This is a genomic window from Rouxiella sp. WC2420 (assembly GCF_041200025.1).
Classification (GTDB): Bacteria; Pseudomonadota; Gammaproteobacteria; order Enterobacterales; family Enterobacteriaceae; genus Rouxiella.
Genome location: NZ_CP165628.1, coordinates 1 through 115,343, shown reverse-complemented (window position 1 = coordinate 115,343; position 115,343 = coordinate 1). Strand labels below are relative to the sequence as shown.

At 49.6% G+C, this 115,343-nt stretch carries 110 protein-coding genes and 1 riboswitch (1 of these 111 running past the window's edge); of the genes, 71 read left to right on the top strand and 39 right to left on the bottom strand.

Going from position 1 to position 115,343, the window contains the following annotated elements:
* The 7 genes from uca (AB3G37_RS00550) to urtE all read left to right on the top strand — a co-directional run.
* Positions 1-2,210: the 3' portion of an urea carboxylase gene (gene uca, locus AB3G37_RS00550; RefSeq protein WP_369789386.1), read on the top strand. It extends 1,480 nt beyond the left edge of the window; 2,210 of the gene's 3,690 nt are visible here — the last part of the coding sequence; the start codon falls outside the window, past its left edge; it ends in the stop codon at positions 2,208-2,210.
* 12 nt (positions 2,211-2,222) lie between these two features.
* On the top strand, positions 2,223-2,942 hold the full coding sequence (locus AB3G37_RS00545) for a GntR family transcriptional regulator (protein ID WP_009635569.1): 720 nt from the start codon (positions 2,223-2,225) through the stop codon (positions 2,940-2,942).
* A gap of 189 nt (positions 2,943-3,131) precedes the next feature.
* The gene (urtA, locus tag AB3G37_RS00540; protein WP_369789385.1) at positions 3,132-4,400 is read left to right on the top strand and encodes an urea ABC transporter substrate-binding protein; all 1,269 of its coding nucleotides are present in this window, start codon (positions 3,132-3,134) and stop codon (positions 4,398-4,400) included.
* A gap of 128 nt (positions 4,401-4,528) precedes the next feature.
* Positions 4,529-6,085, top strand: coding sequence for an urea ABC transporter permease subunit UrtB (urtB, locus tag AB3G37_RS00535; RefSeq protein ID WP_369789384.1), 1,557 nt, complete (start codon positions 4,529-4,531; stop codon positions 6,083-6,085).
* Positions 6,085-7,161, top strand: coding sequence for an urea ABC transporter permease subunit UrtC (urtC, locus tag AB3G37_RS00530; RefSeq protein ID WP_009635566.1), 1,077 nt, complete (start codon positions 6,085-6,087; stop codon positions 7,159-7,161). The genes urtB and urtC overlap by 1 nt, the downstream gene beginning before the upstream one ends.
* Positions 7,158-7,958 (top strand): urea ABC transporter ATP-binding protein UrtD, encoded by an 801-nt coding sequence (gene urtD / locus AB3G37_RS00525; RefSeq protein WP_009635565.1) that lies wholly within the window; start codon positions 7,158-7,160, stop codon positions 7,956-7,958. Before urtC ends, urtD begins: the two co-directional genes overlap by 4 nt.
* A 22-nt stretch (positions 7,959-7,980) precedes the next feature.
* Positions 7,981-8,679 carry an urea ABC transporter ATP-binding subunit UrtE gene (gene urtE, locus AB3G37_RS00520; protein WP_369789383.1) on the top strand — a complete coding sequence of 233 codons (699 nt, stop codon included), beginning with the start codon at positions 7,981-7,983 and terminating at the stop codon, positions 8,677-8,679.
* Positions 8,680-8,768: 89 nt separating this feature from the next.
* Here the strand turns inward: urtE and AB3G37_RS00515 are convergent, their stop codons facing one another.
* Together AB3G37_RS00515 and AB3G37_RS00510 are read right to left on the bottom strand one after the other, a co-directional pair.
* Entirely contained in the window at positions 8,769-11,168 is a 2,400-nt protein-coding gene (locus AB3G37_RS00515) for a clostripain-related cysteine peptidase (protein WP_369789382.1), read from the bottom strand.
* 312 nt (positions 11,169-11,480) lie between these two features.
* Positions 11,481-11,729, bottom strand: coding sequence for a GlsB/YeaQ/YmgE family stress response membrane protein (locus AB3G37_RS00510; RefSeq protein WP_009635561.1), 249 nt, complete (start codon positions 11,727-11,729; stop codon positions 11,481-11,483).
* A gap of 390 nt (positions 11,730-12,119) precedes the next feature.
* On the opposite strand from AB3G37_RS00510, the gene AB3G37_RS00505 reads away from it, so the two are divergent.
* The 3 genes from AB3G37_RS00505 to AB3G37_RS00495 all read left to right on the top strand — a co-directional run bounded on the left by AB3G37_RS00505 (position 12,120) and on the right by AB3G37_RS00495 (position 13,674).
* Entirely contained in the window at positions 12,120-12,377 is a 258-nt protein-coding gene (locus AB3G37_RS00505; protein ID WP_369789381.1) for a YdgH/BhsA/McbA-like domain containing protein, read from the top strand.
* A gap of 175 nt (positions 12,378-12,552) precedes the next feature.
* Entirely contained in the window at positions 12,553-13,185 is a 633-nt protein-coding gene (locus AB3G37_RS00500; protein WP_009635559.1) for a LysE family translocator, read from the top strand.
* 36 nt (positions 13,186-13,221) lie between these two features.
* Positions 13,222-13,674, top strand: coding sequence for a GNAT family N-acetyltransferase (locus AB3G37_RS00495; protein ID WP_009635558.1), 453 nt, complete (start codon positions 13,222-13,224; stop codon positions 13,672-13,674).
* A 142-nt stretch (positions 13,675-13,816) separates the two neighbouring features.
* On the opposite strand, the gene yfcF is transcribed toward AB3G37_RS00495, so the two are convergent.
* On the bottom strand, positions 13,817-14,452 hold the full coding sequence (yfcF, locus tag AB3G37_RS00490) for a glutathione transferase (protein WP_369789380.1): 636 nt from the start codon (positions 14,450-14,452) through the stop codon (positions 13,817-13,819).
* Between the two features lie 113 nt (positions 14,453-14,565).
* On the opposite strand from yfcF, the gene AB3G37_RS00485 reads away from it, so the two are divergent.
* Positions 14,566-15,102: a hypothetical protein gene (locus tag AB3G37_RS00485; RefSeq protein WP_009635556.1), complete on the top strand. Its 537-nt coding sequence runs from the start codon at positions 14,566-14,568 to the stop codon at positions 15,100-15,102.
* Here AB3G37_RS00485 and AB3G37_RS00480 read toward each other — a convergent pair whose 3' ends face one another.
* Positions 15,103-15,555, bottom strand: a complete 453-nt coding sequence (locus tag AB3G37_RS00480) for an N-acetyltransferase family protein (RefSeq protein WP_369789379.1) — start codon at positions 15,553-15,555, stop codon at positions 15,103-15,105.
* A 280-nt stretch (positions 15,556-15,835) separates the two neighbouring features.
* Here AB3G37_RS00480 and AB3G37_RS00475 point away from each other — a divergent pair, with 280 nt between their 5' ends.
* From AB3G37_RS00475 to AB3G37_RS00460, 4 genes are all read left to right on the top strand, one after another.
* A complete protein-coding gene (locus tag AB3G37_RS00475) occupies positions 15,836-17,035 on the top strand; it encodes a benzoate/H(+) symporter BenE family transporter (RefSeq protein WP_369789378.1) in 1,200 nt (399 codons plus the stop codon).
* Between the two features lie 159 nt (positions 17,036-17,194).
* Positions 17,195-18,226 carry an L-idonate 5-dehydrogenase gene (idnD, locus tag AB3G37_RS00470; RefSeq protein WP_369789377.1) on the top strand — a complete coding sequence of 344 codons (1,032 nt, stop codon included), beginning with the start codon at positions 17,195-17,197 and terminating at the stop codon, positions 18,224-18,226.
* 151 nt (positions 18,227-18,377) lie between these two features.
* Positions 18,378-19,406: a cysteine hydrolase family protein gene (locus tag AB3G37_RS00465; RefSeq protein ID WP_369789376.1), complete on the top strand. Its 1,029-nt coding sequence runs from the start codon at positions 18,378-18,380 to the stop codon at positions 19,404-19,406.
* Position 19,407: 1 nt separating this feature from the next.
* A complete protein-coding gene (locus AB3G37_RS00460) occupies positions 19,408-20,328 on the top strand; it encodes a GlxA family transcriptional regulator (protein WP_369789375.1) in 921 nt (306 codons plus the stop codon).
* A gap of 1 nt (position 20,329) precedes the next feature.
* Here the strand turns inward: AB3G37_RS00460 and AB3G37_RS00455 are convergent, their stop codons facing one another.
* The gene (locus tag AB3G37_RS00455) at positions 20,330-21,325 is read right to left on the bottom strand and encodes an acyltransferase (protein ID WP_369789374.1); all 996 of its coding nucleotides are present in this window, start codon (positions 21,323-21,325) and stop codon (positions 20,330-20,332) included.
* A 244-nt stretch (positions 21,326-21,569) separates the two neighbouring features.
* On the opposite strand from AB3G37_RS00455, the gene AB3G37_RS00450 reads away from it, so the two are divergent.
* Positions 21,570-22,805 (top strand): MFS transporter, encoded by a 1,236-nt coding sequence (locus AB3G37_RS00450; RefSeq protein ID WP_369789373.1) that lies wholly within the window; start codon positions 21,570-21,572, stop codon positions 22,803-22,805.
* Positions 22,806-22,870: 65 nt separating this feature from the next.
* Here AB3G37_RS00450 and AB3G37_RS00445 read toward each other — a convergent pair whose 3' ends face one another.
* The gene (locus AB3G37_RS00445; protein WP_009635548.1) at positions 22,871-23,476 is read right to left on the bottom strand and encodes a glutathione S-transferase; all 606 of its coding nucleotides are present in this window, start codon (positions 23,474-23,476) and stop codon (positions 22,871-22,873) included.
* Positions 23,477-23,649: 173 nt separating this feature from the next.
* Between AB3G37_RS00445 and fdhD the strand changes: the two genes are divergently transcribed.
* A complete protein-coding gene (fdhD, locus tag AB3G37_RS00440; protein ID WP_369789372.1) occupies positions 23,650-24,480 on the top strand; it encodes a formate dehydrogenase accessory sulfurtransferase FdhD in 831 nt (276 codons plus the stop codon).
* A 265-nt stretch (positions 24,481-24,745) separates the two neighbouring features.
* Positions 24,746-25,363, top strand: a complete 618-nt coding sequence (gene sodA, locus AB3G37_RS00435; protein ID WP_009635546.1) for a superoxide dismutase [Mn] — start codon at positions 24,746-24,748, stop codon at positions 25,361-25,363.
* 131 nt (positions 25,364-25,494) lie between these two features.
* Here sodA and AB3G37_RS00430 read toward each other — a convergent pair whose 3' ends face one another.
* Positions 25,495-25,854, bottom strand: coding sequence for a YibL family ribosome-associated protein (locus AB3G37_RS00430; protein ID WP_009635545.1), 360 nt, complete (start codon positions 25,852-25,854; stop codon positions 25,495-25,497).
* A gap of 90 nt (positions 25,855-25,944) precedes the next feature.
* The gene (locus AB3G37_RS00425) at positions 25,945-27,447 is read right to left on the bottom strand and encodes a PLP-dependent aminotransferase family protein (protein WP_369789371.1); all 1,503 of its coding nucleotides are present in this window, start codon (positions 27,445-27,447) and stop codon (positions 25,945-25,947) included.
* Positions 27,448-27,609: 162 nt separating this feature from the next.
* On the opposite strand from AB3G37_RS00425, the gene AB3G37_RS00420 reads away from it, so the two are divergent.
* Together AB3G37_RS00420 and AB3G37_RS00415 are read left to right on the top strand one after the other, a co-directional pair.
* Positions 27,610-28,221 carry a LysE family translocator gene (locus tag AB3G37_RS00420; RefSeq protein ID WP_369789370.1) on the top strand — a complete coding sequence of 204 codons (612 nt, stop codon included), beginning with the start codon at positions 27,610-27,612 and terminating at the stop codon, positions 28,219-28,221.
* A gap of 107 nt (positions 28,222-28,328) precedes the next feature.
* A complete protein-coding gene (locus AB3G37_RS00415) occupies positions 28,329-28,769 on the top strand; it encodes a hypothetical protein (RefSeq protein WP_369789369.1) in 441 nt (146 codons plus the stop codon).
* Positions 28,770-28,774: 5 nt separating this feature from the next.
* On the opposite strand, the gene AB3G37_RS00410 is transcribed toward AB3G37_RS00415, so the two are convergent.
* From AB3G37_RS00410 to AB3G37_RS00400, 3 genes are all read right to left on the bottom strand, one after another.
* Complete coding sequence (locus tag AB3G37_RS00410; protein ID WP_369789368.1) at positions 28,775-29,323, bottom strand: MltR family transcriptional regulator; 549 nt, start codon at positions 29,321-29,323, stop codon at positions 28,775-28,777.
* 162 nt (positions 29,324-29,485) lie between these two features.
* Entirely contained in the window at positions 29,486-30,634 is a 1,149-nt protein-coding gene (locus AB3G37_RS00405; protein ID WP_369789367.1) for a mannitol-1-phosphate 5-dehydrogenase, read from the bottom strand.
* A gap of 155 nt (positions 30,635-30,789) precedes the next feature.
* Entirely contained in the window at positions 30,790-32,703 is a 1,914-nt protein-coding gene (locus tag AB3G37_RS00400) for a PTS mannitol transporter subunit IICBA (RefSeq protein WP_369789366.1), read from the bottom strand.
* Positions 32,704-33,335: 632 nt separating this feature from the next.
* Here AB3G37_RS00400 and AB3G37_RS00395 point away from each other — a divergent pair.
* Positions 33,336-34,085 carry an autoinducer binding domain-containing protein gene (locus AB3G37_RS00395; RefSeq protein ID WP_369789365.1) on the top strand — a complete coding sequence of 250 codons (750 nt, stop codon included), beginning with the start codon at positions 33,336-33,338 and terminating at the stop codon, positions 34,083-34,085.
* A gap of 886 nt (positions 34,086-34,971) precedes the next feature.
* On the opposite strand, the gene aroD is transcribed toward AB3G37_RS00395, so the two are convergent.
* The 3 genes from aroD to AB3G37_RS00380 form a co-directional block, all read right to left on the bottom strand.
* Complete coding sequence (gene aroD, locus AB3G37_RS00390; protein ID WP_369789364.1) at positions 34,972-35,892, bottom strand: type I 3-dehydroquinate dehydratase; 921 nt, start codon at positions 35,890-35,892, stop codon at positions 34,972-34,974.
* A 78-nt stretch (positions 35,893-35,970) separates the two neighbouring features.
* Entirely contained in the window at positions 35,971-37,239 is a 1,269-nt protein-coding gene (locus tag AB3G37_RS00385; RefSeq protein WP_369789363.1) for a CynX/NimT family MFS transporter, read from the bottom strand.
* Between the two features lie 33 nt (positions 37,240-37,272).
* Entirely contained in the window at positions 37,273-38,133 is an 861-nt protein-coding gene (locus tag AB3G37_RS00380) for a sugar phosphate isomerase/epimerase family protein (protein WP_369789362.1), read from the bottom strand.
* A 374-nt stretch (positions 38,134-38,507) separates the two neighbouring features.
* Here AB3G37_RS00380 and AB3G37_RS00375 point away from each other — a divergent pair, with 374 nt between their 5' ends.
* Positions 38,508-39,398, top strand: coding sequence for a LysR family transcriptional regulator (locus AB3G37_RS00375; RefSeq protein ID WP_369789361.1), 891 nt, complete (start codon positions 38,508-38,510; stop codon positions 39,396-39,398).
* 229 nt (positions 39,399-39,627) lie between these two features.
* Positions 39,628-39,984, top strand: coding sequence for a hypothetical protein (locus tag AB3G37_RS00370; protein ID WP_369789360.1), 357 nt, complete (start codon positions 39,628-39,630; stop codon positions 39,982-39,984).
* 116 nt (positions 39,985-40,100) lie between these two features.
* Here the strand turns inward: AB3G37_RS00370 and AB3G37_RS00365 are convergent, their stop codons facing one another.
* A complete protein-coding gene (locus AB3G37_RS00365) occupies positions 40,101-40,889 on the bottom strand; it encodes a DsbA family protein (RefSeq protein ID WP_009638853.1) in 789 nt (262 codons plus the stop codon).
* A gap of 197 nt (positions 40,890-41,086) precedes the next feature.
* Positions 41,087-41,803 carry a DUF3053 domain-containing protein gene (locus AB3G37_RS00360; protein WP_009638852.1) on the bottom strand — a complete coding sequence of 239 codons (717 nt, stop codon included), beginning with the start codon at positions 41,801-41,803 and terminating at the stop codon, positions 41,087-41,089.
* 344 nt (positions 41,804-42,147) lie between these two features.
* Positions 42,148-42,250: riboswitch (guanidine-I (ykkC/yxkD leader) on the top strand.
* Between the two features lie 68 nt (positions 42,251-42,318).
* On the opposite strand from AB3G37_RS00360, the gene AB3G37_RS00355 reads away from it, so the two are divergent.
* The 7 genes from AB3G37_RS00355 to AB3G37_RS00325 all read left to right on the top strand — a co-directional run bounded on the left by AB3G37_RS00355 (position 42,319) and on the right by AB3G37_RS00325 (position 51,167).
* A complete protein-coding gene (locus AB3G37_RS00355; RefSeq protein WP_369789359.1) occupies positions 42,319-43,383 on the top strand; it encodes a putative urea ABC transporter substrate-binding protein in 1,065 nt (354 codons plus the stop codon).
* A gap of 34 nt (positions 43,384-43,417) precedes the next feature.
* Positions 43,418-44,230 (top strand): ABC transporter permease, encoded by an 813-nt coding sequence (locus tag AB3G37_RS00350; protein ID WP_369789358.1) that lies wholly within the window; start codon positions 43,418-43,420, stop codon positions 44,228-44,230.
* Between the two features lie 19 nt (positions 44,231-44,249).
* Positions 44,250-45,044 (top strand): ABC transporter ATP-binding protein, encoded by a 795-nt coding sequence (locus AB3G37_RS00345; protein ID WP_369789357.1) that lies wholly within the window; start codon positions 44,250-44,252, stop codon positions 45,042-45,044.
* Between the two features lie 25 nt (positions 45,045-45,069).
* A complete protein-coding gene (locus AB3G37_RS00340; protein WP_369791031.1) occupies positions 45,070-45,807 on the top strand; it encodes an urea amidolyase associated protein UAAP1 in 738 nt (245 codons plus the stop codon).
* Complete coding sequence (locus tag AB3G37_RS00335) at positions 45,804-46,439, top strand: urea amidolyase associated protein UAAP2 (protein ID WP_369789356.1); 636 nt, start codon at positions 45,804-45,806, stop codon at positions 46,437-46,439. The genes AB3G37_RS00340 and AB3G37_RS00335 overlap by 4 nt, the downstream gene beginning before the upstream one ends.
* 96 nt (positions 46,440-46,535) lie before the next feature.
* Positions 46,536-50,132 (top strand): urea carboxylase, encoded by a 3,597-nt coding sequence (uca, locus tag AB3G37_RS00330; RefSeq protein ID WP_369789355.1) that lies wholly within the window; start codon positions 46,536-46,538, stop codon positions 50,130-50,132.
* A 135-nt stretch (positions 50,133-50,267) separates the two neighbouring features.
* Positions 50,268-51,167, top strand: a complete 900-nt coding sequence (locus AB3G37_RS00325; protein ID WP_369789354.1) for a Kdo hydroxylase family protein — start codon at positions 50,268-50,270, stop codon at positions 51,165-51,167.
* On the opposite strand, the gene AB3G37_RS00320 is transcribed toward AB3G37_RS00325, so the two are convergent.
* Positions 51,159-51,836 carry a DJ-1/PfpI family protein gene (locus AB3G37_RS00320; protein WP_369789353.1) on the bottom strand — a complete coding sequence of 226 codons (678 nt, stop codon included), beginning with the start codon at positions 51,834-51,836 and terminating at the stop codon, positions 51,159-51,161. The genes AB3G37_RS00325 and AB3G37_RS00320 overlap by 9 nt on opposite strands.
* Positions 51,837-51,941: 105 nt before the next feature.
* Between AB3G37_RS00320 and AB3G37_RS00315 the strand changes: the two genes are divergently transcribed.
* Positions 51,942-52,892, top strand: a complete 951-nt coding sequence (locus AB3G37_RS00315) for a GlxA family transcriptional regulator (RefSeq protein WP_009638843.1) — start codon at positions 51,942-51,944, stop codon at positions 52,890-52,892.
* Here the strand turns inward: AB3G37_RS00315 and AB3G37_RS00310 are convergent.
* From AB3G37_RS00310 to AB3G37_RS00265, 10 genes are all read right to left on the bottom strand, one after another.
* The gene (locus AB3G37_RS00310) at positions 52,889-54,079 is read right to left on the bottom strand and encodes a PLP-dependent aspartate aminotransferase family protein (protein WP_369789352.1); all 1,191 of its coding nucleotides are present in this window, start codon (positions 54,077-54,079) and stop codon (positions 52,889-52,891) included. The genes AB3G37_RS00315 and AB3G37_RS00310 overlap by 4 nt on opposite strands.
* 440 nt (positions 54,080-54,519) lie before the next feature.
* Positions 54,520-56,589, bottom strand: coding sequence for a glycine--tRNA ligase subunit beta (glyS, locus tag AB3G37_RS00305; RefSeq protein WP_009638841.1), 2,070 nt, complete (start codon positions 56,587-56,589; stop codon positions 54,520-54,522).
* Between the two features lie 9 nt (positions 56,590-56,598).
* Positions 56,599-57,513 (bottom strand): glycine--tRNA ligase subunit alpha, encoded by a 915-nt coding sequence (gene glyQ, locus AB3G37_RS00300; RefSeq protein ID WP_369789351.1) that lies wholly within the window; start codon positions 57,511-57,513, stop codon positions 56,599-56,601.
* 106 nt (positions 57,514-57,619) lie between these two features.
* Positions 57,620-59,704 (bottom strand): flagellar biosynthesis protein FlhA, encoded by a 2,085-nt coding sequence (locus AB3G37_RS00295; RefSeq protein ID WP_369789350.1) that lies wholly within the window; start codon positions 59,702-59,704, stop codon positions 57,620-57,622.
* Positions 59,701-60,837: a flagellar biosynthesis protein FlhB gene (gene flhB / locus AB3G37_RS00290; protein ID WP_369789349.1), complete on the bottom strand. Its 1,137-nt coding sequence runs from the start codon at positions 60,835-60,837 to the stop codon at positions 59,701-59,703. Before flhB ends, AB3G37_RS00295 begins: the two co-directional genes overlap by 4 nt.
* The gene (fliR, locus tag AB3G37_RS00285; protein ID WP_369789348.1) at positions 60,824-61,615 is read right to left on the bottom strand and encodes a flagellar biosynthetic protein FliR; all 792 of its coding nucleotides are present in this window, start codon (positions 61,613-61,615) and stop codon (positions 60,824-60,826) included. The genes flhB and fliR overlap by 14 nt, the downstream gene beginning before the upstream one ends.
* A gap of 3 nt (positions 61,616-61,618) precedes the next feature.
* Entirely contained in the window at positions 61,619-61,891 is a 273-nt protein-coding gene (fliQ, locus tag AB3G37_RS00280) for a flagellar biosynthesis protein FliQ (protein ID WP_009638836.1), read from the bottom strand.
* Between the two features lie 3 nt (positions 61,892-61,894).
* The gene (gene fliP / locus AB3G37_RS00275) at positions 61,895-62,653 is read right to left on the bottom strand and encodes a flagellar type III secretion system pore protein FliP (RefSeq protein WP_369789347.1); all 759 of its coding nucleotides are present in this window, start codon (positions 62,651-62,653) and stop codon (positions 61,895-61,897) included.
* Complete coding sequence (gene fliN, locus AB3G37_RS00270; RefSeq protein WP_369789346.1) at positions 62,650-63,054, bottom strand: flagellar motor switch protein FliN; 405 nt, start codon at positions 63,052-63,054, stop codon at positions 62,650-62,652. Before fliN ends, fliP begins: the two co-directional genes overlap by 4 nt.
* Positions 63,047-63,970: a FliM/FliN family flagellar motor switch protein gene (locus AB3G37_RS00265; protein WP_369789345.1), complete on the bottom strand. Its 924-nt coding sequence runs from the start codon at positions 63,968-63,970 to the stop codon at positions 63,047-63,049. Before AB3G37_RS00265 ends, fliN begins: the two co-directional genes overlap by 8 nt.
* A 385-nt stretch (positions 63,971-64,355) precedes the next feature.
* Here AB3G37_RS00265 and AB3G37_RS00260 point away from each other — a divergent pair, with 385 nt between their 5' ends.
* Genes AB3G37_RS00260 through AB3G37_RS00220 form a run of 9 tightly spaced genes read left to right on the top strand, consistent with a single transcriptional unit; the run spans position 64,356 to position 73,338 of the window.
* On the top strand, positions 64,356-65,378 hold the full coding sequence (locus tag AB3G37_RS00260; RefSeq protein WP_369789344.1) for a sigma-54 interaction domain-containing protein: 1,023 nt from the start codon (positions 64,356-64,358) through the stop codon (positions 65,376-65,378).
* Positions 65,379-65,412: 34 nt separating this feature from the next.
* Positions 65,413-65,781 carry a flagellar hook-basal body complex protein FliE gene (locus AB3G37_RS00255; RefSeq protein ID WP_369789343.1) on the top strand — a complete coding sequence of 123 codons (369 nt, stop codon included), beginning with the start codon at positions 65,413-65,415 and terminating at the stop codon, positions 65,779-65,781.
* A 9-nt stretch (positions 65,782-65,790) separates the two neighbouring features.
* Positions 65,791-67,395: a flagellar basal-body MS-ring/collar protein FliF gene (fliF, locus tag AB3G37_RS00250; protein ID WP_369789342.1), complete on the top strand. Its 1,605-nt coding sequence runs from the start codon at positions 65,791-65,793 to the stop codon at positions 67,393-67,395.
* A gap of 10 nt (positions 67,396-67,405) precedes the next feature.
* Complete coding sequence (locus AB3G37_RS00245; protein WP_369791030.1) at positions 67,406-68,419, top strand: flagellar motor switch protein FliG; 1,014 nt, start codon at positions 67,406-67,408, stop codon at positions 68,417-68,419.
* On the top strand, positions 68,419-69,081 hold the full coding sequence (gene fliH, locus AB3G37_RS00240; protein ID WP_369789341.1) for a flagellar assembly protein FliH: 663 nt from the start codon (positions 68,419-68,421) through the stop codon (positions 69,079-69,081). The genes AB3G37_RS00245 and fliH overlap by 1 nt, the downstream gene beginning before the upstream one ends.
* Positions 69,068-70,390 (top strand): flagellar protein export ATPase FliI, encoded by a 1,323-nt coding sequence (gene fliI, locus AB3G37_RS00235; protein WP_369789340.1) that lies wholly within the window; start codon positions 69,068-69,070, stop codon positions 70,388-70,390. Before fliH ends, fliI begins: the two co-directional genes overlap by 14 nt.
* 9 nt (positions 70,391-70,399) lie before the next feature.
* Positions 70,400-70,837: a flagellar export protein FliJ gene (gene fliJ / locus AB3G37_RS00230; protein ID WP_369789339.1), complete on the top strand. Its 438-nt coding sequence runs from the start codon at positions 70,400-70,402 to the stop codon at positions 70,835-70,837.
* Positions 70,838-70,868: 31 nt separating this feature from the next.
* Positions 70,869-72,377, top strand: coding sequence for a glycosyltransferase family 2 protein (locus tag AB3G37_RS00225; RefSeq protein ID WP_369789338.1), 1,509 nt, complete (start codon positions 70,869-70,871; stop codon positions 72,375-72,377).
* A complete protein-coding gene (locus tag AB3G37_RS00220) occupies positions 72,364-73,338 on the top strand; it encodes a hypothetical protein (RefSeq protein ID WP_369789337.1) in 975 nt (324 codons plus the stop codon). The genes AB3G37_RS00225 and AB3G37_RS00220 overlap by 14 nt, the downstream gene beginning before the upstream one ends.
* Before the next feature lie 24 nt (positions 73,339-73,362).
* On the opposite strand, the gene flgN is transcribed toward AB3G37_RS00220, so the two are convergent.
* From flgN to flgA, 3 genes are all read right to left on the bottom strand, one after another.
* On the bottom strand, positions 73,363-73,788 hold the full coding sequence (gene flgN, locus AB3G37_RS00215; RefSeq protein WP_369789336.1) for a flagellar export chaperone FlgN: 426 nt from the start codon (positions 73,786-73,788) through the stop codon (positions 73,363-73,365).
* 5 nt (positions 73,789-73,793) lie between these two features.
* Complete coding sequence (gene flgM, locus AB3G37_RS00210) at positions 73,794-74,057, bottom strand: flagellar biosynthesis anti-sigma factor FlgM (RefSeq protein ID WP_369789335.1); 264 nt, start codon at positions 74,055-74,057, stop codon at positions 73,794-73,796.
* Positions 74,058-74,181: 124 nt separating this feature from the next.
* The gene (gene flgA / locus AB3G37_RS00205; RefSeq protein ID WP_369789334.1) at positions 74,182-74,985 is read right to left on the bottom strand and encodes a flagellar basal body P-ring formation chaperone FlgA; all 804 of its coding nucleotides are present in this window, start codon (positions 74,983-74,985) and stop codon (positions 74,182-74,184) included.
* Between the two features lie 89 nt (positions 74,986-75,074).
* Between flgA and AB3G37_RS00200 the strand changes: the two genes are divergently transcribed.
* The 30 genes from AB3G37_RS00200 to AB3G37_RS00055 all read left to right on the top strand — a co-directional run bounded on the left by AB3G37_RS00200 (position 75,075) and on the right by AB3G37_RS00055 (position 102,161).
* Positions 75,075-75,425, top strand: a complete 351-nt coding sequence (locus AB3G37_RS00200) for a flagellar basal body protein (RefSeq protein WP_369791029.1) — start codon at positions 75,075-75,077, stop codon at positions 75,423-75,425.
* Positions 75,426-75,427: 2 nt separating this feature from the next.
* Positions 75,428-75,853, top strand: coding sequence for a flagellar basal body rod protein FlgC (gene flgC / locus AB3G37_RS00195; RefSeq protein ID WP_369789333.1), 426 nt, complete (start codon positions 75,428-75,430; stop codon positions 75,851-75,853).
* A gap of 3 nt (positions 75,854-75,856) precedes the next feature.
* Positions 75,857-76,540, top strand: coding sequence for a flagellar hook capping FlgD N-terminal domain-containing protein (locus AB3G37_RS00190; protein WP_369789332.1), 684 nt, complete (start codon positions 75,857-75,859; stop codon positions 76,538-76,540).
* Between the two features lie 26 nt (positions 76,541-76,566).
* Entirely contained in the window at positions 76,567-77,763 is a 1,197-nt protein-coding gene (gene flgE, locus AB3G37_RS00185; protein ID WP_369789331.1) for a flagellar hook protein FlgE, read from the top strand.
* On the top strand, positions 77,763-78,494 hold the full coding sequence (locus AB3G37_RS00180; protein WP_369789330.1) for a flagellar basal body rod protein FlgF: 732 nt from the start codon (positions 77,763-77,765) through the stop codon (positions 78,492-78,494). The genes flgE and AB3G37_RS00180 overlap by 1 nt, the downstream gene beginning before the upstream one ends.
* 30 nt (positions 78,495-78,524) lie before the next feature.
* Complete coding sequence (gene flgG / locus AB3G37_RS00175) at positions 78,525-79,310, top strand: flagellar basal-body rod protein FlgG (protein ID WP_369789329.1); 786 nt, start codon at positions 78,525-78,527, stop codon at positions 79,308-79,310.
* A 61-nt stretch (positions 79,311-79,371) separates the two neighbouring features.
* Complete coding sequence (flgH, locus tag AB3G37_RS00170; RefSeq protein WP_009638814.1) at positions 79,372-80,037, top strand: flagellar basal body L-ring protein FlgH; 666 nt, start codon at positions 79,372-79,374, stop codon at positions 80,035-80,037.
* Positions 80,038-80,064: 27 nt separating this feature from the next.
* Positions 80,065-81,162 carry a flagellar basal body P-ring protein FlgI gene (locus tag AB3G37_RS00165; protein ID WP_369789328.1) on the top strand — a complete coding sequence of 366 codons (1,098 nt, stop codon included), beginning with the start codon at positions 80,065-80,067 and terminating at the stop codon, positions 81,160-81,162.
* Positions 81,162-81,464: a rod-binding protein gene (locus AB3G37_RS00160; RefSeq protein WP_369789327.1), complete on the top strand. Its 303-nt coding sequence runs from the start codon at positions 81,162-81,164 to the stop codon at positions 81,462-81,464. Before AB3G37_RS00165 ends, AB3G37_RS00160 begins: the two co-directional genes overlap by 1 nt.
* A gap of 98 nt (positions 81,465-81,562) precedes the next feature.
* Positions 81,563-82,933 (top strand): flagellar hook-associated protein FlgK, encoded by a 1,371-nt coding sequence (gene flgK / locus AB3G37_RS00155; RefSeq protein ID WP_369789326.1) that lies wholly within the window; start codon positions 81,563-81,565, stop codon positions 82,931-82,933.
* Positions 82,934-82,957: 24 nt separating this feature from the next.
* Entirely contained in the window at positions 82,958-83,878 is a 921-nt protein-coding gene (locus AB3G37_RS00150; protein WP_369789325.1) for a flagellar hook-associated protein 3, read from the top strand.
* The gene (locus AB3G37_RS00145) at positions 83,879-84,910 is read left to right on the top strand and encodes a hypothetical protein (protein ID WP_369789324.1); all 1,032 of its coding nucleotides are present in this window, start codon (positions 83,879-83,881) and stop codon (positions 84,908-84,910) included.
* Positions 84,911-85,049: 139 nt separating this feature from the next.
* Entirely contained in the window at positions 85,050-86,099 is a 1,050-nt protein-coding gene (locus AB3G37_RS00140; RefSeq protein WP_369789323.1) for a flagellin, read from the top strand.
* Between the two features lie 204 nt (positions 86,100-86,303).
* On the top strand, positions 86,304-87,596 hold the full coding sequence (gene fliD, locus AB3G37_RS00135) for a flagellar filament capping protein FliD (protein WP_369789322.1): 1,293 nt from the start codon (positions 86,304-86,306) through the stop codon (positions 87,594-87,596).
* A gap of 16 nt (positions 87,597-87,612) precedes the next feature.
* Positions 87,613-88,008 carry a flagellar export chaperone FliS gene (gene fliS, locus AB3G37_RS00130; RefSeq protein ID WP_369789321.1) on the top strand — a complete coding sequence of 132 codons (396 nt, stop codon included), beginning with the start codon at positions 87,613-87,615 and terminating at the stop codon, positions 88,006-88,008.
* Positions 87,998-88,303 carry a hypothetical protein gene (locus AB3G37_RS00125; RefSeq protein ID WP_369789320.1) on the top strand — a complete coding sequence of 102 codons (306 nt, stop codon included), beginning with the start codon at positions 87,998-88,000 and terminating at the stop codon, positions 88,301-88,303. The genes fliS and AB3G37_RS00125 overlap by 11 nt, the downstream gene beginning before the upstream one ends.
* Position 88,304: 1 nt before the next feature.
* On the top strand, positions 88,305-89,372 hold the full coding sequence (locus AB3G37_RS00120; RefSeq protein ID WP_369789319.1) for a flagellar hook-length control protein FliK: 1,068 nt from the start codon (positions 88,305-88,307) through the stop codon (positions 89,370-89,372).
* A gap of 9 nt (positions 89,373-89,381) precedes the next feature.
* Positions 89,382-89,840, top strand: coding sequence for a flagellar basal body-associated FliL family protein (locus tag AB3G37_RS00115; RefSeq protein WP_369789318.1), 459 nt, complete (start codon positions 89,382-89,384; stop codon positions 89,838-89,840).
* A gap of 10 nt (positions 89,841-89,850) precedes the next feature.
* Positions 89,851-90,549, top strand: a complete 699-nt coding sequence (locus AB3G37_RS00110) for a FliA/WhiG family RNA polymerase sigma factor (protein WP_369789317.1) — start codon at positions 89,851-89,853, stop codon at positions 90,547-90,549.
* Between the two features lie 2 nt (positions 90,550-90,551).
* Positions 90,552-91,418, top strand: coding sequence for a flagellar motor stator protein MotA (motA, locus tag AB3G37_RS00105; protein ID WP_009637464.1), 867 nt, complete (start codon positions 90,552-90,554; stop codon positions 91,416-91,418).
* The gene (locus AB3G37_RS00100) at positions 91,415-92,332 is read left to right on the top strand and encodes a flagellar motor protein MotB (RefSeq protein WP_369789316.1); all 918 of its coding nucleotides are present in this window, start codon (positions 91,415-91,417) and stop codon (positions 92,330-92,332) included. The genes motA and AB3G37_RS00100 overlap by 4 nt, the downstream gene beginning before the upstream one ends.
* 199 nt (positions 92,333-92,531) lie before the next feature.
* The gene (locus AB3G37_RS00095) at positions 92,532-93,869 is read left to right on the top strand and encodes an MFS transporter (protein ID WP_369789315.1); all 1,338 of its coding nucleotides are present in this window, start codon (positions 92,532-92,534) and stop codon (positions 93,867-93,869) included.
* Between the two features lie 51 nt (positions 93,870-93,920).
* Positions 93,921-94,487, top strand: a complete 567-nt coding sequence (locus AB3G37_RS00090) for a DNA-3-methyladenine glycosylase I (protein WP_369789314.1) — start codon at positions 93,921-93,923, stop codon at positions 94,485-94,487.
* Positions 94,488-94,522: 35 nt separating this feature from the next.
* Positions 94,523-94,918: an N-acetyltransferase gene (locus tag AB3G37_RS00085; RefSeq protein ID WP_369791028.1), complete on the top strand. Its 396-nt coding sequence runs from the start codon at positions 94,523-94,525 to the stop codon at positions 94,916-94,918.
* Between the two features lie 423 nt (positions 94,919-95,341).
* The gene (locus tag AB3G37_RS00080; RefSeq protein WP_369789313.1) at positions 95,342-96,004 is read left to right on the top strand and encodes an OmpA family lipoprotein; all 663 of its coding nucleotides are present in this window, start codon (positions 95,342-95,344) and stop codon (positions 96,002-96,004) included.
* A 238-nt stretch (positions 96,005-96,242) separates the two neighbouring features.
* Entirely contained in the window at positions 96,243-97,280 is a 1,038-nt protein-coding gene (locus AB3G37_RS00075; RefSeq protein ID WP_369789312.1) for a LacI family DNA-binding transcriptional regulator, read from the top strand.
* A 242-nt stretch (positions 97,281-97,522) separates the two neighbouring features.
* Positions 97,523-98,302, top strand: a complete 780-nt coding sequence (locus AB3G37_RS00070; protein WP_369789311.1) for a sugar phosphate isomerase/epimerase family protein — start codon at positions 97,523-97,525, stop codon at positions 98,300-98,302.
* 91 nt (positions 98,303-98,393) lie between these two features.
* Entirely contained in the window at positions 98,394-99,662 is a 1,269-nt protein-coding gene (locus tag AB3G37_RS00065; RefSeq protein WP_369789310.1) for an MFS transporter, read from the top strand.
* Positions 99,663-99,739: 77 nt separating this feature from the next.
* Entirely contained in the window at positions 99,740-100,720 is a 981-nt protein-coding gene (gene ghrB, locus AB3G37_RS00060; RefSeq protein ID WP_009637473.1) for a glyoxylate/hydroxypyruvate reductase GhrB, read from the top strand.
* Between the two features lie 181 nt (positions 100,721-100,901).
* Positions 100,902-102,161: a valine--pyruvate transaminase gene (locus tag AB3G37_RS00055; protein WP_009637474.1), complete on the top strand. Its 1,260-nt coding sequence runs from the start codon at positions 100,902-100,904 to the stop codon at positions 102,159-102,161.
* Here AB3G37_RS00055 and ibpB read toward each other — a convergent pair.
* Together ibpB and ibpA are read right to left on the bottom strand one after the other, a co-directional pair.
* Positions 102,158-102,571: a small heat shock chaperone IbpB gene (gene ibpB / locus AB3G37_RS00050; RefSeq protein WP_369789309.1), complete on the bottom strand. Its 414-nt coding sequence runs from the start codon at positions 102,569-102,571 to the stop codon at positions 102,158-102,160. The genes AB3G37_RS00055 and ibpB overlap by 4 nt on opposite strands.
* 49 nt (positions 102,572-102,620) lie before the next feature.
* Positions 102,621-103,031 carry a small heat shock chaperone IbpA gene (ibpA, locus tag AB3G37_RS00045; protein WP_009637476.1) on the bottom strand — a complete coding sequence of 137 codons (411 nt, stop codon included), beginning with the start codon at positions 103,029-103,031 and terminating at the stop codon, positions 102,621-102,623.
* A 337-nt stretch (positions 103,032-103,368) separates the two neighbouring features.
* On the opposite strand from ibpA, the gene AB3G37_RS00040 reads away from it, so the two are divergent.
* Complete coding sequence (locus AB3G37_RS00040) at positions 103,369-103,719, top strand: YceK/YidQ family lipoprotein (protein WP_369789308.1); 351 nt, start codon at positions 103,369-103,371, stop codon at positions 103,717-103,719.
* A gap of 25 nt (positions 103,720-103,744) precedes the next feature.
* Here the strand turns inward: AB3G37_RS00040 and AB3G37_RS00035 are convergent, their stop codons facing one another.
* The 7 genes from AB3G37_RS00035 to dnaA form a co-directional block, all read right to left on the bottom strand.
* Positions 103,745-105,022: a DUF3748 domain-containing protein gene (locus AB3G37_RS00035; RefSeq protein WP_369789307.1), complete on the bottom strand. Its 1,278-nt coding sequence runs from the start codon at positions 105,020-105,022 to the stop codon at positions 103,745-103,747.
* Positions 105,023-105,032: 10 nt separating this feature from the next.
* The gene (gene yidA / locus AB3G37_RS00030; RefSeq protein WP_369789306.1) at positions 105,033-105,848 is read right to left on the bottom strand and encodes a sugar-phosphatase; all 816 of its coding nucleotides are present in this window, start codon (positions 105,846-105,848) and stop codon (positions 105,033-105,035) included.
* A 130-nt stretch (positions 105,849-105,978) separates the two neighbouring features.
* On the bottom strand, positions 105,979-108,993 hold the full coding sequence (locus tag AB3G37_RS00025; RefSeq protein ID WP_369789305.1) for a hypothetical protein: 3,015 nt from the start codon (positions 108,991-108,993) through the stop codon (positions 105,979-105,981).
* A 157-nt stretch (positions 108,994-109,150) separates the two neighbouring features.
* Entirely contained in the window at positions 109,151-111,565 is a 2,415-nt protein-coding gene (gene gyrB, locus AB3G37_RS00020) for a DNA topoisomerase (ATP-hydrolyzing) subunit B (protein WP_369789304.1), read from the bottom strand.
* 19 nt (positions 111,566-111,584) lie between these two features.
* Positions 111,585-112,673: a DNA replication/repair protein RecF gene (recF, locus tag AB3G37_RS00015; RefSeq protein WP_009637483.1), complete on the bottom strand. Its 1,089-nt coding sequence runs from the start codon at positions 112,671-112,673 to the stop codon at positions 111,585-111,587.
* A 170-nt stretch (positions 112,674-112,843) separates the two neighbouring features.
* Positions 112,844-113,944 carry a DNA polymerase III subunit beta gene (dnaN, locus tag AB3G37_RS00010; RefSeq protein WP_009637484.1) on the bottom strand — a complete coding sequence of 367 codons (1,101 nt, stop codon included), beginning with the start codon at positions 113,942-113,944 and terminating at the stop codon, positions 112,844-112,846.
* A 4-nt stretch (positions 113,945-113,948) separates the two neighbouring features.
* Positions 113,949-115,343: a chromosomal replication initiator protein DnaA gene (dnaA, locus tag AB3G37_RS00005; RefSeq protein ID WP_009637485.1), complete on the bottom strand. Its 1,395-nt coding sequence runs from the start codon at positions 115,341-115,343 to the stop codon at positions 113,949-113,951.

Genomic DNA, 115,343 nt, shown 5'->3' with positions numbered 1-115,343 from the left:
ATCACCTTGATGCCGCAGGTCTGGAATTTACTCTGCAAGGCCCGACTTTGCGTTTCCACTGCGATGCCACTATTGCACTGACCGGCGCGGCGTGTCCCGCCGATCTGGACGGCAACGAGGTTGCCTACTGGCAGCCGATTGATATTAAAGCCGGACAAGTATTAACCCTGGGCCGCGCCACCAGCGGTTGCCGTACCTATCTCGCCGTGCGCAACGGGTTCGACGTGCCGGTGTATTTGGGCAGCCGCTCGACCTTTGCTCTCGGCCAGTTTGGCGGTCATGCCGGTCGCACTTTACGTGTCGCCGATATGTTGACCGTTTCGCAGCCAGAGCTTGCCGCCTGCACCACCCCGGCACCGGTAGATTTACCGCAGGCCGCTGCCGCTCATATCGTCCCGGCTTACGGCGATGACTGGAGTATCGGCGTGCTTTACGGCCCGCACGGCGCACCAGATTTCTTCACCAAAGAGTCAATCGACACGTTCTTTGATTCTGAATGGCAGGTGCATTACAACTCAAACCGCCTCGGCGTGCGTCTTACCGGTCCAAAACCGCAGTGGGCGCGGCTGGACGGCGGCGAAGCGGGCTTGCATCCTTCCAACGTTCACGACTGCGAATACGCGATTGGCGCAATCAACTTTACCGGCGATTTCCCGGTGATCCTGACCCGTGACGGACCGAGTCTCGGCGGTTTCGTTTGTCCCGTGACTATTGCCAAGGCCGAGCTGTGGAAGGTCGGTCAGGTGAAACCAGGCGATCGTATTCGCTTCCATCCGATCAGCTTCGAACAGGCGCAGGCGCTGGAAATGGCGCAACAAGGCACTATCGACTCGTTAATGCCGATTGAAGCGATGGAGATGCAGGTACCGTCTTTACTGCCCGCCAAGACGGCTTCTGCGACTATTTTAGCCGAGCTGCCAGCCAGCGAAGACCGCCCTTGCGTGGTTTATCGTCAGGCCGGTGATGGCTATGTACTGATCGAGTACGGCGATAACGTGCTGGATTTGGCGCTGCGTCTGCGTATTTATCTGTTAATGAAGGCGATTCGCGAAGCCGCCGAGCCGGGAATTGAAGAACTTTCACCGGGCGTGCGCTCGTTGCAGGTTCGCTACGACAGCCGCGTGCTGCATCAGTCAGCGTTGCTGAAACACCTGCTGGCGTTGGAGCTGCAGCTGGCCGACGTCAGCCAACTGAAAATCCCGACCCGTATCATACACATGCCGATGGCTTTTGAAGACGCCGCCACACTGGCCGCCGTCGAGCGTTATCAGCAAACCGTGCGCGCCGAGGCGCCGTGGCTGCCAAACAACGTTGATTTCATTCAGCGCACCAATGGTTTAGCCAGCCGTGAAGAAGTCAAAGACATCCTGTTCAATGCCAGCTATCTCATCCTTGGGTTGGGGGATGTATACCTCGGCGCACCTTGCGCGGTGCCGATTGATCCACGTCATCGCCTGCTGAGCTCGAAATATAACCCGGCCCGAACCCATACCGCCGAGGGCACGGTAGGTATTGGCGGCATGTATATGTGCATTTACGGCATGGACTCACCGGGAGGCTATCAGCTGGTGGGCCGTACACTGCCAATATGGAATAAATTCCTTAAAAACGAACAGTTTGAACAGGGCGAACCGTGGCTGTTGCACTTCTTCGACCAGGTACGTTTCTATCAGGTCACCGAAGCCGAGCTTGAAGAGCAGCGCGACGCTTTCCGCGAAGGGCGCGCTCAGGTTCGCATCGAGCAGACTGAGTTTGATTTCGCCGAATATACCCGTTTTCTTGCCGATAATGCTGAAGATATCGCCGATTTTCGCCAGCGTCAGCAAAGCGCATTTATCAGTGAAGTGGCTCATTGGCAGGCGCACGAAAGCGCGGCGGTTGATGCTGCCGTCAACGGTGCGCAACCAGTTGAAGACCTCGCCGATCAGCCGGGCCAGCTGGTGAGCGCTGATTTGAACGGCAACATCTGGAAAATTCTGGTTGAACCCGGCCAAGTCGTTGAGGCGGGTCAGCCGCTGATTGTGGTTGAGGCAATGAAAATGGAGCTGTCTGTTAATGCTCCTTGTGCAGGCACAGTGCTCAAGATCGCTTGCCAGCAGGGCCGTCCGGTGGGTCCCGGCGATGCGCTTCTATGGATCGATAAAGACAGCATCGATAAAGATGGGATCGGTAAAGTTGCCATCGGTAAAAACGAGTCCGACAACGTTTAACAAGGATTATTTATGCAGCTTACCGGCGCACGAAGCGGACGCAGCAAGGCCCGCCCGGAAGGATTGGCAGAGCGGATTTATCTACAGCTGAAAGACGATATTTTTAGTTTTCGCATGCTGCCGGGCGACCGCTTTAGCGAAAACGAAGTCGCAGAACGCATGGAAGTCAGCCGCACGCCGGTGCGTCAGGCGCTGTTCTGGCTTGAGCGCGAGGGTTACGTGGAAGTGTTTTTCCGCAGCGGCTGGCAGGTGCGCCCGTTCGATTTCGAGTATTTCGAACAGCTTTATGACCTGCGCATCGTGCTGGAACTCGAGGCGGTAAAACGCCTTTGCGCTCAGGCAGAAACGCCCGAAGCTCTGCTGCCTCTCAAGAGTTTCTGGATAGACGAGCCAAGGCTGGAAGACGGTCAAATCGTTTCACGTTTCGACGAAGAATTTCACATGGCGCTGGTAGCGGCGGCGGGCAACGGCGAGATGGCAAAAATCCATCGCGACCTGACCGAGAAGATCCGCATTATCCGGCGGCTGGACTTTACCAAGGACGCGCGCGTCAACGCGACCTACAGCGAACACGCGAGCATCTTGCTCGCCATCATGCAACGCCAAACCCAGGAGGCACAGCGCCAACTACAAGATCACATTGCCGTCAGTAAAGCCGAGGTGCGCAAAATTACTTTACACATGCTGCACCAGGCGCGACCAGAAAACGATGTCGATACCCCGTCATCGTGACTTTTTTAAAGTGGTTTTTCTCAAAGTAGCTTTTTAAAAACAGCACGCCCTATAGATTTTATGGTGCAGAGAGCGGCAAGCGGGCAAATCACCTGTCACTTACTTAAGTCAGTGGCCGGTGTGAAACTGCGCAGGTAACGCATCTGCAACGTGAAAGATGACGGGCCCAGTACTTAACAGGGGACTTATATGCAACGTCGTCGCTTTATCAAAGCTTTTGCTCTCTCGGCAACCGTGGTCAGCATGGGTCTGGCATTCACTGCACAGGCCGCCGATACCATCAAGGTGGGTATCATGCATTCGCTTTCAGGCACCATGGCCATTTCCGAAACGCCTCTGAAAGATGTCGCGCTAATGACCATTGACGATATCAATGCTCACGGCGGTGTGTTGGGTAAAAAACTTGAACCGGTGGTGGTTGACCCAGCTTCAAACTGGCCGCTGTTCGCTGAAAAAGCGCGTCAGTTGTTAACTCAGGACAAAGTTGCCGTTGTGTTCGGCTGCTGGACCTCGGTTTCGCGTAAATCCGTGCTGCCGGTATTTGAAGAGCTGAACGGCCTGTTGTTCTATCCGGTGCAGTACGAAGGCGAAGAGATGTCGCCAAACGTGTTTTATACCGGCGCAGCTCCAAACCAGCAGGCAATTCCGGCGGTACAATACTTGATGAGCGAAGACGGCGGCGGTGCCAAACGCTTCTTCCTGCTGGGTACAGATTATGTTTATCCACGCACAACCAACAAAATTCTGCGCGCTTATCTGCATTCCAAAGGCGTTCAGGATAAAGACATCGAAGAAGTGTATACGCCGTTTGGCTACAGCGATTATCAAACCATCGTTTCTAATATCAAGAAATTCGCAGCTGGCGGTAAAACAGCAGTTATTTCAACCATTAACGGTGACTCTAACGTTCCATTCTATAAAGAGCTGGCCAACCAGGGCGTGAAAGCCACCGACGTACCGGTTGTTGCCTTCTCGGTTGGTGAACAAGAGCTGCGCGGGATTGATACCAAACCACTGGTCGGTGATTTGGCGTCATGGAACTACTTCCAGTCGCTGGATAATCCAACCAACAAAGCTTTCGTCGCTGAATGGAAAGCCTATGCCAAGGCGCATCACCTGCCGAATGCCGATTCTGCTGTAACCAATGACCCGATGGAAGCGACTTATGTCGGCATCCACATGTGGGCGCAGGCGGTGCAGAAAGCTGGCACAACCGACGTCGACAAAGTTCGCGCCGCGATGGCAGGTCAAACCTTCAAAGCACCAGATGGCTACACCCTGACCATGGATGCCACCAACCATCACCTGCACAAACCGGTAATGATCGGCGAAATCCAGTCCAACGGCCAGTTCAACGTCGTTTGGCAGACCGACAAACCTATCCGCGCCCAGCCGTGGAGCCCGTATATCCCAGGCGACGACAAAAAGCCTGATTATCCGGTGAAAACCACTCAGTAGTTAATCTGGCTCTCCACCAAGGCCTGCACCTTGGTGGAGAGTAAGTTTATTAGTGATTTTTATAAGCGGTGATGACCATGATGAAACTCTTGCGCCTCCTACGTTTGCCACTCAGCCCCAGGCCGAGCATGCGAACCCTCACTTTCCTGCTTTGCTGCCTGCCGCTGTGGGCCAAGGCCGGTCCTGCTGACGATTTTGCAGCAGCCAGCCGCTCGGAGCAGGCTACGCTGCTTCAGCAGTGGGCAAGCGATCCGCAGCCAGAACGGTTGCCACTGTTAGAGGCATTAAAGCAGGAAGATGTCGTGATTGATGAAGCGCACCACGCGTTTGTTCAGCAGGGCAATGTACTGACACCGCTGGAAGGGACCGCAAAACCGCAGGGTGATGTCAAACCTGTGTGGCTTAACAATCGGATACGAAATCTGATCAACAATGCCCTCTCTGCCCATCGTCTGGTCAGCAAAGACAGCGCAGTGCGTTTGCAGGCTGCCAAAACCTTGCAGCGCGAAGCACAGGCCGACCAATTACCGCTGCTTACCAAGCGTTTGGCGCTGGAACAAGACAGCGTAGTACACGAAGCGTTAAGCATTGCGCTGGCCAATTTACAGCTCGCTGACCCGAATCCTCAGGTTCGCCTGCACGCTGTCGAGCTGCTCGGCGCGTCGTCGGACCCGGATACTCAGGGGCATTTACAGCCGCTGACCGACCCTAAAATTGAAGCTGATGCCACGGTGCGCACCGCCGCGTTGGCAAGCCTGAAGGCCGTGCAGCATCGCCTGATGATTGGCGACTGGCTGGGGCAGGCTTTTACCGGACTTTCACTGGGATCGATTCTGCTGCTGGCAGCATTGGGTCTGGCAATTACCTACGGCCTGCTCGGCGTTATCAATATGGCGCACGGCGAGATGCTGATGCTTGGCTCCTATTCCACCTACATGGTGCAGTCGCTGTTTCAACATTACGCGCCCGGGCTGCTGGCGATATACCCGCTGGTGGCGCTGCCGGTGGCGTTCTTTATTACGGCTGGCATCGGCATGCTGCTCGAGCGCACGGTGATCCGCCATCTATATGGTCGTCCGCTGGAAACTTTGCTGGCAACGTGGGGTATTAGCCTGATTCTGATTCAAGGCGTGCGGGTGCTTTTTGGCGCGCAAAACGTCGAGGTTGCCAACCCGAACTGGCTGTCTGGCGGTATTCAACTGCTGCCGAATCTGGTGCTACCGTACAACCGAATCGCGGTGATCGTTTTTGTATTGCTGGTGCTGGCATTGACCTGGCTACTGTTGAATAAAACCCGTCTCGGTATGAATGTTCGCGCTGTAACACAGAATCGCGCAATGGCGGCCTGCTGCGGCGTACCGACGGGTAAGGTCGACATGCTGGCGTTTGGACTCGGCTCGGGCATTGCCGGTCTGGGCGGCGTAGCGCTGTCGCAGCTGGGTAACGTCGGCCCCGAGTTGGGCCAGGGTTACATCATCGACTCCTTCCTGGTGGTGGTGCTCGGCGGCGTCGGTCAACTGGCCGGAACCGTGGTCGCGGCGTTTGGACTGGGTATCGTCAATAAAATCCTCGAACCGGAAATCGGTGCGGTATTGGGCAAAATCCTGATCCTCGCGCTGATCATCCTGTTTATCCAAAAACGTCCGCAGGGACTCTTCGCCTTCAAAGGCAGGGTGATTGACTGATGACGCAACCATTGACGATTACCGGCGTGCAGAAAGCGCCGCGCGTGGCGATAAGCGTGGGCATACTGGTGCTGATTGCGCTGCTGATCATGCCATTTTTGGCGCTGCTGCCGCAGACCAATCCTCTATCGATTTCAACTTACACCCTGACACTGGTGGGCAAGATCCTGTGCTATGCGATCGTCGCGATCGCGCTGGATCTGGTTTGGGGCTATGCAGGCTTGCTGTCTCTCGGCCACGGACTGTTTTTTGCCCTCGGCGGTTATGCGATGGGGATGTACCTGATGCGCCAGGCCTCAGGCAGCGGCCTGCCAGACTTTATGTCGTTCCTGTCATGGACTGAACTGCCGTGGTTTTGGGCCGGAACCCAGCATTTCGCCTGGGCTTTGTGTCTGATTGTTTTAGTGCCCGGCGCGTTGGCTTTTGTATTCGGCTATTTCGCTTTCCGTTCGAAAATAAAAGGGGTCTATTTCTCAATCATGACCCAGGCGCTGACTTACGCCGGTATGTTGCTGTTTTTCCGCAATGAAACTGGCTTTGGCGGCAACAATGGCTTTACCGGCTTCACCACCCTGCTCGGTTTTCAAGTCACCGCCACCTCGACCCGCGTTGGACTGTTTATCACCACCGTTCTGCTGCTGGTTGCCAGTCTGGCCTTGGGTTTTGCACTGGCGCGCAGCAAGTATGGCCGCGTTTTGACGGCAGTACGCGATGCCGAGAACCGTCTCATCTTCTGCGGTTACGATCCAAAAGGCTTCAAACTTTTCGTGTGGACCGTCTCGGCGATGATTTGCGGCCTCGCCGGGGCTTTATATGTCCCGCAGGTTGGCATTATCAATCCCAGCGAAATGTCCCCGACCAACTCGATCGAAGCAGCGATTTGGGTCGCTCTGGGCGGTCGCGGCACACTGATTGGCCCCATTCTGGGCGCTGGCATCGTTAACGGTGCCAAAAGCTGGTTCACTGTAGCTATCCCTGAATATTGGCAGTTTATTCTGGGCGCAATGTTTATCGTCGTGACTTTGTTCCTGCCAGAGGGGGTAATTGGCCTGCTGCGTAAGAGGAAGGCGCAATGAATTCAATGACGATGGATCTCTTTACTCAACAACAGCCTGCGGATCAACATCGCGAGCAGACCGATCCAATTTTGATGCTGGATAAAATCAACGTCAGCTTTGACGGTTTTAAAGCCCTGACTGACCTGTCGATGCGGATCGGCGTTGGCGAACTTCGCTGCGTAATCGGCCCCAATGGCGCGGGAAAAACCACGCTGATGGACGTGATCACCGGCAAAACACGTCCGAAATCAGGGCAGGTGCTGTATGACCAAAACATCGACCTGACGCGGTTGGACCCGGTGCGTATCGCGCAGTCGGGCATTGGCCGAAAGTTCCAAAAACCCACGGTTTTCGAAGCGCTAACGGTGTTTGAAAACCTCGAAATTGCCCAGAAAACCAATAAATCTGTCTGGGCCTGTCTATGGGCCAAAATGAACAGCGAGCAGCGCGATCGCATCGACGAGATGCTGAAAACGCTGCGTTTGCAGGGCGAGCGCCATCGCATGGCGGGTATGTTGTCCCACGGCCAAAAACAGTTTCTGGAAATTGGCATGCTGCTGGTGCAGGAACCACATCTGCTATTGCTTGATGAACCCGCTGCGGGCATGACCGATGCAGAAACCGAATACACCGCCGAGCTGTTTAAATCTCTGGCAGGTAAGCATTCGCTGATGGTGGTGGAACACGATATGGGCTTTGTGGAAACTATCGCCGATCACGTCACCGTGCTGCATCAGGGCCAAGTATTAGCAGAGGGATCGCTACGCGAAGTGCAGGCCAACGAGCAGGTTATTGAAGTTTATCTGGGCCGCTAAACTGCGTCGCAGGGAGAGAATCATGTTGCAAGTCAATGAGCTAAATCAGTATTACGGCGGCAGCCACATCCTGCGCGGGTTATCCTTCGAGGCAAAAATCGGCGAAGTGACCTGCCTGCTGGGTCGCAACGGCGTGGGTAAAACTACCCTGCTAAAATGCCTGATGGGCCTGATCCCGGCCAAGTCCGGCACCATTAGCTGGAACGGCACGGTTATCAATGGCCGCAAGCCGCACCAGCGGGTGCAGTCGGGCATTGCCTACGTCCCGCAGGGTCGCGAAATTTTTCCGCGCTTGACGGTCGAGGAAAATCTGTTGATGGGGCTATCGCGCTTTTCAGGAAGTCAGTCGAAAACGGTGCCGGATGAAATTTACCATCTTTTCCCCGTGTTGCTGGAGATGAAGCATCGGCGCGGTGGTGACCTTTCTGGCGGGCAGCAGCAGCAGCTGGCGATTGGTCGCGCGCTGGCCTGTAAGCCGAGCCTGTTAATCCTCGACGAACCCACCGAGGGTATTCAGCCGTCAGTAATCAAAGAGATTGGCACGGTTATCCGCCAACTTGCGGCACGCGGAGATATGGCAATTCTACTGGTCGAACAATTCTATGATTTTGCGGCGGAATTGGCTGACAGTTATCTGGTGATGTCGCGGGGGAATATTATCAAGCGCGGACCGGGAAGCGAGATGGAAGCAGAGGGCGTAAGAGGATTAGTAGCCATTTAGAGTGAAAATAGATAAAAATTAATAAGGCGATAATGCCATCGAATTCATTATCGCCTTATAGTTTAGTGAGTAATTATTTGGATAAAGCGTTATGCCGTGGTATTAATCCCGCAAACTGCCAGCAATAATTTTTTCCAATGAAGCTCCCGAAAAATTGCAGCAACATGCGTTGTATTGTTGAGATTGTAAATCTCGCGACCGTTAATATCTCTTTGCATCTGCTCGACATTTTCAGGGAAGAATATCGAAACGCCCTGAGAATTTATATTTAACAGCTTTCCATCAACCAGCTTTTCGGCAACAGCTCCGTTGCTGTAAGAATGGACAATATAATTTCTGAGAGCAGCCTGTACAGCAGCGAGTTCGGTATGTAATTCACTGGCCTGAACACAATTTTCCGCCATAAAATCAACCCACGATTTAAGATCAATCATCGCGGTCATGCCATTGCCATAGGTTGAAAAATGACTGCGCGCCTGTTTGGCTAATGCGATATTTTTCGGATCCGCCAGCAAGGTATCAATCAGTTTATTAAATGGCCGAGTCAGATTGTGCAACGAATGTTGTACCAAAACCGACAGGCAGATGTGTTGCTTTTCAGCCGCACTTTTCCCTTCGTTAATAGAGTAATACTTGTCTTTATAGCTAGCGACAATAATCTTACTGACATCAATAGGTACAGTGGCCAGTTTTTCAGATAATTGTTTTAGAAAACCATAGTTCAAACCGGTTTGCGGCATTTCAGATTCGCTGACAACCAAATATTTGCCAATAACTTCTAGATCGTAGCTGGTTTCCAGCGATGCCATTTGCGGATTATCGAAGGCGATAATGTCAGTGGCAGTATTATGAAGCGCCTTGGCAATATCAACGGAATCCAGACAATGATGAACGCTTTTATCTGATGTAGGATTAGCAGTATGCCATCCCTTGCGGTTATCCCAGATAATAAGCATGGTATGCGCGGCAGGGTACTTTTCCTTGCCCCAAGTGGTAAAATCAGCCAGCGTTGCGACCTGATTCATATCTACCAGAGGTAGGTCCATTAATGCATTAGCGGCATCGGGTTTCATGCCTTTTTCGACACGGAATCTTTTTACTCCTGACCAATTCAGAGGCGCAGTCAAATTTTTCTGGTTGCCAATTTGCACTATGATATTCAGGCGTTCAGAACTTCCCGTTTTAGCCATTTCTTCCCAATTTTGAAGCATAAATTCCGCACGATCATTTTGACCATTCATATAAACCAATACGGTCCATGTGTCGTCGAGATCAATACCCCAGACATCATGGAGAAAAGCTGGCCAATGGCTATCTTTAACAAAAGCGACAGGATGATCGTTGTTGGAAGGGTAATATCCGTTTCGACTAGCACCAGAAATATTTTGCTGAGTAATATCTTCTGGGAAGTAGATCGCCAGCCCTTTAGCGATGCAGTTTAACATCTTGCCAGACGGAAGTAATTCTTCCATATTTATATTATTCGTATAACAGTAGTTAACAATATTACCGATAGCCTTGCGTGCATTCACCAGTGCCAGATTCAGTGGGGTATTTTTCACGCTAAGTTCTAATAAATAATCAAGCCACGAAAGTAAATCTAAACTGGTCGTGCCGTTCATATGAAAGGTTGAGAAATGACTGCGCGCTTTTTTTGCAATTGCAATATTTTGTGAATCTTTACCAATCATCTGCGTCAACTCATCTAACGCTTTTACGCCAGCCTCGGCAAAGTGCAGATCAAGAACGGCAATGTTGATATTGTCTTTATATTCCTCTGCAACTCCTGGTGCGTAAGCCTGTTTCGTCGCATAGGCATCAGCAATCATTCGACCCAGCTGCGCCTCACTGCTGTCAGGCTTATCCGTTAGCTGATTAATAAATTTATAACTCAAACCGGTTCCAGGCGTTTCTGTTTCACTGGCGATAATATAGTTAGCCTGTTCACGCAACTCATAGCATGTTTCGAGCATCCCCATGAGGCAGGCATCAAAACAAAGTATATCGACTTTGCCTACAGTATCTTTGATTGCCTGTTTGAGATCGACGTTATATAAGCAGTGGCCAGTGACATCATCGAATGATGATGAAAGGAAACGCCAACCCTGGCCGTGATCCCAGATAACCAGCATGGTTTTTTGAGCCGGATAATTCTTTTTACCCCAGTTAAGAAAATCTTTAAGGCAATCGATGCTACCCATATCAGTAATAAGACCTGACTCTTGCAGGTCAGAAAGTTGATTCGCAGCCAAAGGCTGCATGCCTTTTTTCACTAAAAAGCGTTTTACGCCCTTCCAGTTATTGGGCGCTTCTGCGACTGACACGCGCCCCATTTGGACAACCACATTAACATCGGCAGTGCTGCCCACCTCTGCCATCTCTTCCCAGTTTTGCAACATCTCATCTTCGAGATTATTTTTACCATTCATGTAAACAAGAATAGTCCACTTAGCATTAACAGCTTTATTCACGGCGATCACTTCAGACATAAAATTCTCATTAATTGATAAGTTTAATTTAATTAAATACCAGCGAGATGCACTGGGTCCCATTCAAACTGGATGAATGATTGCTTTAATTCTTATCAAAGGACAAATCAAATCTGAATAATTTATTTAAATCTATATTTAATGATAGAGATTAATTTAATTTAAAATAAATCCAGCCTCTTAAATGAGATTTATTACATACCATTAAGCACATTGAGCCTAGAATTCTCTATAAGGATAAATTTCGCCTAAAATATTAAAATAAAAAAAGCCGCGACATGGCGCGACTTTTTCTGATGCTCAATCGTTCGACTAAGAACGAATTTTACGATAGATAAACAGTACGACAATCGCACCGATCACTGCGACAACGAAGCTGCCAAAGTTGAAGCCGTCTACACGACCATGGCCAAAGAAAGTACTAATGTAACCCCCTACAACCGCACCAACAATCCCCAGGATCACGGTCATAATAAAGCCGCCACCGTCTTTACCCGGCATGATCCACTTAGCCAGAATACCTGCAATCAGACCAAAAATAATCCAGGATAAAATACCCATTTTGACGTCTCCTAATACATTTAAAAACCGTGAAATTTGTTCAACCAATCAGGCTAAACGAATGGAAATTCCTTTCCAATGCGTCGGTCTGCTACGTAGTGTTACAGACCCTTTTTGTCGTACTCGGTTTCTATTTTAGCAGACTTAAACAAACCCGCTCAAAATCAGTGACAAACAGAAAACCGACTACCTTTAGCGTTCGAAAGTAAACCGCTGGCAACTGATGTAAAGCTCTACCTATGAATAAGTAAAAATGCGTAAAAGTTGAACAGTTATTTTGAAAGACTTTCTCAAATCAATCCGTTTTTCATTGTCTCGCAATCGGCCTAATATCACCACATCGAAAGGCACCCACCTTTCACCACGACTTAACTGATTAGGAATGACATCATGAAAAGCATCAAATATTTTGCAGTAGCAGCTACTCTTTCTTTGGCTTCATTCGCAACTTTCGCTGCCCAAGAGGTTTCTCAACCTGCTGATGGCGCGCAGAAAATAGGCGTCGTCACTGCCAGCGGTGCAACCACCCTGGACTCTCTCGAAACTGACTTGGCTAATCAGGCAAAACAAGCTGGGGCTTCGTCTTACCGCATCACTTCAGTGACCGGCAATAACCTGATGAACGCCAGCGCCGTGCTGTATAAGTAAAAGCTTAGAAAAAATCGCGTTGTTCAATCTCATTTGAGCGCCGCCAAGGCCGATAAAATTCTCCTTAAGAGCGATTTTATTGGCCTTGGCTTTTCTGAAAAACATTCTTAACACAGCCATTGCATCCCTTCCCGCCGATTAATATCCTGTCTCTTTCCTCTTCAAGGAACAGATCATGACTCTTACCGACTCGCTCGTGTCATTTAGCTTTGCAATTACCTTGCTGACACTGACCCCCGGTCTCGACACAGCTTTAGTATTGCGAACCGCCGCCAGTGAAGGCAGCAAAAAAGCCTTCCAGGCTGCAATGGGCGTCAATGCGGGTTGTATAGTGTGGGGCGCGGTAGTCGCGCTGGGTCTGGGAGCATTGTTGACGGCATCTGAGCTGGCATTTGACGCGCTCAAGTGGGTCGGCGCGGCCTATCTCTGCTGGCTTGGCCTGCAAATGTTGATCAAACCGCGTAATAAAATGGCTGCCGAAGCATCAGAAACAGAAATATCGGCACGAAAAAATAGCAACTGGTTCATTAAAGGGCTTTTCGGAAACATACTTAACCCTAAGGTCGGCGTATTTTACGTCACCTTTTTACCGCAGTTTGTGCCTACAGGTTATCCGGTAGCCGCTTTCACTTTCGGTTTGGCGATGATCCATGTTTTGATTGGCACCCTTTGGTCATCAACCATGATCGCCGCCACACGCCCGCTTTCGCGCTGGTTACAACGCCCGGCAGTGGTTCGAACGATGGATCGCCTCACTGGAATGGTGTTTATCGCCTTTGCGGTTCGTTTAGCGACCAGTAAACGTTAATGTTATAACTTTTTAGTTTTAAACAAGGGAATGAAAATGAATGTGAAAACCCGTATCACCGCAACGCCCACTCATGATGATATCGAAGCAATTAAAGATGGCCTGCGGGGCTACAATAAAAACTTTATTCCTCCAGCCTCTTTTAAGGAGTTGGCCGTTTTTATTGAAGACGAAGCTGGAAATAAAACCGGCGGTTTAATCGCCGAAACCGTGGGTAACTTTCTAAATATAAAATTTCTGTGGGTTGATGAGTCGCTTCGTGGCAAGGACTGCGGCACGCTATTGATGCGTCAGGCGGAAGAAGAGGCGTTTGCACGCGGATGTCGTTACGCGCTGGTTGATACTTTTAGTTTTCAGGCGCGCCCATTTTATGAACGTCTGGGCTATGAATGCAAAATGACGCTAGAGGATTATATCGAAGATATTCGTGCCCCAGAGGGGGTTGAATCAACACATCTTCGCTATTTCCTGACCAAAAAGCTGGGCTGATAAAAGAGTTTGGTCCTGCCGATTTGGCATCAAATACAATAATCATTACGCATTGTCTTACCTTTATGGGTTGAACAATGCGTGACTAATAGATGTTATAAAACCACCGCGCGATTTTACATCAACGCGATGGTGACAATTTTTATTCAGGTTTCGATAAAGCCAACCACTCTTTGACCGAATCGCGCTGCCACTGGTGCTGAACGTATTCGACCAATTTTTCGGGCAGAGTATCACCGTTAAGATACAGTCGGTTAAGCATCAGCGCCAAATCGGTATCAGCAATGCTCCATTCACCGAACAAATTATTACGGTCGCCCAGTAAGCGAATTGCTGCAGCAATTAACTTCTCTGCGGCTGCCTGTCCAGCTTCGGTCAGCGCGGGACGTTTCTGTCCGGCAAAAACAATTTCGGTTGAACGTTCTGCACGTATTGGCATTAAGTCACTACGCAACCAGGCTTGGACTTCACGAGCTTTAGCGCGATCTTCGGGATTTTCGGGATATATCGCAGAAAAGGTCGGTGCCGGAAAAAGCTCTTCAATATATTCATCGATGGCAGATGATTCAGAAAGCTGAAAACTGCCATTGGAAAGTGTAGGCACGCGTCGCGTGGTTGAAATAGCCGAATAGTTTTCTTGCAGATTTTCGGCCTGCGCCAAATCCACAGTTTCTATTTCAAAAGGAATACCTTTTTCCGTTAAAGCCACAAATGCTGACATCACATACGGACTATAATAATTAGCATCGGAATACAGCGTTAACTTGGGGTCACTCATTTTGCCTCCTGGTAGCGGAATCTCATTTATTCCCTGCTTTGATCTCTGAAACATAGCGTACTCTGTTAGCAATAACTATGAGTCGATTGAATAATTTACCTCCAGGAGGCTCGATGAAGAGATTTATCCTGATTGTGGTCATGCTGCTGTCCGCATTTTTCACCGTACAGACTTTTGCCGCTTCGGCTAAAGAGATCAAAGCAAAATTTAATCGCATGCAGATTGGCGATCGAACACTTTGCCTAAGCGATATTATTTATCCTAATGAGCCCACCATGAAAGTCATTGAAAATGGTTTTCTGGTGAAAAAATCTAAAAATTTATTGGTTTATCAAACAGTTTTGATTTATCTGCTTGGCAATGATGTCACCGTCAACATTCATTCACTCATTACCAGCAAGCTCAACAGAACCTCTTTCTCCAACGAATTCAAAGATACCTTGGTGCAGGTTACCGGCCTTGACCAGCCCGATCAGGCGGTGGCCAAAGCCAATATTCTGAAAAGTTACCAGGAATCGGTAGTGCAGCAGGTTAATAGCGTGCCTTACAGCGCATTGCTCTTAAATGATAAAGGCTACGAAATAAGCCAGCAGGAAGATGAAGTCAGCGAACTGAGCACCTGTTACATCACCCCGATTAAGAACCAGTAATTAACGCTGGTACTTTATAAAGTCTGTCTGAATGCCGATGCGGTCATAAAGTTTTCTGGCGGTAGTATTTGAGGTCTGCGTCATCCAATAGACGTTAGCCTTATTATTTTGGTCGGCGTATTCATACACCGCCTCAATTAACGCCTGACCCAAGCCAAGTTTTCTGGCATCGGCTGACACATATAAATCCTGCAGATAGACGACTTGCTGAGTTTTCCAACCGTGATCATGGTTGATACAGTTGACGATCCCGAGCAGTTTCCCCTCTGACTCGGCCACAAAGCTGAACATCGCCTCATAGTCTGACTGAGAAAGTTTTTGGAAAGTCTGCTCGTATATATCCTCATTTAACTCGCTCTGATAAAAATCAAGGTATTCACGCCACAACCTTTCCCACTGCTGTTGGTCAGCAGGTGTCAGCGGACGAATAACTGGTTTAGCTAATTGACTCATCGCAAGGCTCCTAACGGTTAAATAAATTGAATTTAAATTCATTTAATTTGAATATTAAGTCAATATGTTTTGAAGATTATCAAGCAAATGATGACGGGAATCATGAAACCTAGCGTCAACGCGTTTTTTGTGACGGTTGTGACAACCCGTCTGACCCAGAGTGCAACGATTGTGCGCTCTGGCACGCGGTGATAATCTCAGCGCCTTTGATCTATAAAGTAAAAGCATACTCTCTCGCTTTAAGGCTTCCAAGCGGTGTTATCAAATACAAGGTCAGTTGATGAGCTCCTCAAGATTTAGTCTGCAAGATTGGTCGTTTTCAACGATTATCGCCGGTTTTGTTGCCGTCCTCGTGGGTTATACCAGCGCCGCGGCGATAGTTTTTCAAGCCTACCAGTCAGCCGGGGCTAACCTGGCACAAATTGGCAGCTGGTTTACCATGCTCGGCTTCGGCATGGCCATTACCACCATCGGTTTATCGTTCTACTTCCGCACACCAATACTTACCGCCTGGTCCACGCCGGGCGCCGCTCTGCTGGTGACCAGTTTGCCGGGCATCTCGATTAATGAAGCCATTGGCGTATTTGTTTTCGCCAATGGCCTGATCTTGCTATCGGGTATTACCGGGCTGTTTGCCAAGCTAATGCGTTACATTCCACAGGCGCTTTCGGCGGCAATGCTCGGCGGTATTTTGCTGCGCTTTGGGCTCGATGCATTTGTGTCGCTACAGACTAATTTACTGTTGGCGGGCAGCATGTGCCTGACTTACCTGTTGGCACGACGCTATCTTGCGCGCTATGCAGTGATCCTTTCGCTATGCGTTGGATTAGTCATCGCGGCATTACAAGGGGATATTGCTTTCCACGGGCAGGCATTGCATTTTGCAGCACCAATACTGATCGCTCCGCATTTCACCTGGTCGACGTTAATTGGCATTGGCGTGCCTTTTTTTGTCGTGACTATGGCCTCGCAAAATGCACCGGGAATTGCCACTCTCTATGCCTCTGGCTATAAGGTTCCCGTTTCTCCACTGATTACCGTGACTGCGCTGGTGACGCTGCTACTTGCACCTTTTGGCGTCTATTCGGTAGGTATTGCGGCAATAACTGCAGCGATTTGCATGGGTAAAGACGTACACCCAGACCCGCAAAAGCGTTATACCGCTGCCGTTGCAGCAGGGGTGTTTTATTTGCTGGCAGGTCTGCTGGGCGGCTCGATAGGTACGCTTTTTACCGCCCTGCCTGCGCCGCTTATCCAGACCATTGCGGGTCTGGCTTTATTGGGCACCATTTCCGGCAGCTTGCATCGCGCACTGGGCGAAGAGAAACAGCGTGATGCAGCCATCGTCACTTTTCTGATTACAGCCTCAGGCATTCAGCTGTTTGGCGTGGGTTCGGCATTCTGGGGTTTGGTAGGTGGCGTAATTACGCACTGTATTTTGAGCTTGCCCGCAAAATCTCAGAAAAAAATCAGTAATTAGCATCCTTAAAATGCAATCTGGGTCTCAAAATGTTGAGGCCCTTCATGTTATGCGTAACAGAATTCGGTAACACGTCAATTAGTGACGGCGATCACATTTTACTTGCCGCAAAGCCTCTTTACTGGAGGGATAATTCGCCAGACAAAAGAGCAAAATCAGATGAAAATCGATACCAAATCTTGCGTAGTAACCGGGAAAAAAGACGTCGCCGTGGTGGACCAGCATCTGGATTACCAAGGCACAGGAACATTGGTTAAAGTGACCCGCGGCGGTATTTGTGGCTCCGACTTGCACTATTACGAGCACGGTGCAGTGGGTGATTTCAAAGTTCGTGAAGCCATGGTCCTTGGGCACGAGGTAGTTGGCGTGGTCGAGCAATCCGATAACGCAGCGCTGAAACCGGGCCAGAAAGTAGCTCTTAACCCAAGCAAACCTTGCCATAGCTGCAAATATTGCCTGGCTGGTGAAGAAAATCAGTGCACAACCATGAAGTTCTTCGGCAGCGCAATGTATTTTCCACACATCAACGGCGCTTTTACCCAATATAAAATTGTCGACAGCGCACAGTGCATTCCTTTTGATAACAGTGTCAGCGATCGCCTGATGGTGTTTGCAGAGCCGCTGGCGGTCGCTATCCACGCCGTTAATCAGGCCGGTGATGTAAAAGGTAAAACTGTTTTCGTTTCTGGCGTTGGCCCGATCGGCAGCCTGATTGCAGCGGCGGCCAAAGCCAAAGGCGCAAAAGAAGTGGTGTGTACCGATCTGAGCGAGCGCTGTCTGGAAATCGTCAAAGCGATGGGCGCAACGAAAACTCTACATGCCGCCAACGGCGATTTCGCGCCTTATCTTGAACAGAAAGGTTACTTCGACGTCTCATTCGATGCTTCAGGCCACCACTCTTCCATTCGCCGCTGTCTGGAAGTGACTCGCGCCAAAGGTACGCTGGTGCAGGTCGGCATGGGTGGCGCAATTCCTGATTTCCCAATGATGATGCTGATTGCCAAAGAAATTAAATGGGTCGGCAGCTTCCGCTTCACAGAAGAGTTTGTCACCGCCGTCGAGTGGCTCGGCAATAAAGTCATCGACCCGATGCCGCTGCTGTCGGCCGAATATCCGCAAGACGAGCTGACTCAGGCGCTGGAATTTGCAGCCGATAAAACTAAGGCGTCAAAAGTACAGCTGGTATTTTAGGTTCTCAGTAGCACACCCATTAGCAGGCAGCCTCGCAACGGCTGCCTTTTTTATGTCGTCCCGCCCTGTCAGCATCATGTCCGTTTTTGGCCTTCATCTTTGTAAGAATCCCGCGCAATATAGCTTTATATTAAAAACAGGAGGTCCGAATATGTCTGACAGCGCATTATTGATTATCGACGTTCAGCGTTCTTTTGAGCAGAAAGATTTTTGGCAAGAAGATGACTTCCCTGCATTTAAGCACGCTATCTCACGGCTAATTGATGGCTGCCAAACCCGTGGCGTGCCGCTGGTTGATATCTTTCACGCAGAAGAAGGTCCTTTTGCGCTGGAGTCGGGTTTTGTTACGCCGATGTCTTTTCTCAGCCATAAGCCACAGGTCAGCATTTACAAGCATGTACATAATGCGCTCACCGAGTCTGGGCTAGACCTTTGGCTGCATGAGCGAAATATTAAACACTTGATTATCAGCGGTATGCGTACAGAACAGTGCTGCGAAACTACCACTCGTGTCGCCTATGATTTAGGATTTGAAGTGACCTTCGTGACTGAAGCAACACTGACTTTTCCAATGACTCATTCATCTGGGCAAACTTTTAGCACGGATGAAATCAAACGCCGTACCGAGTTAGTATTGGCCGACCGTTTCGCCACTGTCACCGACGTTGATGGTGCTCTGGCTGAGTTAGATTCGCGCCTGTCGCAGACAGAATCGACCATCACCAAGGCCAAGTGGCAGCCCAAACCTTATCTTCCGCGCAGAATTGATCCATTGGCTACCTGGAATCATCAAGGCTGGCAGCTTAAACGCTACGGCATTGAATTTGCAGGCACTTCTTCGCCAACAGATATTTTCGAACGTGCTTACTCACGCGTAGCAAGCTGGTTACCGCCGCGCGCCACCACTGCCGATCGTCCGGGCGTAGGCTGGATGCTGGAACATCGCGGCAAGACGATGGATTATCTGGTGGTCGGATGGTGGGACAATGAAAATGAGTTGCGGATGAAAATATGGGTCACGAAAAATGGTCAATGGCGCGAAGCGTTGACTGAATCATTCTGCGTCTGGGATATGCAAGTGATGGCCTTTGAGCGAAATGCATTTGTCGAAACTTTGCTGCAAAAAGAGCCTGATATTGCTGCCTATATGAATCAGCATCTAACCATTAGTCTGGAGTGATATGCAGCGGGATGTTTTTTTTATAACTTTGCCCGGCGCGCTGGCGCTAGACCTCACTGGTCCGGCCGAAACCCTGCGCCTGAGCGGCCACTTTAAACTGCATTACATCAGCCCGCTGAATGAGGTTGAGCTGACTACCGGTCTGGTGGTTAGCCGCCTGCTGCCGCTACCCTCCGAGCTGCCGGACGGCAGTATTATCATGGTGCCGGGCGTCAGTGACTCGGCCACTCAGTTTGACACCCACCCCGCCAGGCTTTGCCGTGACTGGCTTGCCGCGCAAAAACCGGCAATTGAACAGGGTCGCCTGCAGTTGGTGTGTATCTGCTCGGGCAGTCTGCTGGCGGGAATGGCAGGACTATTGGATGGTTATCAATGCACCTCGCATCACGATGTGATTTCGCGGCTGCGCGAGCGAGTTCCTGCGGCCTTGGTTAAAGATAATCGAATATTTGTCGAAGACCGCAGCGTGCTGACCAGCGCGGGTATCACTGCTGGTATCGATCTGGCGCTGTACCTCGTCGCTCAGCATCTTGGCCCACAGGCCGCGCTCGACGTCGCACGAGAAATGGTGGTGTATTTCCGCCGTGCCGGTGAAGACCCGCAGCTTTCGCCGTGGTTGCAGCACCGTAATCATTTGCATCCGGCAGTGCATCGCGCCCAGAATATTATTTCCTCGGACCCCGAATCAGACTGGCAGGTCGAAGATGTCGCCGCAAAGGCCCATATCAGCAGCCGCCATCTCACGCGCCTGTTCCGCCAATATCTCGGAATAAGTGTGCGCGACTACCACGAACAGCTACGTATCGCGGTCGCCAGACAGCGCATCCAGCAAGGCCTCGGTCAGGAAAAAGCCGCTCTCGCCGCCGGATTTTCGTCGGGCCGCCAGCTGCGCAGAGCTTTGCTTCGGTGGCAGCCTGAGTAATTCAACTCACCCAACGCTTACTGTCTACGCGGCCAAGCAGCAGCGCCAATAGTAGTCCTCCGCCAAATCCACAGAGAAACAAATAGCCGATATTCAGCAGCGGAAACTGTGGAAAATCTATATGTTTACCGCGCAGGGCGATGATGATTAATGCATGAAAGCCATAAATAGCCAGAGAATGCCGGGAAACCAGTGCTAAAAAACGCGATTCGCTGCTGGCGAGTAGCTGCTTACCGCAGACAAACAGCGACACCGCCGAGACAAACACCAAAGGACCGCAATAAGTGTAGAAAGTCCCGGCAAAGTTCTGATTAATCAGTGACTGATGGTGTGTGCCGATAGCAACCAAGATACTGCTGGCGAAAAAAACCCCTGCCGCCAGCCAGCCGACCCAACGTTTACTCACTTCCAGCGTGCCTAACGCCCTCCCTAACAGGGCGTACAGCAGATAATAAAAAGCATCACCGCTGATATACAGATTGAGAGGCAGCAGGTGAAAACCCTGCCAATTCAGTGCGGGAAGCTGCGGATTTGCGACTATCCCCAAAAGTACAGCAACAATTAACAGGGTTTGCGGCGGCGTTTTTTTGATCTGAATAAACGGAGAAAGCAAGTATATAAGCCCGATCGCGTAGAAAAACCAAAGATGATAAAACACCGGCTTTTGCAAGATATGGCGCAATGAAGGCCAAAAACCTATTTTTGTCATAATCAGGATGTAAACTAGTGATACCGTGCTGTAAAAGGCCAGGCACAGGCCGATACGCAGGAAATGCCGACTTTGGGCACTTTTTTCACCCCAAAATAGAAAACCGGAAATCATGAAAAATAGCGGTACAGACGGCCGCGCGGCCGAATCGAGCAAATTGGCCAGCCACCAAGACCCGGTTCCCAAGGCGCTAAAATCGACGACATGAAAACTGGTAGCGTGAATAATTACCACCATCATACAGGCGATAGCGCGCAGGTTGTCTATCCAGCCTATTTTTTGCTTCATTCCCGGCCAATCCTTAAAATTTATGAAACTTAACACAAGCTTCTGACCGCTTAATCGACTATTTAATGGCTAGCCTGTTAAATAATCACTCTTATAATGTGCTGAGCCCTAGAAAGATCATTGCCATTTGCTCAAAATATCGGCAGAATAGCGGCCATTACTGCATCCGCTTGTTAATCCTACTCGGACAGTCCCTATTTTTTTGCTAATTATCAATCTATTAGCACTTTTTTGTGAAATTATTATGCATAACTCTCCGAATACTGCGTCCCTGTTGGGTCGGCAGGCGCTACTGTTTCCTCTGTGTCTGGTACTGTTTGAGTTCGCGACTTATATCGCTAACGATATGATTCAACCCGGCATGCTGGCGGTGGTCGCTAATTTTAATGCCAGCGAAGATTGGGTGCCTACCTCAATGACGGCCTATCTTGCAGGCGGCATGTTCCTGCAATGGCTGCTTGGGCCACTGTCAGACCGTCGTGGGCGTCGCCCGGTCATGCTCGCCGGTGTCGGATTCTTCGTCGTTAGCTGTCTGGCTATTTTACTCGCCCAAACCATAGAACAGTTTATGGTAATCCGCTTCTTTCAGGGGATAAGCCTGTGCTTTATCGGCGCAGTCGGCTACGCCACGATTCAAGAATCCTTTGAAGAGTCGGTTTGTATCCGCATTACTGCGCTGATGGCAAACGTCGCGCTGGCCGCTCCGCTTCTCGGCCCATTGGCCGGTGCCGCTATGGTGCAGTTTGCGCCGTGGCAGGTGATGTTTGCGATTTTTGCCGTGCTGGCGAGCATTGCCTTCTGGGGTCTTAACAAAGCGATGCCAGAAACCGCGTCGCGAATTGGCGAGAAATTCTCGGTCAAAAGCCTGCTTGCCGATTATAAAATTGTGCTGAAAAACCGTCTGTTCCTCTGTGGTTCATTGGCCATTGGCTTTGCCAGCCTGCCCTTGCTGGCATGGATTGCCCAGTCTCCGGTGATCCTGATTAGCGGCGAAGGTCTTTCAGCATTTGACTATGGTCTGTTACAGGTTCCAGTATTTGGCGCGCTAATTATCGGTAACCTGACGCTGGCAAAACTGACCGGCAAACGCAGCGTCGAACAGTTGATCAAGCTGGGAGCGGTGCCAATGGTTATAGGGCTGTTTATCGCCGCGCTGGCGACGTTGCTTTCCGGCCATGCCTATTTGTGGATGACGGCAGGGCTTAGTCTGTACGCTTTTGGTATCGGTGTTGCTAACGCCGGTTTATATCGCCTGACGCTGTTTTCCAGCGAAATGAGCAAAGGCACAGTTTCCGCCGCGATGGGGATGATCAGCATGCTGGTGTTCACATTAGGTATCGAGCTGGCAAAAGTGGCCTACCTCAGCGGCGGAAGTTGGCTGTTCAGCCTGTTCAATTTAATCAGCGGATTGTTGTGGCTTTCACTGGTAGCAGTGTTTATCCGCAACCGCAGGCCTGTGGTAGGCGGAGCAGTAGTCTAGGCGGATCCCCCGTTAAAAGCGGGGGAATCTAAATTACTGTTATTTATCAAATTATATGAAATTTCTTACGGCGGCGTGGTTCGGGCAAAGCTCTCACGCTGAAATAACCGCTCGACCAATTTGATTAGCGTTGGCCGCTCGACACACCAGCCCGGAGCAATTCGTCTAAAATTTAAGTAGCCTAACGTACAGGCTACGCTGATATCAGCGACGTTAAGTCCTTCACCATTGAGCCACTGGCGCTCACTGGCTAACTTCTCCAGCTGATCCAGCCCGCGCAGCACCTTGCCGCGCTGGCGAATAATCCATTCTTCATTTCGCTGCGGCGCTTCACGGCGGTTTTCCAGCACTAGCGCCACGGCGGCATCTGTAACGCCATCGGCCAGCGCCTCAACCTGCTTGACCCGCAAGGCATCCAAAGGCTCCCACGGTAACAGGGTCGGGGAAAGGTTGAGCAACTCGATAAATTGCACAATGATGGGTGAATCATAGAAGATTTCGCCTTCATCAGTGACCAGCGCGGGCACTTTACCCAGCGGATTAAACGCCGTTACTTTACTGCCCTCTGCGGTCGGCGGATCGTTCACAAACTCAAACTTAATCCCCTTTTCAATCAGCATCACCGAAATTTTACGCACATAAGGACTGGTATAGCTGCCAATCAACTTCATCAAACCCTCCTTATCCAAATCCGGGAAAGCTGAAAATACCCATTCATCTTGTATAAAATTAGCAGCCGGGCCACTTTTTACCAGCGATAAGCACAGATTGAGATTCAATTTTAGCGGGCTTAGGTCTACCCTGATTGATAGTCAAAACAGATTTCAGCTCAGCGGATAATCCCTTGAATAACCCCGATAGCCGTGCTTCAACCTCTCCCGATAATCAGCCGGGCCTGCAACAGCGCCATGTCGTTCAGCGACGCAGTCTGGACAATAGCCAGCCAGACTGGGTGGCGGAAGAAGTGCCGGTAGCGCTGGTTTATAACGGAATTTCTCACGTGGTGATGATGGCCTCGCCAAAAGATCTCGAGGCGTTTGCGGTGGGATTTTCGCTGTCGGAAGGCATCATTGAATCAGCGCGTGATATTTTTGGTCTCGACGTGACACGAAACTGTCACGGTATTGAGGTCAATATAGAGTTGTCGAACCGTCGTTTTGCTGGACTAAAAGAACGCCGTCGAGCGATGGCCGGGCGAACCGGCTGTGGCGTGTGCGGCATCGAGCAGCTCGACGACCTGTTTCGCCCGCTGGCAGCACTGCCGTTTACCCAAACTTTTTCCATGGGCAATCTCGACAAAGCGCTGGAACAGTTGAAATCGATTCAACCCGTGGGCCAACTGACCGGCTGCACTCATGCCGCAGCGTGGGTAAACTCTCAGGGGCAACTGCTCGGCGGGTGTGAAGATGTCGGGCGGCACGTCGCTCTGGATAAAATGCTTGGCATCAAGGCGCGGGAAGCCGACTGGATCGCTGGTGCGGCGCTGGTTTCCAGCCGAGCCAGCTATGAAATGGTTCAGAAAACCGCGATGTGCGGCATAGAGATTTTGTTTGCGGTTTCAGCTGCAACGTCGCTGGCAATCGATGTCGCCGAACGCTGCAATTTAACCCTGGTTGGCTTTAGTAAGCCCGGACGTGCTACGGTCTATAGTCATCCGCAACGATTGACCGAATGAATAACCAAATGCAAAAGCCTCATTAAGTGAATGGTTAAATTGCGACTTTTTCGCTGCTAGAGTACCTAAAAAGCCTTAGAAGATTTTGCATTTTGGTTAGTTAATCTTGCTCTAAGCCCCGAATTACAGGGGCTTAGAAATACCCACACAGAGTGTGCAGCATAGATAATCATTTTCAATATCAATTTATTAACTATAATGATCCGACTGATTATGCGGTGTTCACCCTAATCTGCACCGCCCAACTAAAATGGAGCTGATGAACATGAGTTATTCACTACCATCCCTGCCTTACGCTTACGACGCTCTTGAGCCACACTTCGACAAAGAAACGATGGAAATCCATCACACCAAACATCACCAGACCTACGTTAACAATGCTAACGCAGCACTGGAAAGCCTGCCTGAACTGGCTGCATTGCCGGTTGAAGAGCTTCTGAAAAACTTCGACAAAGTTCCAGCTGACAAAAAAGTTGCCCTGCGTAACAACGCTGGCGGCCATGCAAACCACAGCTTCTTCTGGAAAGGCCTGAAAAAAGGCACCACCTTGCAGGGCGACCTGAAAGCCGCTATCGAACGTGACTTCGGCAGCGTTGACGCTTTCAAAGAAACCTTCGAAAAAGCTGCGACAACTCGTTTCGGTTCAGGCTGGGCGTGGCTGGTCAAGAAAGACGGCAAACTGGCTGTAGTTTCTACTGCTAACCAGGACAGCCCGCTGTTAGGCGAAGCAATCTCTGGCGCATCTGGTACCCCAATCGTGGGTCTGGACGTATGGGAACACGCTTACTACCTGAAATATCAGAACAAACGCCCTGATTACATCAAAGCCTTCTGGGATGTTGTAAACTGGGACGTAGCGGCAGAAAACTTCGCTAAAGCTTAATGATGTTTCTGGCGGAGTATTTGAGGGCATCCTACTGAGGTAGGAAAGCCTAAAAAAGTCCGCAAAAAAACCGACGGAGCCAGCTTCGTCGGTTTTTTTATGCCTGCAATTCAGAGCTTGACTGACTGGGGTCAGAAAGCCTTTTTCGCAAAGCCGGTGACTGCTTTCAGGCCCATCTCGCGACCCAATGCTGTCATTGGATGAACAACGATCACGCCGCGCACCGCTTTCTTGAACGAGCCCATATCAGCCTGTTCTTTCTTGGTAATTTCACGGCTAAACAGCTTGGTGAGCTTCTGGGCTTCGGCGCTCAGCTTCACTTCACGCACACCGCGCAGACGTTCGATTTCCGCAGCCAGTTTCTCTTTTTCTTTCATATGCTCGTCAATCTGCTCGGTCACGCCTTGCTGAATAACGGTGGCATCTTTGTGGTTCAAGGCGTCAAGCATGTCGCTCAGACGCTTAATTTCTGCTTTTTCTTTCTCGATCATTTCGATAACCCGTATGCCATCAGGCGCCGCGAGATTGCGGGGCAGGATAGCGAAAAATTAAATTCAGGCTGTAGTGTAACAGGAAGTCGCCTATTCAGCAGCCTGTGTAACGATTCCTGGCGGTAATCCACTCATCTCGCAGGCTTGACGGCCCACTCTTGCCAGAGCGTCGGTATAGCGAGCATTAAAAGGATAGCAGCAGGAAAGCCGCAGCGCGTTGCGATAACGCCCGCTGGGTGAATACAAGGTTCCCGGCGTCATGCAGATTTTTTCCTTAAGCAGTAGCTCAAACAGTTTAACCGTATCAACACTCGCCGGAAAATCCACCCAGAAAACAAATCCGCCCTGCGGCTGTGTTGCCCGCGTGCCCCGTGGAAAATAGCGCATAATCAGAGATTTGGCTTCATCGACCAGCGCGGCATAGCGTCTTCTTAAAGTGCGAAGATGGTGATCAAAACCGCCAGATTCTAAAAATACGGCCAGCGTTTCTGATAACAGCGCCGATTCGGACATTGAAGAAACCGCTTTTAGCTGTCGCAGCTGTTCGGAAAAACGTCCTCCGGCAACCCAGCCGATTCGAAAATCCGGTGCCAGCGTTTTAGTAAAGCTGGTGCAGAAAATCACCCAGCCATTTTTATCAAACGATTTTACCGCGGGAGAAAGCGTTGGACCAAACTGAATCTCGGCGTAAAGCCCATCCTCAATCAGTGGCACGCGATGATCGTTCATCAGGCGGGCAAGCCTTTTTTTGGCCGCCAGAGGCATGGTGAATCCCATCGGATTTTGCGCTGTCGGCATTGCAATAACGGCGTTGAGACGCTTTTCATCAAGCATCAACTCCAGCGCATCAAGAGATAATCCATTCTGGGGATCGGTAGGAATTTCAACCGCTTTCAGGCCCAGACTGGCCAACAATGGCAGCAGGAAAAAATAGGTAGGCGTTTCAAGACCCACACTGTCGCCAGGTTGGGTTGTCACTCGCAAAGCAAGCTGCAAAGCTTCCATGCAGCCATGGGTTAGCGTGATGTCCGTAGGCTCGAGCATCATGCCCAGTGACATCGAACGGCGTGCTATCTGCTGGCGAAGATGGAGATTACCCGGCGGCAACGCGTACTGCGAAATCAGCTGCGGCTGGCGGCGCAGCAAAGAGGACATAATACGCCCCAGTTTCCCACCGGGATAAAAATCGGTGGTCTGCGGGCAAGCCAGTGAAATATTGGTATACGCAGGATTGGTTTGCGCGGCGAACACAGTATCAATCAATTCCAGCACTTCATCAGCTGGACTGGCGGCCAACGAGTGCTCCTCGACGCGACTCTCCAACACTGGCAGCGCATTGCTCACATAAAATCCCGACTGCGGGCGCGCCTCAATTAAACCGCGATCCTCCAGCCGGCGATAGGCAGCCACCACGGTATTGATACTAACCTGATAAATTTCGGCACTGCGGCGCACCGAAGGCAGCCGACTACCGGGCAACAGTGTCCCGCGAGCAATCGCCTCGGCCAGCTGATCGGCAAGCTGGTTGTATCGCGTCTCGGTGGTCGTTTCTATCACGCTATCCCGTAAGGTTTCAGGTAACAATTCAGCCATGGTGTCAGTTCCCGTCAGTGATATGGGTACAGTTCATATTTTAACCCACTGTAACCATAACAATAGCTGATATCTGGCTCTGTATCCTAATTCTTTATCGTCCTATGCTAATCACTCATTCGCTCTGCGGAAACATTGCACTTTTATGATTAGGACAACCCGATGCTTGATACTGCTTTTGTAAGTTACGTGACCGTGATGTCTATAACACCGGGTCCGAATAATCTGCTGCTGGCCTCCTCCGGAGTTAACTTCGGGTTGCGCAAAACGCTGCCGATGACCTTCGGAATTACTTTAGGCTGCGCGTTGCAATGTGCTTTAACCACCACTTTGCTGGCGGTGCTGTTGAGCTGGATGACAGTAATCCGCCTGCCGATGGCGGTGATTGGCTGTAGTTATCTGTTTTGGCTATCCTGGAAAATTTTCCGCTCGTCTACACCACAAAATAAGGCCGAGCAGCATCCAATGCGATTAATCAGCGGCGCGCTGTTTCAGGTAGTCAATCCTAAAGCCTGGCTGATGGCGACTAACGTGGCGATTCTGTTTACACCGCCAGAAGGCAATATGCTCCACCACACGCTGACCAACTGCATTGGTTTTGCCGTTTTTAACTTCCCTTGCGTCTTTATTTGGGCGTTGATGGGCGACAGGCTGCGCCAGGCTTTGCAGGTGGAATGGAAGCTTAAGATATTTAACACCGTGATGGCCGGGCTAATGGCGCTCACCGCGCTGTGGCTTATCGTCGATGAGATAAAGAATGTTACTATCCATTGAGTGGTTCGGGATTTTTTAGTACTTTAAAAATACCTATTATCATCGGGTTAACGGTTTTGCCCTTAATGTTTAACCCGGTGATAAATTAATATTTTTAGAGAATCAAAATGGCAAAGGCATATTTTTTAACTGGATTTGGTTTTTTATTCGCACTGCTCGGATATTTCTCGCTGGATATTTTAGTGTCTCAATACCTTGGCGATCATAAAGGCGCAATTTTAGATTTACAGGCTTTTATAATTCTGCCGATCACTCTCGCGGTAGAATATGTCATTTACTTTATGGTGACATATTTCCTGTTTGATAAAATCAAACCTTTATCCCTCAAGCAAGATAGTGTTTTTCAGTTTGCATCGCTGGTAATTAATGTCCTGTTCCTTTTCCTGTTCACTTATTTATTAAGCCACACTATCAAAGATTCGATTGGCGCTGACGTGGCGCTTCGCGTTGATGATTTTCCGGCGACTAAAATTTATATTTCCTCAATGATCGTCTCTCTGCTGATATTAATCGGTGTACGAAAATTCTGGCGACCAGTCAGTAGATGAGTAAATTAGCGTTTAACCGGCGAAAGTCGAGACGGTTGCTGATTGCTGATGTGAGCAATCAGCCCGGTAATCGAAAGGACCATAGTAGAGCGGACAATCTGCTGGTAACGCTGGCGCTGCATGGCAATTAATGACTCGTCAGCCTCGCCCGATTTGAGAAAGGTCGGGGCTGGAGGAAGAGTTGCTACACAGTGCAGTTCGCCAAAAGGCCCGAGAATTTCGTCATCGGTAAAACGGTATTCGTTACCGTCGTAATTTAGCTCTTCGCGTAGCGCCATCAGCAACTCGGCATCTTCATACTCATTGCGACTTATCACCCCAAGGGCATAAATCAGTTTCAAGCGCACTGCCAAATCACCAAGCGGGCCATTGCCGGTAAGCAATGGTTCTACGGCATACTTCACCGCATAATCATCTTTGCGAAAAACCTGAACGACCAGAATATCCAGCGCCTCAGCCAATAGCTCGACAGCTGTCATCAGAAAACTGCGCACGGTTTTTCCCGCATTCAGCTTTTCCAATACTCGGTTCTCAAATGCCTGTGCTTTTTCCATGGTCGCTATTCACGATATTTAGTGAGTCTTTCAACGCCCACGGCGTCATCCTTGATTTGTTCTCATCGGACAGCATTTGTGCCGTCCAATGAGACGTTTACATCGGGTGTTGGAATGCGTGTTGAGTCAACACGTCACTGATTGTTAAAAATGACAGACTGTTTAGTGCATTTTCTCGTAAGCGCTGACAACCTGAGCCACCACGTCACTGTCGGCCTGCAGACCGGAAACCTCGACGAGCGTGGCTTTCGGCCCTTGTGTGGTCAACGATTCAACCAGCTCTTGCGCCTGAGGATCTTGCTCGCTGCGATAACGCATTGCGGCAGCAATACCGATCACCAGATTAGCATGCGGCAAGCTGTATTCCTGGGTTCCCAACAGCGGCTTGATCAGACGGTCGCCCGCGCTGAGTTTGCGCAATGGCTGACGGCCAACGCGTTCGACGTCGTCATGCAAATACGGGTTTTCAAAGCGAGAGAGGATTTTCTTGATGTAGGCCGCGTGTTTATCAGCATCAAAGCCATAGCGCTTAATCAGCACCGCACCGCTTTCTTCCATCGCGCCTTTCACCACTTCGCGCACTTTAGGGTCGAGGATAGCATCACGAATTGTTGCGTGGCCCGCCTGTTGGCCAAGATAGGCGGTGATCGCATGGCCGGTATTCAGGGTAAACAGCTTGCGCTCAACGAAGGCCATCAGGTTATCGGTGAGCTCCATGCCTTTGATATCAGGCAGCGGACCTTTGAACTGAGTTTTATCAACAATCCACTCGCTAAAGGTTTCAACGGTGACTTCCAGCGGATCGGTTGAACCTGCAGCCGCCGGAGGAACAATGCGGTCTACGGCAGAATCAACGAAGCCAACGTGCGCTTCTACCCACGCTTTTTCATCTTCTGGCAAGGCGTTGAATACATGCTGTTTGAACTGGCTGGTGCCGCGCACCATGTTTTCACAGGCGATAATATTCAGCGGGCTTTCATTCCCCTGCCGATGGCGCAATACCAGGCCTTTCGCCACGTTGTGAGCGATTTTTTCCAGCACGGTTGGACCAACAGCAGTGGTCATCAAATCAACCTGGGCGATCAAGTCGATAGCTTCCTGACCGGTGCTGTTAACAATGCTGACATTGGAGACTGGCTCAACGGTGGCTTGCTCGCCGACCACGTTGACGTTGTAACCCTTACGGCGGCTTAGCTCTTCCAGCAGAACAGGATGAACATCGGCAAAGGTCAGTTCAACCTTGGCATCGGCAAGCAGTTTGCCAATAAATCCACGGCCAATGTTACCTGCTCCAAAATGTAAAGCTTTCATGATGACTCCCTAAACGGTGACAAGAACCAGGAAGCTCTGGGCTTCGAATCAACAACCGGGTCTGCTACCCGACAAACGTTGGATAAGTGCAGACCCGGTTAGTAACGTTCTCAAATTTACAATTCGACAATCCGAAGATTATCGACCAATTAACCTTAACCGCGAATGATCTGCAGCACTTCCTCAACACTTGTGGTGTTAGCAAGGCGGTCGATAACGCCATCTTCATCCAACGCGGTGGTCAGTTTAGTGATCACGTTGATGTGCTCATTATTACGGGCTGCAATACCGATAACCAGACGGGCAGAATCGTCTTCGTCCTCGCCCCAGCGGATACCTGCCGGATACTGGCAGAACACGATACCTGTTTTCAGTACGCGATCTTTAGCTTCGATTGTGCCGTGCGGAACTGCGATCGATTCCCCCAGATAAGTTGAGGTAAGCTGTTCGCGTGCCAGCATTGCATCGACATACTCCGGCTGTACATAACCGCCTTTCACCAGCTGCTCACCGGCAAAACGAATCGCCTGCTCTTTGCTGCTGGCAGTCAGACCGAGGAAAATATTTTCCGGGCTCATGCGGAACAGATTGGCATTGTCTGCTTCTGAAACCAGGCTATCGTTTAACGTGGTGTTCACTTTCTCTTTATATTCACTGGTCTTGTTCACTTCCACCAAGCGAGCAACCAGGTCGGTATAAAGGCCGCTATCGAGGAAGTTGGTCAACGAAATATGCTGAGCGTGTGGCACCTGACGCATCGCGCGCTCGGTGAGATCGCGGTGGGTTATTACCAGATCTACATCGTCGGGCAAATTGTTGATGGCAGTATTGGTTACTGCAACGTGGGTCAGCCCCGCGTCCTGCACTTTCTTACGCAGTACACCAGCCCCCATGGCGCTTGAACCCATACCCGCATCACAGGCAACAATGATTTTGCGCACGGTGGACAGGTCACCGGCAACGCCAGCTACCGCCGGTTTGCCGCCTTTGGACTGCGCTTTCATATCCTGCACGCGACGGGTCGCTTCTTCAAGGTCGTCTTCGTCTTTCACTTTCGAGCTTTTCAGCAGGATTGAAGACACGATGAATGACACCAGGAATGCCAGCACGATCGCCGAAATGTTGGCGAAATAGGCACCTTTTGGCGTCATGGCCAACACAGCGATAATTGAGCCAGGTGATGCAGGAGAGACCAGACCGCCGTTCAGTACGGTCAGTGTGAACACGCCGGTCATACCACCGAGGATAACCGCCAGCAGCAGGCGCGGGTTCATCAACACGTATGGGAAATAGATTTCGTGAATACCACCCAGGAAGTGAATGATAGCCGCACCGCCTGCAGACTGTTTGGCGTTACCGCGACCAAAGATCATGTAGGCAATCAGCACGCCCATGCCCGGACCTGGATTGGCTTCGATAAGGAAGAAGATTGACTTCCCGGCTTCGGTGGCCTGCTGGATGCCCAGCGGTGAGAAGATACCGTGGTTGATAGCGTTATTGAGGAACAGGATTTTAGCTGGTTCTACAAAAATAGAGGCCAGCGGCAGCAGGTTATGAATAACCATGATGTGTACGCCGGCGGCCAGCAATTTAGACAGCGCTTCTACCAGCGGACCAATCGCCAGGAACGAGAGCACGGCCAGCAGCATGCCGATGATACCGGCGGAGAAGTTGTTAACCAGCATCTCGAAGCCGCTTTTGATTTTGCCGTCTACCCAACGGTCAAAACGTTTAATACACCAGCCGCCCAATGGACCGGCAATCATCGCACCGAGGAACATCGGCATATCAGCACCGACGATCACACCCATGGTAGTGATAGCACCGACCACACCGCCGCGATCGCCACCAACTAAACGGCCGCCAGTGAAACCGATCAGCAAAGGCAGTAAATAGGTGATCATTGGACCGACTAATTTAGCCAGTGTCGCATTTGGGATCCAGCCCGTTGGGATAAACAGCGCGGTAATAATACCCCAAGCGATAAATGCGCCAATATTCGGCATTACCATATTACTCAGGAAGCGGCCAAAGTTTTGAACTTTAACCTTAACGTCTGGTGAAAACATAAAACACACCCCTATTGATACGCGCTAACAATAAGAGCGCGTTATACGTGGTAGTTATTGGGACGGTATTTTTCCCCTGATGGAGATTCCGTCGAATTGCTGTCTGCAAGGCGAACTCTAGCACGTCATTATGACCGCGCGTAGTCAGGGCCGAGCGCGTGATTACGATCACGGGCTACCCCCCTCCCCACCCCTCATTTTAGTGATACTCATCACATAAAAGCCTTGTAACTTAAGCACAAAGAGCAAATTTTGTTCACGAATGTGGAATTATTGTGATCAGCATCACGTTTTATCGAGCTTAATTTGTCGCAAAAACGTGATGAAGATCACAATTTATTTTTGGCCTGCTGATTAAATTCCGCCTAAAAAGACATCAATAGCCGTTTAGAGTTTTTAAACAAGGTGTCAGGAGGAGAATTGAAAGAAAGTTACAATGAAGTCAGTGCCATCTAAACAGAGTGAAACATTAAAAAACCTTGAATTTATATAAAAGTATAAAGTTCTTTTGTTACTGATTAAAAAAATAAAAAAACATCACGATGACGCTGGGTGAAATATAATGAGTACTGTCCTCCTGTCATTTCATAACCTATAATATTCCAACCTAAAATTCATAAAATGAGAAACCAATGAGCTCTGACTCGCATTCGCTATTTAATAATATTTTAATAAACAAGGCCATTGAAGAGTTTATAGAAAGAAGATTATTTTCTTTGCTTAATGTTAAATATACCTATGCTGTAATGAGTAAGAAAAACCCCTCTGAATTACTTACCATTTCAAATTACCCAAAAAAATGGGAAATTATATATAAAGAAAATAATTATCAATATATTGATCCTATCGTTAACATTGCATTGAATTCCATCCTGCCTTTTTCCTGGAATGAAAAAATTATAATAAATTCAAAACTCAAGCTATCCATTTTTGAAGTTGCTAAAAAACATGAAGTTATTAATGGCTATACCTTTGTAACTCATGATTGCGCGAATAATCTGGTGACACTATCAGTACTTATCGATAAAAATAATGAATTGCAAATTTTTTCTAAAATTGAAAAAAATAAAGAAAAGATTCAAATGCTATTAATGTTAATACATCATAAACTAATTTCCTTGTATCAAGATAAAAATCTAATAAGTAATCTAATTGTGAATTACCGTAAAGATATTTTTTCTCGCCGAGAAAATGATGTTCTATACTGGGCTAGTATGGGGCGAACTTATAAAGAAATTGCGTCTTTATTAGGTATTACGACAAGCACTGTAAAATTTCATATAGCCAATGTTGTTAAAAAACTGGGGGTAGCTAATGCCAAGCAGGCTATATGTCTTAGTTCTGAACTGAACCTTCAACAACCTGTTTTAACGAATATTTAAAGATCAGTGGCCATTGTTTTAAAATTTTCGCAGATAGCTGATTTTTTTTAGCTATTCTATAAATCAATGAATCCTGGTTTTTTCATCAATTATCTTAAAAACATATTAATTCAATAACATTATTCACCTCTGTGATACATGATTGTTAAATTTATTAAAATTTTCGCATCAAAAACATAGAGAATATTCTTAGTACCTGAGCAGATCTTCTCCATAAGAAACTCAGCATTCTTGTACATCCTATACCTTAGTACAGTTACTATGAATTAGCCGATTAGTTGAATTATTTCCACAAAAATTAGTTTTTAATATAATTGATTGGCTCGCATACTAATTAGTTGATATTTAATGGCATTAAACAAGAGAAAAAACGCTGACAAAGGAGCAAAAGGTCATGGCGACTCTGGCGATTGTTCTAAGTGTATTTAAAATCATCTATTTATTGATGAGTATCATTTTAACTTTTAAGAAATTAAAAGCAAAAAATTGATCTAAATCAATGTTATTTTAAATAAACTATAATCACTAAAATAATTCCACCGATGCTAGATAAAAAGCTTAGGTTTTATTTGTATTCACACCTATACTTAAGTACAGTGAAGTCTAAGAGGTTGAATTAACGATTACCGCTGAATAAATATCAAACGGCTATAGTCGCCGTGAAAGCAATTCCCTGGTGTTGGCCATTTGGCATCCCCTTATCTCGCCGAGAAATAAGGGGCTTTTTTTATTTGAATTTAATAAAAAATACTTTATTTAAAAAAGATTAAAATATCCAACTGTCTTTTCATCAATGCAGCTTATTGATAAAAAAATAGCAAACGTATAGTTTGGTAATAAGAAAAGTATTTCCAAGACTTTCTAAAGACGCAGATAAAATTCTTATTTATACCGACTGACTAGCTTGGTGAATAACGTCTAGCACCTGGTGCAAATGGCTTGCATCAATCTGGCCTGGAGCCGACGGTTTACCAACCATGCCAAAGGTCAAAGCCGAACCGGTTAATTCTCCGGATAGGCGAGACACGACACCTAAACCTTTCATCGACATCGTCAGCAGCGGCCTTTCGGCATATTGATGATGCATTTCCCACGTCGCATTCATCAAGCTTAACACGTCTCCCGAGTCATGAGGCATGGTGGCAATTTTCAAGATATCGGCCCCTAACGCCTGCTGGTGACGAAGACGGCGAATGAGTTCCTCCTTCGGCGGCGTTTTCTTGAAATCATGGCTAGACATTACAATGGCAACTCCCTGCCGATGTGCTTGTGAGACAATGTTGCGCACTACGGTTTCACTACGAAACATTTCAACATCCAGCAGGTCGGTTTTACCATTCTTAAGAATTTCCAGATAAAGATCGCCATAAGCCGTATCGCTGATTGTCGTTGCACCGCCCTCGGCTTGGGTCCTGAAGGTCACTAAAAGCACCTTGTCAGGCAATAGATCGGCTACCTGACGAGTCATTCTTGCGACACTGCCTTTATCTAACGCGTTAATCAGAAAATCGAGCCGAAATTCAACAACATCGATATCTTTAATTGCTGCAAATTGTCGTACCGAGTCCAATACCTCAGACTCTTGGGTTGCCGTTGTCGGCACAATCAGTTTTGGTGCGCCCTCACCTATCGATATCCCTTTCACCTTCAATAATTTAATCATGCGCTTGTTTTCCCCTGTTGGCGCTGCAGTTACCCCTGACGATGTCAGACTGTTGGGGTGGATAATGGCAGCAGAGGCGTTTTTCAGAATAAAGCCTCCCGCAATCAGTGCGGTGCCTGATTTCATAAATTCCCGGCGTTTCATAAAATGGATCCCTCAAGATATAAGGCTAGTAGTTGGTTTGACTAAAATCGAGGTTGGGTATGTTTGTTAAAGAAGGATTCAGCTTTGCGCATCTTCCAGATATTTATTGCGGACTGCCGCGCCTCCGGCCAAAAGCATCACAGTGGACATCACGGTCAGGAACCAGAACGAGACATGCCATCCACCGGTAGAGTGATGAAGCTGGCCGAAAAAAAACGGGCCAGCGGCGGCAAAGACGTAGCCTACCCCCTGAGTGAAGGAAGACAACGATGCAGCCCCTTCAACACTTCGTGTGCGTAGATTGATAAGCTGAAAGGTTGCGGGAATAGTCATCAAACCAGGTGCCGCGACGACCGCCCATACCCAGGATGCGCCCGGCATATAAAGGAAGCCCATATATCCGACAATTTGCATTACGCCGCCGATTGCCACCACGATATACGGTTTTTTCATCCGACCCAGATAGATAGGCACCAGGATGGAGTGCGCTATCCCGACGATATTGTAAACAAACAGCATATTGCCCGCGGTAGCTGCACTGATTCCATTCTGAATGAGATAGGTGGGTAGCCAGTTAAGCATTGCGTACATGCTCATCATGCTAACGCCAAACAGCACCACCATCGACCAGGCAATCGGCCATTTCCATACTGCAACGTGTGGGATCACCGGTTTTGCAATAGTCTGATTTACCTCTTCTTTCTGGCCACGATGATGGATACGCAGTAGTTGAAAAAGCCAAGGTAGCGCCGCAATCAGCGCGGTAACTGACCACAACGCCACATTGGCGCGCCAGCCGTCATTCTGAGCCAGCGGAACGGCAATCGCCGAAGGTAGCCCGGCCGAAACTGCGATCATCACCGCGTAGGTCGCGGTCAACGCCCCGACGTGATCAGGGAAATACTTCTTGATGGTCGGCTGCACCAATACATTACCAAACCCCATCCCCGCCAGTGCCAACACGCTGCAGGCCATAAAAACGGGGAAACTGCCGGTTAATGTGCGTAAAGCGATACCCGCACACACCATCAGCATCGACAACAGCAAGGCACCTTCGTAACCCAAACGACGTGAAACCGTGGAGGTAAGCGATCCGAATACGGCAAAGGACAGCAGCGGTAGAATGCCAAGAATATTGGCGTTAAAACCGCTGATATCATGGCTGATAATGCCATATATAGCGCTGAGCGACGTCACGGCGGCACGCAGATTTAGCGATACCAAAATAATACCGACAAGAACTAGCGCACGCTGGGTGGGAATGCCGTACTCGGCCGGTTTATTGCCCTGTGGGGCCGTTTTCACGGCCTGAGAATCAACATTAAGTGCACTATGTAACTCGGACATCCTGCTTCTCCTTAACGATGAAAACACCTCGAATTACAGTGTGTATTGCGCCGTTTTGCCAAAACAGACTGACTGCAAAGCTTTCATCGCCTTACGGGCAACCCCGGTAGGCTCTTGCGCTTTCAGTTCATCGCTAAAAACTTCCAGGCCAATCGGACCGTGATATCCGCCCTCTTCCAGACGTTCAATAATAGTGTGGATAGGAAACTTGCCTTCTCCCGGCAGCAAACGACTGTGTCGCGCGGTATCAATCAGATGCTCAGGTGCTGGATCAATCGCCAGATCAGAGAGCTGGACCAGATAAATTTTGTCCATCGGGATACCATCAAGATCCGCAGCAGTGCGGTGACGGACAAAGATGTGGAAAGCATCGATCACCAATCCGAGATTCGGCGCGTTGATGCGCTGCACCATTTTCCAGGCATCGGCAGTATTATTTATCCAGGTGCTCCAAGCCATTCCTTCATAGGCAATACGCAGTCCACGTTTAGCTGCCTCGGCGACTAGCCAGCGTAAATCCTCTTCCACGCGTTCTTTGACGCAATCTTTATGAGTGCAGGCTGGCGTCAAAAGAGTCGTTGCGCCCAATGCCACCGCAGTATCGAGCATGCGCAAAGCTTCTTGTCTTTTCTCGGCTCGAATGCTGTCCGGTGCGCCATCAAAATCCAGCAGAACCTGATAATCAGTCAGTCCCAACGGTAATGTTTTCAACAGGGCTTTAATCCCTGCGGTATCACCATCGGCGGCTTGCACATCCTGACGCCATAGCTCGACCTGATTAAATCCGGCAACACTGGCGGCTCGCAGCTTGTCTTCAGTCGATCCTGAAAGACACACTGTATTGATAAATAGTTGATTTTTATATTTTTCCACAATAATTCTCCAGGTAGTCATAACTACTGTTTTTCTTAAAATATGGGCGAGCGAATCTGTGCTGAGTCAAAATAACTCTGCGGGTCATAGCGCTGGTTTAGGGTTTGCAATCTGCTACGAAATATCCCATATCAACTTCAAGCTATCTTTCTTTACAGTAGATTTATTCATTGATGAACCTTGCCAACGTCTTCAACCTTATTTTCGAGACTTAAGACTAACCATAAAATTAAATAAGGTGGGAATACTGTTTTACGGTAGTAAGCCATACCGAAAAAGTAGTATGTTAGATTAATTAACATGATCTACATCAAGGCTGTTTCGGCGTTTTACAGTTCTATTTTTACTTAGTTAAATCTTTTCATTATAGACAATAATATTAATAAAGGTTTTGTATGGATTTAAAACGTTTACGCTATTTCTGTGTCATTGTAGAACAAGGCTCTATCAGCAAAGCATCTCGAATACTTAATATTTCCCAGCCTCCATTAAGTAAACGCCTGCAAGAACTGGAAGAAGAAGTGGGGACACCGCTGGTATTACGCAACGGCAGCGGCATCACCACGACAGAAGCCGGTATGGTGCTCTACCTGCGCGCCTGTGACATTTTACGTAACGTCGAGGAAGCGCGCAGCGAAGCCATCTTTGTTGCCAACAATAAAAAAGAAGTGCTGCGGATTGGGATTTCTTACCTGTTTCAACGCCATTTCAGTCCGCTAGTTGCACAGTTTTATCAACAACTTGAAGGCGTTAAGATTGAAACTATTGTTGCCGATTCAAGCACGCTTGAAGGCATGCTCGACAAAAAACGTATCGATATTGGCCTATTTCAACAGCCCACCATGGCAGGAAGTTATGAATGTATCAGCATGCAGCCGGTTAAGGCCGTCGCGCTAATCTCGAAAAAGCTGCTGCCTAGCCCGCCGAAAGATCAGGTGTTGCTCTCTGAACTTGGCCAGCTGCCGTTAATCTTAATCCGTAGAATTAATGGAGAAGGGACCTTCGAATATATTAATAATCAGCTACTTAGATTAGGCGTTCGCCCTAATATTATTATCTCTGCCAACGAACCTAGAATGGTGTACGAACTGATAGCATCCGGAATAGCCGCTGCATCAATGATGCCAGCCTCCGAGGTTCCCCCACAGGCAGAAGAATATTGCCACATTGTCGATATTTATCCCGCACCAAATATTTTCTTCCCAACTTTTGTGAAATTAGCAGCATCCCCTCATCAGCCTGAGTTATTGAATATCCTGTTACATTATCAGGAACAAGTTTCTTAATATTATGGCGATAGTTTTAGTCGATAAAAATAAAAATTAATAACTATTGTAAATTAACATTTCGACCACCTCGGTCTAAAATGTTAACCGAAGATTAATATAATTATGTAATTGTTAAGTTAGAAGCTGCTATTACTCCTAGTAAGGCTATTTCTCAGCGCTAGCTTTTAAGCTTGTAGATCTTTATTCTGGCCCCATTGGATTTTCCCCTGCAAAATGAGTGTTTGTGATGAAAAAAAGATCCCTGCTATGGGTAGTAATTATTGCCATTATTGTTGGCCTGGTCGCTTGGTGGTTCAATCGCACACCAGCTCATGACCCTCATTACGATGCGGCGGCCTGTGTAGCAGTAGACGTCATGCACCAGGCGTCTGCGGATGATGCAGATTTTTCCAATAACATCCATATTGTGATCGATAACGAAAACAGTGATTATTCGATTAATAAAGTGAAATTTGATGCAAACGTGGCACAGGTTTCAGTACAACGATATAAGTCACTGAGCCCTCAGCAGAAGGCCGTTGCGGCCCAAAATCTTGATACTTGCATATCTGTAATGGCGACGGGTCCGGACAATAAAAATTAATCAGTAATTTTGAATCTAGATATTGAGCCAAAATAGAAAACGCAGAGCCAAGTTGAGCTCTGCGTTTTATTAAGGCAATGATATTTAATGGATTATCATCATCGACTCAAGCACAATTACTTGCCCTGTGCCTTGCTGATCGCAGCCTGCAAATCCTCTGCAGACACAGCGCCTGGCAGCACGGTAGTGTTATTGGCATTCGCACCGCTCACTGGCATTACGATGAAACCAGGGGTGCCCTGGAAGCCCAGCGATTTTGCCAGATCGTCATTCTTCGCCAGCGCAGCGTGTGTTTCCTGACGATGTGCTTCGCTTGGCAGCGCGCCGTTAACTTTCTCAACTGCACCAGAAATGTCTGCGTCAGTCAGCTTGCCTTCGTCATGCCCGGTTGCATAAATCGCATTGTGATAAGCCAGGTACGCCTGAGGTCCTTTTTGTTTCCAAATCGACAGGCCGGTTTCAGCTGCAGTGATTGACGCTTTCCAGCGATCGCCGAAGATTGGCCATTCTTTGAAAACAAAGCGTACGTTTGGATTGGCTTTAATCGTTTGCTCAACCAGCGGCGCCATACGACTACAGTACATGCACTGATAATCGAAGAATTCTACAAATGCCACTTTGGCATCTTTCGGACCATAAGTCGGGGTATCTTTGTCCTGCAACAGGGCTGGCGCATTTGCCACTACCGCCGCCAGCGAATCGCTAGCCTGCTGCTGCTGTTGCTGGGCCTGAAGTTTCTGACTTGCCTGCACCAGCACTTCTGGATGAGCGATGATGTAATCAGAAGCGATTTTACCAATCGCCTGCTGCTGCGCATCGGTAAAGTTAGCGCTGCTGTCTGCGGCGGCCGCAATGCCTGGCGTGGCGATAAGCGCAGCCAGCAATGTCATCATGTGACGTTTCATAAAAAAGACTTCCTTAAAATATTCGGCTTAAATTTTTTCAAAATTTAGAACAGTTAGATGACATAAAAACTAAAGGATTACGTCACTGGCTGGCATCACTAAATTGTGAACTTTTATTAATCCTGCTGATTTTCTTGACAAAAAAGCCACGTAACAGAACGTGGCTTTCCAATAAAATCTATCTATTCAGTAAGTTATTAAAAATTACCGGCAATGATTTTTTGTGCATCCACCAGCGACTGTTGCTTACCAAGCAGGCCCGTCATCAGAGCATTGTACTGTGCAACCTGCTGCTGAGTCGGCAACTGGACCGAACCGTTGGCAAAGGCCACCTGGGTTCCTTGCTGGGAAAGGAAATCACCAACCGCTGCAATATCCTGGGTGAAGCCTGCCAGAGCCGGAACCACCGGAAGCAGCGCGTTAGCCGGTTGAGTCACGTCTTGCGCATAGACTTTGCTGTAAACGGCTTTCAGATCGTCAGGTTGTTTAAGCGCGGCCTGAGCCGTGTCGGCAGTGGCCTTGGCGGTCTGGATTTGCTGCGTCACGCTGTTTAGTGAACCCGCGGCCTGCTGCAATGCGCCTTTCTGCTGCAAGTAGTCCTGCGGAACGTGGATCTGCGCGATAGTGTTAACCGCAGGAGCCAATCCTTCGTTGATGGACTGCTTCAACTGACGTGAGAAGTTTAAAATGATGGTGTAATCGTTGGCGTAATTACCAAATTTCTGTCGCTGATCTTCACTCAACGTAGGCAGATTCTGCCCGCTGCGCATCACGGTATTTTGCAGATAGTCGATGAAGGCTTTCCTTTGCTCTGGCTCTTTATCGCCACAGGCGGTGAGTTGAAAAACCACGAGTAATGCAACTACAGGCGCCAGCCAGCGCGCGAAGGTCCTGCTCCTGATCCCTACAGCCATTTCCAGACTCCTGATTCAATATTCTTATTAATTACTGACATCCCAGCTTAGTAGGATAGAACATCCTGTGGCCTTAGGATACAGCAAAGAAGCGACTGCTCCGCGCCAGTGCAGGTTGCACAAATACGGTGAAGCCTGCCTGAAAAACATCCACAAATTATCGCATCCATTTCATCGCTGCCAAACGTTCACAGAGACTTAAAACCCTTTACTACTTTGTATTGTAATGATTATTTCCTGATTTTTTTGTGATTTATTCATAATTTAAGGAGATCTGGCAAGAATCTTGCCTGTATTTATCCAGCAGGAGCGATAGCGGGAAACCGGTGTCGCCATACAATTTGAAATAAGGTCACTAGGGTTCCGGTCTGCAATACGCAGATGGCTGGTCCGAGAGTGACCGACCGCCCTCTGGCGGTTACACGGCGGGATAAAAGCCCGGGAGGCCAAAGCGAGAACCATTCTCGCCGCCGACCTCCTGCACTTTACCCGTGGTCAACGTCAGAGGAAATGTCATGATTAAAGCTTGCCAACGCCTGCTGCTCTGCGCTTTATGCTTTGCTGCCCTTCTCAGCCAGCCCGTTCTGGCCGCTACCCAACCTACGTTTAAAATCGCCTGGTCTATTTACGCCGGATGGATGCCGTGGGACTTTGCCCAACAAAGTGGGATCCTCAAGAAATGGGCCGATAAGTACGGCATCAAAATTCAGTTAGTACAGGTCAACGACTACATCGAATCGGTGAATCAGTACACTTCTGGCGGATTTGACGGCTGCACCATGACCAACATGGATGCCCTGACTATTCCGGCAACCGGTGGCGTAGACAGCACCGCGCTGATTGTTGGTGATTACTCCAACGGCAACGACGGCATCATGCTTAAAGGCGGTGGTGATGTTAACTCACTGAAAGGTCAGTCAATTAATCTGGTTCAGCTTTCAGTCTCAGAATATCTGCTGGCCCGCGCGCTGGAGAAATCCGGCATGAGCGAAAAAGATATCACTGTAGTGAATACCGCCGATGCCGATCTGGTCGCCGCTTTCGGTACTCCGGCAGTAAAATCCATCGTTACCTGGAACCCGCTGCTGGCTGAAGCTAAAAAGCAGCCAGACAGCCACGAAATATTCTCTTCTGCACAAATTCCCGGTGAAATCCTCGACCTGTTGGTGGTCAACAGCAAAACCCTGAAAGCTCACCCCGAGCTGGGCAAAGCGCTGACCGGTGCCTGGTATGAAACGCTGAACGCCATGAAAGGTAATGGCCCGGATGCCGTTAAGGCGCGTACCTATATGGCGCACGAATCGGGTACTGATCTTAAAGGTTTCGACGAGCAGATCGCCGACACCTACCTCTTTGGCACACCCAGGCAAACCCTGGATTTCATTGACGGTCCACAAATCAAAACCACCATGCAGTCGGTAGCCGAATTCTCTTTCGCGCACGGCCTGCTTGGCGAAGGCGCGCCTGATGCCACGACCGTTGGTATCACAACGCCTGCGGGTAACTGGGGCAATCCGGCTAACCAGAAACTGCATTTCACCGATGAATTTGTGAAGCTCGCCGCGGCTAACAAACTGTAATCGCCAGACCACGATCGTTAAAGGAGAGCATTCGATGCGCAAAATGATCAACTACCAACCCCAACGCCTGTCACGCAGCCTGCTAGGGTTGCTGCCCCTGCTGCTGCTGGTATTGGTGTATCTGATGGCGTCGGATGCTCGTCTGTCGGTCAATGCTTTCGACAAGCTGCTTCCAGGCTTTAGTTCAATGGGCGATGCACTTTACCGCGTCGCCTTCGAGCCTGACCCGCGCACCGGCCAATATCTGCTGTGGGCCGACACTTACGCCAGCCTGATTCGCCTGCTCAGTGGCATCTTGATCAGCGCTTTTCTCGGGTTGGCGCTGGGCATTTTCTGCGGCGCGTTGCCTGCTATACGTTCGCTTATCTCTCCGCTGGTGACGCTGTTCGCCCTTATTCCTCCACTGGCAGTGCTGCCAATCCTGTTCATTATGTTCGGGTTGGGGGAGCTGTCGAAAGTGGTGCTGATTGCCGTGGGCGTGACGCCGTTTATCGCCCGCGATTTACAGCAGCACGTTCAATCGATCCCGCAGGAACAGCTAATCAAGGCACAAACTCTCAGCGCCCACAGCGGGCAAATCCTGTGGCGTATTATTTTGCCACAGCTGATGCCGCGCCTGCTCGACGCAGTGCGCCTCTCCTTAGGCTCTGCGTGGCTTTTCCTGATCGCCGCAGAAGCAATCGCCGCCACCGAAGGCCTGGGCTATCGCATCTTCCTGATGCGCCGTTATCTGGCGATGGACGTCATTCTGCCCTACGTCGCCTGGATTACCCTGCTGGCCTTTGCCCTGGATGCCCTGCTGCGCCTGATTAGCCGCCGCTGCTGGCCGTGGTATTACGTTAAATGAGCTTAAAACGGAGCACGCTATGAGCTTACTGAGTATGCGCAATCTGGAAAAACACTACGGCAATCAGGTGGTGCTGGAACGGGTCAATGCCGAGGTGCAGGAAGGCGAGTTTGTGTCGATCGTTGGCGCATCCGGCTGTGGGAAAACCACTTTTTTGAAGATGATGCTTGGCACAGAAAGTCCTAGCAAAGGCGAACTTTTGCTCGACGGCAAACCCATCCCACAAGAGCCGGGCGAGGATCGCGGTGTGGTGTTTCAGCGCTATTCGGTATTTCCACACCTGACAGCGCTGCAAAACGTGATGCTCGGAGAGGAGTTTGTGCAGGCGCGCTGGTTAGGCCGGGTGTGGGGCAGCAAGCGGCGGGCGATTGCCGAACGTGCAACCGAGATGCTTGCACAGGTTGGGCTGGGACACGCACTGGATAAGTATCCGCACCAGCTTTCTGGCGGCATGCAGCAGCGTTTGGCGCTAGCACAGGCTCTGACCAAGAAGCCACGCATTTTGCTGCTCGACGAACCTTTTGGCGCGCTGGACCCAGGTATCCGAAAAGACATGCACCAGTTGATTACCACCTTGTGGCAAGAGCATCAGTTGACAATTTTTATGATTACTCACGACCTGAAAGAGGGGTTTTCACTCGGCTCGCGCCTGTGGGTGTTCGACAAAATTCGCCACGATCCACAGGCTCCCGACGCTTGGGGCGCGAGCATAACCTATGACATCCCCTTAGACCGAAAGGCTGCCGCAGGCCCCTCGGCCTTGACCCAACAGCAAATTAGCGAGCGTGTTTATTCCACCGCGCGCGTGGCTTGACCCCTTATCAAGAGAGGAAAACATGATGAACGAATCCAGCGACAGCTTATATCAGACCCTGCTCCCCGGCGGGTCACACTGGTCAATGCGGGTTAAAGCAGGATCGGCGCTACGCCTGACCGACGTCGAAGGCAACGCCAATCTTGGCATGCTTTTTTACAATCCAGAAAACCTGCTTGAAAGATATAACGCGCCCGACACTCTTAAATGTCAGCACACCTTCAGACTCACCGCAGGCCATTGCCTGTATTCCGACATGGGACGTATCTTTTGCGGCATTGAACAGGACACTTTTGGCTGGCACGACACCGTCTGTGGCACGATGAATGCCTGCTTGGCCGAACAGCGTTTTGGCGCTTTGAACTATCAGCAAGCCCGCAACGAGCGTCATCAAAATGGCTACGACAGCTTTTTAGTCGAACTGGCAAAATACGGGCTAGGCAAGCGAGATATGGCCGCCTGCGTCAACTGGTTTTCCAAAGTTACAGTCGATGATGAGGGCAATCTGGCGCTGGATGCTTGTCCAAAGCCAACAGCCAGCATCACGCTGCGTTTCGCCATGGATACGCTGGTGATTATGCATACTTGCCCGCATCCGTTAACTGAATCAGACAGTTATCCCCGCGCAGCGGTCACCGTTGAGTTGCTCGCCAATACTGCGCCGCTGCCGGCACACTGTCTGAGCCAAGAGGAAAACCGTCGCGGCAATGCCAATAATGCCCTCTATCACCACACCGCCTGCTGCCAGGAGGCACAACGATGATCCAGACCAGCTCACGCCTTATTAAAGATGCAGTTTACCGCGCGCAGGTTGGTGCCGGTGATTACTGGCTGCATCGCATCGAAGCCGGGCAAACATTGCGTATCGTCGACAGCGAGGGGAATCAGGCTGCCGATACGCTGTTTTTCAACGCCGATGATATTGGCGAACGCTACAGCATGACCGATACCCTGCGCGGGCAAAAGAATGTGTTTCTGACCGCTGGAACCGTGCTGCGCTCCAATGATGATCGTCCAATGCTGGAGATTGTCGCCGACACCTGTGGCCGCCATGACACGCTGGGCGGGGCTTGCTCCACCGAAAGCAACACCGTGCGTTACTCGCTGGAAAAGCGCCATATGCACGCCTGCCGTGACAGTTGGATGCTGGCGATTGCCGCACATCCGCAGTATGGCCTCTCCAAGCAAGATATTACCCATAACATCAACTTTTTCATGAATGTACCGGTAACCGCGCAGGGCGGATTGACTTTTGCCGACGGGCTTTCTGCACCGGGGAAATACGTCGAGTTGGTGGCGAAAATGAACATCTTGGTGCTGATCTCCAACTGTCCGCAGCTTAACAATCCTTGCAATGGCTATAATCCGACGCCGATTGAAGTTGCCGTCTGGTAAATCAAACCCGCTAAACGCGTGCTTCGGGACGACCCGCAGAATGTCACGCAAAAACTCAGCAGGACGACCTGCGCGACGAAGCATAGAGAGTCCACCATGTTTACATGCGTTTTGATTGCCAATCGCGGCGCCATTGCGGTGCGCATCATCCGTACCTTGAAACAGATGGGCGTGCGCGCCGTGGCGGTTTACGCCGAAGCCGACAGGCATTCGCTGCACGTTCGTCAGGCCGATGAGGCCTTCTGTCTGGGTGATGGCAGTGTGCGCGAAACCTATCTCGATCAGGACAAATTATTCGCTATCGCCAAGCAGTGCGGTGCCGAAGCTATTCACCCCGGTTATGGATTTCTTTCGGAGAATGCCGGCTTCGTTGAGCGCTGCCGCCAGCAGGAAGTCATTTTTCTCGGCCCGACGCCGCAGCAGATGGCGGCCTTTGGTCTCAAGCACAGCGCGCGGCAGCTGGCGCAGGATAATCAAGTGCCGCTACTGCCGGGCAGCGGTTTGCTGCGAGATCTCGAGCAGGCGTTGGTTTCTGCCATGGAAATCGGTTATCCGGTGATGCTGAAAAGCACTGCGGGCGGAGGCGGTATCGGCATGCAGCGTTGCGATGACGCAGAGATCCTCAGCGAAGCATTCACTCGCGTAAAACGTCTTGCGGGCAATAATTTCGCCGACGATGGCGTTTTTTTAGAAAAATTCGTCGCTGATGCACGCCATATCGAGGTACAAATTTTTGGTGACGGCGAAGGCAACGTGATTGCCCTGGGCGAGAGAGACTGCTCGGCCCAACGGCGTAATCAGAAAGTGATTGAAGAAACTCCGGCACCAAACCTGCCCCAGCCGATACGCGAGGCGCTGGCGCAAACTGCCGTTCGTCTCGGCAAAGCGGTAAACTATCGCAGCGCAGGCACGGTGGAATATGTTTACGATGTCAGCAGCGAGCAGTTTTATTTTCTTGAAGTTAACACCCGGTTGCAGGTCGAGCACGGCGTAACCGAGATGGTCTACGGCGTCGATATTGTCAGTTGGATGGTGCAACTTGGGGCCGGATGTTTACCGCCACTTTCGTCGCTGGCAGTGAGTGCTCCGCAGGGTCATGCGATTCAAGTGCGACTCTATGCCGAAGACCCGGCCAAACAGTTCCAGCCTTGCGCCGGTCTGCTGAGTCATGTCAGTTTCCCTTCGGCCCCTGCAGATGCCGAGCTGCGCATCGATAGCTGGATAGACAGCGGCAGTGAGGTTTCGCCTTTCTACGATCCAATGCTGGCAAAAGTCATTATTCACGCCGCCAATCGACATCAGGCGCTGGATGCGCTGAGCCAGACTTTACGAAACACCTCGCTGTACGGCATTGAAACCAATCTGGATTATCTGCGCCATTTGCTCAATCAACCGGCTGTGCGCGAGGGAAAAGTTATCACCGCAACGCTGGGATGTGTTACGTATCAGCCCGCGACCTTGGACGTGATCGCGCCGGGCACGCTGACCAGCATTCAGGATGCCACCGGCCGCCGCGGCTATTGGCACGTCGGCGTCCCGCCATCTGGCCCGTTTGACAGCCGTTCCTTCCGTCTCGGCAATCGCCTGCTTGGCAACGATGAACAGGCTGCCGGATTGGAAATTACGTTGCGCGGCCCGACACTGCGTTTTAATCAGGACTGCGCGATCGTCATTAGTGGCGCGGCAATTGATGTCCGTCTTGATAATCAACCGCTGCCGATGTGGCAAGTCTGTAATGTGTCGGCGGGTCAAACCCTGAGCCTTGGGCAGATAGACGGTAAAGGCTGCCGCAGCTATTTACTGTTGGCGGGCGGCATCGATTGCCCAGAGTACCTCGGCAGCCGCAGCACTTTCACCTTAGGGAAATTTGGCGGACATGCAGGCCGACAATTGCGCAGCGGTGACGTGTTGCATCTTGTGGCTCCCGTCGCAAGGGCCGAGCAGAGCCTGCCGGCATCGCTGTTGCCAGAGTGGCAAGAGGTGCGCGCCCTGCGGGTCATTTATGGCCCGCAGGGCGCGCCGAAATTTTTCACCGAGCAAGATATCGAGCAATTTTTCGAAGCTGTCTGGCAGGTACATTATAATTCCAGCCGCACTGGTATCCGTTTGATCGGCCCTAAACCTGAATGGGCGCGCAGCGACGGCGGTGAAGCAGGAATGCATCCTTCGAATATTCACGACAATGCCTATGCCTTTGGTACTGTCGATTTCACTGGCGATATGCCGGTAATTCTCGGCCCCGACGGGCCTTCGCTCGGCGGTTTTGTCTGCCCCGCTACGGTTATCAATGCGGACCTGTGGATACTCGGGCAGCTCAAGTCAGGTGACAAGATCCGTTTTGTACCGGTTTCACTGCAAGATGCCGACCAACTGTCTCGTGAAGCTGAGTTGGAACTCTCAACGCTGCATTCCCAGCCGCAGGCTGGGATCGCGACAATTTTGCAAAATCCAGTTCTGTGGCAGCGTGCGCAGCAAGGCGCGCTGCCGTCAGTGGCTTATCTCGCCGCAGGCGATCGATTTATTTTGGTGGAATACGGCGATCCGATCCTGGATATCGCGCTGCGTTTTCGTGCCCACGCGCTGATGCAATGGCTGGAAAATCATCCATTACCGGGCATGCAGGAACTCACGCCGGGGATTCGATCGCTGCAAATTCATTTCGACAGCCTGCTGTGTCCGCGCGAGCAATTAATCGCCCATTTGCAGCAAGCAGAAGCTTCACTGGGCGATTTACAACAGGCCGAAGTGCCATCGCGCACCGTTTGGCTGCCGCTAAGCTGGGACGACGACGCCTGCCGCAAGGCAATCGAAAAATATACCCAGTCCGTGCGGCCCGGCGCGCCGTGGTGCCCGAGTAATATCGAATTTATCCGTCGAATTAATGGCTTGAGCAGCATTGAGCAGGTCAAAGACACGGTCTTCAACGCCCGTTATCTGGTCATGGGGCTGGGTGATGTTTATCTGGGCGCGCCCGTTGCCACGCCGTTGGACCCGCGCCATCGCCTGGTGACCACCAAGTACAATCCGGCTCGCACCTGGACGGCAGAAAACTCGGTCGGCATCGGCGGCGCTTACCTGTGTGTCTATGGTATGGAAGGCCCGGGAGGTTATCAGTTTGTGGGCCGAACGCTGCAAATGTGGAACCGCGACCGCCAGACATCGGCCTTTGTAAAACCGTGGCTACTGCGTTTCTTCGACCAAATCCGTTTTTATCCGGTTAGTGCCGACCAGCTGAAAACTATTCGTTCAGCCTTCCCCTACGGCAATTATCCGTTGCGCGTCGAGGAGGGGACATTCCGCCTCGACCAGTATCAGCAGGATCTTGCGGCGCAGGCACAGGAAATAGAGGCGTTTTCGCAACAGCGCCAACTGGCATTTGATCAAGAGCTGGCGCGCTGGCGGGCGGAGGGTCAATTTACCTACGACAGCAGCTTGCAGCCTTCTTTAACGGAGGATGAGCTGGCAATACCCGCAGGTTGTTACGGTGTAGATAGCCAGGTTGCAGGCAGTGTCTGGCAATGGCTGATTAAACCCGGCGATAAAGTGACGCAGGGCCAAACGCTGGGAATACTCGAATCCATGAAGATGGAGATCCCGATTTCTGCCCCTGTCAGCGGCACGGTGAAGAGCCTGTCTCGCCAACCGGGCGGGCAGGTGCAGGCTGGCCAGACACTGTTGATTATCGAGGAATAAAACCGCATCGCTCACACTGAGTGGGCGGTATTTTAGGATTTTTTCCACTACGTCGCCGCTCTTATGGTGTATTGATTGTTGTCTAACTATGTTTAAATAACTCTCATTAACATTTACGCTGCGAGTTAGGGAAAAATGGCCGAACATAATCTAGTAGAACCACAGACTGTTGTTTCTTATCCAAACAGTGACTGGAGAGGAAGCTCAGCTGCCGCATCCGCAGCTGTAAATGAGCTGGAACAGGGGAAAGTTTTATTTTTCCCCCATCTGGCATTCTCTCTCACCCCTGATCAGCAGAAATTGCTAGATCCTGCCTTGGTTGATCCGAAAAGAAAAAATATCAGCTATGACGCAGGTAGCCACCAGATCAAAGGAGTCGCCAGTGCGGATAAAGAACCGGAGATCAGAAAACTGCTGGAAGATTTTTACCAGTCTTCTCTCGGATTAATCGAGACGGTACTGCCAGAATATCAGGCAGTTTTACGCAAGCCGGTCAATAGCTTACGTTTGCATCCGGTCAGCGAATGGACTAACAGCAGTTCATGGCGCAAAGACGATACCCGTTTGCACGTTGATGCCTTCCCTTCACGACCGAACTATGGCGAACGCATCCTGCGTATTTTTACTAACATCAATCCAAACGGTGAAGATCGCGTATGGCGCATCGGTGAACCTTTCCCACAGCTGGCAGCACGTTATTTACCACAGCTGGACGGTTTTTCGCCATTCAAAAGCTGGTTGCAGCATAAATTGCATATCACCAAAACGCCGCGCAGCCATTACGATCATTTAATGCTACAGATGCACGACAAGATGAAGTCTGATGCCGATTATCAGAAAAACGGCCAACAGATAACTCAGCGTTTCCCGCCGGGCAGTACCTGGATTTGTTTCTCTGATCAGACTCCGCACGCGGCAATGGGCGGCCAGTTTATGCTCGAGCAAACCTTCCTGTTGTCGGTAAAAGATATGCACAATCCGGAGGCTGCGCCGCTAAGCACCCTGCAACGGCTGACCAGCAAGCAGCTAGTGTAGGCTGATGGCGCGGATTATCTGGCGGCGCTGCTCGCGTTGCGTCGCCATCCTGCTGGTTAACTGCTCAACGATTTTAACCGGTGCTACGTCCGGATGCCCTGCGTTGAAGCTCGGCGCGGGCGCATATTCCAACCCCAGCTGAATTCTCTGCGCGGCGTCCTCGTCCTCAAGCTCTGCGACCAACGTTAAAGCAAAATCAATCCCCGCCGTCACGCCGCCGCCGCTGATAAACTTGCCGTCGCGCACCACCCGTTCTGATACCGGGATCGCCCCAAACCACGCCAAAGTATCGAGATACATCCAATGACAGGCGGAACGTTTTCCTTGCAGCAATCCGGCAGCGGCAAGAATTAACGAACCGGTACAAACGGAAGTGATATAAGTTGCTTTGCTCGCCATCCTTTGAATTTGCGCGATAAAATCCGTGTTTTGCATTGCATCGGTACAGCCACCGCCGCCAGGAACACACAGCACGTCGCAATCTACAATTTCATCAAGCGACGCCAGCTCGGCAAAATGCAGCCCTTCCGATTCAACACTTTCGCCATGCAACGAGGCCGCTATCAGTCGCGCATTCGAGAGTCGCGCAAGAACCTGCCATGGGCCAGTAAAATCGAGCTGAGTTACGCCGGGATAAAGCGGAAAAACGATAGTTAATGGTTTATTCATCACAAACTCCTGCAAGTTAGGGTGTTATCTTCAGAATAACTGCATTAAAGTTGACGCAAAGGTCATATTTCCCTCATATCACGCCACATTATTAGGGTGCCCGTTATGAAGCAGCTTGGATTTATCGTCTTCCCGGATTTCAACTTACTGGATTTTGCCGGGCCGCTGACCGCCTTTGATACCGTGTCGCGGGATTTGCCCACGCCGCTTTATCAGTGCCACACTTTGTCAGTGAACGGAGGATTAATTTCCAGCACGCCGGGCGTTGAGGTGATGACTCGGCCGCTCGACAATAGTCACGACTACGACACGATTGTTATTTCCGGTGGCCGCGGTATTGCCGAGGCGATGAGCAGTGAACCGTTGCTGGATTTCCTGCGTTATCAGCACAGTCTGGGGCGGCGAGTCACCAGCGTCTGCTCGGGGGCATTTATTCTTGCCGCTACCGGCCTGCTCGACCACAAGCGTGCTACGACTCATTGGTCTAAGGCACAGCGTTTGCAGCAGATTTTTCCGGCCATCAAGGTCGATCAGGATAAGATTTTCATACAGCAGGGCCGGCTTTGGACTTCGGCAGGCATAACCGCAGGGATCGATTTGGCGCTGGCGATGATTGAGATAGATCATGGCGCAGAGGTTGCCGCCAGAACTGCGAGGCAATTAGTGGTTTATCAACGCCGCGCCGGTGGTCAGTCACAGTTTTCCGTGCTGCAAGAATTGGACCCCGCGTCTGACCGCATCCGCCTTGCTTTGAGCTATGCCCGCGAGCATCTGGCTCAGCCGTTGTCGGTCAGTGATCTTGCCGACGCCGCCTGCCTAAGCCTACGCCAGTTTGGGCGGCTTTTTCGCAGCGAAACAGGTCAGACACCGGCCAAGATTATTGAGCAGCTGCGTGTTGAAGCGGCGCGAGAACGTATAGAAAGCGGCCACGGCACATTGGAAACTATTGCGCGGCAGGTCGGATTTATCGATCCGGAACGAATGCGCCGCGCCTTTATTCGCCTGACGGGTCAGCCGCCGCAGGGGATACGACGGCTGGCGCAGCAAGGAAGTTAGAGCCCTTCCAGCGCCTGTTTGAAGTCGGCAATCAGGTCTTCAGTATCTTCGATGCCGATACTGATCCTCACTAGTCCATCGGTAATACCGCTTTCCAGACGGATTTTTTCCGAAACTGCGCTGTGAGTGGTAGTCGCCGGATGGCAGGCCAGCGAATCGGTGTCACCGAGCGAAACCGCCTGAGTCACCAGATTCAGATGATCAAGGAAGTGACGCGCCGCTGCTTTGCCACCTTTCAGTTCCACCGCCATAATCCCACCGAACAGCCTCATTTGCTGGCGTGCTACTTCATGACCCGCGTGAGTGACCAAACCCGGATAAAACACCGCCGCAATCGCCGGATGCTCGTCAAGGTATTCGGCAATTTTTTGAGCACTGTTGGAGCTGGCTTCGACGCGCAGTGGCAGCGTTTTTAACCCACGAGTCATCAGCGCCGCCTCGAATGGACTAAGGCAGCCGCCAAACTGCTTGAGACAAAGGGTACGAATTGGGTCGATCAGCTCACGACGCCCGGCGACCACACCACCGGTTGCATCGCCGTGACCGCTGATATATTTGGTCGCCGAGTGCAGCACTACGTCGATGCCCAGTTCCAGCGGACGGGTCAGATAAGGGGTCGCGAAGGTGTTATCAACCACGCTAACTGCTCCAGCTTCACGCGACAGTCTGGCCACTTCCTGCAGCGAAATTATACCCATCACCGGATTAGCTGGCGTTTCTACAAACACCATTTTGGTGTTTGCGGTGAACGCATCATTCAGCGATTCGAGATCGGCAACAAAAACCGGTTTGATGCCGTAGCGCGGCAGCAGATTGCGGATCACGCCTTCCGTGCCGCCATAAAGCGCGCCGATATGAATAATTTCATCACCGGTTTTCAGCAACGCAAACAGCGTAGCGCTAACCGCTGCCATTCCGCTGGCGCAGGCTACGGCTGATTCCGCATTTTCCAGCACCGCCATTCTTTCTTCAAACGCCGTCACTGTTGGATTGCCAAAGCGGCTATACATATAACCCGGATCTTCGCCGCTGAATCGACGAGCGCCGCTGTCGAAATCGCCGTAAGAGAAGGAAGACGTCGCCGTAATCGGTGTGGTTATCGCTCCGCTCTGCGCGTCAGGCCGCTGACCACCGTGCACCGCGAGAGTACGCATGCCGAGAGAGGAATGATTGACTGGCTTTATCATAAGGCGTTCCTGGTTATAAAATATGAATATTCAATTTAATGTTAGCAGGAAATAAGGCCATCAATAAGTGCCGCAGCTCTTATATGCCAAACGAATATCATAAATAACTTTATCTGCAGAAGTGATAGAAATCCGTACGGCTAAATGAATGAAAAAATTAAAGAAACCATGATATACGCCAAACTTCTTTTACATCGTTTTCCTGTTCAAAGTTATTGCCGAACTACTGACTTATACGGGAGAAATAAAAACAAATTTTAAGCCAGAGGATATATTTTACTTACATCAGCAGGTTTATATTTTTTATAACTCTTGTTTAGAAAACATTATATTGGAACTGCGTGGATTACTTTACCGTGAAAAAAACCGGCTCGGGCGCGGGGCCGGAACCGGTTTTCACTTATTTATTCAACATTCAGCTATGCGACTTCCGCACACGATTACTGCAAGACTGAAATATCCGCGACTTGCAGGAACAACTCGCGCAGCTTGCTTAGCAGCGTCAGGCGATTGATACGCACAGCCTCGTCTTCGGCCATCACCATCACACCATCGAAGAAGGCGTCAACCGGCTCGCGCAGAGCAGCCAATTCAACCAGCGCTTCCTGATACTGGCCGGCAGCGAACAGCGGCTCCAACTTGTCGCGCAGCACCACCAGATGAGTTGCCAGCTTAACTTCAGCTGCTTCTTTCAATACCGATGCATGAACCTGGTCATACAGTGCCTCTGTAGACTTAGCCAGAATGTTGGATACGCGCTTGTTTGCGGCAGCAAGCGTAGCGGCTTCATCCAGAGTTCGGAAGTAGGTCACGGCTTTAACGCGAGCGTCGAAATCGGCCGGCTTGGTCGGACGACGCGCCAGCACCGCCTGAATAGTGTCAACCGCGTGGCCTTCTTCCTGATACCAGGCGCGGAAACGACCGAGCATGAAATCAACCACATCATCGACCACTTTTTCGTTGGTCAGCTTGTCGCCGTACAAACGCACAGCTTCTTCAGTCAGGGTTTGCAGATCCAGCGGCAGGTTCTTCTCTACGATGATGCGCAGCACGCCCAGCGCAGCACGACGTAGCGCAAACGGGTCTTTGTCGCCTTTTGGATGCTGACCGATGCCGAAGATACCGGCCAGGGTGTCCATCTTGTCGGCGATTGCCAAGGCACAGGCCACCAGCGATTCTGGCAGCTGATCGCCGGCAAAGCGCGGCTGATACTGTTCGTTCAACGCAACAGCAACTTCTTCAGCTTCGCCGTCGTGACGCGCATAGTGCATGCCCATCACGCCCTGCGTGTCGGTGAACTCGAAGACCATATTGGTCATCAGATCACATTTTGACAGCAGACCGGCACGTTTGGCGTTTTCGACGTTGGCACCGATTTTGTCGGCGATCCAACCGGTCAAAGCCTGAATACGGTCAGTTTTGTCGCGCAGAGTACCCAGCTGCTTCTGGAACAGCACGGTTTCAAGGCGCGGCAAGTTGTCTTCAAGACGCTTTTTGCGGTCGGTATTAAAGAAGAACTCAGCATCGGCCAGGCGTGGACGTACCACCTTCTCATTACCCGAGATGATCTGCTGCGGGTCTTTTGAATCTACGTTGGCAACGAAGATAAAGTTAGGCAGCAGCTTGCCCGCGGCGTCGTATACCGGGAAATACTTCTGGTCACCCTTCATGGTGTAAACCAGCGCTTCCGCTGGAACCGCCAGGAATTTCTCTTCGAACTTCGCCGTCAATACCACCGGCCATTCAACCAGCGAGGTCACTTCTTCCAGCAGGCTTTCGCTCAAGTCAGCAATACCGCCAATCTCGGCGGCCGCTTTCTCTGCGCCCTGCTTGATTGTGGCTTTACGCTGCTCGTAATCGGCGATCACTTTACCGCGCTCGGCCAGAATTTGCGGATACTGGTCGGCGTTATCAATAGTGAATTCCGGCTCGCCCATAAAACGATGGCCGCGAATAGTGCGCGCAGAGTCGATGCCCAGAATGGTGCCGGGGATCAGTTCATCGCCCAGCAGGATGGTCACGGTGTGAACCGGACGCACAAACTGCACGTCGGAGTCGCCCCAGCGCATCAGTTTTGGAATAGGCAGTTTTTGCAGTGAGGTCGCAATCATTGCAGGCAGCAGCGCCTGCGCGCTCTCACCTTTAACGTGTGCGCGGTACACCAGCCACTCGCCTTTATCGCCAACCAGACGATCGGCTTGATCAACGGTGATCCCGCAACCGCGCGCCCAACCTTCAGCCGCCTTGGTCGCTTTGCCCTCGGCGTCAAACGCCTGAGCAATCGCCGGTCCACGTTTTTCAACTTCGCGATCGGCCTGCGCCGCGCTGAGATTGGAAACTTTAACCGCCAGACGACGCGGAGCAGCGAACCATTCCACCTTGCCGTGTGCCAGATTGGCAGCAACCAGCTCGGCGGTCAGATTGGCGGCAAAAGATTCGGCAAGGCTACGTAGCGCCTTTGGTGGCAGCTCTTCCGTGCCGATTTCCACCAGAAATGTTTTTTCAGTCATCACTGTTTCTCACTTCTCGTTCTTTTTGCACATCGGGAAGCCCAGCGCCTCGCGGGAAGCGTAATAGGCTTCAGCCACCCCTTTGGTCAGGGTACGGATGCGCAGAATATAGCGCTGACGTTCAGTCACAGAAATCGCTTTACGCGCGTCCAGCAGGTTGAAGCAATGTGCCGCTTTCAAAATGCGTTCGTAAGCAGGCAGAGCCAGCGGTTTTTCCAGCGCCAGCAGCTTCTGTGCTTCTTTTTCGTGCTGTTCGAAACTATGGAACAGGAAATCCACGTCGGCGTATTCGAAGTTGTAGGTAGATTGCTCCACTTCGTTCTGATGGAATACGTCGCCGTAGGTAGTTTTACCCAGCGGGCCGTCGCTCCAGGTCAGATCATAAACGCTGTCTACGCCCTGAATGTACATCGCCAGACGCTCGAGACCGTAGGTAATCTCGCCGGTCACCGGCTTACACTCAAGGCCGCCAACCTGCTGGAAATAAGTAAATTGGGTCACTTCCATGCCGTTCAGCCAGACTTCCCAGCCGAGACCCCAGGCGCCCAGAGTCGGGTTTTCCCAGTTATCTTCAACGAAACGGATATCGTGAACGGTTGGATCCAGACCCAGCTCTTTCAGCGAGCCAAGATACAGCTCCTGAATGTTTTCCGGCGAAGGTTTGATCATCACCTGGAACTGATAATAGTGCTGCAGGCGGTTAGGGTTTTCACCGTAACGGCCATCGGTAGGACGACGAGAAGGCTGAACGTAGGCGGCAGCAAACGGCTCCGGACCCAGCGCGCGCAGGCTGGTCATCGGGTGGGAAGTTCCCGCGCCGACTTCCATATCCAATGGCTGCACGATAGTACAGCCCTGTTGTGCCCAGTAATCCTGAAGTGTCAGGATCAGGCCCTGAAAGGTCTTGGTATCAAACTTTTGCATGTTGGTTTCGCACGCGAGACAAGTGAGTTTATAAAGAGTCGGACAGTATACCCGCTGCACGGAAGATAATCAGCATCAGATCGGTTAATCAATTTGTTGAAAATGCTTAAGCCAGCGTACCCATCACGCTCAGTGAAGTAGTGTCGGGGACTTCATTATAGGAAAGCACCGCCAGTCCTGCGGCAAAAAGGCTGGCGTAACGCGACAACAAAGGCCGCAGCTGTGGTGTTACCAGCAATACAGGCGGCTTGCCCAGCGCCTTCATCTGCTCATACAGCAAAGGCATATTATTTTGTAACTGCGTCAGGATATTGGGATCGACCGGAAAACCGTCCAATGGCACTTTCGAGGCTTGAAGTGACTGATTTAATGCCCCCAGCAGGATATTTTCCAACGCGCTGTCGAGGGTATATACCGCTAGTTCGCCGTTTTCCCCATTGATATTATTAACAATTGCATGGCGCAGGGCATAGCGCACATCGGCGACCAGCATAAAGGGATCTTTGGATGTCGCCGAGGTTTCCAGCAACGTTGAAGCAATAGTGACAATATCTTTCAGCGACACCTGCTCGTGCAACAGCTGGCGATACACTCGCAGCAGCTGGCTGAAATTCAGGCTAGTGTTGAGATCTTCGGCCAACCTCGGCGAAAGCTGTGAAAGGCGATTGCCGAGTAGGGTAATGTCGTCATAATTAAACAGCTCGGCCAAACGCTGGCGGGCAATTTTATTGACGTGAGTGGCCACTACGCTGGCACAGTCCACGACTTGATAACCCAGCCCCAACGCCTTGCCTTTGTTTTCCGGCGTTATCCAAGTGACCGCCATGCCATAAGCCGGGTCAATATCTACAATCCCATCAATATCACCGTACATCTCCGGGGTCGGGATAGCCATCAGCCTATCGCCGTGGACTTCCCCTACTCCAATGCGAACCCCGTTGATATATATCGAATATTGCGCCGGCTTCAGTCGAAAATTTTCACGAATACGAATTTCGGGCAGCAGTACGCCGCAGGTTTCAGAAATCACCTGGCGAACGCCGCGGATGCGCTGGGTTAGAGGACTGCCTTGCTGCGAATCGAGCAAAGTCACCAGCTTATAGCCGAGATTCAGCCCGATAGGCTCAACGACAGGGATTGAATCCCAGCCAACCGTCGGCGCACTGTCAGCAGACAGCGACTGGGTAATGGCCTCAATCTCGTCGTCAGGCCGCGCCAGGGCTACTTTTTTTGACTGACGCCAGGCCGCAAACGCCAGCAGTGCGGTGAAGCATAAGAATACCAGGTGCGGCATGCCGGGCACGATGGCCAGCACAAACATGACCAGCGCGGCGGTGTAAAGCACGGTGGGTTTCGCTAATAATTGATGCTTGATCTCATCCGTCATGTCCCCGCCGTCGCTGACTCGGGTAACGATAATTGCCGCCGCAGTGGCCAGTAAAAGCGAAGGAATTTGCGAGACCAGTCCGTCACCGATTGTTAGCAACACATACTGCTGAAACGCCTGGCCCGCACCGAGATCGTATTTAAAAATACCAATACAAATGCCGCCGATGACGTTGATTAACAGGATCATGATCCCCGCTACCGCATCGCCACGAATAAACTTCGAAGCCCCGTCCATTGCGCCATAAAAATCAGCTTCGCTGCTTACTTCTTTTCGGCGTAGTCTGGCCTGCTCCTGATTGATAAGCCCGGCGTTCATATCGGCGTCAATTGCCATCTGCTTGCCCGGCAGTGCATCAAGCGTAAAACGTGCCGAGACCTCGGAAATACGTTCAGCTCCCTTGGTCACCACCACAAAGTTGATGATCATTAGAATCACGAAAACGACGAATCCGACCACGAAATTGCCGCCGATCACAACCTGGCCGAAAGCTTCGATGACTCGCCCCGCGGCACCAACGCCTTCGTGGCCATGCAACAACACAACTCGAGTAGACGCTACATTCAGCGTGAGTCGCATCAAGGTGGTGATCAGCAATACTGTCGGGAAGATAGCGAAATCAAGAGGGCGGCGGCTGTTGACGCTGACCAGCAGCACCAGCACCGAAAGCACAATGTTGAAGGTGAACAGGATGTCCAGCACCAGCGGTGATAGCGGCAAAATCACCATCGCCAGAATGCTGAGTAATAAAACGGGTACGCCTACGTGGCAATTTTTTAGGAACTTTATTATTTGTTTCATCATTTTATTTCGCCAGGAGGAATGAGCGTTTCAGTAGGGATCTCAATACATTTATTCAGCTTCGGTTTCTCAGCCTGACCGGTGCGCCAAGATTTAATTTGCAGCACATAGGACAATACGTGTGCGATTGCCCGATAAAGCTGCGCGGGAATTTGCTGATTAACGTGAGTCGTGTAATAAATAGCCCGCGCCAGAGGGGGGAATTCAACAATTTCGACCTGATGGTTACTCGCCACCTCGCGAATATAAAGGGCAATATCATCCTGCCCTTTCGCCACAATATAGGGTGCTGTAGCGCGATTAGGGTCATATTTAAGCGCCACCGCATAATGAGTTGGGTTGGTAATAATAACGTCTGCCAGCGGTACGGTACGAGTTATTTGCCCGAGAGCTAATTGCCGCTGTAGCTGGCGAATCCGGCCCTTAATCTGCGGATTGCCGTCATTACTTTTAAATTCCTCTTTGACCTCATGCTTGGTCATTTTCATCTTTTTAGTAAACATGAATTTACTGAGAGGAATATCAATCAGGGCAAATAAGGCAATACTGCCGAGAATCTCGAGCATCACATCGTCATAAATTGAAAAGCCGCGCACAATCGCTTCATGTAACCCCAGAGACTGCAGTTGCATAAAGGCCGCCAGAGAACCGGTAATCATTGCGTATAAAATCGCCAGCAACACTGAGCACTTGCCCAGCATCTTGAAAACTTCCATGACGTGACTGCCCGAAAACAGGCGTTTAAATCCGGCAATTGGGCTTATTTTCTTGATATCAGGTTTTATTTTTTCCAGAGAAAATATCCAGCCACCGGGGATTAACGAGGCAATGACGCCAGCAGCGGGGATCGGCAATAAAGTTGCCAGGATCTTGAATAGAATAAGCATGTTACGCAGCATAAATTCACCCATAGCGCCGCTATCATCCTGTCGCCCTGCCATTGCGCCCATGGCAAGAAAAGACTCCTCAATAAGATGTTTGTAATAAGGAAAAAAAAACGAGAGTGTAATAAAAGAAGCAATCAATCCTGCTGCCAGAGTGACGTCTTTGGCTCGTGGAATATCGCCTTTTTTGCGCGCCTTATTTAACTTTCCCGATGTGGGTTTTTCACTTTTATCTCCACTACCTGACGACATCCTGACCCCTTAATAAATCTAAATGCCGTAAGACTTCGTTGGTTAAATTAAGATAGTGCTCGGGTACATTTGTAACCAGCAGGATTAAACACAGCAGACCAAATAACATACATATTGGAAAACCTAGAGAAAACAGGTTAAGCGCAGGCGAAATTCTATTAAGTAAGCCAAAAACACCCTGTACCGTCAGCATAATAAACGTCGTAGGCAGCGCCATTAACGTCGCCGCTGACATAATCCATCCCAGGCTAAGTGCCAGATTGCGCAATGAAGCAGTATTAATTGCCTCACCCATCGGCCAAAAAGTAAAACCTTTATAGAGAATAGTGATAAATAGCAGATGGCAATCCATGGAAAAAAACAGTAAGGCGCTCATTGCGAAAATAATCTGTGAAATCACCGTTGTCGATGCGCCACTGCTGGGGTCATTCATCACAGCCATGCTTAGCCCCATATTCATCGACAAAATACTTCCCGCAGTCTCCAATGTGACAAACACCATTTGCAACATCATACCGAACAGCAAGCCCCAGAGGATTTGCTCCCCCATTAAGACCAGCGCTTTCATTGAAAACAGTTCACCAATTAACGGAGGGTGATGCAGCATTGGAGTCATCAGAATAGATAAGAGTAATGACGCTACGATTTTAAGTTTTCTGGAAAAGGCTTTCTGATCCAGAATCGGGCAGAAATGTAAAAAGGAAAGGATACGCACAAAAGGCAACCACAGCGCCAGCAGTGGCGAAACCAGCGCATTGATATCGATATCCACCATCATTATTTATCCCACCCACTTTGCGGCTTGAACAAAGATGCCAATGGTGAAATCAGAAAGCTGGGTAATTATCCATTTTCCGCTGAAAATCAACACGCCGAGCGTCACCGCAAGCCGGGGAAGAAAGCTCAGCGTCTGCTCGTTGATTTGTGTCACTGCCTGAAAAATGCTGATGCAAAGGCCCACCACCAGGCTCGGAACAATCGCCACCGCCGAGATGATTAGCACCAGACGCATACCTTCGGCCACAATATCTCCAGCCGTATCGAGATTCATCATGTTTTAGAATCCCTGAACGCTGGAGGTTAGCGTGCCGACAATCAGAGTCCAGCCGTCGCAAAGCACAAACAGCATCAATTTAAACGGTAGGGAGACAATCAGAGGTGATAGCATCATCATCCCCATCGCCATAAGAATGCTTGCGACAATTAAATCGATCACCAGAAAGGGGATATAAATCATAAAGCCAATCTGAAAGGCGGTTTTTAATTCACTCAGCACATAAGCCGGCGTTACAACGCTTAAATCCTGGTCCTGAGCTTCCCCCGTAACCTTAGCAATACCCATCATCTGATCCAGCGCCTTTTTACTGGTCTGCGCCAACATATAATGTTTAAGAGGGAACTCTGCTTTAGCCAAACCCTGTTTTAGTGAAATTTCATCGTTCTGAAAAGGGACAATGGCCTCACTGTAAATTTGCAGCCACACTGGCCGCATTACCAAAAGCGTCAATGCCAGCGCAATACCGGTGAGGATTTTATTGGGTGGGCTTTGCTGTAATCCCAATGCCTGACGAAGCACTGCAAGGACAATAATAAAGCGGGTAAAGCAGGTGGTCATCAGCAGCATGATCGGCAGCAGCCCGAGCAATGTCATCAAAATCAGAATTTCAATTTTGACGTTGTATTCTTGCCCCGCTCCCTGCGCGACAGAGTTGAACAAAGTAATATCACCTCCGGCCGCTAAAAGCTGAGGTGAAAAACTCAATCCTGCTCCCAGCAGTAAACAAGCGATTAACTTTGGATGTAACGCCAATCTCATAAAATGAACTCATTGAGATCGCGGCTGTTGAATTCGACTAATCGCAGCCCGTATTTATCGTTAATCACTACGACTTCGCCTTTGCCGAACAATATACCGTTGACTTTAACGTCCAGGGGTTCTCCAGCCAGCTTGTCCAACTCAATAACCGAGTCTTTATTCACTGTCATTAAGTCTGCCAGAGAGAACTCGGCAGAAGCGACTTCTAGTGTCAGCGTTACGGGAATACGGCTAAACAACGACATTTTACGTCTGATATTTTCTGGCGTGCTCTGATCCTGATTAAGGACTTCTGCCGTTGCAGGGGTATCCCCAATACTATTGTCCAACGTAAATAACTCATCGGAATTAATAAAATCAAAGTTGCTGTCCGCCTGGAACCCATCCTGCTGCTCAGTCATGTTTAATCTCGCTAGTAATATCCTGAAATTCAGAAAAGAAGAGTTTTCCGCGATCTTCTGCAATCATCGCGCTAAAGATTTGCTGTTTACCAACAAACAGTGGGATTGAGTCAGGGAGTGAAATTGGCAGTATTCTGCCCTTCTTCAGCTCCATCAGCTGTGACAAAGTTAGAGTCAGGCTGCTTAATTTGCCGTAAAGTTTTACCGGTAATGTTTCGAGCATATTTGTTGAGGCACCTTGCCCGCCGTTAGCTTTGGTTAGAACGGCATAACTTTTTAGGGTGCCAAACTCTTGCGGATGACGAAGTGCATTAAGTAAACGGTCAACATTACCGCTGTCTAAAAATAAATGAAATGCTCCCTTACCTCCGGCTAGGATAAAGCTGATGCGGTAAGCCCATTTGCCAATCATCACTGAATGCTCCGTCCTGGACTCAAGTTGTTTACCAAACTTTTCTTGATTTAGAATTACTTGCGACAGTTCAATGCCCAGCTTGTTTTTCAGCCGCTCTTCGGTTTTCGACGGCACAATATTGGACTGTGTTAACTCGTCAGGGGATTTCAGATTTGGCAATAAACTGGCGATGTCATCTCTGTTTAAACCGTAATAATCATTGAGGATGTTCAATAATAAAAATCGATCCAGATCAAACCCTATGTGTCCCGCCTCATTGCCATAAACCTCAACATTTTTATCGACACAGTCAGCATTGAATTGTATATCTTCTAAAGAAATATTCATTCGGTATTTTTTTAAAAAATAACAAACAAAATTGACATCAATCAAATCAAAACAAGATTTAAGCAACTTGGGCAATTTATGATAAGGCCGGCCTAATTTCTGGACATCAAGTTTAATAAGATTTAACAACTCACTACTTTGATATATTTTTTTGTTATTACTTATCTCGCTCATTCATTCACCAGGTAGATTGCTAGGAGATTTTATTTCGACAATTTGAAACCTATAAAATTAAAATTGCAACTACAATATACTTACAGTTAATAAATATCACCTAAACCATCGTGAAAAATAAATTAATTTAAGTAAATTTAATTATCACAACAATAGAAATCATCATTCGATGAATAAAATATAAATCATAAGCTTAAATTTCGTGAATATAATGATAAAAATTATCATTTATCATCACATTAAAAAACTCACAACCAAAAACTACCAGACAAGTCCTGTTCAAAGATAAATACAAATTACTTATAATTAAATTGGTCTTACACAGAAGACATCGAAAATACATCGGCCAGCCTCTATGAAATCAAGCCTAATAGGTGGAGCGAAAATGCACGTATACAATAATACTGAAGATGACGTGGGTTATATCGCTCGATCGCAATCCAGCTTGAATGTAATGGCTCTTTCACGACGAGTGGCCAAATTTAGTGTTCCCACATTAATTACTGGTGAAACCGGAACAGGGAAAGAACATGTTGCTCGCTATATCCACCATTGTGCTTTAGGGGATTCTTTCCCCTATATTGCGGTGAATTGTGCAGCCCTTCCGGAAAGCATGATTGAGGCAATCCTTTTTGGTCATGTTAGAGGAGCCTTTACTGGAGCGCATGAAAGTGTAAAAGGTAAATTTGAGCAGGCCAATGGCGGAACTCTATTACTCGATGAAATTGGAGATATGCCTTTAAACTTACAATCCAAACTGTTACGAGTATTGCAAGAGCAGGAAATCGAAAGAATAGGCAGTCATAAGCGCATCCCTTTAAACATCCGACTAATAGCATCGACTAATAAAAACCTCGACAATGAGGTTGCAATTGGAAACTTCCGCGAGGATCTGTTTTACCGCATCTCGGTAGTGCCAATTCATATTTCACCGTTACGCGAAAGACCAGAAGATATCCTTCCGCTGACACAGGTATTTATAAAAAAATATCAAGCATCAGCCGTTAATAAAGCCCGCCTTTCATCGCAGGCGCTGCAATTGCTTGAGAGATATTCCTGGCCAGGTAACGTGCGAGAGTTAGAGAACGTTATTCAACGCGGCATTATTCTTTGCGATAATGCGCTTATTACGCCTAAAGATCTTGCCCTGCCAATAGCTGGCCAATCCTCAATACTGATCCCGACAATTAAACAAATTTCTCAGTCAGGCCTGCAAGATGATGGCTCAAAAAATCATATTAAACAGCATGGTCGACTGGCCGAATATCAATACATCATCGATCTTTTACGCCAATGCCAAGGCAACAAGTCTAAAACTGCACAGACGCTGGGAATTACTACGCGCGCTTTGCGCTACCGGCTGGCCTCTATGCGACAAAATGGTATCGGCATTGATTGTTGTTCATAAATCATTTTTCGACCCTCAAGCAGGATTAGTTCAGATGGAAAAGCTCTCCGCAATTGGAATGGAAAATGCCCAACGGCAAATGTTGCAGGATATGCAACGCATGGTAATAAGCACTGACAGCATTCAGGAAACGGCATCCCCGTATCGTTCTGTTACTAATAACGGCATATCGACTGCTCCGAATATTTCTTTTTCCCATGTTCTTGAAGATGCCTTGAATAAGGTGAACAACATTCAGGTTAGCGCAAGTAATAAGCAAACCGCTGTCGATATGGGAATCAGCGATGATTTATCGACCACCATGCTGGAGAGTCAAAAAGCCAGCGTGGCTTTCTCGGCACTAGTTCAGGTGCGCAATAAATTGACCACCGGTCTGGATGACGTAATGAATACAGCTCTTTAAGGCTAAATTGTGTTTGAGAAAATAAAACAATATTTACTACTACTGCAATTCCCAAGCAGTAAAAATTCGATCATGTTTGCCGCCGCGGCTGTGTTTCTTACGGCGGTAATTACATTCTCGCTGTGGAATTCTAATCAGGGATTTATAGCCCTGTTTGGTTCGCAAGAAAATATTCCTATGGCACAGGTTGCGGAGGTGTTGGGCGGTGAAGCTATCCCTTATCGTGTCAATCCAGATAACGGACAAATTCTGGTAAAAGAAAATGCGCTGAGCAGGGCGCGTATGGCGCTTGCCAGTAAAGGAATTAGCGCAATTATACCCACCGGCTATGAGCTAATGGATAAAGATCAGGTGCTTGGAAGCAGCCAATTTATTCAGAATGTACGTTACAAACGTAGTCTGGAAGGCGAGCTGGCGAAAAGTATTATGGTTCTCGACGCCGTTGAGCATGCTCGTGTTCATCTGGCAATTGTCGAATCCAGCTCGTTTGTGGTCAACTCACAGCCCGATAGCAGCGCTTCGGTCGTTATTCATCTGCGTTATGGAAAGCAGATGAATGATCAGCAGATTGGCGCGATTATCCAGCTGGTTGCAGGCAGTGTCCCTGGAATGAAAGCGGAAAATGTACGTGTAGTGGATCAGCACGGTAACCTGCTTTCAGAAAATTATCTTGCCCAGCGAGAAGGCACTCCCAATGCCAAAAATGGACACGATATTGCCGAAAAATTAAGAAATGAAGCCACTACCAATCTGAGCAATCTGTTGGTTTCAATTGTCGGTGCCAATAATTTCCGAATAAGTGTCTCTCCAACCTTAAATCTCAATAAAGTCGAAGAGACTCAAGAACGCTATATCGGCGCGCCTCGAGTCAGTGATGAAAATGTTAATCAGGAAAATACCACCAATGAACTGGCGCTCGGCATCCCCGGTTCGTTAAGTAATCGGCCTATCAACAAAGCTGATACGTCCTCTCCACAGGCACTTTCCACCCGAAACCAGGCACAGCGCAAATACGCCTATGATCGCAATATTCGCCACGTGCTTTTTCCCGGTTATACCCTGGAAAAAATGAGTGTTGCGATTGTGCTCAATCAATCGGCGCCGCAGTTGGCAAAATGGAAGGCCGAGCAGCTTACTCCGCTGAACAAACTGATGATTGATGCAGCGGGTCTCGACCTGTCTCGCGGTGATTCTTTAACCCTGAACATGATGGCCTTTAGTAACCCTCCTGAAATCGCTCTGCCGATCGTTCGTTGGTGGCAGGACAGTGCGGCACAAGAATGGGCCAAACTTGGATTGATGGCTTTGATTGCACTACTGATTGCCCTGTTTGTAGCACGCCCGCTGATCCAGCGTTTCACGGCCAAAGAAGCATCCTCGGAAAATACCGAGAATACGCAAGTTCCTGTCGAGGTGGCTTCTCAGGAAGCTTCGGAAAGCATCAGTGATCTCACCAGACGAAACGTCTTTGCCGAAGATGACGAATTCCTGCCACAAAGCTCTGGGATCGAAGAAAGAATTCGCTGTCTGCAAGCCCTGACCCATTCAGAAACCGAACGGGTCGCTGAAGTTATCAAACAATGGATTAACTGTAATGAGCGATCTGATTCTTAATAAAAACCCGATGTCGGGATTTGCCTCTCCAGGTTCTGATCACACCCGTGTTGAGCAGGCCGCAATTTTACTGCTAAGCATTGGCGAAGAGGCAGCCGCCAATGTCATGCAGAAATTTAGTCGCGAGGAAGTGATCCTGGTCAGTGAAACTATGGCTCGGCTGCGTGGGATCAAACTGTCGCAGGCGCGTTTGGCTATCAATGATTTCTTTGCCGATTATAAGGAGCAAAGCGGCATCAACGGAGCTTCTCGCAGTTATCTGCAAAATATTTTGCAGGGCGCACTCGGCGGAGAAATCGCTAAAAACGTCATTAACGGCATCTACGGAGATGAAATTCGCTTTCGCATGGCGCGCTTACAGTGGGTCGATACTCTGCAGTTATCGGCGTTGATCGAGCAGGAGCATCTGCAATTGCAGGCCGTGTTTTTGGCTTTTTTACCGCCGGACGTGGCCGCTGAGGTGCTGTCGTATCTTGAGTCGAGTCGGCAGGATGAGGTGCTTTATCGTATTGCCAAGCTCCACGACGTTAACCGAGATGTGATTGCCGAGCTCGACAGGTTAATAGAAAAAGGGTTGGCAATGCTTTCTGAACACGGTTCAAAAGTGACCGGAATTAAACGCGCGGCCAACATCATGAATCGTATTCCCGCCAACCAGCAGCAGATGCTGGATGCCCTCGCGGAGCGCGACGAAAAAGTGGTTAACGAATTGAAGAATGAAATGTATGAATTCTTCATCCTCAGCCGTCAAAATCGCGAAACCTTGCAAAGCCTGATTGATGAAATCCCGTTAAATAACTGGGCAATTGCGCTAAAAGGCACAGAACCTGTTTTACGTAATGCAATTTATGGTGCGATGGCCAAACGCCAGGTGCAGTTGCTGAAATCCACCATCGAACGCCTTGGTGCAGTGCCTGTTAGCAGAATCGAGCAGGTACGCAAAGACATTATGGCGCAGGTGAGGGAAATGGCCGAGCAAGGCGAGATTCAGATTCAGCTCTTTGCAGAAAGGACCCTCGAGTAATGGTGCTTAAAAATGGGTTACGACCCGATACCGAGACAGGCGATATTCCGCGTCTTTACCCCTTTCCTCCTTTGCGTAAAAGGCCTTCGGGTGATAACGAAGAACAGCTCGACGACACGCAATATCAACAACGGCTGGTCGAGGGATTTCAGGATGGGGTGAGTCAGGGGTTTATCGAAGGTAATCTCAAAGGCCGTATCGAGGCGCAGCAGATTGAAAAAGCCGCTTTTCAGAAAGCCTCACGCCCTTTTTCTCTGCTTATCGAGCAGATGAATCAGGCGTTGGCGGGACATGAAATCCGTCGCCGTGAAGAACTTTTACAGCTGGTTGAAAAGGTCACCCATCAGGTGATCCGCTGCGAATTAGCTCTGCAACCCACGCAAATTCTGGCGCTGATCGATGAAGCGTTAGCAGGATTACCGGCTAAACCTGAACAGCTTAAAATTTACCTTAATCCACAAGAGTTTCAGCGCATTCAAGATATTGAACCTGAAAAAACCTTGGATTGGGGCTTGAAAGCTGACCCTGAGATGCAGGCAGGGGAATGCCGAATTATTACGGAAAGCGCCGAGCTGGATATTGGCTGCAAGCACCGTCTTGACCAATGCATGCAGGGATTACAGGCAAACTTGCTTCCCGAGACGTCGTATGAAGCCCGCTAATTATCTCGACGATGCGCTTAAATCCCTTGAAAACATCAGCCTCGCGCGAATTGCCGGCAGGCTTACTCGCGTTAGCGGGATGCTGCTGGAATGCGTGGGCTGCTGTCTGGCAATTGGCCAGCGCTGTCAGGTGGAGGCGCTTCACGGCCAGTTAATCAAGGCGCAGGTCGTCGGATTCAACCATGGCGTGACCTTTCTTATGCTATTTAAACCCACTACCGGGCTGATAGCCGGGGCGCGAGTTTTACCTGCAGAAAAAGAGAGCGCACCTCTGATTGGCGACAGTTGGTTAGGCAGAGTCATCAATGGGATAGGCGAGCCGATAGACGACAAGGGGAAACTTGGTGGCGATACGCCATTACAGCAACCCTTGCCACCGTTGCATCCACTGACTCGCCGCGCCATTGATACGCCGCTGGACGTCGGAGTCAAAGCCATTAACGGCCTGCTGACGCTGGGTAAAGGACAGCGCGTCGGACTCATGGCGGGGAGCGGCGTCGGTAAAAGCGTTCTACTCGGCATGATAACCCGATACGCCGCAGCTGATGTCGTGGTGGTAGGACTGATTGGCGAGCGCGGGCGGGAAATAAAAGAGTTTATCGACAACGCATTGCAGGTCAGCGGTCTGGCGAAATCAGTGGTTGTCGCGGCTCCGGCCAACGAATCTCCTCTGATGCGCATCAAGGCCACCGAGCTTTGCCACTCCATCGCAACCTACTACCGCGACAAGGGCCTCGACGTACTGTTGCTGGTAGATTCATTGACTCGTTACGCCATGGCGCAGCGCGAAATTGCGCTTTCACTGGGTGAACCGCCCGCCACCAAAGGCTATCCGCCTTCAGCATTTAGCGCCATTCCAACGCTGGTCGAAAGCGCGGGAAACAGCAATAGCAACGGATCGATGACTGCCATTTATACCGTTCTGGCCGAGGGTGACGACCAGCAGGACCCAATTGTCGACTGCGCTCGCGCAGTGCTTGACGGTCATATTGTGTTGTCTCGCACGCTCGCCGAGTCAGGACATTATCCGGCGATTGATATCAACCAGTCGATTAGTCGCTGCATGAATCAGGTGACTACCGCACGCCATCAGCATAGCGCTCGCCAATTCAAATTACTCAACGCAGATTACTTGGGTATCCGGCCACTGATCCCTCTGGGAGGTTATGTAGCTGGCGCTTCAATGGCGATTGACCGTGCCGTGAATCTTCAGCCGGTAATTGGGCAATTTTTACAGCAAGCCGTTGATGAAAATGTCTCCTTGGCAAAAGCCATCGCCACAGTGATCAACATCGGCTCAACAGAATAAGGGGTTGTGATGGATAGCAATATCAATACTTTGCATCACCTACAGCAGATGCGGGTGCGAGCTGTCGAAAAGCTTGTCGGACAAGTGGGGCAGCAAAAACAGCAGTGCCAGCGTTTCCAGAAAAATGTCAGCGCACTGACTGGCCTTTATGACAACACGCCCGAAGCGGCCGGGGATTGTGCAGTGCTGATGAACAATCAGTCGCGCTATAAGCACCATCTTCAGCGCATCGTTGACTGGCAAAAACAGGAGCAGATTCTGGCAGAAAAGCAGCTATTTATATTGAATAAACAGCTACTTGTCGAAGCTTGCAAAGAAAAGGCGGTCGATGTTTTGCTCGCGGCTCAACGCCTTGAGTATTGCAAAATGCGGGACCGTAAAGAGCAAAAGCTCACTGATGCGGCGTCGGTGCAATGCTGGTTACGGCAGCGATCAAAGATTCTTTAAGACTATTTAGAAAAGGAATTTTCCGTTGAGTGTGAAAAACAAAAAAACCACCATGGCGCGTGCTGGAGGCAAAAACCTACTAACCACGCTCATCGACAGGCAACGCGAGCAAGCGCCGCTGAGTGCCGATAAATTTCCCTTTATCAGCATCGTGACGCCAAGCTTTAATCGTCGCCATTTCTTGCCTTATTTGCTTTATATGTTTCAGTATCAGGATTATCCGGCGCACCGACGTGAGTTGGTGATCCTCGATGATTCAGAGACCAGCAGTCAGGATTTGATCGATCAGCTCGTAGATGCCGATAGCGGGGAAAATATTCGTTATATTTTCAGCCCAAAACGACTGGCATTAGGTGAAAAACGCAATAAATTAAACGAGTTGGCGATAGGTGAATACATTATTTGTATGGATGACGACGACTATTATCCGGCAGATAAAATCAGCTATACATTGCACGAGATGAAGAAAAACCGGGCGATGTTTTCGGCCTCCGGGCAGATTTATATCTGGTACAGCCACCTGAACAAGATCTACAAAACCGTCAAGTTTAGCGACAATTTTGCTCTCAACGGCACCTTTGCCTGTCATCGGCGGTTTCTCAAAAATCATCGCTATGAAGATCAATGTATGCTCGGCGAAGAGCGCGGTTTTCTCAATGATTTTACAGAAACGGTACTACAAATTGCGCCCGAGAAGAGTATTTTATGCATCTCGCACAGCGCGAATACCTTCGATAAAGATTTTGTGATGGGCAGCGCCACCCCCGCCGAGTTCACGCTGGAAGACTGGGTGACCGACAAAACGTTATTAGCCCACTACCGGCGCATGAGTCACGCACCGGTATCGCAAAAGGTTAACTGGCAAGCGTTTGAAAAAATCATCGTGATTACCGAATCTGACGACCCGGAAAAGGGGTTGGACCTGCAAAAACAGTGGACCGCACTGGGCATGAGTCCCAGTCAACTCATGGTTTTTCCTTTGCATAAGCATTCAGTACACGCCATTGCCGAAAGCCAGACCCATCTCGATATTCTCACTTTGGCCCAGCGCTCAGGCTGGAAAAATTATCTGCTACTCAGCGACGACGTTCAATTTATTCGCCAAGAAAAAACCGTGTTGGATGTGAATAAATTTATTCATGCGCTACAGCAAATTGACTGGAAAGTCGCGATGCTGGGCGCCGATCACATAAATATTTCGATACTAAACAGCCTAAATCGCGTAGTTCGAATTAACCAGGGTGAAGTGCCCTGTGCCTATGCGGTCAACCAGCCGTATTACTCGACTTTGCTTAAAAATTATCAACAGGGATTGGCTCTGTTATCAGAAAACTCGCTGACGGAAGAATACCGCCTGGATAAATATTGGTCTTCCCTGATGGCTACAGATTCCTGGCTGGCGCTATACCCGAGTTTTGCCTATTGCCCCACGCTCTGGAATGAAGAACAGCAAAAATATCTGGATTCAGCCCATCGATTTTTCAGAAAAGAAGCCCGAGTCGCAGATTCAGAAGAAGAAAATCAACATGCCGATGATTAAGCGCTATACCCCAAACTATGTGGTGAAGTTCAAGCAGACTTCAACATACTGTACTTGCCTGAGCTGCAAAAAGTCGCCTCCAAAAACGGCGCTGGTGACGCAACACTGGAAAAATCAACAACGTGAAAGTGTGTCTCTGCGCTGTGAAAGTGCCTGCCGGGCAGTCCTGCTCGATCCTCAGGCTTTTATGTTGGATGATAGCAGTCTGGTTACAGAAGAAAATCAGGTCCGACAAGAGTTTACTGCGTTTGAGCAAGCCTTGAATCAGCAGTGTATTAATCTGGCGATTGCCCCGCAGCCAAGTTTTGAAGAAAGCCTGTTTGCCCTTGGAATATTGGTCAGCAAAGCCGAAAGTCTCGATCCTCAGGCCGGCGAATCTCTCGACGCTCTGTTAAACATGGCAGCAGATTTACAGGCGCTGGCTGAAAATGGTCAACTACAGCAGCAGTACATTTTATTACCCCCAGTGCCGGAAATTCAGGCCAAAGCCTTTAAAACATTGGGTAAAAAGTCTTTTGCGTTTGCTTTACCAAAATTGCAAAAAATGGCGTTACAGATGGCTTTGAGTGAGCTATCCCTATTGAGTCCAGCGCAGTTTGCCGAACGCCATGATGAGATAAAAACTGTCTGGCAAGATAGTTGCACGCCCTATTTCGCAAAGCACTCGCATATCTGGCGTAATTATTTGCTTTATTGCTTGTATCATCAGCCGTTTAGTCCGACCGTATCTCACCGCATAACGGACTGTTATTTTGAGCTGCTTGCTGATATTTACGAATTAAAAACACTGCTGGCGATAGCTTTATCGAGTGATATCGCAATGGATGAGGATAGCGTAATTAAAATATTCACTGCCTTTCATCAGGCAGGCGAAAATCAGCAGGAAACCAACCCAGGCAAGCACGATTTGGGAGATAAAACGAATAATCTGCTGAATGCTCTGGCGCTTATTTGTCTCTGATCGATCCTGAAAAAACAGCGATACTCAGCGGTAATAAAGTTCTTCTGACTCCTGCTGCAACAAAGGGGCCAGAATTGCCTGCTGCATTCGAAGCAAAACGCCATTGCGTTCATTAAGTATTTTACAACTATTAGCGTGATGAGCCAGCTGCTGCCATAGCGCACGGAGCGATATGTGATGTTGAGGCGCAACCTGAAGCAATACTCCTTCAAAACCTATACTGCTGGCTGGAAGCCCCAACAGGCTAAACAGCTGCAGGCGTCGTTGCGTGCGATCGTTTAACTGCCCATAGATTTCCATTAGCCTGAGATTCATCGCCATCAACGCCCTCCCACGCCGTTCAATCAGCAGCACTCTCTGCTGCCTGAGTAGTTCAGACAGCAACAGGTAATCTTTTCTATCTTCATTCAGAACGATTACCAGAGATTTGAGATCTTCATTGCCATCCATTCGCTTCAGCCTTTGTAAAATTGCTGCAAGCTTTCGGCTAGAGTATCCAGACAAACGTCCATCTTGCCGTCGGCAATCGCCGCCTTGATGCATGCAACCCTTTCTGTATCTATCTCTGGCATGTTCGCTAGCTTTTCTCTGGCCTGTTTAAGAGTCTCGCAAAGCGTTGCCTCTTTAACAGAAGGGTTGTTAACGCCCTCTTTTGGCTGCGCTTTTTTATCAATTCTTGTCGAATCTATCGGCCTCAAATTCAGCGGATTAATTTTCATCACACTCTCCTGGTGAAGGCATCAACGTTACCCTGCAGCGCAGGGAACGAAAATTTTTTTTCATACTGCCTACAGGCGTCAGCCGATCGGCAAAACTTTAATATTATTTTGCTCTACTGCCCCTTCACTCTTCGCCTTTTTCTTCTGCTGAACCAAGAGTTCTTACTTCGCCCGCCTCGGTAATTCGCGCCATGACCATTTTGTGACTTGCCAGATTTTTGACTTTGATAATATCGCCCTTATGGCCCTTTTTAGCAGCCTCTCCCAGAGTATGTGCGCTAATTCCCTGTTCTTCGGCAATCATCGTCACGACCTGACCGCGTTCAACCAACAAAGGTTGTTCAAGCAGTGACGCAGACAGCGGTTGCATAGCCTGTGCGCGTCTTTTCAGGGTCAGGCCCAGCACATCTTCCGGCTGTGTTAGATAGCCACCGTTCATATTGGCTATATTGCGCTTTTTTAATTCAATATCACTCGCCAACACTCGACGCCCGCGCGCAAGATTTTTTTTCGCGACCCACACCGGCAGATAAACATCAGGTTTTATCGTCACCGCCACCTCCCAGCCCTGAGCATCCTCACAGCGAATGTCATAACGCAGCCGCTGAAAACTGCTACGGTCATTGGCCGGTATTGCAACGACCAGCGCAGAATGGCAGGACGAATATTGGGCAATCTCACCAGGTATAAAAACGCTGAATTTCGCGCTGAAATCTTGCCACTTTTGCAGTTTTGCCTGCGCGTTAACTTTTGCGGTAGCGGCCTGAATCGCCTCGGCATAGACCTGTTTACGCGCACTTATCGTGGCGGAAAAGGCCGTTGACGAGAGCATTAAGCCCAACAGCATTAATGCGCGCAGGCGGAAATTCCGCAGGAAAACGCCTTTCCGCTTATGGAACATATAAAAATCTAACTCATTGAAAATCATGATATTTAATCCTGGCATAGTTGTTGCAAATGAATGGACTATGGAGAAATACCCGCGCAGGGTTCGATGGGAAATTGGGGGGAAGTTTTATGGGTATTAGTTTTGAGAAATCCTTAGGCGTTCATCCTGCGGCCTTACAGCTTCGACTGACCAGAGCAGAGCTGTTAGCGGCAAATTTGGCGAATGTAGACACACCTAACTTCCAGGCAAAAGATATTGATTTTTCTTCGGAAATGCAACGCGCCAGACAAAGTTTTGGAATGGCTTCAACAGTGCAATTGAAATATCGCGTTCCTTATCAACCGTCTAAAGACGGCAACAGCGTTGCGCTCGACGTTGAGCAGGCTGAGTTTGCTAAAAACACTCTCGATTATCAGACAAGTTTGGCTTTTTTGAATCTGCAATTTAGCGGGCTAAAGAAAGCCATTGAAGGGAAATAAGTATGGCCTTTACTGATATTTATCGCATTTCTGCCTCAGCCATGACAGCGCAAACGGTCAGGCTAAATTCTATCGCCAGCAACATGGCCAATGCTGAAACCCCGGCAGCCAATGCACAGTCGGTTTACAAGGCACGCCATCCGCTGTTTGCGGCGGTTTATCAAAATAGTCAGCTGATGGATTTTAAAGCCGTTGCCGGTGCGAGAGTACAAATTCTCGACGTCACGGAAACTCAGGCCAGCGTGCAGCGCTATGAGCCAAATCATCCGTTGGCCAACAAGCAAGGCTACGTTTTTTACCCTGATATCAACGTGGTAGAGGAAATGGCCGACATGATGTCTGCTTCGCGCGGTTTTGAGACCAATGTCGAAGTCCTGAATAACGTGAAAAGCATGCAGCAAAGTTTGCTGAAGCTGGGAGAGGCTTGATAAATGAACGTCAACAACCGTACCACCGGCCAGCAATTGACTCCTTACGCCGCCGAGGCGGTGCCACAAAGCAACAGCGTCGCGGGCAAGGAAAATATGTTTATGCGCCTGATGCTTGAGCAAATGACTCATCAAGACCCCAGCAATCCTACCGACAGCAATCAGATGGCTAACCAGTTCGCGCAGATGGCACAAACCGAATCGCTCACTACTGTGGCGAAGCTGATGAACGCCAATAATACGTTGATGGATAACCTGCAAACGTTGAGCACCGCCAATCTGGTAGGTAAGCAGGTAATGGTGCAATCGGACAGCGTTGACCTGAAAAATCAGCCAATTGAAGCCCGCATAACGCTAAAAAACCCGGCCTCGGTTGTGACCCTCCATCTCAAAGATAAGCAAGGTACGGACCACACTATATCGCTTGGAAAACTGCCGGTCGGCCAAAACGGTTTCTCTCTCGATCCGCAAAAAAATGGACTGCCAGCGGGTGAATATACCCTCAGCATCGTGACCGATACCGGAGAGAAAAGCCCGACTATCGAGCTGGCTGGCACGGTTAATACGGTACGGATCTCCCCGGCTGATGGGCAAATACTACTGGATATCAACGGGCTTGGTGATGTGCCTTACAACCAGATCACCCAGTTTGGTCCTGCCCATAGCAAGCCTGCACACAGCTTTTAACTCTCTATTAATCAAGGAATTTTATCGTGAGCTTCAGTATCGCCACTTCAGGTTTAGACGCCGTGACTCAGCAGATGAACAGTGTCAGTAATAATATTGCCAACGCGGGAACCGTGGGATTCAAGTCTGGGCACACCCAATTTTCCGCCCTCTATGCCAACGGTCAGCCAATGGGTGTTGGCGTCAGTAAAATAGCGCAAAGCATAACCCGTAAAGGCAACTTTTTGGCTTCTGACAGCGAGCTGCATCTGGCTATCAATGGCGCAGGATTTTTTATCGTTCGCGATAGTTCAGGCGCGCCGGCCGTGACACGCGCAGGTACTTTTGGTTTCGATAATCAGGGCAGACTGAGCAGCAACGGCATGCTGTTGCAGGGGCATGGCGTTGATGCCAAAGGCGCATTGCAAACCGGCGCTTTGACGGATCTGAAAATCTCCAACGGCGCGATACCGGCCAAGGCCAGCGATACACTGGGCTTTACCGCCAATCTGGACAGCAATGCAAAAGTGCCGACCACAAAAACGTTCGACCCTGCCGATGCCAGCAGTTTTAATTCGCAACACACCAGTGAGGTGTATGACTCTCTCGGCGGCAAACATCAGCTGACGCAGTATTTTGTGAAAACCGGCGTCAATAAGTGGGACGTTCACTATGTCGCCGACGGTAAAGTGTCGAGCACTCCGCCGCAAAGCCTGACCTTTAACAGCAGCGGTAAATTACTTACCCCGACCGGCCCGCTGATGCTGAACTCGATCTTTACCCCGACGACGGGTGCCGCCGCGATTTCACTTGCCGTGGATTATGCCGGGACCAGTCAGTACCAATCGCCATTTGACGTCACACAGGATAAATCCAACGGATACCCGACCGGCCAAAAAACCGGCCAAAGAATTGATGAAGACGGCACGGTTTACGCCACCTTCAGCAATGGCGAACGCTTGTTGCAGGGGCAGCTTGTGCTGGCCAACTTCCGTAATCCCAACGGCCTTAGCCCGCAGGACAACACGACCTGGCAGCAGACCAGCGCCTCGGGAGAAATGCTGACCGGCAATCCGGGAACAGGTCTATATGGCAGCATCAAGGCATCAATGCTTGAAGAGTCAAATGTCGATTTAACCGCCGAACTTGTGGGACTGATGACCGCTCAGCGCAGCTATCAGGCTAACACCAAAGTCATCAGTACAGATAACAGCATGATGACCGCGCTGTTCCAGGCACTGTAATGGACCACCTTATTTATACCGCTGTCAGCGGCGCAACACGCAGCCTCGACCAGCAAGCTATCCACGCCAATAATCTGAGCAACGTCAATACTCAAGGATTTCGCGCCGATCTGGAAAGCGCGCAGGCGCAGCGCATAACGGGTGCCGGTTACAACACTCGTTATCTGGTGGAGGAGAAAAATGCCGGGGTGGATTTGACGCAAGGTCATGCCGACGTTACCGGTCGCGATCTGGATATCGCTATTCGCGGCGCGGGCCTAATTGCCGTTAACAGCGATGCAGGAGAAGCCTATACCCGCAATGGTTTAATGAACGTGAACGATAGCGGCGAACTCACCATCGGCGGTTTGGCGGTACTTGGTGATAGCGGCCCCATCATTCTGCCACCTTACAAACATATTTCGGTGGGCAGCGACGGCACGATTTCCATTATTCCAGCCGATGGCGACGTAAGCGCAGAGCAGGATATCGACCGTATCAAGCTGGTAGATATTGCCGCCAAAAGTCTGCACAAAAATGCTCAGGGTTGGCTAGTGGCAAGCGGGCGCGCCCTCGCACGCAATGACGGCGTAGAGCTTGAGGCCCGGCATCTTGAAGGCAGCAATGTGTCTGCAGTCAGCGAAATGACGGCCAGCATTGCCCTGACTCGCCAGTTTGAGGCGCAGATCAAGATGATGAAAGTGGCAGAGGAACTGGCTGAGGCCGGCGATCGTTTACTGCGAAACAGTTAATCAATTCATTGAATTTAAAGGATAGACCCCATGAATCCTGCGTTATGGATAAGCAAAACCGGGCTAGCGGCACAAGATGCCAAGATGAGTGCCATCTCCAATAACCTCGCCAACGTTAATACCAACGGCTTCAAGCGCGATCGGGTCATCTTCCAGGACTTGTTTTACCAGAATCAGCGCGCTCCCGGCGGCCAGCTGGATCAGGCGCACATTGCCCCGACCGGTATTCAGTTTGGTACCGGCGTTAAAGTTGTTGGCACCCAAAAGCAGTTTACCCAAGGCTCGAATCAGGTCACCAAAGGCAACCTGGACCTGGCAATTTCAGGTCAGGGATTTTTTCAGATCGAAAATGCCAACGGCGATATCGCCTATACCCGTGCCGGAAACTTTCAGTCCAGCCCGGACGGTACGTTGGTCACCGCAGAAGGATTACCGGTGATCCCGCGGATTGAAATTCCGGCGAATACCAAAGAGTTACACATCGGCAAAGACGGCACAGTGACTGCAAGCGTCGGTGGAGAGGCAGACCCGGTCGAGGTTGGCCAGATTACGCTAGTCAACTTCGTTAACGCTGGCGGTCTGGAGGCTCTCGGCTCCAACCTCTATAAAGAAACTGCTGCCAGCGGTGAAGCTGTCGAAGGTGTGCCGGGCGAAGACTCATTTGGACAGCTCGAACAGGGATCGCTGGAAGGTTCCAACGTTCAGGTAGTGGAGGAGATGGTCGACATGATCACCGTTCAACGCGCCTACGAGATGAACGCGAAGATGGTTTCGGCCGCGGGCGACATGCTGAAGTTTGCTACACAAACGCTGTAAATCCGCCATCTGCGCGATGTTAATCCGTCAGGTTCGGCATCGCGATGAATAAAAAGATCCTATGAAAAACAAATTATTAAGCGGGCTGATTATTTTGTCATTGAGTGGCTGTGAAAGCTCTTCGATGATGGTGCATAAAGACGATGCCGCGTTCGCGCCGCCTGAAAACCTGCTCCAGCCTCTTACGCCAAACAGCGGCGGAGGGCTGTTTCAAAGTGGCTATAACTGGTCGCTGACTCAGGACCGCCGCGCCTATCGTGTCGGCGACATTCTGACCGTAAAGCTGGACGAATCCACCCAATCGAGCAAACAGGCCAACACTCACTTCGGCAAGAAAAATGATGCATCCATCGGCGTGCCGGAGATCTTCGGCAAATCATTGGACAAGCTCGGCGGCTCGGTGTCGGGCAATCGTAAATTCAACGGCGATGCCAGCTCTGAGCAGCAAAATATGCTGCGCGGGGCGATAACCGTTGCGGTCCATCAGGTGCTGCCCAACGGCGTGCTGGTGATCCGTGGTGAAAAATGGCTGACCCTCAATCAGGGTGATGAATATATGCGCGTCTCGGGACTGGTCCGCGTGGAGGATATCGAGCGCGACAACTCCGTTTCCTCACAGCGTATCGCCAACGCTCGCATCTCTTATTCTGGCCGTGGCGCGTTGAGTGATTCGAATTCGGCAGGCTGGCTAATGCGCCTGTTCAACCATCCTTTCTTTCCCATTTAACCGCAGCGACATCCCAGGAGTAGCATTATGAATCGGGCATTTATTGTCTTTATCGGGCTGTGGCTGGCCGTTCCAGCCTCGTTGGCACAATCGCTGGGTTCACTTGTGGACATTCAGGGAGTACGCGGCAATCAGCTCGTAGGCTATAGCCTGGTGGTCGGTCTGGCCGGAACCGGCGATAAAAATCAGGTTAAATTTACCAGCCAGTCGATGATGAACATGCTACGCCAGTTTGGCGTTCAGCTGCCGCCGAAGATGGACCCGAAGGTCAAAAACGTTGCATCCGTTGCCATAAGCGCCACCCTGCCGCCGATGTATGCGCGCGGGCAGACGATCGATATCACTGTCTCTTCGATTGGTGATGCAAAAAGCCTGCGCGGCGGTACATTGTTGCTGACTCAACTACGCGGCGCAGACGGCGAGGTTTACGCGCTGGCGCAGGGTAATGTCGTGGTCGGCGGCTTCAAGGCGCAGGGAGAAAGCGGCTCGAGCATTACTGTCAATACTCCGACTGTGGGACTGGTGCCGAATGGTGGATCAGTGGAGCGGGAAATTGCCAGCGATTTTCAAAGCAATAATACGGTGATCCTCAATCTGAAAAGCCCCAGTTTTAAAACTGCCAATAATGTCGCTATCGCTCTCAATCAGGCTTTTGGCGCACAGACTGCCACCGCACAAAGCGCCACTAATGTCATCGTCAATGCGCCAAATGACCCCGGCGCACGGGTCGCTTTTATGTCGATGCTGGAAGATCTGCCGGTAACTTCAGGAAAAGTACAGCCTCGCGTGGTGTTTAACGCACGCACCGGAACCGTGGTGATAGGTGAAGGCGTGGTCGTGCATGCAGCGGCGGTTTCTCATGGAAATCTAACGGTCAATATCAGCGAATCCCGCAATGTCAGCCAACCCAACGCGTTCGGCAAAGGCAAAACCGTGGTCACGCCGCAAAGCAATATTGCGGTCAATCAGGGTAAGGGACAAATGATCTCCGTTGCCGCGGGCACCAGCCTGCGAAGTATTGTTGATACGATTAACAGCCTTGGTGCATCTCCAGATGACATGATGGCCATTTTGCAAGCGCTGCATGAAGCCGGTGCTCTTGATGCTGAACTGGTGGTCATCTAATGGTTGCAGCTATCAGCACGTCACGCGCCTATATTCCAGGTGATTTCGGCGGCTCCGCCAAACCGCAAAATATTGCTCAGGCCTCAGAACAGTTCGAGGCGATGTTCCTACGTTCAATGACCCAGCAAATGCGCAAAGCGTCCGACGCTCTGGTGGGCGATGACGACCCTTTCAACAGCAAGCAGCAGCGGATGATGCGTGATTTCTATGACGATAAGCTGTCGCAAACCTTGGCAGCCCAGCATCGTAGCGGCATTGCCGACCTGCTTATCAAGCAGTTGGGTCAGCGAGAAAAGCCGTGATAATCGCCAACAATTTAAGTTTCAGGCGCAGCCGGTCGCTGAATGACAACAGGCAATATGCAGCCACTAACGCATTAAAACCGGATCAAGGGTAAACGATGAGCATGATGACAATCGCCTGCAGCGGTGCGCAGGCGGCCAAAATAAGAATGAACACCACGGCAATGAATCTCGCCAACCTCAAGACGGCCGGTTACAGCCGTCAACATGCCGACCAGAGTGCTGTAGGTCCTGTGGACAGCGCTCATCTCAGTCCCGGAGGAGGTGTTCAAGTAGAGCGAATTCGCCGGATATCCAGCCAGTATTTAACCGGCCAAGTGCGCAGCAGCATCAGTAAAAGCGAATATTACAAAAGCGGGCAAACCTTTTTGACGCCGATGGAATCGCTGTTGGGCAACTCAAATTCCGGTTTGGCCGAGGGGATCGACAAATTCTTTGCCACGCTGCATGGAGCCACTACTCAGCCAGACAACAACGCCGTGCGCCAGGCGGTGATCAACGAAGCGCAGGCAATGGCGACTCGGTTTAATAGCGTGAACGATTTTATTAAAAATCAGCATGTTGCCATACGCAGCCAGCGTGAAAACACGGTATTGACCGTCAATGCTTTAAGCAAGGATATTGCCAGCTATAACAGCAAGATAGCAGATTTGGAGGCCACCGGATCCAACTCGAATACGATGCGCGACCAGCGCGACGAACTGGTGAAAAAACTCAGCGGCTACATGGACGTCAAGGTGCTGGAAGACAGTCGCGGCAACTATAAGGTCTCGTTGAGCAATGGAGAGACGCTGGTCAGCGGCAGCAGCACCGGTAGGCTTTCTGTCAGCACTCTGCCCAACGGATCGCAGGAAATAAGTCTCGCTTTTGCACAGTCAAAAAACAGTATCGGCCTCTCCTGCGGTGGAAAACTGGGCGCGATAAATGATTACGAAAATACCACATTGAAAACCATGCAGAGCGCCGTCAGTGATATGGCCGAGAATATGGCCAGGGAGATGAATCAGCAGCTAGCAAAAGGGTTTGATTTACAAGGTCATGCCGGTAAGCCACTGTTTGTATTCAATGCTAAAGGTTCTGACGATTTGCTGCAAATAACTCAGATCAAAACCTCTGAGCTCGCGTTATCCGATAAAAAGGGCGCAACGGGCAATGACGGCAACCTGTTAGCTCTCATCGCACTGAAAAACAAAAAGTATTCGTTGAGTGGCGCAACCCCTGCCAGCTTGGGGGAAAACTGCGCGTCAATGGTCAGCGCGATTGGTATCACCAGTCGTCAGAACCAAAGCGAATCAACAGCGGCGGATGATATTTTGCAGCAGGCCGAAAGTCAGCGTGATGGTCTGAGCGGGGTCAACATGGATGAGGAAGCAATCAATCTTCAAGACTGTCAGCAAGAATATCAGGCCAACATGAAGGTAATTGCCACCGGCAATCGTATTTTCAGCGATCTTCTGGCGCTGTTCTAAGCCCATGCATAACAAGGAATTTCTATGAGAGTCAGTAGCACGTATCTGACAGCGATCATGACCCGCTCCTTTGAACGTAACAGCGGAAAAATCAGCAAAATCATCGAACAGCAGTCAACGGGCAAACGGGTTAATTTGCCGTCGGATGACCCGATTGCCAGTTCGCAGCTGGTAAATTTACAGCGTGAAAACAGCGTGTTAAAACAGTTTCAAAGCAATATTAGCCGCTTACAGACCAGCCTGTCACAGCAAGAAACGGTGGTTACTGCAATTAATCAGCAGACAGATGCGATTATTGACGACTTGCTGTCAGCGGCCAATGCCAGCCATTCGCGGGCCGATATGGGCAGTTTTGCCCACAGTATCGATGGCAAGATTGAGTCTGTGATAGCCGCGCTTAACCAGAAAAATGAGGATAACCACGCGCTATTTGGCGGTACGTTAAGCGATATACAGCCGATCGTTTTCGACGCTAAAACTCAACAGTATCGCTATCAGGGCAACGACCAGACTCGTGAAACCACAGTAGCCAATGGGATTAACATTAAAGAAAATACTCTGATGAGCGGCGTATTTTCCAAGGCGGGGAGTGATTTGGAAGTCCTTAATCAGCTGACCGCGTTAAGCAGTAAAATGAAAAATTCTAAAATTGTGCCTTCCAGCTACCTGGCCGAGCTACAGAGCGCCCATGAGATGATGCTGCAGGCGTCGAAAAAACTGGGGGCAACTTTCACCGATTTAGGCGGCAGGCAGAATCGGCTGAGCATGCTCGCCGAGGCGCATACCGATATCGCGACCTCCAATTCTCAGGCCATGGACGAGCTGGCCAACAGCAATCCGGCACAGGCCAGCACTGACCTTAATCTTTACAAAATGTCCATTCAGGCCAGCGGCATGACCTATATGAAGATAAGCCAGCTTTCCCTCTTTAATTATATGAGCTAAATGATGCAGGTTGGAATTACGTCTACCAAGTCTTCCGGGCTGGCGGCTCCGCTGGCTCAGGCGCGAGCTACCACGCCGTCGCGCGCAGTGGGTAAATTATTGGCTGAGAGTGCGGCACAGCTGGGTGATTTTCCTGACCCACCACTGATCTCCAGCCGCCCGGTTCGTTACAATATTGAATTAAATCATCAGATCACCGCCGTCCAGCAGGCGGATGATTTTCTCGCGCGCGCGGAGAATCAGATTGTTGAACTACGCCACGCGATAAAAAGCGGGCCGCACGCGGCAATCAAAAAGCAGGCCGGAGAATTATCGACCCTGCTGGATGCCAGGCTGGTGCTCTCGGGCCATCGGGTTGACAGGCAACTCAATGTCACTCTGGTTGGCCAGCCGCAGACTGATTTTACCCTACCCGCGGCAGATACCCTGCTATCTTCCCAACAACCCGAAACGCTTGTGTTCGCTATCGCGGATGCCAGGCATCAGTTGGCGGCAGTGCGGCTCCCGCAAGATGCTGGTCCGCATCAGTCTTTACGCCTGTTAGGGCAATGCCTCGGAAGGTTGGGGGTCCGCGTCAGTCAGTCCGCCGAGCAGCCGCTGAATTTTTCCGCCGATGAGCAATTCGCGGCGCGCATCTGTCAGCATTTAACAGTGCGTGGTGAAGGTGGGCGTTTTCCGGGGGAGCAGTTTACACCCGTCATGCTAGTGGCCGGGCATCAGCTGCTGGACAGTGTGAATAACATCATCAGTAAGCCTGTCAAAGCTGCCGCTATGATGGATGAGCTTCATCGCACGCTGCAACATATCAGCGAGCAGCGCCAGCAGCTTTCGCAAAACAGGGAGCAAATCCGCGCCCAGTTCCAGTCGATGGCCACCTTTAAACAGGCGGGTTCGGCGCAAAAGGCGGCGGCACAGATAGGCAATAAGCTCGCGAATGCAGCAAACAATTTTGCCACGCTATCTCAGGCATTAAGCGGGCAGGCCAACGCCCGCAGCGCTATGGTTAAAAATGTTTTGCGCGTAACCAACTAATTTATAAAAGCTTTAGTCATATTAAATACGTTTTTTTAAATTCTATCCCTCACGCACTTAATATTTCCCCGCCAATGGTCGTTTTATCCTGATACCGAAACAAGAGGGCTAACCTAGCCCTCATCAGGAGATTATCCTCATGGCTTTATCAATTTTCACGAACGCTTCTTCAATGTCTGCCAACAACGCGTTGAACAAGGCTAACAGCCTGCTGACCACTTCAATGCAGCGTCTGGGCACGGGCAAACGCATCAATACTTCAGCCGATGACGCAGCAGGCCTGCAGATTGCCAGCCGCCTGCAAAGCCAGGTTAGCGGCATGTCAGTGGCCAAACGTAATATCAGCGACGCGACTGCGATGCTGCAAACCGCAGAAGGCGGTTTTGGTGAGTTGAACAACATCATGGACCGCATGAAAGACCTGGCAACCCAGTCTGCCAACGCCACTAACACCCAGCAGGATCATGATGCGATGCAATCCGAATTCAAAGAATTGAACGGCGAGCTGAACAATATTATGAGCAATACCAGCTTCGGCGGCGAAAAGCTGATGTCTGCTGCGGCTTCGGGTTCTGCTGAAGTAAAAGCGGTAGCAGCGGTTCCTGCTAAATTAGATGCAAGTGGTAATATAGTAACGCCAGCCAAACCTGCGGTATTAGGCGTTGCAGCAAAAGATGCCACTGCCGGCGGCAAACTGGTTGATGCTAACGGTATGAACTTCCAGATTGGCGACAGCACCGGCGAAACGCTGAATGTGAATATTTCCGATTCTTTGGCGGGTCCCGATGGTTTGCAGGGCATGATTACAGCGTTGGCCAAGCTCGACCTGTCCGTAGCCAAGGGCGGAACTCCAGCATCAGGCACCGGTGCAAGTTCTGTAGCGGCCGTGAAAGGTGATTTCGCAGCAACCGCTCAAGACGCGATGACTAAACTCAGCGCGGCGATGGAAAAAGTTACCACTATTCGTTCAAAACTTGGCGCTAACATCAACCGCCTGGGTCATACCGCAGCGAACCTCAGCACCATGCAAGACAACACCAATCAGGCGCTCGGTAACATTCGTGACGTTGATTACTCCACTGAAGCTTCCAATATGTCTCGCCAGCAGATGCTGTCACAGACCAGCATGGCGATGCTGAAACAGTCTAACAATATGTCGCAGATGGTCATGGGCCTGATGCAGCAATAATCTTTGACTGAGCTGATAAACACCGCCTGCGGGCGGTGTTTTTATTAATGACATCAGCTTCCGCCGCGCTTGAAAACGCGGAAACCCACCTTCCTCTCCAATCCATAAGCCATTAAAAATAAACAATTAAATAACTGGCATGCCCCTTGCAAAAGACCCTCGCAGATAATACCGCAGGCAGCGCCAATAACCGGGAGATTGACTATGTTCGATACAGGCAGTATTGACCCGCAGGGCCAGGTGACAAAGTTGGCCGGCCTGGATGTAAAAAGGCTCGACGATCAGCTGGCCAGAGAAAAACGCTCACAGGACGCGCAGCAAAAAGCACTGACCGCGATTTCAGGTGAAATGGGCCATTTCCGCTCTTCGCTCAAATCTCTAAACCGTGATGAAAACGGTGTTCTACAAAATTCCGTTACAACTAGCGAAGAGCATATCGCCACCGTGACCGCCAACTCTACGGCCGCGAAGGGCAACTATGACATCACGGTAAAACAGCTTGCCACTGCACAGCAAATCGAACTCTCCGGGCTGGATGATGCCGCAGTCAAAGCGGCCAAAGGTACCTTGAGTTTAACCGTCGACGGTAAAACGCTGAAAATCGATTTGTCTAAACAGAACAGCCTGGCTGAACTGCAAAAAACCATTAATGCCGGTGGCAAAGACGCTCCCGCAATCACTGCCTCATTGATCAGGGCCAATGGCAAAGTGTCGTTAATGCTTAGCAGCGATAATAGCGGCAAGAAAAATGCGCTTTCACTCAGCGGATTACCGTCGGGTGTAAAACAAACGACGGTTTCCAACGCGCAAAACGCCGTGATTCGTTTCAACGGGCGCGATGTCGAGAGCGACAACAACAAAATTGAGAATCTGGTCGATGGCGTCACTGTTGAATTAAACAAGGCGCAGGTCTCGGGTGCCAAGCCCTTGCATATTCAGGTCGCGACCAGCAATAAAGACACCACCGCGCAGCTACAAAAATTAGTCGATGCCTACAACAAAATGCTGGATTCAATGGGCGCGAGCACGGCGATTGGCTCAAAAACCACACAACGTGGCGTTTTCGCCGGCGATGCGTCGATTGCCTCGCTGGATAGAAATCTAAAAAGCCTACTGCGCACTACGATCGGCGGCAAAAATATTTCGCAATTTGGTCTCAGCGCGGACAAAACCGGTCATCTCACTCTCGACAGCAGCAAGCTGGACAGCGCGCTGAAGCTGGACCCAAAAGCTCTGACCACTTTGTTTAACGGCAAGGACGGCTTAGTTAAAAAACTCGATCAGTCGCTGGATGCCTATCTGAACAAAAACACTGGGATGTTCAAACAGCGTCAGGACACTCTCGACCATCAGGGAAGAGCCAGCGTGAAGCAAAAAGAGGCGATAGATAACCGCTATCAGGCCTCATACGACCGCTATCTCGCCCAGTTTACTCAGCTGCAAACAGTGATGGGCAAGATGAACGACACGCTCGGCATGTTGGGTCTTATCCAGTAACGATGACGAGGTAGCAATGTACGGTAATTCAGAACAAGGCGTGGCGCTGTATCAAGAATCCGTGCTGGCGATGCAGGTGGCATCGGCAACGCCGCATCAGCTGGTATTGATGTTGTTCAGTGGCCTGATGGACGAACTGATGCGCGCCCGTAGCCATATTCTGGCAAAACGCTTTGAGCGCAAGGCACAAAGCATCAACAAATGCATTGATATTCTCAATGGATTGACCAGCGCGCTGGACTATGAAAAAGGCGGTGAACTGGCGCTTAATCTGGCCGGACTCTACGACTATTCGGTCTATCGACTTTATGACGCCAGCCACAACCTTGATGTCGAGCAATTGGACGAGGTTATCGCCATTTTAGACAACATCAAGCTCGGATGGGAGCAGATGGGCAGCCATGAAGAATGACATTACCTTAATCCGGCAACGCATCGAACAGTTGCAACGGCGGCCAGCTATCGAGCGGCTGGAAGATATTGAGCAGATCAATATCGCCATCATGCAGTTATTGCCGAGCCTGGGCCAACGTGTGCTAACCCATGAAAGCAAGCTGGCGCTGGGTAAGCTGTATGCGGCGTTTGAAAGCCTGCTGCAAGATTTTAAAAAACTCAGCCAACGGCTTGATGCCACGATGAAAATGCACTGCTGTATTGATGAAGGCCTCAACGCCTACTCCTTGGTTTCAGCCGATGAGGATGCTTGAAATGCCCCTTTCCACGACGATTCCTGCTGCCGTGACCGCTTCGCCTGTATCGCAAACACAGCCAGCACCGCCGATTGCGGCTGCTTTGGCTTTCACCGCCGAAGCTAAAGGGGCGGTAATACCCTTTGTTGTGCAGTTTATTACCGCTAACGTTACCTCCGAGCAGGAAGAAGTGTTTCCACACACCTCATCGCCGCAGGAAAAATCGCAAAAAACGGTTTCCGAAGATGACCTTAATCAGCAGTGGATGGACTCCTTACTCCAGCTGACAAATCTGCCGCTGCCACTAGCACCACCACAGGGGACAGCGCCAGTGGTTCCGGCATCACCACCGTCAGAGGAAAAGTCCGTACCGCCAGGCCCTCCACCAACAGCGGTATCTCAGTCAATTTCGGCGAATGAGGTGACAACAGGCTTTCCCAAAGTCCCGTCACTTGCTCAGCAGGCGCTGATCTTACCTGATGCTAAAACAACAGGTGTAAACGCCGATACGAGCGCGATATTTCCTCTGCTGATTAAAAGTGAACGTGTTGAACGGCCGCCTTCACCCGCGACTCCAGCGCCGTTAATAGGTCTGAATCCGATCGCTGGAACCGGCCCGAGCTTGGTGCCGTCGCCAACTACCACGACAGAATCGACGTTAAAGTTGCAAGGTAATAACGACCGATGGGCGCAGCAGTTGAGCAGCGCTTTGGGAGAAAAACTGCAAATGCAGCTTGAGGGCAAAGTTCAACACGCCATGATTCGGCTCGATCCGGCCGAGATGGGAAAAATCGATATTTCCCTGCATCTTGAGGCGGGAAAATTGACTGTACAAATCAATGCCGGCCAGCCAGACGTGTATCGCGCCTTGCAGTCAGTGAGCAATGAATTACGGCAAAATCTGCTGCAACCCAATGTTCAGGTCAACGTGCAAGTTTCATCTCACAGCCCGCAACAGCAGCAAATGCAGCAGCAGTCCCGGCAGCAGCAACCTCATTTACCAACCGACGATATTTTCGTTGCCCGACGAATCAAAGGCGATGAACACGTCAGTGATACGGATGGCAGCATTCTCATGACTATCTAAGAGTATTTAATGAATATTAAAAAGATTTTAATAATTTTATTTTCTGCCCTATTGGCAGCAATTGTGGCTGATATTTTAATTACCTATGTAAATCCATTAATCTTACAAAACGACCAAGCAAACTTAACAAAAGTAAATCATAAAGGACAAAAAGATATTCATTTTGTCGAAGTTAAGAACATTATTATTACTCTTCAGAGCAGCGAAGGGCGCGAAATATATTTATTGCTTGAATTGGCTTTATCGACTGATTCTGAAGCAAACATGAATCGCACCATTGCTTTATTACCGGCTGTGCGAAGTTCGACGGTAGATTTATTGTCTAATCTAGATTTTAAAACAATTCATGATTTATCTATTCCGGAACTACGGAAAAAAATGATGGCGGCCTATGAACGAGACTTTACTACTCTCGATATTACTATGCCTTTTGACAACGTCATTATCAGCAAAATAGTTTACCAATAAAGTTAATATTATGGATCTGGCTCGACACAGTGACCTTACAGAAAAGGAAGAGAGCCAGATACTGCTGGCTTATGTGCCATTGGTTAAACGCATCGTAAAACAGTTGGCCTTTCAGGCGAGCACGATACTGGATATCCATGACATCGAGCAAATAGCCCTGATCGGTTTGCTTGAGGCGATAAGGCGTTACGGGAAACCAGATGAACGCTTTGGCGGCTATGCAAAACTGCGAATTCGCGGCGCCATTCTGGATGAGCTTCGTAATAAAGATTGGCGGCCTCGAGGGTTGCGACAAAAAACGCACAGGATTAACGATGCAGTGCGCGCTTTGAGCCGCAAGCTTGGCCGAGAGCCTTTTGCAGAGGAAATTACCCAGTCACTGGGCCTTGGTATGGAGGAATATCAACAATACTTGCTGTTGGAAAGTGCTAAAAATATGCAAAGCCTGGATGAGTTGCTGACTCTAGGTACAGAAGCGGACGCGTTAATCAGTCAGGGACCGGAAGATCAGTTAATTAATACTGACAGTATGAAACATGCTCTCGCCACGCTAGAAAAACGTGAGCAAATAATCTTGGCCCTGTATTACCAACATGATCTGAGCCTGAAAGAGATTGCACTGACACTCGATCTGACAGAAGCCCGCATCTGCCAGATTAATAAAATTATCACTGAGAAAATAAAGTTTTTTTATAGGAACGAACACTAATCATGCAAAAAATATTCGGAATTTTTACTATCATGCTGTGTGTGATGGGCGGATTCATCATGTCTGGCGGTCATCTTATTTCGTTCTGGCAGCCCGGTGAAATCCTCATTATCTTGGGTTCGGGAGTAGGTGCAATGATCCTGGCCAACTCACGCTATGTATTAAGAGAAATATTAAGACAAATTATCGGCGTAATCAGCAAAAATGAATATACGGTAGATTTTCAAAAACAATTGCTGATGCTGCTTTATGAATTGCTGGAACTGGTACAAATTGGCGGCCTTAAAATGCTCGATGAGCATATTGAGATCCCCAACGACAGCACACTTTTCCAGAAGTATCCGTTAATTCTGAAACAAGAATCGCTGGTCACCTTTATTTCAGATAATTTTCGCTTAATGGCAATGGGGAAAATTAATCAACACGAGCTTGAAGGCATTCTGGAGCAGGAGCTGATGGCAGTCGAGGATGAACTGCTTACCCCTTCTCGATCATTACAGCGTACTGGCGAAGCAATGCCGGGATTTGGTATTTGCGCCGCCGTATTGGGCATCATTATTACTATGCAGTCCATTGACGGCTCAATAATTTTGGTTGGGATCAAAGTCGCGGCTGCACTGGTCGGCACCTTTCTTGGCGTTTTCATCTGCTATTGCTTTATGGACCCGATGGCCAACGCCATGGAACAACGAACCAAGAAAACGATCGCTTTTTTTGAGTGCGTGCGCATGGTGTTGGTAAATCATTTAGCCGGCAAGCCTAATCTGCTGGCTGTTGATGCCGGCCGCAAGATGCTGCCACTGGACTGTAAGCCAACTTTTGCCAAGCTCGATAGCTGGGTTTCTGAAATGTCGGACCCATTAAAATGAATGACAAAAGTAAGCAAATTCACACCACAATTATCAGGCGCCAAGCAGCTCGTCACCATTCCAGACCGCACAGTGGGGCGTGGAAAGTCGCCTTTGCAGACTTCACTTTAGCCATGATGGCACTATTTATGGTGCTGTGGATTGTCGCGTCGGTATCTGAAAAAGATCGCCATGAGATTATTTCAAACCTCAGTAATCCGCAACTGCTTGATGGTCGCGGGTTTACGGTAATCGATTGGGTAACCCATGCTCAACCAGCAAAATATAAAACTCCCGGCACGCCCGAAGAAGAAAAAAAATCGCTGATTTTAGACAGTAACATGCATAACTCTCTGATCGACTTGGGTTTCCCTAAAACCCGCCTGACCGATAGTGTGCTGGAGCGTTCTGCTGAAGAAATGGAGCAACTATCGCAGGCAATCATTAAAATAACCGCTGAACACCATGCACAGGCTAATCTGCAAATCGAAATTGTTCCTCAGGGATTGCGAATTAATATTCAGGACGACCAACACCGTGAAATGTTCTCCCGAAGTAGCGCCCTGCTTGGCCCATTTTTTAAAAGCCTTTTAAAAGAAATGGCACCTACGCTAAATCATCTGGACAACAAAATCGTGATCACCGGGCATACCGACAGTACAAAATTTCAGAATCAGGATTTATATAATAACTGGAAGTTATCCAGTGACCGAGCCGTCACTGCCGAGCAAACTTTGATCAATAACGGACTTAGCGAGAGCAAAATTTTGCAGGTCAGCGCCATGGCCGACAATATGCTGCTGAAACCGCAGGATCCGACGGCAGCTGAAAATCGACGTATTGAAATCCTGGTATTGACCAAAACCGCTTCAGAAAGTCTCTATCAGTTTTATGGCAAGCCCGCAATTAATCTCTCAACCCTGCAAAAAAAGTAGCATTCAGGCCAACAGCGAGGAATTAATGAGTTTGGGGGAAATTAAATGCCACATTTCAGCGCATGTCAGCAGCGCGATTGCCTGTAGATGGCGCATTAGGTCGGCTAATCAATCTCTTTGACCCCTTTTCATTGCTTACTGCTCGATTGGCATCAACCTTGCAGCTTTCTAAGGACTTGCATGCTTAGGAGGCTCATTTATGCCTATCGAACAATCTCAAAGTACTTATCGTTATCGCATTTTTGCGATGGTTTTCTTTATCGCGCTAATTAACTATATCGATCGCGGCGCGCTCTCCTTTGCGGCCAATGATATCTCGACAGAATTTCATCTGACAAAAATGCAGCTTGGCGCTGTGCTCGGCTATTTCGGCTACGGCTATCTTTTCGGATCGCTGTGTGGCGGATTTTTGGCTGACAGAATCGGAACCAAAAAAGTCTGGTTAATCGCTGGCGTGCTGTGGTCACTGCTGGAAATCGCGACTGCCTGGGCGGGAGAGCTAGGCATAGCCATGTTCAGCGGCTCGGCGATTATGGGTTTCGCCGTGTTGCGCATTATGTTCGGCTTCTCGGAAGGCCCGGCTTATGCCCTGATGAATAAAACCATCGCCCACTGGGCACCGCGAAAAGAAAGGGGATTTTCTCTCAGCATTGGGCTGTTAAGTACTCAGGTGGGTGCGCTGCTGACCGCACCTCTGGCAGTTGGCCTGCTGCTGTTGACCCATGACTGGCGCACCATGTTTATCGTGCTTGGCATCTTCTCGCTGTTAGCTATTACTATTTTCGCCCGTTCGTTTACCAACACTCCACAACAGCATCCCAAAGTCAGTGCCGCAGAGCTGGAAAAAATTACCGGAGAAGTGCAAGTTCAGGACAATGAGCCGGCTCGCCCGTGGTGGGCATTTTTCGCTAACCGCACGCTCGTGTTGAACGCGCTGGGGTATTTTTCTTTCCTGTACGTGACTTTTGTTTTGGTGACCTGGAGCCCGAAATATCTGCAAGATACCTTCCATTATGATCTGCATTCTCTGTGGTATGTCGCGATGATCCCATGGAGCGGTGCCTGTATTACCGTACTGCTCGGTGGAAAAATTGCCGATAACCTGCTGCGCAAAACGGGCAATCTCAGGCTGGCACGCAATGTATTTGCGGCGGTAACGCTGCTGCTGACGGCGACCTGCTTTGTGCTCATCCCTTACGCACATTCGCCGTTTGAAATCATTTTGCTGATGACCTTGGGTAACGCTCTGAATGCGCTGGTTAATAACGTTTATTGGTCCGTGGTGATTGACGTATCTCCGAAGGCATCGGTCGGCACCTACAGTGGAATGACGCTGGCGATTGCTAACGTGGCGTCAATATTAGCACCTACGCTGAGTGGCTATCTGGCGCAGTATCACGGCTACGGCGCGATGTTTACCGCCACGGCGGCAGTTTCGTTTTGCAGCATGCTGTGCATGACGCTTTTGCAGCCTGAAAAACGCATGAAACTGGAAACTATGCCGCAGGCTAAACAGGTTGTGCTTGCGCAGAAATAAAGGAGAGACCAAGATTGCGGAGACAGTTTTCCGCAATCTTGGAGCTTTAAAATGACACGCTGCAGCTGGGTATCGGACGATCCGCTATACATTGAATATCACGATAAAGAATGGGGCGTGCCGGTCAAAGACGGACGTGAACTGTTTGAAATGCTGTGCCTTGAAGGCCAGCAGGCTGGTCTCTCGTGGATTACCGTATTACGAAAACGCGAAAATTATCGCCGCTGCTTTCATCAGTTCGACCCTGAACGCATCGCGAAAATGACCGAGCAAGACGTCGATAATCTGGTGCTGGATAGCAGCATAATCCGCCATCGCGGCAAGATACAGGCGATCATTACCAACGCCAAGGTTTGGCTGGCAATGCAGGCCAACGGTGAAGATTTTTCTTCTTTTATCTGGCAATTTGTCAGCCACCAGCCCATCGTCAATAATCCACAAGGACCGGGCGAAGTTGTGGCTAAAAATGACGTTTCTGATGCTATGTCTAAAGCGCTGAAAAAACGCGGCTTCAAGTTTATCGGATCAACTATTTGCTATGCGTTTATGCAGGCCAGCGGCCTGGTGAACGATCATCAGGCCAATTGCCAATGCCATCCTCAATATCAAGCTGCATAATTCGCGAATCTGACAATAATGACCTCGATGAGCTGATGCTTCTTTGGTTACGCAGCACGATAGCCGCGCACCCTTTTATCACTCAAAGTTATTGGTTTGAGAGTGCTGCGATGGTCAGAGATACCTTTTTGCCGCAGGCGATGACTTGGGTCGCCTGCAATCCGGAAAACGGCGAAATCAGCGGTTTTATTAGCGTCATCAGCGAACAGTTTATTGGCGCTCTGTTCGTCAGAGACACCTTTCACGGCTGTGGCGTCGCTCAACAATTAATGGCCACTGCCAAAGCCGTCCATGACAAACTGCTGCTTGAGGTTTATCAGCAAAATCATCGCGCTGTCGCCTTCTATCAAAAGGAAGGTTTTACCATCACCGCCGATACCTGTCATCCTGGCACCGGCCTACAAACCTGGATAATGGGCTGGAAAATTTAATCTTTCAGTAAAGGTATTCAGAAAACCTCAGCATCACTGTTTATCCAAATTATATTCCTCGACTTTGATTTCGACGCAGGCATTGGTACTTTGCAAACTCTCGGATTTATTGGCGATGACCCGTGTGGAATAGCTTAATAAAAATAATTTCACATAATGTGAGATAAGTTACATCCAATTAATTATCTATATTTTCAATGCACTATTTTCACCTCTCATTTCCCTAAGATAATATATAACTCTTGAAATTCTATATTTAAAATTAATTAAACAATCAGAAGATTTTTAAATAGCTTTAATACTACAGCGCAGATGCAGATTTATCTGAGTGATTAACTCTGCGTTTTCTCGCATAAAGAGCGCAAGCAGTTGGAATAGCCAAACCGCTAGACAGCAAATATTAATTCTTCAAAGGAAGAAAAAATGAATAAACGTATTTGGATTATTGCCGGTTCACTGTGCGTCACGCTCGGGTTATCGGCCTGTACCACCAATCCTTACACTGGAGAGTCTGAAGCGGGCAAATCAGGCATTGGAGCTGGCGTTGGCGCTGCATTGGGTGCCGGTGTCGGGATGCTTTCATCCTCTAAACACGATCGCGGCAAGGGTGCTTTGATTGGCGCTGCAGCCGGTGCCGCACTGGGTGGCGGCGCGGGTTATTATATGGATGTTCAGGAAGCCAAACTACGCGACAAAATGAAAGGCACAGGTGTCAGTGTGACGCGTCAGGGCCAAAACATTGTGCTTAACATGCCAAACAACGTCACCTTCGACAGCAGCAGCAGCACGCTAAAACCAGCGGGTGCGAATACGCTGACTGGCGTTGCCATGGTGCTGAAAGAGTATCCTAAGACTGCCGTTAATATCGTGGGCTATACCGACAGCACTGGCGGTCAGGCGCTGAACATGAAACTGTCCCAACAACGTGCCGACGGCGTAGGCAGTGCACTGATAACCCAAGGTGTCGCAGGTAATCGCGTACATACTTCAGGAGCTGGCCCTGCCAACCCGATCGCCTCGAACAGCACTGAAGATGGCAAGGCACAGAACCGCCGCGTAGAAATCACCCTTAGCCCGCTGCAATAAAAACTGACTGATCCAAGCCCCCGAAGTGGAGGCAAAGTGGCAAAAGAGTGACCCCCTGAAGCTTGGGTAGCTGAGTGAATGGGGGTCACCCGCCGCCAACGCAGCTGTCGCTTTCGGAACGAAGGGTAAGTTTCATTCCTTGCTACTGCGCTCTGTGCTAGTCTCCTTTATCAACAGAAATAACCTTTTTCTCTATCATCGCAACAGGTTATCTGGCGACTATTTCAGGAGATTTAACGTGAGCAGGGCTAAGACAGCGCAGACATCGACTCCCCGTGCAACTATCAGGGACGTGGCCAGTGCCGCTAAAACCGGAAAGACCAGCGTTTCGCGTTATCTTAACGGCGAACAGCATCTGCTTTCCGATACCTTGAAAGAGCGCATCGAACGGGCAATTGCCCTGCTGGACTACCAACCAAGCCAGATGGCTCGTAGCCTGAAAAGCGGTGAAACTCGCCTGATCGGCTTAATCATTGCCGATATCACCAATCCGTATTCGGTTGAAGTCATGCGTGGCGTTGAAGCCGCCTGTCGCCAACAGGGGCTGACTCTGCTGGTGTGTAACACCAACAATGAGTTCAATCAGGAAAAGCACTACCTGAGCCTGCTGAGCAGCTATCGCGTTGACGGCATCGTAGTTAACGCGGTCGGGATGCGTGAAGAAGCAATTTCTTCGTTGCAACAGTCGCAACTACCGATGGTGTTGATTGACCGTAAAATCGCTAATTTTTCCTGTGATGTCATTGGCTTGAATAATGCTGAAGCCACCACTGAAGTGACTCGGCATTTACTGAACCAGGGCTTTGAAGCCATTCAGTTTCTCAGTGAACCGGTCACCATTAATACTCGCCTCGAGCGTCTACATACTTTCCTGAAACAGATGCAAAAAGAGCCGCAAAAATTTGCCGAGCAAGGCGAAGTATTGCTGGATGACAGTGAAAGCCTGGAAAAATTGTTGCTGGATTTTGCAGCCCGCTATCCTGATAAACGCCGCGCCGTCATCTCGGTAAATGGCTCGTTAACGCTGGTTATTGCACGCGCAATGCGCAGAGTTGGCATGGTCTGGGGCAAGGATATCGGCCTGCTCGGTTTTGATGACCTTGAATGGGCAGAGCTTGCCGGTGTCGGTATCACTACCTTGAAGCAACCCACGTACGATATGGGCTACGCGGCTCTGGGTCAGTTGGTCAAACGCATTCAAGGCAGCGATGAGCCTGTGCAGGAACATGCATTCTCAGGCGAATTAATTGTTCGCGGCTCAACCCAACTCGTTTAATAAATCCCTGAAAGCGATCCGTTGAAATCGTGACATTGATCTCGTTATTGACCCACGAGATCGTGTTTTCCTGTAACTGAACTTTTACTTGGTACCGGTTCCAGTTAACGTAATGTTAACAGAAACTACGCCTGAGGCTAAAATTAGCCTACCTTTAACTATCAGGTTTACCGAGTTATTTAGTTTCTCAAACAGCGAAAACACCTTGCTTAAAAAAACAACGGCGCATAAGGAAAATTGGCATGAGCAAACCAGAGAATGTGGCAGACATCGTGATAGTGACCGCAGCCTACGGCTATCAAGCGGTTAAAGATTTAGGCGGGCAGGAAGCATTACTCAAGCCGATTGCAGAATCAGGCGCCGATGGCGTTGAAATCCGCCGCGAATTGCTGGTCGAGGGAGAAATAGACCACCTCAAGGCGTTAGGTGAAAAAATTCGTCAGCACGGGCTTTATACTTTTTATTCGGTTCCAGAATCGCTCTTTTTATCTGACAGCAGCATAAACCCTTCCCTGGCAAAATTTTTGGCCGAAGCTGATAACCTTGATGCCCGCAAACTGAAAATTGCACTCGGTGCTTTTGCCCCCGGCGTTGATCTTACAGAATTGAAAGTTCTGCTGAATGAACATGCGGTTGAACTGGTCGTTGAGAACGATCAAACCCCTGACGGCGGTATTCTGCACCCTATGAACGCATTCTTCTTTGCCGCTGAAGCCCTACATCTTCCGGTTGCGATGACCTTTGATATGGCGAACTGGCAGTGGGTCGGCCAGGACGCGCTTGAAGCCGCGAATACCTTAAGCCAGCATGTCAGCTATGTGCACGTAAAAGCAGCTCAACAACGTAATGGGAAGTTACATGCCGTCGCACTCGATGACAGCGACGGAAGCTGGAAACCGCTTTTGGCAAAATTGCCCCGCACTGCGCCGCGCGGCATCGAGTTTCCTTTAGAGGGCGAAGATCTTACTGCAGTAACTCGTTATTACGTTGAATTACTACGCAAGGAAGCAGCGGAAGCTTAGCAATTATCGGGTGGCAAGATGAGCAAATGTTCAAGTAAATGCAGCCAAAATACGCGCAGTCAGGGCGTGAATAATAACAAGGAGCATAAAAATGAGTGAGGTCAAATTAGCCGCCAAACGTTGGTGGTTTATTATGCCGATCATTTTTATTTCCTATAGTTTGGCATACGTCGACCGTTCCAATTTCAGCTTTGCCTCCGCCGCTGGCATCAACGATGACCTTGGCATTACTAAGGGTATGTCTTCCCTATTGGGTGCCCTGTTCTTTCTAGGATACTTTTTCTTTCAGATACCTGGGACGATTTATGCCGAAAGACGCAGCGTCAAGAAGCTGGTGTTCTGGTGTCTGGTGCTGTGGGGCGCTTTTGCTTCACTAACCGGCATGGTTAACAGCATCCCGCTATTGGCGGTTATCCGCTTTATGCTGGGTATTGTAGAGGCGGCGGTGATGCCCGCCCTTCTGGTTTATATCAGTAACTGGTTCACCAAATCGGAACGCTCACGCGCTAATACTTTTCTGATATTGGGAAACCCGGTCACTGTGCTGTGGATGTCCGTGCTTTCCGGCTATTTGATCCATGCGTTTGGCTGGCGGGAAATGTTTATCTTTGAGGGCATCCCGGCGGTGATTTGGGCTGTTTTCTGGTGGTTTTTGGTAAAAGACAAGCCTGAAGAAGTAAGCTGGCTAAGCGAGGATGAGAAAAAGGCTTTGGCCACCACGCTAGCCAAAGAGCAGGAAAATATCAAAGCGGTCGCCAACTACGGGCAAGCATTTCGTTCCCGTAATGTGATTCTGCTGTGTATCCAATATTTCACCTGGAGTATTGGCGTGTACGGTTTTGTATTGTGGTTACCTTCAATCCTGCGAGCAGGAAAAAGCATGGGCATGGTCGAGGCCGGTTGGTTGTCTTCCGCGCCCTATCTGGCCGCCACGATCGCGATGATTGTTGCCTCATGGGCCTCAGACAAGATGCAGAATCGTAAGCTGTTTATCTGGCCTTTGCTGCTGATTAGTGCCATTGCTTTCTTCTGTTCATGGGCTATCGGGCAGCACAGTTTCTGGATTTCATACAGTCTGCTGGTGATTGCAGGTGCCGCGATGTATGCCCCTTACGGGCCATTTTTCGCGATTATTCCCGAAATGTTGCCGAAAAATGTCGCCGGTGGCGCAATGGCATTAATCAATAGCCTTGGGGCTTTAGGTTCGTTTTTTGGTTCCTGGTTTGTGGGCTATTTGAACGGCAGTACCGGGGGTCCGGCGGCCTCTTTTATCTTTATGGCCGCGTCGTTACTGATATCAGTGCTCCTTACGCTGATGGTCAAACCGGAAAAAACTGCGGAACCGCTTGAGGCTCACTAAAATAGTCTCTATTTTAATCAATGATTTGTCTTACTAAATAAACAGTCTACCTAATCGTTAGCTTGATGGAGTAAGTAATGAAGCCGTCTATCGTTCTCTACAAAAAAATCGCAGACGATCTGCATAAGCGCCTTGAAGAACATTTCTCAGTGGTAAAAGTTGATGGGATTAATGATCAAAACCGCACTCAGGTTTTCGACGCTCTGAAAGAGGCTGAAGGGCTGATCGGTTCCGGCGGGCCTATCAATAAAGAGCTGATCGCACAGGCTCCTCGCCTGCGTGGCGTGTCTACCGCTTCGGCAGGTTTTGACAGCTTTGACGTGGCCGAGCTTTCAAGCCGTGGCATACCACTGTTTAATGCCCCAGCTGCGCTGACTGACACCGTGGCTGATCTGGTGTTCTCTCTGGTACTTTCCACCGCGCGTCGCGTAGTTGAATTATCCAACCGCACCAAGGCCGGTGAATGGGACGGTAACGCCCCTGTAGACTGGTTTGGGATTGACGTACACCACAAAACTCTGGGTATTGTCGGCATGGGTCGCATCGGCCTGGCCGTTGCCCAGCGCGCGAATCTCGGTTTCGATATGCCGATCCTGTACAACGCACGCAGCCAGCATAAAGAAGCTGAAGAGCGTTTTGGCGCGCGTAAGTGTGACCTCGATACCCTGCTGGAAGAGTCAGATTTTGTGGTGGTGATTCTGCCGCTAAGCGATCAGACTTTCCATATCATTGGTAAGGATCAGTTTGCCAAAATGAAATCTACCGGCATCTTGATCAGCGCGGGACGTGGTCCGGTAATCGACGAACAGGCGCTAATCGAAGCATTGAAGGACGGCACTATCTACGCCGCTGGCCTCGACGTTTACGAAAAAGAGCCAATGGCCAAAGATTCTGGCCTGTTGAAGTTGGAAAACGTCGTGACATTACCGCACATCGGTTCTGCAACGGCACAAACTCGTTACGATATGGATGCACTGGCGGTCGAGAACCTGATTGCAGCACTGTCAGGCGAAACTAACGAGTTCTGCGTTAACCAAAAAGATCTGAAGAAATCCTGATTTTTTTGTGATTTTATTCTGAGCTTGCGAAGCGGTGTCTAGTCCAGGCACCGCTTCGCGCCTTTAGTCTGCCATTCCTGCCCGCTCTGTGAATATCGTGCCGAATGACTTCCTCTGATTGCACTGCTACGGCGCAGGCGTTAAGGTGGGCGTCACATTCTGATAACACTCAAAGTAAGCTATGACGTTTTCTGTTTTCGGCGAAAAATTTACCCGTTTTTCTGGCATTACCCGCCTGATGGGCGACATGAACGACGGTTTGCGTACCCCTGGCGCAGTGATGCTTGGCGGTGGAAATCCGGCTCAAATTCCTGAGATGCAAGAGTATTTCCAGGAACTGCTCGGCGATATGCTGGCGGAAGGTAAACTCACCGAAGCCTTGTGCAACTATGACGGCCCGCAGGGTAAAGACGTTTTGCGTCACGCGTTGGCAAAAATGCTTAGCGAGGAGCAAGGCTGGGAACTAAGCGCAGAGAATATCGCACTGACCAACGGCAGTCAGAGTGCTTTCTTCTATCTGTTCAACCTGTTTGCCGGACGTCGCAGCGACGGTTCGTTGAGCAAAGTACTGTTTCCTTTGGCTCCCGAATATCTGGGCTACGCGGATGCAGGCGTTGATGAAGATCTGTTCGTCTCGGCCAAACCGAATATCGAGCTGTTACCAGAAGGCCAGTTTAAATATCACGTTGATTTTGATCATCTGCATATCGGCAAAGATATTGGCCTGATTTGCGTATCGCGACCAACCAATCCTACCGGTAACGTGCTGACCGACGAAGAGCTTATCCGCCTTGATGCATTGGCGCAGCAGCATGATATTCCCCTGCTGATCGATAACGCTTACGGCGTACCATTCCCGGGCATTGTGTTTACTGATGCAACGCCGTTATGGAATCCCAATATTATCCTGTGTATGAGCCTGTCCAAACTCGGCTTGCCGGGTTCTCGTTGCGGCATCGTGGTTGCCGATGAGAAGATCATCAAGGCTATCAGTAACATGAATGGCATTATCAGCCTGTCTCCGGGCAGTGTTGGTCCGGCGATGGCTTGCGAAATGATTGCACGTGGGGATTTGCTGCGACTGTCAGAAGAAGTGATCAAGCCATTTTATTACCAGCGCGTGCAGGAAACTATCGCTACGCTGCGTCGTTATCTGCCTGAAGAGCGCTGCCTGATCCACAAACCTGAGGGTGCTATCTTCCTGTGGTTGTGGTTCAAGGATTTGCCGATTACCACCGAGGTGCTTTACCAGCGTCTCAAGCAGCGCGGTGTATTGATGGTCCCGGGCGACTACTTCTTCCCGGGCTTAGAGCATCCATGGGCGCATACACAGCAGTGTATGCGCATGAACTACGTGCCTGAAGCCAGCCAGATCGAGCGCGGTGTTTCAATTCTTGCCGAAGAGATTGAGCGTGCGCATCAGGAACATCGCGCGGCTTAATCGATATGAGTCCCTATTGCGATGCGCTGCGGTTGAAGAGCCGCCGGCACGTCGCGAACCAGACTGATATGCAGCAGGCCATTCACAAACTCGGCGGCGTCAACCTGCATGTGTGACGCCAGGGTAAAGCTCAGGCTAAAGGATTTGCAGACCAGACCCTGATGCAAATACTCGACTTTGTTTTCTGACAGCGTTGGGGTGCCGCTAACGGTTAATCGTGGCCCCTCAGCCTCAATATTCAGCTCGCTTTGCTTAAATCCGGCTAACGCGAGCGAGATGCGATAATGATTATCGTCTGATTTCTCGATATTGTAGGGAGGATAACTCGGATCGCTGCCCTCTAATGAACTGGCAAGTTTATCAAATCCAATCCATTGGCGAAGCAGTGGAGACAAATCGTGATTTCGCATATTAACTCCTTCTGTGAAGCGAGATGTATATACCCTTGCGCCGGGGTAATTAAATAATTTCAATGCGGCGAGGTTTTGACGCTTCTGGTACCACACGCTGTAAATCGATATAAAGTAAACCGTTAGCCAGATTTGCCGATTTAATTTGAATGTGTTCTGCTAATTGAAACTTGCGTTCGAAATTACGTTCGGCAATCCCCTGATATAAATAGGTTCGCTCGGCCGGTGGATGAGTATGTGCACCTTTTACCAGCAGCATATTATCCTGGGCAGTAATCTCTAATTCAGACTCTGCAAAGCCCGCAACCGCAATGGCAATGCGATAATGGTTTTCATTTACCAGTTCAACATTATAGGGAGGATAACCTCCACCTTGATTTTGACCGGACTCGATGAGATTAAACAAACGATCGAAACCAATTGCGGAACGATAAAGTGGGGAGAGATCGAAGTTACGCATTAAAACTGCCTCCTAATATTGCGGCGAGGAAAAAACTGATCTTCCATTTGGACAGATCGATAACGCACAAATACCCTAACGGCGTATTCTTTTGCGGCGTCGTATGATAAAAATGGCGATGAAAATTCAGAATTCAAGCTGCTTTAAAAAAATTTTTTTTATTCACTCCGCTATTGCTCGGCAATATCAGACATTTAATGTGATTGGTTTCTATTAATCACCGTGAGTTAATTTTAATTTCTTAAATTGGTACTACAATTTCAAACGCACTTGCTAAACCTGTGGTTATAGGTTTTACCGTACATCCTCAGTCCGACAGTAAAAGATGAGTTGAAAGATGAAGAAATTGTTATTGCCTGTCGCGGCAGGATGCGCCTTTGTGGCAAGCGGCTGTTCCAGCGTGATGAGCCATACTGGCGATTATCAGGGGTATTATCCAGGCTCAAAAGCCGACGTAAGAATGATTGGAAGTAATGATACAAGCTGGGCGATGACCCCGCTGCTGGCCATTGATTTACCGTTTACCGCGGTAATGGATACCCTGCTGCTACCTTATGATTATTATAATCGTCACACGGTGGGAACTCAGGAGCGTATTAAAAATGATGAAAATCATAATCTTGCAATGAGCCACGGCGTGGATATCAATCATATTCCACCTACCACCCCTGTCATCAATGTTAACTGATGCTCCCGATAGCGGCGGCCAAAACTCAGGCCGCTGTGATAAATATCTGATTAAATCCTGATATTTCGCGCATAAAAGCCACCCAGAGGCCGTCCGGTGAAAACACCACCGCGTCACCGCTGGGCGCTATCTCACTGCGAGAGGTTAGACGCTGCATTTCTCCGCTTACGGTATTTAGCAGCATCACCGAGTTATCACAAATTAACGCCAGCTTGCCACCATCAGGGTGCCAGCTGAATGCCGACTGAATGCTCGAGTCCGCATGGCTTATCTGCCAGGGATCACCGCCCAATGGCGTGCCTCCCCACACCTGCACTACGCCGCGCTCGTCTTTCATTAGAAAGGCGATAATGGCACCGTCCGGTGATGCACGCACCCAGTGACGCGGCTGCAGGGCCACGCCCGGATAAGCTCGATGCTCGGTAAACGTGAGTCGTCGCTGAACGGCAGAGCCAGGAGGCGCGGGCAATCGGGAAGGAGTTCCCTGAAGTGGAAATTCTCCCGCCTGAGCATAGTCGTGATCCTGCTCGGGTAGATCAACCACAAAGATTTCTGGCAACTTTTCGCCCTGCGTCGAGAGCGTATCGCCAATAAAAGCCAGCGCCCAACGTTGACGCTGACCATCAGCTTGCAGATAACCCCGCTGACCAATCCACCCCTCTTCATAAGCCCGGTTTATCTGGTCGCTGCCAGCCTGCGGCGTAGAAGTTGTCTGGCTGACCAGCACGCAAAAATGACTGCCGTCGTATTCCCGCGCATGCGATTTGGAGGCGGCCACAGGATGATTAGCCAACGCCACGCCCACATTACGCAAATCCTCTTTTAAATCGGATTCATGAAGGACGTGGTCATTGTAAGTGAAGCTTAGACGACTGCCGTCCGGACTAAACACGTGAACGTGAGATCCGCCGCGCAGTGCGCCAGGGGTGTAAGGCGGGGTGATATCAAACGCATCGAGGGTGACCGCAGCAGGTGAGACGGCAGGTTCGAGAATCACTCCCCGGCGATGATGAAAATCGTATTTCCACGAGGAGTCCGGATTTTCTGGCCCGTGAATAAAGGCATAACGTGGTTGGGCATCGGCGCTAACCGTCACGACGCCGACGTGAGCGCCCTGAGTTGCACGATAAAGCACTTCTAGCTCACCGTTGGCGATATTGATACGTTCAATAGTCGAACCGCTAAACTCACTGCCTTTGGGTCGAACATCGTAGGCTATCCACTGGCTATCCGCTGTCCAAACGTTAATATTGGTCAGTTGATGACCCCGAGCATCAAAGGTCAGCTGCTTCTCACCCGCCACGTTATTTTCCTTAATCGTTCAGCACAAACTTTTCAACCGCGTAGGCCACGCCGTCTTCGGTATTGGATTTAGTCACAAACTGGCTCACGGCTTTGACGCTGTCCAGCGCATTGCCCATCGCAACCCCAAGCCCCGCATACTCCAGCATGGCGATATCATTTTCCTGATCGCCAAGAGTCATGACATTTTCGCGGGGAATACCCAGTTTTTCAGCCAGTTTTTGAACGCCTGTGCCTTTGTTTACCGTTTTATCAAGGATCTCGAGATAATAAGGTGAGCTTTTCATGATGGTATAACGTTCTTTAGCCTCTGCCGGGATTTTGGCGATCGCGACATCCAGAACCTCAGGGTGGTCAATCATCATGACTTTCGGAAAGGTCATCGAGCGATCGATTTGCTCCACACTGCGATAGCGCAACGGAATACCGGTTACCGAAGATTCATGAACCGAATAAGGGCTGATATCCGGGTTTGTGCTGTAAAGATCGCTGTGAGACAGCGCGTGAAAACCCACGTTCAACTCACGAGCCAGGGACTCGAAATAAACTAAATCATCATAATTCAGCGTCGTTTCGGCGAAGATACTCCCATCTTTGGCATTATGTACTAATGCTCCATTGTTAGAGATGCAATAAAATCCATCCTGTTGCAGGTTAAGTTCTTCGAGATAGCGTTTAATGCCAATCAACGGCCTGCCCGTTGCCAATACCACCTGTACGCCTTTGTTAATGGCCGCAGTCAGTGCCTTCTTAACTGCTGGCGTTACATCATGTTGCGGATTAAGCAGCGTTCCATCCATATCTATTGCGATCAATTCAATTGCCATAGCGTCCTCGAAGTTGATGGTATTTTTCTCATGCTAGCGCGTTTCCGTTGTGCAAAGCGAGGCAGAAAATGGGAATACGGCGAATCGCTGCCTGTCTGTAAATTTCGAAAAAACTGAATAAATTTTTCCCTCAGAATTCTGATTGCTTGATATTTAACTGTTCACCCGTGAAAATATTTTTAATTTTGAGTGAGTCATCGTAAGACACCTCAGTTATCTTTATAAAAAATATAGGCTTAGCAATTCTAGTCGGATTGCGAAAGGTTACCGGCGTGATAGCATCTATCTGGAAAAAGCTTTTGCGATTAAATAGATACTCGCCTTCCATACCGAATTGTGTTGATACTCCATTAACGAAGGGTTTGCCACTTTTGCCATTAATTTTAAAAATCACTATGGCAGCACCCGGCTTATCCCTCCATTTTCTGATAAACATAAAACCTTGATTCAGCGCTATATTTGCAAGCTTCCCGGAACGCGACGCTGACATAAATGCGGGATAATTGCTGACAATATCACCAGGTGAAAACTTTGACATGGCCGCTTCAGACGCATCGACGACTCGAATAAGCTGCTGCGTATTTCCCATTTTAGGCAGGGACTCTAGCGCTTCACTTAAATCATCGGCGATTCTCTGCATATCATTACTGGGTTTACCGCTAAACAGTGCTTGGTTAAGTTTAAAATTATTGTTACTTTTTCCCTGTGCCCAATTTAACAGAGAGGAGTCTCTATAGGGTTTCTGATTTTCTACATAAGTCCACCCCCGTAAAGCTTCTTTATATTTGTTTGGTAACAAGCTGAATATTCGCAGATAGTCGAGACGGTATAATACTGAAGGTTTCGTTCCTTTCCATTTAATAGGATTGAGAATAATTTGAGTAATAAATTCCTCCCATTTTGACGCATCGAATTCTTTATCAAAATAAAGAGTAAAAGTGTCGCAGGCTCCACCAATAGCTCGACGACAACGTGTTTTCCCGATTAATTTATTAGAACGCGGCCTTTTCAGTATGACTTTACGCAGTGGATTTTTTAATAGACGATTCAACATTCGAGTCAAATCTAAGGGCGGTATAATAAAACAGGCAACCTCTTTTGCAGTTAATGTCGTCATTTTTAAGAGGGTGGGTTTTATAGCATTAAAAATAGCCCGGCGTAACAGGCTCCCTACCAATCCCTGCAGACGTGCGGTTCTCAGAGCACTAAGTGCCACTTTTATCCCTGTACTGCCCAGCTTGTACAACGGGATACCCAACATTATTAACGTTAACCCTAGATCAATTAAGTCACCTAATAAATCTGAAAAGGTTGGGGAATAGTGCGGATCATTAACGGAGTGTTGAATAACATCGAAAAAAGGAACGAATGAGAGTATTTTCTCAGCTATCGTCTTATTCAGATTATCTTCTCTAAAAGCCACAACCGTGGCGATAACTGCGTCATGTTGAAGTCTTATAAATGCGTCATTAAGAGTAGATACCTTACTATCTATGTTAATATTTTGATTATATTTCTTAATGACCCACTGATTGACCGGGATCGAATTCTCCGTTCCAAGCCACAGCAGATTATTCAAAGCTTGAATATTAATTGTAGAACCTGAAACATTCTCATTATTCCGCAAACGCTGTATCGACGCAATTTGTTGTTCAGATACTAGCGCACTAACATCGGCGGCGATAAATAACGGGTCCCAACTGCTGGCGGCGTAGATTTTCCCTGAATCACCCCGTAAAAAGTATATGTGTTTACCGCCTACGAACGTCCTCCAGTCTACTGGCTCTTTTGGGATTGTTTTGTAAAATCCTACCCTTAACGAGAAAAGTGGGTGATACCCGCGCTCTAAATCCAGCTGGCTTATGCCCTGCATAGCAGTAATCTGTTTAACAGTATTCGCGGCGTCGTCAGATGCGCTATCTCTCAGATAAACGTTAAACTGCGCATAATATTTTTCAAGGTCGCCTATTTCACTGCGCGTTAAAAATGGCTCTGGGGTTTTACGTTGTAGGGGACGAAACTGCATTTTATAAAACTTTAAGATGGACTCAGCATTAAAAATTCGCTGACGAGTGGCGTGAGCTGCTAAAAACTTATGCTCAAAGTCTTCCTGCGAAGGGTCCATGCTCCACTCGATTATGCGCGCCTGAATGTAATAAAGTGATGACTCATAGCGAATAAATTTCGTGGCGAGTGAAGAAGTATAATTTTTAGATTTACCATCTAGCAATTGATTTACATGTGAAAATAAATCTTCATCTTCCCATGATTCATACTCACTCTTGCTGTATGCAATTCTGGCTGCCATCAGTCGATTACTGGCCAGAGAAAGATAGCGGCTAAGCGGATTATCTTTCAGATAGCTAATAATCTGCTGCATCGGCTCAATCCAATGCTTGGTCTTTTCTAGCTGCTGTTTAAAGTTCAGCATAGGGGGAATGATAACAAACGGTGCCGTCAAGTTAGAAAGGGGCTGCCAATATTGCGCATCTCCTTCATTCCTATGTGCTTTTGCATCTCGGTCTATCTGTTGTCTTTTCGTTCGATAACGTTCTATGCCTTTATTGGCGGCGGTTTTAAAAAGCGACTTTTTAACATAATCCTCATGCCGAGTTTCATCATGAGGAGGATTATTTTCCAAAGTTCGGAGGGTATTTAAATTTTCCGCCTGCACAAAGAGCGAGGATTGCGGCAGATGATAAGATAAATTATGCCTGTTTGAGAAGACGGGCTTAGCAGGCAACCTCTCGGCTCTGAGCGATTTAGTATTGTGATAACGATGATTTTTAGGCTGCGGATATAGTAGATTGGAAGATATTGGCGGGTGATAAAAGGCGGAATTGTTACTTGGCGCCAGGGATTTGTTACCGCTGCAGGGATTTGAGACATTGGCTTTAATTTGCGCGGTCGCCTCCGTCAGTGTAAGGGCTGACATTGCTCCCACGCCTAATGCTACATCCAAAAAAGGGCTTCTTTGCTGCCCGTATGAGCGGTATTTAAAGCTTGATGGCTGATGCGAAACATTCTTGATGCTTTGTGGATAAATTCTCTCTGACTTTCCATTTTCAGTATAAAAATCTCGCCCTTTTCTATCTCTCCTCGTTACGCTGGTCGGTATATGCTGAACACTCTTTATTCCTGGCATGTTAGTACATTTCCCTCTGTATTTAACATAATGCGCTTATCGATTTCAGTCGATTGAAGACAATTGAGATTCCTTTAACATTCTGAAATTTTGGCGAAAAAAAATCCGAAGGGTTTCCCGCTTCGGATTTACAGAGAGTAACAGCAGAGTTATAAGATTAAATATCTATATTCGCTGCTTTTAGTGCATTTTCTTCAATAAATGCACGACGTGGTTCAACCGCATCACCCATCAGGGTGGTAAACAGCTGATCGGCGGCGATAGCATCTTTAATGGTCACGCGCAGCATGCGACGCTGCTCAGGATCCATCGTGGTTTCCCACAGCTGCTCTGGGTTCATTTCACCCAGACCTTTATAACGCTGTACTGACAGACCACGGCGAGACTCTTTCACCAACCACTCCAGAGCCTGTTCAAAGCTCACGATCGGTTGACGTCGCTCACCGCGCTCAATGTAAGCATCTTCTTCGATCAGGCCGCGAAGTTGCACGCCGAGGGCACAAAGCTTGCGATATTCGCCACCGTGGATGAAATCAAAGTCGAGATCATAGTCAGTATCGACGCCGTGGGTACGGATACGCAGAACCGGCTCAAAGATCTGGCGCTCACGATTTTCACGAACGATAGCGCTGTAGCTGCTGCCGTGCGCTTCTTTTTCGTTGAGCAAAATCACCAGTTCTTCCATCCACTGCTGTACTTTTTCCTGATCGACAAGATCGGTTTCAGCCAACGTTGGTTGATAAACCAGATTGTTCAACAGCGCACGCGGATAGCGACGCTCCATGCGACCAATCATTTTCTGTACTGAGTAATGTTCGGCCACCAGCTTCTCCAACGGCTCACCGGCTAAAGCTGGTGCGCTGGCGTTAGCGTGCAGAGTTGCGCCGTCCATTGCGATAGAGATCTGATACTGATCCATCGCTTCATCATCTTTAATGTACTGTTCCTGCTTGCCTTTTTTCACTTTGTACAGCGGCGGCTGAGCGATAAATATATGACCACGCTCAACAATTTCAGGCATCTGACGATAGAAGAAGGTCAGCAGCAGAGTACGGATGTGTGAACCATCGACGTCGGCATCGGTCATGATGATGATGCTGTGATAGCGCAGTTTATCCGGATTGTATTCATCACGGCCAATGCCGCAACCCAGCGCAGTAATCAGCGTGGCGACTTCCTGAGAAGAGAGCATTTTATCGAAACGCGCTTTCTCGACGTTGAGGATTTTACCCTTCAACGGCAAAATGGCCTGATTCTTACGGTTACGGCCTTGCTTGGCAGAGCCGCCCGCCGAGTCCCCTTCCACCAGGTAGAGTTCAGAGCGAGCCGGATCACGTTCCTGACAGTCAGCCAATTTACCCGGCAGACCGGCCAAATCCAGCGCGCCTTTACGGCGTGTCATTTCACGTGCTTTACGCGCGGCTTCACGAGCACGGGCTGCATCAATGATTTTTCCAACGACGATTTTCGCGTCACCCGGGTTTTCCATCAGATAATCAACCAGTTTCTCGTTCATCAGGGTTTCAACCGCTGATTTCACTTCTGAAGAAACAAGCTTGTCTTTAGTCTGAGATGAAAACTTAGGATCTGGAACTTTTACAGAAACCACAGCAATCAGACCTTCGCGAGCATCGTCACCGGTAGCACTGATTTTGGATTTCTTGCTGTAGCCTTCTTTATCCATATACGCGTTCAACGTACGGGTCATCGCCGTGCGGAAACCGACCAGGTGAGTACCACCGTCGCGCTGTGGAATGTTGTTGGTAAAGCAGTAAATGTTTTCCTGGAAACCGTCGTTCCATTGCAGCGCAACTTCAACACCGATGTCGTCTTTCACGGTAGAGAAATAGAACACGTTTGGATGGATCGGGTTTTTGTTCTTGTTCAGGTATTCCACGAAAGCCTTGATACCGCCTTCGTAGTGGAAATGGTCGTTTTTATCATCGCGCTTGTCGTGCAAGCGGATCGCCACACCCGAGTTCAGGAACGACAGTTCACGCAGGCGCTTGGCCAGAATGTCGTACTCGAATTCAGTGTTGTTGGTAAAAGTCTGGAAGCTTGGCCAGAAGCGCACGGTAGTACCGGTCTGCTCTGTCTCACCAACCACTTTTAGTGGATTCTGAGGCTCACCGTGGACGTAAGTTTGTTCGTGAACTTTACCTTCACGACGGATAACCAACTCCAGCTTTTCGGACAGGGCGTTAACCACTGACACGCCCACGCCGTGCAGGCCGCCGGATACTTTGTATGAGTTATCATCAAACTTTCCGCCAGCGTGAAGGACGGTCATGATCACTTCTGCGGCAGAAATGCCTTCTTCTTCATGGATGCCGGTAGGGATACCACGTCCGTCATCCTGCACAGATACTGAGTTATCTGCATGAATAGTAACCAGAATCTCTTTACAGTGGCCAGCGAGGGCTTCGTCGATAGCGTTGTCCACAACCTCGAATACCATGTGGTGCAGACCAGTGCCGTCATCGGTATCGCCGATATACATGCCGGGGCGCTTACGCACCGCGTCCAGCCCTTTTAATACCTTGATACTTGAGGAGTCATAAGAATTCGACATCAACGTTTCTCGCTCATTTTTAGTCCTGTGATAGAACGGCTATTTTACCTTGTTCCACGCGGAACATCTTGCCCTTTTCACCCACCATATCGGTTACTTGTTCAGCGCTGACCGCACTGACAAAAACCTGGGCCTGGGTTGCTATAAGGCGATCGGCCAGTAACCGGCGTTTACCGGTATCCAGCTCGGAGGCAAAATCGTCAAGAAGATACAGGCAACGCCGCCCGCTCTGTCGGGTAAGAAACTCACCCTGCGCTAATCGGAGCGCACACATCAACAGTTTTAACTGCCCGCGCGAAAGCATATCTTCCACCGGCGTGCCGTCGGCACGGATGCGAAAATCTGCTTTATGCGGACCCGATGCTGTGTAAGTTAAGGCTCTGTCGCGCTCGAACTGGCGCTCCAGCAGTTCGCCGTAGTCACTTTCTTTGTCCCAGCCGCGCTGGAATGAGAATGTCAGGGCAAACTCGGGCAAAAATTGCGCACAGGTCGCGCTGATATCAGCAGCAATTGCCTGGCTGTATTCTGCCCGCCATTCGCTGATGCGCTCGGCCAGCGGGATCAGTTCTTGATCCCAGGCACGAATTTGCGCATAGCGACTCACCTGACGCAGCGCGGCGTTGCGCTGCTTGAGCAATCGACGCAGATTGCTCCAGGCGATGAAAAAACCAGGGTCGTGGTGAAAACAGCCCCAGTCTAAAAATGCACGGCGGTATTTTGGGCCACCGTTTAATAATGTGAAACCTTCGGGGGTAATCAGCTGCATCGGCAGCATCTGCGCCAGTTCCGACACTTTATGGCCGTCGGTTCCGTCGATTCTGACTTTACTGTCGCCGGTCCGCGTTTTGCTTAATCCAACACTTAATTCGCGCTCACCGCCTTCATCGATACGGCCATGCAGCACAAACTCCGGCTGATCGTGACGGATAACCCTGCCCGCCTGCAAACTGCGAAAAGCGCGGCCATGCCCGAGGGTATATACCGCTTCGAGCACGCTAGTTTTACCGCTACCGTTGGGACCGACCAGAAAATTGAATCCGGGCGACGGCGTTAAATCCGCCGCCTCGATGTTGCGGAAATCTTTAATCAGTAATCGCGTCAGAGCCATAAAGCTTTATTTTTTCCAACAAACAAGGGCAAGACATAACCTAACAGGCAAGGGCGCAAGCGTCGCAGCCAGTTTGGAGACGGCCAGCGCGCAGGGCCCGGAACGTACAATAAGTACGTTAGCAGCACGAGCACTGCCCGAGTTCATAATGGCAAGTAAGGTAGCCCTTTTTAAAGTCTCATTGGCATGACGACGTAGGCGGCAGCCTGACTTGCCCCGTCTTCGATTTGCACGCTGGATACCGAGTCGGTAAGCAACAGACGAACTTCGTCACATTTCAGTGCATTAAGCACGTCGAGGACATAGCTGACGTTGAAACCAATTTCCATTTCTGTGCCATCGTAGGCGACATCAAGAATTTCTTCGGCTTCTTCCTGCTCCGGGTTATTAGCCGTGATTTTCAGCTGATTCTGGCTGACATAGAGGCGCACACCGCGGAATTTCTCATTGGAGAGGATCGCCGCGCGGGCAAAAGCCTGCTTGAGTAAATCACAACCAGCTTGCAGCGTTTTGTCGGGATTTTTCGGTAAAACGCGGCGATAATCAGGGAATCGGCCATCAACCAGCTTCGAGGTGAAAATAAAATCACCGACGTGAGCACGGATGTTATTGCTTCCGATTTGTAGCTGCAACGGGGTATCGCCACCGTCGAGCAAACGCACCAGTTCCATCACGCCTTTACGCGGGACGATCACCGAATGCGATGGCAAAGTCTGACCAATCGGCATTGAACATACTGCCAGGCGGTGCCCGTCAGTAGCGACGGTACGCAGCTCTTCACCTTCAGTTTCGAACAACATACCGTTGAGGTAGTAGCGAACATCCTGATGTGCCATGGAAAACTGCGTGGCTTCAATCAGGCGTTTCAACGTGGCCTGCGGCAAGGTAAATTCTACCTCGCTTTGCCAATCGTCGAGATTGGGGAAATCGGTCGCGGGTAATGTAGAAAGAGAGAAGCGACTGCGGCCTGAACGAACCAGCATACGGTCGCTTTCCAGTACTACAGTAATCTCTGCGCCTTCCGGCAAACCGCGGCAGATATCAAAGAATTTACGCGCAGGCACAGTCGTTGCACCCACGTCATGAGGTTGAGACAGGGCCACTTTTGCGACCATCTCCATTTCAAGATCTGTCCCAGTCAGCAACAACGCGCCCTCTGTGACCTGCAACAACAGGTTACCTAGAATTGGCAGTGTTGGTCGTCCACCCAGTGGGCTACTGACCTGTTGCAGTGGTTTCAGCAAATGCTCACGTTCAACAATAAATTTCATAGCGCTAGGAGGATAGTGTCCTGATTAAGTTAGAGAAATCTTCTTTGATGTCATGGCTTTCTTCACGCAGCTGCTCGATCTTGCGGCAGGCATGCAACACCGTAGTATGGTCACGACCACCGAACGCATCGCCGATTTCTGGCAGGCTGTGGTTGGTAAGCTCTTTTGCCAGCGCCATCGCCATCTGACGAGGACGGGCAACCGAACGGGATCGCCGCTTGGAGAGCAGGTCTGCGACCTTAATCTTATAATACTCGGCCACTGTTTTCTGAATATTATCAATGGTGACCAGTTTTTCTTGCAAGGCAAGCAGGTCGCGCAACGCTTCGCGGACGAAGTCGATAGTAATGGCGCGACCAGTAAAGTTGGCATTAGCGATAACGCGGTTCAATGCGCCTTCCAACTCACGCACATTGGAACGCAGACGCTTGGCAATAAAGAAAGCGACTTCACCAGGTAGACGAATGTCGTTCTCGTCGGCCTTTTTCATCAGGATAGCCACGCGGGTTTCCAGCTCTGGCGGTTCAATAGCAACCGTTAATCCCCAGCCAAATCGCGACTTCAGACGATCTTCAACACCGTTAATCTCTTTCGGATAACGGTCAGAGGTCAGAATGATCTGCTGATTGCCTTCCAGCAGGGCGTTAAAGGTATGGAAGAATTCTTCCTGCGAGCGTTCTTTGTTGGCAAAGAATTGGATGTCATCGATAAGCAGTGCATCGACCGAGCGATAGTAACGCTTGAACTCTTCAATAGCGTTATTTTGCAGGGCTTTCACCATATCCTGCACGAAACGCTCGGAATGCATATAAACCACTTTGGCATTGGCTTTACGGGCCATAATACCATTGCCAACGGCGTGTAAAAGGTGCGTTTTACCGAGACCGGTACCACCGTATAAAAACAGTGGGTTATACGCGCCACCAGGATTGTCTGCCACCTGACGAGCTGCTGCACGCGCTAACTGGTTCGACTTACCTTCTACAAAGTTGTCGAAAGTATGTTTAGGGTTTACGTTTGAGCGATATGAAAGCTCCGGCTGAGCAGGAGAACTGTCCCAGCTTGGTCGTGAAGGTGCAGCACGCGGGATTGTACGAGCCGCAACCGGAGAACTCACGGCGGCAGCAACGGTTTCGTTAACACGTTGAACCATTGGCTTGCTGCCAACCTCAAAACGTAATAAAGGCGCATCCGTGCCACAAAAATCATTCAACAGACCGTTAATGTTGTTTAAGTATTTGTCGCGCACCCAATCGAGGACAAAACGGTTTGGAGCATACAGCGCCAAAGTGTTGTCACTCAATTCCGCCTGCAAAGGGCGTATCCACATACTGAATTCTGTGGCAGGTAACTCATCCTGCAATCTGGCAAGACACTGCTGCCAAAGCGAAAGTGACAC

What these genes read in the sequence shown, in the direction of transcription:
- AB3G37_RS00545 (WP_009635569.1), top strand. Translation starts at nt 2,223, where the DNA reads ATGCAGCTTACCGGCGCACGAAGCGGACGCAGCAAGGCCCGCCCGGAA.
- urtA (WP_369789385.1), top strand. Translation starts at nt 3,132, where the DNA reads ATGCAACGTCGTCGCTTTATCAAAGCTTTTGCTCTCTCGGCAACCGTG.
- urtB (WP_369789384.1), top strand. Translation starts at nt 4,529, where the DNA reads ATGCGAACCCTCACTTTCCTGCTTTGCTGCCTGCCGCTGTGGGCCAAG.
- urtC (WP_009635566.1), top strand. Translation starts at nt 6,085, where the DNA reads ATGACGCAACCATTGACGATTACCGGCGTGCAGAAAGCGCCGCGCGTG.
- urtD (WP_009635565.1), top strand. Translation starts at nt 7,158, where the DNA reads ATGAATTCAATGACGATGGATCTCTTTACTCAACAACAGCCTGCGGAT.
- urtE (WP_369789383.1), top strand. Translation starts at nt 7,981, where the DNA reads ATGTTGCAAGTCAATGAGCTAAATCAGTATTACGGCGGCAGCCACATC.
- AB3G37_RS00515 (WP_369789382.1), bottom strand. Translation starts at nt 11,168, where the DNA reads ATGTCTGAAGTGATCGCCGTGAATAAAGCTGTTAATGCTAAGTGGACT.
- AB3G37_RS00510 (WP_009635561.1), bottom strand. Translation starts at nt 11,729, where the DNA reads ATGGGTATTTTATCCTGGATTATTTTTGGTCTGATTGCAGGTATTCTG.
- AB3G37_RS00505 (WP_369789381.1), top strand. Translation starts at nt 12,120, where the DNA reads ATGAAAAGCATCAAATATTTTGCAGTAGCAGCTACTCTTTCTTTGGCT.
- AB3G37_RS00500 (WP_009635559.1), top strand. Translation starts at nt 12,553, where the DNA reads ATGACTCTTACCGACTCGCTCGTGTCATTTAGCTTTGCAATTACCTTG.
- AB3G37_RS00495 (WP_009635558.1), top strand. Translation starts at nt 13,222, where the DNA reads ATGAATGTGAAAACCCGTATCACCGCAACGCCCACTCATGATGATATC.
- yfcF (WP_369789380.1), bottom strand. Translation starts at nt 14,452, where the DNA reads ATGAGTGACCCCAAGTTAACGCTGTATTCCGATGCTAATTATTATAGT.
- AB3G37_RS00485 (WP_009635556.1), top strand. Translation starts at nt 14,566, where the DNA reads ATGAAGAGATTTATCCTGATTGTGGTCATGCTGCTGTCCGCATTTTTC.
- AB3G37_RS00480 (WP_369789379.1), bottom strand. Translation starts at nt 15,555, where the DNA reads ATGAGTCAATTAGCTAAACCAGTTATTCGTCCGCTGACACCTGCTGAC.
- AB3G37_RS00475 (WP_369789378.1), top strand. Translation starts at nt 15,836, where the DNA reads ATGAGCTCCTCAAGATTTAGTCTGCAAGATTGGTCGTTTTCAACGATT.
- idnD (WP_369789377.1), top strand. Translation starts at nt 17,195, where the DNA reads ATGAAAATCGATACCAAATCTTGCGTAGTAACCGGGAAAAAAGACGTC.
- AB3G37_RS00465 (WP_369789376.1), top strand. Translation starts at nt 18,378, where the DNA reads ATGTCTGACAGCGCATTATTGATTATCGACGTTCAGCGTTCTTTTGAG.
- AB3G37_RS00460 (WP_369789375.1), top strand. Translation starts at nt 19,408, where the DNA reads ATGCAGCGGGATGTTTTTTTTATAACTTTGCCCGGCGCGCTGGCGCTA.
- AB3G37_RS00455 (WP_369789374.1), bottom strand. Translation starts at nt 21,325, where the DNA reads ATGAAGCAAAAAATAGGCTGGATAGACAACCTGCGCGCTATCGCCTGT.
- AB3G37_RS00450 (WP_369789373.1), top strand. Translation starts at nt 21,570, where the DNA reads ATGCATAACTCTCCGAATACTGCGTCCCTGTTGGGTCGGCAGGCGCTA.
- AB3G37_RS00445 (WP_009635548.1), bottom strand. Translation starts at nt 23,476, where the DNA reads ATGAAGTTGATTGGCAGCTATACCAGTCCTTATGTGCGTAAAATTTCG.
- sodA (WP_009635546.1), top strand. Translation starts at nt 24,746, where the DNA reads ATGAGTTATTCACTACCATCCCTGCCTTACGCTTACGACGCTCTTGAG.
- AB3G37_RS00430 (WP_009635545.1), bottom strand. Translation starts at nt 25,854, where the DNA reads ATGATCGAGAAAGAAAAAGCAGAAATTAAGCGTCTGAGCGACATGCTT.
- AB3G37_RS00425 (WP_369789371.1), bottom strand. Translation starts at nt 27,447, where the DNA reads ATGGCTGAATTGTTACCTGAAACCTTACGGGATAGCGTGATAGAAACG.
- AB3G37_RS00420 (WP_369789370.1), top strand. Translation starts at nt 27,610, where the DNA reads ATGCTTGATACTGCTTTTGTAAGTTACGTGACCGTGATGTCTATAACA.
- AB3G37_RS00415 (WP_369789369.1), top strand. Translation starts at nt 28,329, where the DNA reads ATGGCAAAGGCATATTTTTTAACTGGATTTGGTTTTTTATTCGCACTG.
- AB3G37_RS00410 (WP_369789368.1), bottom strand. Translation starts at nt 29,323, where the DNA reads ATGGAAAAAGCACAGGCATTTGAGAACCGAGTATTGGAAAAGCTGAAT.
- AB3G37_RS00405 (WP_369789367.1), bottom strand. Translation starts at nt 30,634, where the DNA reads ATGAAAGCTTTACATTTTGGAGCAGGTAACATTGGCCGTGGATTTATT.
- AB3G37_RS00400 (WP_369789366.1), bottom strand. Translation starts at nt 32,703, where the DNA reads ATGTTTTCACCAGACGTTAAGGTTAAAGTTCAAAACTTTGGCCGCTTC.
- AB3G37_RS00395 (WP_369789365.1), top strand. Translation starts at nt 33,336, where the DNA reads ATGAGCTCTGACTCGCATTCGCTATTTAATAATATTTTAATAAACAAG.
- aroD (WP_369789364.1), bottom strand. Translation starts at nt 35,892, where the DNA reads ATGAAACGCCGGGAATTTATGAAATCAGGCACCGCACTGATTGCGGGA.
- AB3G37_RS00385 (WP_369789363.1), bottom strand. Translation starts at nt 37,239, where the DNA reads ATGTCCGAGTTACATAGTGCACTTAATGTTGATTCTCAGGCCGTGAAA.
- AB3G37_RS00380 (WP_369789362.1), bottom strand. Translation starts at nt 38,133, where the DNA reads ATGACTACCTGGAGAATTATTGTGGAAAAATATAAAAATCAACTATTT.
- AB3G37_RS00375 (WP_369789361.1), top strand. Translation starts at nt 38,508, where the DNA reads ATGGATTTAAAACGTTTACGCTATTTCTGTGTCATTGTAGAACAAGGC.
- AB3G37_RS00370 (WP_369789360.1), top strand. Translation starts at nt 39,628, where the DNA reads ATGAAAAAAAGATCCCTGCTATGGGTAGTAATTATTGCCATTATTGTT.
- AB3G37_RS00365 (WP_009638853.1), bottom strand. Translation starts at nt 40,889, where the DNA reads ATGAAACGTCACATGATGACATTGCTGGCTGCGCTTATCGCCACGCCA.
- AB3G37_RS00360 (WP_009638852.1), bottom strand. Translation starts at nt 41,803, where the DNA reads ATGGCTGTAGGGATCAGGAGCAGGACCTTCGCGCGCTGGCTGGCGCCT.
- AB3G37_RS00355 (WP_369789359.1), top strand. Translation starts at nt 42,319, where the DNA reads ATGATTAAAGCTTGCCAACGCCTGCTGCTCTGCGCTTTATGCTTTGCT.
- AB3G37_RS00350 (WP_369789358.1), top strand. Translation starts at nt 43,418, where the DNA reads ATGCGCAAAATGATCAACTACCAACCCCAACGCCTGTCACGCAGCCTG.
- AB3G37_RS00345 (WP_369789357.1), top strand. Translation starts at nt 44,250, where the DNA reads ATGAGCTTACTGAGTATGCGCAATCTGGAAAAACACTACGGCAATCAG.
- AB3G37_RS00340 (WP_369791031.1), top strand. Translation starts at nt 45,070, where the DNA reads ATGAACGAATCCAGCGACAGCTTATATCAGACCCTGCTCCCCGGCGGG.
- AB3G37_RS00335 (WP_369789356.1), top strand. Translation starts at nt 45,804, where the DNA reads ATGATCCAGACCAGCTCACGCCTTATTAAAGATGCAGTTTACCGCGCG.
- uca (WP_369789355.1), top strand. Translation starts at nt 46,536, where the DNA reads ATGTTTACATGCGTTTTGATTGCCAATCGCGGCGCCATTGCGGTGCGC.
- AB3G37_RS00325 (WP_369789354.1), top strand. Translation starts at nt 50,268, where the DNA reads ATGGCCGAACATAATCTAGTAGAACCACAGACTGTTGTTTCTTATCCA.
- AB3G37_RS00320 (WP_369789353.1), bottom strand. Translation starts at nt 51,836, where the DNA reads ATGAATAAACCATTAACTATCGTTTTTCCGCTTTATCCCGGCGTAACT.
- AB3G37_RS00315 (WP_009638843.1), top strand. Translation starts at nt 51,942, where the DNA reads ATGAAGCAGCTTGGATTTATCGTCTTCCCGGATTTCAACTTACTGGAT.
- AB3G37_RS00310 (WP_369789352.1), bottom strand. Translation starts at nt 54,079, where the DNA reads ATGATAAAGCCAGTCAATCATTCCTCTCTCGGCATGCGTACTCTCGCG.
- glyS (WP_009638841.1), bottom strand. Translation starts at nt 56,589, where the DNA reads ATGACTGAAAAAACATTTCTGGTGGAAATCGGCACGGAAGAGCTGCCA.
- glyQ (WP_369789351.1), bottom strand. Translation starts at nt 57,513, where the DNA reads ATGCAAAAGTTTGATACCAAGACCTTTCAGGGCCTGATCCTGACACTT.
- AB3G37_RS00295 (WP_369789350.1), bottom strand. Translation starts at nt 59,704, where the DNA reads ATGATGAAACAAATAATAAAGTTCCTAAAAAATTGCCACGTAGGCGTA.
- flhB (WP_369789349.1), bottom strand. Translation starts at nt 60,837, where the DNA reads ATGTCGTCAGGTAGTGGAGATAAAAGTGAAAAACCCACATCGGGAAAG.
- fliR (WP_369789348.1), bottom strand. Translation starts at nt 61,615, where the DNA reads ATGATGGTGGATATCGATATCAATGCGCTGGTTTCGCCACTGCTGGCG.
- fliQ (WP_009638836.1), bottom strand. Translation starts at nt 61,891, where the DNA reads ATGATGAATCTCGATACGGCTGGAGATATTGTGGCCGAAGGTATGCGT.
- fliP (WP_369789347.1), bottom strand. Translation starts at nt 62,653, where the DNA reads ATGAGATTGGCGTTACATCCAAAGTTAATCGCTTGTTTACTGCTGGGA.
- fliN (WP_369789346.1), bottom strand. Translation starts at nt 63,054, where the DNA reads ATGACTGAGCAGCAGGATGGGTTCCAGGCGGACAGCAACTTTGATTTT.
- AB3G37_RS00265 (WP_369789345.1), bottom strand. Translation starts at nt 63,970, where the DNA reads ATGAGCGAGATAAGTAATAACAAAAAAATATATCAAAGTAGTGAGTTG.
- AB3G37_RS00260 (WP_369789344.1), top strand. Translation starts at nt 64,356, where the DNA reads ATGCACGTATACAATAATACTGAAGATGACGTGGGTTATATCGCTCGA.
- AB3G37_RS00255 (WP_369789343.1), top strand. Translation starts at nt 65,413, where the DNA reads ATGGAAAAGCTCTCCGCAATTGGAATGGAAAATGCCCAACGGCAAATG.
- AB3G37_RS00245 (WP_369791030.1), top strand. Translation starts at nt 67,406, where the DNA reads ATGTCGGGATTTGCCTCTCCAGGTTCTGATCACACCCGTGTTGAGCAG.
- fliH (WP_369789341.1), top strand. Translation starts at nt 68,419, where the DNA reads ATGGTGCTTAAAAATGGGTTACGACCCGATACCGAGACAGGCGATATT.
- fliI (WP_369789340.1), top strand. Translation starts at nt 69,068, where the DNA reads ATGAAGCCCGCTAATTATCTCGACGATGCGCTTAAATCCCTTGAAAAC.
- fliJ (WP_369789339.1), top strand. Translation starts at nt 70,400, where the DNA reads ATGGATAGCAATATCAATACTTTGCATCACCTACAGCAGATGCGGGTG.
- AB3G37_RS00220 (WP_369789337.1), top strand. Translation starts at nt 72,364, where the DNA reads ATGCCGATGATTAAGCGCTATACCCCAAACTATGTGGTGAAGTTCAAG.
- flgN (WP_369789336.1), bottom strand. Translation starts at nt 73,788, where the DNA reads ATGGATGGCAATGAAGATCTCAAATCTCTGGTAATCGTTCTGAATGAA.
- flgM (WP_369789335.1), bottom strand. Translation starts at nt 74,057, where the DNA reads ATGAAAATTAATCCGCTGAATTTGAGGCCGATAGATTCGACAAGAATT.
- flgA (WP_369789334.1), bottom strand. Translation starts at nt 74,985, where the DNA reads ATGATTTTCAATGAGTTAGATTTTTATATGTTCCATAAGCGGAAAGGC.
- AB3G37_RS00200 (WP_369791029.1), top strand. Translation starts at nt 75,075, where the DNA reads ATGGGTATTAGTTTTGAGAAATCCTTAGGCGTTCATCCTGCGGCCTTA.
- flgC (WP_369789333.1), top strand. Translation starts at nt 75,428, where the DNA reads ATGGCCTTTACTGATATTTATCGCATTTCTGCCTCAGCCATGACAGCG.
- AB3G37_RS00190 (WP_369789332.1), top strand. Translation starts at nt 75,857, where the DNA reads ATGAACGTCAACAACCGTACCACCGGCCAGCAATTGACTCCTTACGCC.
- AB3G37_RS00180 (WP_369789330.1), top strand. Translation starts at nt 77,763, where the DNA reads ATGGACCACCTTATTTATACCGCTGTCAGCGGCGCAACACGCAGCCTC.
- flgG (WP_369789329.1), top strand. Translation starts at nt 78,525, where the DNA reads ATGAATCCTGCGTTATGGATAAGCAAAACCGGGCTAGCGGCACAAGAT.
- flgH (WP_009638814.1), top strand. Translation starts at nt 79,372, where the DNA reads ATGAAAAACAAATTATTAAGCGGGCTGATTATTTTGTCATTGAGTGGC.
- AB3G37_RS00165 (WP_369789328.1), top strand. Translation starts at nt 80,065, where the DNA reads ATGAATCGGGCATTTATTGTCTTTATCGGGCTGTGGCTGGCCGTTCCA.
- AB3G37_RS00160 (WP_369789327.1), top strand. Translation starts at nt 81,162, where the DNA reads ATGGTTGCAGCTATCAGCACGTCACGCGCCTATATTCCAGGTGATTTC.
- flgK (WP_369789326.1), top strand. Translation starts at nt 81,563, where the DNA reads ATGAGCATGATGACAATCGCCTGCAGCGGTGCGCAGGCGGCCAAAATA.
- AB3G37_RS00150 (WP_369789325.1), top strand. Translation starts at nt 82,958, where the DNA reads ATGAGAGTCAGTAGCACGTATCTGACAGCGATCATGACCCGCTCCTTT.
- AB3G37_RS00145 (WP_369789324.1), top strand. Translation starts at nt 83,879, where the DNA reads ATGATGCAGGTTGGAATTACGTCTACCAAGTCTTCCGGGCTGGCGGCT.
- AB3G37_RS00140 (WP_369789323.1), top strand. Translation starts at nt 85,050, where the DNA reads ATGGCTTTATCAATTTTCACGAACGCTTCTTCAATGTCTGCCAACAAC.
- fliD (WP_369789322.1), top strand. Translation starts at nt 86,304, where the DNA reads ATGTTCGATACAGGCAGTATTGACCCGCAGGGCCAGGTGACAAAGTTG.
- fliS (WP_369789321.1), top strand. Translation starts at nt 87,613, where the DNA reads ATGTACGGTAATTCAGAACAAGGCGTGGCGCTGTATCAAGAATCCGTG.
- AB3G37_RS00125 (WP_369789320.1), top strand. Translation starts at nt 87,998, where the DNA reads ATGAAGAATGACATTACCTTAATCCGGCAACGCATCGAACAGTTGCAA.
- AB3G37_RS00120 (WP_369789319.1), top strand. Translation starts at nt 88,305, where the DNA reads ATGCCCCTTTCCACGACGATTCCTGCTGCCGTGACCGCTTCGCCTGTA.
- AB3G37_RS00115 (WP_369789318.1), top strand. Translation starts at nt 89,382, where the DNA reads ATGAATATTAAAAAGATTTTAATAATTTTATTTTCTGCCCTATTGGCA.
- AB3G37_RS00110 (WP_369789317.1), top strand. Translation starts at nt 89,851, where the DNA reads ATGGATCTGGCTCGACACAGTGACCTTACAGAAAAGGAAGAGAGCCAG.
- motA (WP_009637464.1), top strand. Translation starts at nt 90,552, where the DNA reads ATGCAAAAAATATTCGGAATTTTTACTATCATGCTGTGTGTGATGGGC.
- AB3G37_RS00100 (WP_369789316.1), top strand. Translation starts at nt 91,415, where the DNA reads ATGAATGACAAAAGTAAGCAAATTCACACCACAATTATCAGGCGCCAA.
- AB3G37_RS00095 (WP_369789315.1), top strand. Translation starts at nt 92,532, where the DNA reads ATGCCTATCGAACAATCTCAAAGTACTTATCGTTATCGCATTTTTGCG.
- AB3G37_RS00090 (WP_369789314.1), top strand. Translation starts at nt 93,921, where the DNA reads ATGACACGCTGCAGCTGGGTATCGGACGATCCGCTATACATTGAATAT.
- AB3G37_RS00085 (WP_369791028.1), top strand. Translation starts at nt 94,523, where the DNA reads ATGCTTCTTTGGTTACGCAGCACGATAGCCGCGCACCCTTTTATCACT.
- AB3G37_RS00080 (WP_369789313.1), top strand. Translation starts at nt 95,342, where the DNA reads ATGAATAAACGTATTTGGATTATTGCCGGTTCACTGTGCGTCACGCTC.
- AB3G37_RS00070 (WP_369789311.1), top strand. Translation starts at nt 97,523, where the DNA reads ATGAGCAAACCAGAGAATGTGGCAGACATCGTGATAGTGACCGCAGCC.
- AB3G37_RS00065 (WP_369789310.1), top strand. Translation starts at nt 98,394, where the DNA reads ATGAGTGAGGTCAAATTAGCCGCCAAACGTTGGTGGTTTATTATGCCG.
- ghrB (WP_009637473.1), top strand. Translation starts at nt 99,740, where the DNA reads ATGAAGCCGTCTATCGTTCTCTACAAAAAAATCGCAGACGATCTGCAT.
- AB3G37_RS00055 (WP_009637474.1), top strand. Translation starts at nt 100,902, where the DNA reads ATGACGTTTTCTGTTTTCGGCGAAAAATTTACCCGTTTTTCTGGCATT.
- ibpB (WP_369789309.1), bottom strand. Translation starts at nt 102,571, where the DNA reads ATGCGAAATCACGATTTGTCTCCACTGCTTCGCCAATGGATTGGATTT.
- ibpA (WP_009637476.1), bottom strand. Translation starts at nt 103,031, where the DNA reads ATGCGTAACTTCGATCTCTCCCCACTTTATCGTTCCGCAATTGGTTTC.
- AB3G37_RS00040 (WP_369789308.1), top strand. Translation starts at nt 103,369, where the DNA reads ATGAAGAAATTGTTATTGCCTGTCGCGGCAGGATGCGCCTTTGTGGCA.
- yidA (WP_369789306.1), bottom strand. Translation starts at nt 105,848, where the DNA reads ATGGCAATTGAATTGATCGCAATAGATATGGATGGAACGCTGCTTAAT.
- AB3G37_RS00025 (WP_369789305.1), bottom strand. Translation starts at nt 108,993, where the DNA reads ATGCCAGGAATAAAGAGTGTTCAGCATATACCGACCAGCGTAACGAGG.
- gyrB (WP_369789304.1), bottom strand. Translation starts at nt 111,565, where the DNA reads ATGTCGAATTCTTATGACTCCTCAAGTATCAAGGTATTAAAAGGGCTG.
- recF (WP_009637483.1), bottom strand. Translation starts at nt 112,673, where the DNA reads ATGGCTCTGACGCGATTACTGATTAAAGATTTCCGCAACATCGAGGCG.
- dnaN (WP_009637484.1), bottom strand. Translation starts at nt 113,944, where the DNA reads ATGAAATTTATTGTTGAACGTGAGCATTTGCTGAAACCACTGCAACAG.